Annotated in this window: 106 protein-coding genes and 1 pseudogene (1 of these 107 only partly in view); 71 read left to right on the top strand and 36 right to left on the bottom strand. The window is 69.0% G+C overall.

Features of this window, described 5'->3' with window-relative positions:
• Positions 1–39 precede the first annotated feature (39 nt).
• The 6 genes from Aple_RS20360 to Aple_RS20385 form a co-directional block, all read right to left on the bottom strand.
• The gene (locus tag Aple_RS20360) at positions 40–1,122 is read right to left on the bottom strand and encodes an SPFH domain-containing protein (RefSeq protein WP_170321584.1); all 1,083 of its coding nucleotides are present in this window, start codon (positions 1,120–1,122) and stop codon (positions 40–42) included.
• 2 nt (positions 1,123–1,124) lie between these two features.
• Positions 1,125–1,556 carry an NfeD family protein gene (locus tag Aple_RS20365; RefSeq protein WP_155346234.1) on the bottom strand — a complete coding sequence of 144 codons (432 nt, stop codon included), beginning with the start codon at positions 1,554–1,556 and terminating at the stop codon, positions 1,125–1,127.
• Positions 1,557–1,613: 57 nt separating this feature from the next.
• The gene (locus Aple_RS20370; protein ID WP_155346235.1) at positions 1,614–2,792 is read right to left on the bottom strand and encodes a L,D-transpeptidase; all 1,179 of its coding nucleotides are present in this window, start codon (positions 2,790–2,792) and stop codon (positions 1,614–1,616) included.
• A gap of 51 nt (positions 2,793–2,843) precedes the next feature.
• A complete protein-coding gene (locus Aple_RS20375; RefSeq protein WP_155346236.1) occupies positions 2,844–3,878 on the bottom strand; it encodes a fumarylacetoacetate hydrolase family protein in 1,035 nt (344 codons plus the stop codon).
• A complete protein-coding gene (locus tag Aple_RS20380) occupies positions 3,879–5,039 on the bottom strand; it encodes a homogentisate 1,2-dioxygenase (protein WP_155346237.1) in 1,161 nt (386 codons plus the stop codon). It lies immediately after the preceding gene.
• A gap of 69 nt (positions 5,040–5,108) precedes the next feature.
• Positions 5,109–5,741 (bottom strand): IclR family transcriptional regulator, encoded by a 633-nt coding sequence (locus Aple_RS20385; protein WP_155346238.1) that lies wholly within the window; start codon positions 5,739–5,741, stop codon positions 5,109–5,111.
• 34 nt (positions 5,742–5,775) lie between these two features.
• Between Aple_RS20385 and Aple_RS20390 the strand changes: the two genes are divergently transcribed.
• Together Aple_RS20390 and Aple_RS20395 are read left to right on the top strand one after the other, a co-directional pair.
• Positions 5,776–6,879: an NAD(P)/FAD-dependent oxidoreductase gene (locus Aple_RS20390; protein ID WP_155346239.1), complete on the top strand. Its 1,104-nt coding sequence runs from the start codon at positions 5,776–5,778 to the stop codon at positions 6,877–6,879.
• A 44-nt stretch (positions 6,880–6,923) separates the two neighbouring features.
• Positions 6,924–8,135 (top strand): hypothetical protein, encoded by a 1,212-nt coding sequence (locus Aple_RS20395; RefSeq protein WP_155346240.1) that lies wholly within the window; start codon positions 6,924–6,926, stop codon positions 8,133–8,135.
• Between the two features lie 63 nt (positions 8,136–8,198).
• Here the strand turns inward: Aple_RS20395 and Aple_RS20400 are convergent, their stop codons facing one another.
• Positions 8,199–8,405 (bottom strand): EF-hand domain-containing protein, encoded by a 207-nt coding sequence (locus tag Aple_RS20400; protein WP_155346241.1) that lies wholly within the window; start codon positions 8,403–8,405, stop codon positions 8,199–8,201.
• A gap of 148 nt (positions 8,406–8,553) precedes the next feature.
• Here Aple_RS20400 and Aple_RS20405 point away from each other — a divergent pair, with 148 nt between their 5' ends.
• The 7 genes and pseudogenes from Aple_RS20405 (at position 8,554) to Aple_RS20435 (ending at position 13,601) form a co-directional block, all read left to right on the top strand.
• Positions 8,554–8,775 (top strand): helix-turn-helix domain-containing protein, encoded by a 222-nt coding sequence (locus Aple_RS20405; RefSeq protein WP_155346242.1) that lies wholly within the window; start codon positions 8,554–8,556, stop codon positions 8,773–8,775.
• 287 nt (positions 8,776–9,062) lie between these two features.
• Positions 9,063–9,422 (top strand): annotated as a pseudogene (locus Aple_RS53340) (transposase); the annotation flags it as partial.
• Between the two features lie 460 nt (positions 9,423–9,882).
• Positions 9,883–10,020 carry a hypothetical protein gene (locus tag Aple_RS20415; protein WP_155346243.1) on the top strand — a complete coding sequence of 46 codons (138 nt, stop codon included), beginning with the start codon at positions 9,883–9,885 and terminating at the stop codon, positions 10,018–10,020.
• Between the two features lie 647 nt (positions 10,021–10,667).
• On the top strand, positions 10,668–11,426 hold the full coding sequence (locus Aple_RS20420; RefSeq protein ID WP_155346244.1) for an ATP-binding cassette domain-containing protein: 759 nt from the start codon (positions 10,668–10,670) through the stop codon (positions 11,424–11,426).
• On the top strand, positions 11,423–12,664 hold the full coding sequence (locus tag Aple_RS20425; protein ID WP_155346245.1) for a hypothetical protein: 1,242 nt from the start codon (positions 11,423–11,425) through the stop codon (positions 12,662–12,664). Before Aple_RS20420 ends, Aple_RS20425 begins: the two co-directional genes overlap by 4 nt.
• Positions 12,657–13,337 (top strand): hypothetical protein, encoded by a 681-nt coding sequence (locus tag Aple_RS20430; protein WP_155346246.1) that lies wholly within the window; start codon positions 12,657–12,659, stop codon positions 13,335–13,337. Before Aple_RS20425 ends, Aple_RS20430 begins: the two co-directional genes overlap by 8 nt.
• Positions 13,338–13,397: 60 nt before the next feature.
• Positions 13,398–13,601, top strand: coding sequence for a hypothetical protein (locus Aple_RS20435; protein WP_155346247.1), 204 nt, complete (start codon positions 13,398–13,400; stop codon positions 13,599–13,601).
• A gap of 45 nt (positions 13,602–13,646) precedes the next feature.
• Here Aple_RS20435 and Aple_RS20440 read toward each other — a convergent pair whose 3' ends face one another.
• From Aple_RS20440 to Aple_RS20460, 5 genes are all read right to left on the bottom strand, one after another.
• Positions 13,647–14,555, bottom strand: a complete 909-nt coding sequence (locus Aple_RS20440) for an ISAs1 family transposase (RefSeq protein ID WP_308805510.1) — start codon at positions 14,553–14,555, stop codon at positions 13,647–13,649.
• Positions 14,443–14,871, bottom strand: a complete 429-nt coding sequence (locus Aple_RS20445) for a transposase family protein (protein ID WP_155346249.1) — start codon at positions 14,869–14,871, stop codon at positions 14,443–14,445. Before Aple_RS20445 ends, Aple_RS20440 begins: the two co-directional genes overlap by 113 nt.
• Before the next feature lie 496 nt (positions 14,872–15,367).
• Entirely contained in the window at positions 15,368–15,994 is a 627-nt protein-coding gene (locus Aple_RS20450) for a response regulator transcription factor (RefSeq protein WP_155346250.1), read from the bottom strand.
• 182 nt (positions 15,995–16,176) lie between these two features.
• A complete protein-coding gene (locus Aple_RS20455; RefSeq protein WP_155346251.1) occupies positions 16,177–17,181 on the bottom strand; it encodes an AraC-like ligand-binding domain-containing protein in 1,005 nt (334 codons plus the stop codon).
• Between the two features lie 329 nt (positions 17,182–17,510).
• Entirely contained in the window at positions 17,511–18,554 is a 1,044-nt protein-coding gene (locus Aple_RS20460) for an alpha/beta hydrolase (RefSeq protein ID WP_155346252.1), read from the bottom strand.
• Between the two features lie 339 nt (positions 18,555–18,893).
• Between Aple_RS20460 and Aple_RS20465 the strand changes: the two genes are divergently transcribed.
• Positions 18,894–19,436, top strand: a complete 543-nt coding sequence (locus Aple_RS20465) for a DUF3455 domain-containing protein (protein WP_155346253.1) — start codon at positions 18,894–18,896, stop codon at positions 19,434–19,436.
• A 105-nt stretch (positions 19,437–19,541) separates the two neighbouring features.
• On the opposite strand, the gene Aple_RS20470 is transcribed toward Aple_RS20465, so the two are convergent.
• Positions 19,542–20,564: a ketopantoate reductase family protein gene (locus tag Aple_RS20470; protein ID WP_155346254.1), complete on the bottom strand. Its 1,023-nt coding sequence runs from the start codon at positions 20,562–20,564 to the stop codon at positions 19,542–19,544.
• Positions 20,565–20,617: 53 nt separating this feature from the next.
• Between Aple_RS20470 and Aple_RS20475 the strand changes: the two genes are divergently transcribed.
• Positions 20,618–20,971, top strand: a complete 354-nt coding sequence (locus tag Aple_RS20475) for a hypothetical protein (RefSeq protein WP_155346255.1) — start codon at positions 20,618–20,620, stop codon at positions 20,969–20,971.
• Between the two features lie 166 nt (positions 20,972–21,137).
• On the opposite strand, the gene Aple_RS20480 is transcribed toward Aple_RS20475, so the two are convergent.
• Positions 21,138–23,150: a cellulase family glycosylhydrolase gene (locus tag Aple_RS20480; protein WP_155346256.1), complete on the bottom strand. Its 2,013-nt coding sequence runs from the start codon at positions 23,148–23,150 to the stop codon at positions 21,138–21,140.
• Positions 23,151–23,625: 475 nt separating this feature from the next.
• Between Aple_RS20480 and Aple_RS20485 the strand changes: the two genes are divergently transcribed.
• The 7 genes from Aple_RS20485 to Aple_RS20515 all read left to right on the top strand — a co-directional run bounded on the left by Aple_RS20485 (position 23,626) and on the right by Aple_RS20515 (position 31,371).
• On the top strand, positions 23,626–24,996 hold the full coding sequence (locus tag Aple_RS20485; RefSeq protein ID WP_155346257.1) for a cytochrome P450: 1,371 nt from the start codon (positions 23,626–23,628) through the stop codon (positions 24,994–24,996).
• Entirely contained in the window at positions 24,993–25,892 is a 900-nt protein-coding gene (locus Aple_RS20490; RefSeq protein ID WP_155346258.1) for a terpene synthase family protein, read from the top strand. Before Aple_RS20485 ends, Aple_RS20490 begins: the two co-directional genes overlap by 4 nt.
• Entirely contained in the window at positions 25,889–27,463 is a 1,575-nt protein-coding gene (locus tag Aple_RS20495) for a prenyltransferase/squalene oxidase repeat-containing protein (RefSeq protein ID WP_246264665.1), read from the top strand. The genes Aple_RS20490 and Aple_RS20495 overlap by 4 nt, the downstream gene beginning before the upstream one ends.
• 225 nt (positions 27,464–27,688) lie before the next feature.
• Positions 27,689–30,034, top strand: coding sequence for a sensor histidine kinase (locus Aple_RS20500; protein ID WP_155346260.1), 2,346 nt, complete (start codon positions 27,689–27,691; stop codon positions 30,032–30,034).
• Positions 30,031–30,447 carry a roadblock/LC7 domain-containing protein gene (locus Aple_RS20505; protein ID WP_373869605.1) on the top strand — a complete coding sequence of 139 codons (417 nt, stop codon included), beginning with the start codon at positions 30,031–30,033 and terminating at the stop codon, positions 30,445–30,447. Before Aple_RS20500 ends, Aple_RS20505 begins: the two co-directional genes overlap by 4 nt.
• The gene (locus Aple_RS20510) at positions 30,444–30,803 is read left to right on the top strand and encodes a DUF742 domain-containing protein (RefSeq protein ID WP_246264666.1); all 360 of its coding nucleotides are present in this window, start codon (positions 30,444–30,446) and stop codon (positions 30,801–30,803) included. Before Aple_RS20505 ends, Aple_RS20510 begins: the two co-directional genes overlap by 4 nt.
• Positions 30,784–31,371 carry a GTP-binding protein gene (locus Aple_RS20515; RefSeq protein WP_155346261.1) on the top strand — a complete coding sequence of 196 codons (588 nt, stop codon included), beginning with the start codon at positions 30,784–30,786 and terminating at the stop codon, positions 31,369–31,371. Before Aple_RS20510 ends, Aple_RS20515 begins: the two co-directional genes overlap by 20 nt.
• Here the strand turns inward: Aple_RS20515 and Aple_RS20520 are convergent.
• On the bottom strand, positions 31,368–33,302 hold the full coding sequence (locus Aple_RS20520; protein ID WP_246264667.1) for a family 20 glycosylhydrolase: 1,935 nt from the start codon (positions 33,300–33,302) through the stop codon (positions 31,368–31,370). The two genes, Aple_RS20515 and Aple_RS20520, sit on opposite strands and share 4 nt — an antisense overlap.
• A gap of 142 nt (positions 33,303–33,444) precedes the next feature.
• Here Aple_RS20520 and Aple_RS20525 point away from each other — a divergent pair, with 142 nt between their 5' ends.
• The 7 genes from Aple_RS20525 (at position 33,445) to Aple_RS20555 (ending at position 42,615) form a co-directional block, all read left to right on the top strand.
• Complete coding sequence (locus Aple_RS20525) at positions 33,445–34,572, top strand: amidohydrolase family protein (RefSeq protein ID WP_155346262.1); 1,128 nt, start codon at positions 33,445–33,447, stop codon at positions 34,570–34,572.
• A 97-nt stretch (positions 34,573–34,669) separates the two neighbouring features.
• Positions 34,670–35,479 (top strand): class I SAM-dependent methyltransferase, encoded by an 810-nt coding sequence (locus Aple_RS20530; protein ID WP_246264668.1) that lies wholly within the window; start codon positions 34,670–34,672, stop codon positions 35,477–35,479.
• Entirely contained in the window at positions 35,479–36,669 is a 1,191-nt protein-coding gene (locus Aple_RS20535) for an isochorismate synthase (RefSeq protein ID WP_155346263.1), read from the top strand. The genes Aple_RS20530 and Aple_RS20535 overlap by 1 nt, the downstream gene beginning before the upstream one ends.
• A gap of 31 nt (positions 36,670–36,700) precedes the next feature.
• Positions 36,701–37,579 (top strand): 1,4-dihydroxy-2-naphthoyl-CoA synthase, encoded by an 879-nt coding sequence (locus Aple_RS20540; protein ID WP_155346264.1) that lies wholly within the window; start codon positions 36,701–36,703, stop codon positions 37,577–37,579.
• 145 nt (positions 37,580–37,724) lie between these two features.
• The gene (locus tag Aple_RS20545) at positions 37,725–40,115 is read left to right on the top strand and encodes a galactose-binding domain-containing protein (protein WP_155346265.1); all 2,391 of its coding nucleotides are present in this window, start codon (positions 37,725–37,727) and stop codon (positions 40,113–40,115) included.
• Between the two features lie 52 nt (positions 40,116–40,167).
• Positions 40,168–41,247, top strand: a complete 1,080-nt coding sequence (locus tag Aple_RS20550) for a tetratricopeptide repeat protein (RefSeq protein WP_155346266.1) — start codon at positions 40,168–40,170, stop codon at positions 41,245–41,247.
• 81 nt (positions 41,248–41,328) lie between these two features.
• Positions 41,329–42,615 carry a DUF4331 domain-containing protein gene (locus Aple_RS20555; RefSeq protein ID WP_155346267.1) on the top strand — a complete coding sequence of 429 codons (1,287 nt, stop codon included), beginning with the start codon at positions 41,329–41,331 and terminating at the stop codon, positions 42,613–42,615.
• Positions 42,616–42,662: 47 nt separating this feature from the next.
• On the opposite strand, the gene Aple_RS20560 is transcribed toward Aple_RS20555, so the two are convergent.
• The 3 genes from Aple_RS20560 to Aple_RS20570 form a co-directional block, all read right to left on the bottom strand.
• Positions 42,663–43,280, bottom strand: a complete 618-nt coding sequence (locus Aple_RS20560) for a hypothetical protein (RefSeq protein ID WP_155346268.1) — start codon at positions 43,278–43,280, stop codon at positions 42,663–42,665.
• A gap of 89 nt (positions 43,281–43,369) precedes the next feature.
• Entirely contained in the window at positions 43,370–44,137 is a 768-nt protein-coding gene (locus tag Aple_RS55580; protein ID WP_155346269.1) for a class I SAM-dependent methyltransferase, read from the bottom strand.
• A 53-nt stretch (positions 44,138–44,190) separates the two neighbouring features.
• A complete protein-coding gene (locus Aple_RS20570) occupies positions 44,191–44,490 on the bottom strand; it encodes a hypothetical protein (RefSeq protein WP_308805508.1) in 300 nt (99 codons plus the stop codon).
• A 295-nt stretch (positions 44,491–44,785) separates the two neighbouring features.
• Between Aple_RS20570 and Aple_RS20575 the strand changes: the two genes are divergently transcribed.
• Both Aple_RS20575 and Aple_RS20580 read left to right on the top strand, forming a co-directional pair.
• A complete protein-coding gene (locus Aple_RS20575) occupies positions 44,786–45,619 on the top strand; it encodes an alpha/beta fold hydrolase (RefSeq protein ID WP_155346270.1) in 834 nt (277 codons plus the stop codon).
• An 83-nt stretch (positions 45,620–45,702) separates the two neighbouring features.
• Entirely contained in the window at positions 45,703–46,065 is a 363-nt protein-coding gene (locus tag Aple_RS20580) for a cupin domain-containing protein (protein ID WP_155346271.1), read from the top strand.
• A 62-nt stretch (positions 46,066–46,127) separates the two neighbouring features.
• Here the strand turns inward: Aple_RS20580 and Aple_RS20585 are convergent, their stop codons facing one another.
• Positions 46,128–46,550, bottom strand: a complete 423-nt coding sequence (locus Aple_RS20585) for a cellulose binding domain-containing protein (RefSeq protein ID WP_170321586.1) — start codon at positions 46,548–46,550, stop codon at positions 46,128–46,130.
• 374 nt (positions 46,551–46,924) lie between these two features.
• Here Aple_RS20585 and Aple_RS20590 point away from each other — a divergent pair, with 374 nt between their 5' ends.
• Entirely contained in the window at positions 46,925–48,241 is a 1,317-nt protein-coding gene (locus Aple_RS20590) for a sensor histidine kinase (RefSeq protein WP_246264669.1), read from the top strand.
• On the opposite strand, the gene Aple_RS20595 is transcribed toward Aple_RS20590, so the two are convergent.
• The 3 genes from Aple_RS20595 to Aple_RS20605 all read right to left on the bottom strand — a co-directional run bounded on the left by Aple_RS20595 (position 48,228) and on the right by Aple_RS20605 (position 50,544).
• Complete coding sequence (locus Aple_RS20595) at positions 48,228–49,070, bottom strand: DUF4394 domain-containing protein (RefSeq protein WP_155346274.1); 843 nt, start codon at positions 49,068–49,070, stop codon at positions 48,228–48,230. The two genes, Aple_RS20590 and Aple_RS20595, sit on opposite strands and share 14 nt — an antisense overlap.
• 74 nt (positions 49,071–49,144) lie before the next feature.
• Complete coding sequence (locus Aple_RS20600; protein WP_155346275.1) at positions 49,145–50,113, bottom strand: aldo/keto reductase; 969 nt, start codon at positions 50,111–50,113, stop codon at positions 49,145–49,147.
• A complete protein-coding gene (locus tag Aple_RS20605) occupies positions 50,113–50,544 on the bottom strand; it encodes a PPOX class F420-dependent oxidoreductase (RefSeq protein WP_155346276.1) in 432 nt (143 codons plus the stop codon). Before Aple_RS20605 ends, Aple_RS20600 begins: the two co-directional genes overlap by 1 nt.
• 102 nt (positions 50,545–50,646) lie before the next feature.
• Here Aple_RS20605 and Aple_RS20610 point away from each other — a divergent pair, with 102 nt between their 5' ends.
• Positions 50,647–51,477 carry a helix-turn-helix transcriptional regulator gene (locus tag Aple_RS20610; protein ID WP_155346277.1) on the top strand — a complete coding sequence of 277 codons (831 nt, stop codon included), beginning with the start codon at positions 50,647–50,649 and terminating at the stop codon, positions 51,475–51,477.
• Positions 51,478–51,612: 135 nt separating this feature from the next.
• Complete coding sequence (locus Aple_RS20615; protein WP_155346278.1) at positions 51,613–52,452, top strand: alpha/beta hydrolase; 840 nt, start codon at positions 51,613–51,615, stop codon at positions 52,450–52,452.
• 243 nt (positions 52,453–52,695) lie between these two features.
• Here Aple_RS20615 and Aple_RS20620 read toward each other — a convergent pair whose 3' ends face one another.
• Positions 52,696–53,157 (bottom strand): Rrf2 family transcriptional regulator, encoded by a 462-nt coding sequence (locus tag Aple_RS20620; RefSeq protein WP_155346279.1) that lies wholly within the window; start codon positions 53,155–53,157, stop codon positions 52,696–52,698.
• Between the two features lie 80 nt (positions 53,158–53,237).
• Here Aple_RS20620 and Aple_RS20625 point away from each other — a divergent pair, with 80 nt between their 5' ends.
• Together Aple_RS20625 and Aple_RS20630 are read left to right on the top strand one after the other, a co-directional pair.
• Positions 53,238–54,107 carry an SDR family oxidoreductase gene (locus tag Aple_RS20625; protein WP_218038429.1) on the top strand — a complete coding sequence of 290 codons (870 nt, stop codon included), beginning with the start codon at positions 53,238–53,240 and terminating at the stop codon, positions 54,105–54,107.
• Positions 54,108–54,640: 533 nt separating this feature from the next.
• Positions 54,641–55,519, top strand: a complete 879-nt coding sequence (locus Aple_RS20630) for a VOC family protein (RefSeq protein ID WP_155346281.1) — start codon at positions 54,641–54,643, stop codon at positions 55,517–55,519.
• A gap of 3 nt (positions 55,520–55,522) precedes the next feature.
• On the opposite strand, the gene Aple_RS20635 is transcribed toward Aple_RS20630, so the two are convergent.
• The gene (locus Aple_RS20635) at positions 55,523–56,860 is read right to left on the bottom strand and encodes a PucR family transcriptional regulator (protein ID WP_155346282.1); all 1,338 of its coding nucleotides are present in this window, start codon (positions 56,858–56,860) and stop codon (positions 55,523–55,525) included.
• Between the two features lie 333 nt (positions 56,861–57,193).
• Between Aple_RS20635 and Aple_RS20640 the strand changes: the two genes are divergently transcribed.
• Genes Aple_RS20640 through Aple_RS20685 form a run of 10 tightly spaced genes read left to right on the top strand, consistent with a single transcriptional unit; the run spans position 57,194 to position 69,224 of the window.
• Positions 57,194–58,141, top strand: coding sequence for an ABC transporter permease (locus Aple_RS20640; protein WP_218038430.1), 948 nt, complete (start codon positions 57,194–57,196; stop codon positions 58,139–58,141).
• On the top strand, positions 58,138–59,010 hold the full coding sequence (locus Aple_RS20645) for an ABC transporter permease (RefSeq protein ID WP_155346283.1): 873 nt from the start codon (positions 58,138–58,140) through the stop codon (positions 59,008–59,010). Before Aple_RS20640 ends, Aple_RS20645 begins: the two co-directional genes overlap by 4 nt.
• A complete protein-coding gene (locus Aple_RS20650) occupies positions 59,007–59,996 on the top strand; it encodes an ABC transporter ATP-binding protein (RefSeq protein WP_155346284.1) in 990 nt (329 codons plus the stop codon). The genes Aple_RS20645 and Aple_RS20650 overlap by 4 nt, the downstream gene beginning before the upstream one ends.
• Positions 59,989–61,020 (top strand): ABC transporter ATP-binding protein, encoded by a 1,032-nt coding sequence (locus Aple_RS20655; protein WP_218038431.1) that lies wholly within the window; start codon positions 59,989–59,991, stop codon positions 61,018–61,020. The genes Aple_RS20650 and Aple_RS20655 overlap by 8 nt, the downstream gene beginning before the upstream one ends.
• Complete coding sequence (locus Aple_RS20660; RefSeq protein WP_155346285.1) at positions 61,017–63,290, top strand: CaiB/BaiF CoA transferase family protein; 2,274 nt, start codon at positions 61,017–61,019, stop codon at positions 63,288–63,290. The genes Aple_RS20655 and Aple_RS20660 overlap by 4 nt, the downstream gene beginning before the upstream one ends.
• A gap of 11 nt (positions 63,291–63,301) precedes the next feature.
• Positions 63,302–64,510, top strand: a complete 1,209-nt coding sequence (locus Aple_RS20665) for an amidohydrolase family protein (RefSeq protein ID WP_170321587.1) — start codon at positions 63,302–63,304, stop codon at positions 64,508–64,510.
• Positions 64,507–65,520: a peptidyl-alpha-hydroxyglycine alpha-amidating lyase family protein gene (locus Aple_RS20670; protein WP_155346287.1), complete on the top strand. Its 1,014-nt coding sequence runs from the start codon at positions 64,507–64,509 to the stop codon at positions 65,518–65,520. Before Aple_RS20665 ends, Aple_RS20670 begins: the two co-directional genes overlap by 4 nt.
• Entirely contained in the window at positions 65,517–66,716 is a 1,200-nt protein-coding gene (locus Aple_RS20675) for a cobalamin-independent methionine synthase II family protein (protein WP_155346288.1), read from the top strand. The genes Aple_RS20670 and Aple_RS20675 overlap by 4 nt, the downstream gene beginning before the upstream one ends.
• Before the next feature lie 18 nt (positions 66,717–66,734).
• Positions 66,735–68,282 (top strand): ABC transporter substrate-binding protein, encoded by a 1,548-nt coding sequence (locus tag Aple_RS20680; RefSeq protein WP_170321588.1) that lies wholly within the window; start codon positions 66,735–66,737, stop codon positions 68,280–68,282.
• Positions 68,283–68,336: 54 nt separating this feature from the next.
• A complete protein-coding gene (locus tag Aple_RS20685) occupies positions 68,337–69,224 on the top strand; it encodes an SDR family NAD(P)-dependent oxidoreductase (RefSeq protein WP_155346290.1) in 888 nt (295 codons plus the stop codon).
• Positions 69,225–69,416: 192 nt separating this feature from the next.
• On the opposite strand, the gene Aple_RS20690 is transcribed toward Aple_RS20685, so the two are convergent.
• Genes Aple_RS20690 through Aple_RS20710 form a run of 5 tightly spaced genes read right to left on the bottom strand, consistent with a single transcriptional unit; the run spans position 69,417 to position 73,308 of the window.
• Positions 69,417–70,217, bottom strand: coding sequence for an amidohydrolase family protein (locus Aple_RS20690; protein WP_155346291.1), 801 nt, complete (start codon positions 70,215–70,217; stop codon positions 69,417–69,419).
• Positions 70,214–71,059, bottom strand: a complete 846-nt coding sequence (locus tag Aple_RS20695) for an amidohydrolase family protein (RefSeq protein WP_155346292.1) — start codon at positions 71,057–71,059, stop codon at positions 70,214–70,216. Before Aple_RS20695 ends, Aple_RS20690 begins: the two co-directional genes overlap by 4 nt.
• The gene (locus Aple_RS20700) at positions 71,053–71,490 is read right to left on the bottom strand and encodes a lipocalin-like domain-containing protein (RefSeq protein ID WP_170321589.1); all 438 of its coding nucleotides are present in this window, start codon (positions 71,488–71,490) and stop codon (positions 71,053–71,055) included. Before Aple_RS20700 ends, Aple_RS20695 begins: the two co-directional genes overlap by 7 nt.
• Positions 71,487–72,401 (bottom strand): cupin domain-containing protein, encoded by a 915-nt coding sequence (locus tag Aple_RS20705; protein WP_155346294.1) that lies wholly within the window; start codon positions 72,399–72,401, stop codon positions 71,487–71,489. The genes Aple_RS20700 and Aple_RS20705 overlap by 4 nt, the downstream gene beginning before the upstream one ends.
• 13 nt (positions 72,402–72,414) lie before the next feature.
• Entirely contained in the window at positions 72,415–73,308 is an 894-nt protein-coding gene (locus Aple_RS20710) for a DUF6282 family protein (protein WP_155346295.1), read from the bottom strand.
• Between the two features lie 117 nt (positions 73,309–73,425).
• On the opposite strand from Aple_RS20710, the gene Aple_RS20715 reads away from it, so the two are divergent.
• Genes Aple_RS20715 through Aple_RS20735 form a run of 5 tightly spaced genes read left to right on the top strand, consistent with a single transcriptional unit; the run spans position 73,426 to position 78,238 of the window.
• A complete protein-coding gene (locus Aple_RS20715; protein WP_155346296.1) occupies positions 73,426–74,211 on the top strand; it encodes a CoA-transferase subunit beta in 786 nt (261 codons plus the stop codon).
• Positions 74,208–75,044: an alpha/beta fold hydrolase gene (locus Aple_RS20720; protein ID WP_155346297.1), complete on the top strand. Its 837-nt coding sequence runs from the start codon at positions 74,208–74,210 to the stop codon at positions 75,042–75,044. Before Aple_RS20715 ends, Aple_RS20720 begins: the two co-directional genes overlap by 4 nt.
• Positions 75,041–75,835 (top strand): alpha/beta fold hydrolase, encoded by a 795-nt coding sequence (locus Aple_RS20725; RefSeq protein ID WP_155346298.1) that lies wholly within the window; start codon positions 75,041–75,043, stop codon positions 75,833–75,835. Before Aple_RS20720 ends, Aple_RS20725 begins: the two co-directional genes overlap by 4 nt.
• A 13-nt stretch (positions 75,836–75,848) precedes the next feature.
• The gene (locus Aple_RS20730) at positions 75,849–77,366 is read left to right on the top strand and encodes a class I adenylate-forming enzyme family protein (protein ID WP_155346299.1); all 1,518 of its coding nucleotides are present in this window, start codon (positions 75,849–75,851) and stop codon (positions 77,364–77,366) included.
• Positions 77,363–78,238: a CoA transferase subunit A gene (locus Aple_RS20735; RefSeq protein ID WP_155346300.1), complete on the top strand. Its 876-nt coding sequence runs from the start codon at positions 77,363–77,365 to the stop codon at positions 78,236–78,238. Before Aple_RS20730 ends, Aple_RS20735 begins: the two co-directional genes overlap by 4 nt.
• Here Aple_RS20735 and Aple_RS20740 read toward each other — a convergent pair whose 3' ends face one another.
• On the bottom strand, positions 78,239–79,240 hold the full coding sequence (locus tag Aple_RS20740) for an aldo/keto reductase (protein ID WP_155346301.1): 1,002 nt from the start codon (positions 79,238–79,240) through the stop codon (positions 78,239–78,241).
• Between the two features lie 89 nt (positions 79,241–79,329).
• Between Aple_RS20740 and Aple_RS20745 the strand changes: the two genes are divergently transcribed.
• From Aple_RS20745 to Aple_RS20845, 21 genes are all read left to right on the top strand, one after another.
• Complete coding sequence (locus Aple_RS20745) at positions 79,330–80,808, top strand: aldehyde dehydrogenase family protein (RefSeq protein ID WP_170321590.1); 1,479 nt, start codon at positions 79,330–79,332, stop codon at positions 80,806–80,808.
• A 44-nt stretch (positions 80,809–80,852) separates the two neighbouring features.
• Positions 80,853–81,953, top strand: a complete 1,101-nt coding sequence (locus Aple_RS20750) for a zinc-binding dehydrogenase (protein WP_155346303.1) — start codon at positions 80,853–80,855, stop codon at positions 81,951–81,953.
• A 172-nt stretch (positions 81,954–82,125) separates the two neighbouring features.
• Entirely contained in the window at positions 82,126–82,626 is a 501-nt protein-coding gene (locus tag Aple_RS20755; RefSeq protein ID WP_155346304.1) for a VOC family protein, read from the top strand.
• A 34-nt stretch (positions 82,627–82,660) separates the two neighbouring features.
• Positions 82,661–83,794 (top strand): alpha/beta hydrolase, encoded by a 1,134-nt coding sequence (locus Aple_RS20760; RefSeq protein ID WP_155346305.1) that lies wholly within the window; start codon positions 82,661–82,663, stop codon positions 83,792–83,794.
• Entirely contained in the window at positions 83,794–85,002 is a 1,209-nt protein-coding gene (locus tag Aple_RS20765) for an FAD-dependent oxidoreductase (protein WP_170321591.1), read from the top strand. Before Aple_RS20760 ends, Aple_RS20765 begins: the two co-directional genes overlap by 1 nt.
• Entirely contained in the window at positions 84,999–86,165 is a 1,167-nt protein-coding gene (locus Aple_RS20770; RefSeq protein WP_218038441.1) for an acyl-CoA dehydrogenase family protein, read from the top strand. Before Aple_RS20765 ends, Aple_RS20770 begins: the two co-directional genes overlap by 4 nt.
• A 22-nt stretch (positions 86,166–86,187) precedes the next feature.
• Positions 86,188–87,879 carry an AMP-binding protein gene (locus Aple_RS20775; RefSeq protein WP_170321592.1) on the top strand — a complete coding sequence of 564 codons (1,692 nt, stop codon included), beginning with the start codon at positions 86,188–86,190 and terminating at the stop codon, positions 87,877–87,879.
• Entirely contained in the window at positions 87,876–88,289 is a 414-nt protein-coding gene (locus tag Aple_RS20780) for an FAS1-like dehydratase domain-containing protein (RefSeq protein WP_155346309.1), read from the top strand. Before Aple_RS20775 ends, Aple_RS20780 begins: the two co-directional genes overlap by 4 nt.
• Positions 88,286–88,759 carry a MaoC/PaaZ C-terminal domain-containing protein gene (locus tag Aple_RS20785; protein ID WP_155346310.1) on the top strand — a complete coding sequence of 158 codons (474 nt, stop codon included), beginning with the start codon at positions 88,286–88,288 and terminating at the stop codon, positions 88,757–88,759. Before Aple_RS20780 ends, Aple_RS20785 begins: the two co-directional genes overlap by 4 nt.
• On the top strand, positions 88,756–89,661 hold the full coding sequence (locus Aple_RS20790; RefSeq protein ID WP_281361583.1) for an amidohydrolase family protein: 906 nt from the start codon (positions 88,756–88,758) through the stop codon (positions 89,659–89,661). Before Aple_RS20785 ends, Aple_RS20790 begins: the two co-directional genes overlap by 4 nt.
• Positions 89,662–89,699: 38 nt before the next feature.
• Positions 89,700–91,193 (top strand): FAD-dependent oxidoreductase, encoded by a 1,494-nt coding sequence (locus Aple_RS20795; protein ID WP_155346311.1) that lies wholly within the window; start codon positions 89,700–89,702, stop codon positions 91,191–91,193.
• A gap of 84 nt (positions 91,194–91,277) precedes the next feature.
• On the top strand, positions 91,278–91,985 hold the full coding sequence (locus Aple_RS20800; RefSeq protein WP_155346312.1) for an IclR family transcriptional regulator: 708 nt from the start codon (positions 91,278–91,280) through the stop codon (positions 91,983–91,985).
• 112 nt (positions 91,986–92,097) lie between these two features.
• Positions 92,098–92,442: an ArsR/SmtB family transcription factor gene (locus Aple_RS20805; protein ID WP_155346313.1), complete on the top strand. Its 345-nt coding sequence runs from the start codon at positions 92,098–92,100 to the stop codon at positions 92,440–92,442.
• Positions 92,443–92,490: 48 nt separating this feature from the next.
• A complete protein-coding gene (locus Aple_RS20810) occupies positions 92,491–92,973 on the top strand; it encodes an NADH-quinone oxidoreductase subunit B family protein (protein WP_155346314.1) in 483 nt (160 codons plus the stop codon).
• Positions 92,970–94,979, top strand: a complete 2,010-nt coding sequence (locus tag Aple_RS20815; protein WP_155346315.1) for a proton-conducting transporter transmembrane domain-containing protein — start codon at positions 92,970–92,972, stop codon at positions 94,977–94,979. Before Aple_RS20810 ends, Aple_RS20815 begins: the two co-directional genes overlap by 4 nt.
• Positions 94,980–94,984: 5 nt before the next feature.
• Positions 94,985–95,920: a respiratory chain complex I subunit 1 family protein gene (locus Aple_RS20820; protein ID WP_155346361.1), complete on the top strand. Its 936-nt coding sequence runs from the start codon at positions 94,985–94,987 to the stop codon at positions 95,918–95,920.
• A 5-nt stretch (positions 95,921–95,925) separates the two neighbouring features.
• Positions 95,926–96,606 carry a hypothetical protein gene (locus Aple_RS20825; RefSeq protein WP_246264670.1) on the top strand — a complete coding sequence of 227 codons (681 nt, stop codon included), beginning with the start codon at positions 95,926–95,928 and terminating at the stop codon, positions 96,604–96,606.
• Positions 96,606–98,057 (top strand): proton-conducting transporter transmembrane domain-containing protein, encoded by a 1,452-nt coding sequence (locus tag Aple_RS20830; RefSeq protein ID WP_155346316.1) that lies wholly within the window; start codon positions 96,606–96,608, stop codon positions 98,055–98,057. The genes Aple_RS20825 and Aple_RS20830 overlap by 1 nt, the downstream gene beginning before the upstream one ends.
• Positions 98,054–99,514 (top strand): hydrogenase large subunit, encoded by a 1,461-nt coding sequence (locus Aple_RS20835; RefSeq protein WP_155346317.1) that lies wholly within the window; start codon positions 98,054–98,056, stop codon positions 99,512–99,514. Before Aple_RS20830 ends, Aple_RS20835 begins: the two co-directional genes overlap by 4 nt.
• A gap of 82 nt (positions 99,515–99,596) precedes the next feature.
• Positions 99,597–100,247, top strand: a complete 651-nt coding sequence (locus tag Aple_RS20840; RefSeq protein ID WP_155346318.1) for a PadR family transcriptional regulator — start codon at positions 99,597–99,599, stop codon at positions 100,245–100,247.
• A gap of 157 nt (positions 100,248–100,404) precedes the next feature.
• Positions 100,405–101,610 (top strand): FAD-dependent oxidoreductase, encoded by a 1,206-nt coding sequence (locus tag Aple_RS20845; protein ID WP_155346319.1) that lies wholly within the window; start codon positions 100,405–100,407, stop codon positions 101,608–101,610.
• Between the two features lie 120 nt (positions 101,611–101,730).
• Here the strand turns inward: Aple_RS20845 and Aple_RS20850 are convergent, their stop codons facing one another.
• The 4 genes from Aple_RS20850 to Aple_RS20860 all read right to left on the bottom strand — a co-directional run bounded on the left by Aple_RS20850 (position 101,731) and on the right by Aple_RS20860 (position 104,544).
• Complete coding sequence (locus Aple_RS20850) at positions 101,731–102,168, bottom strand: hypothetical protein (RefSeq protein WP_155346320.1); 438 nt, start codon at positions 102,166–102,168, stop codon at positions 101,731–101,733.
• Positions 102,169–102,302: 134 nt separating this feature from the next.
• Positions 102,303–103,262, bottom strand: a complete 960-nt coding sequence (locus Aple_RS20855; RefSeq protein WP_246264671.1) for an RNA polymerase subunit sigma-70 — start codon at positions 103,260–103,262, stop codon at positions 102,303–102,305.
• Between the two features lie 131 nt (positions 103,263–103,393).
• Positions 103,394–103,804, bottom strand: a complete 411-nt coding sequence (locus Aple_RS52135) for a nitroreductase/quinone reductase family protein (protein WP_170321583.1) — start codon at positions 103,802–103,804, stop codon at positions 103,394–103,396.
• Positions 103,801–104,544, bottom strand: a complete 744-nt coding sequence (locus Aple_RS20860) for an SDR family oxidoreductase (RefSeq protein WP_155346322.1) — start codon at positions 104,542–104,544, stop codon at positions 103,801–103,803. The genes Aple_RS52135 and Aple_RS20860 overlap by 4 nt, the downstream gene beginning before the upstream one ends.
• Before the next feature lie 70 nt (positions 104,545–104,614).
• Between Aple_RS20860 and Aple_RS20865 the strand changes: the two genes are divergently transcribed.
• Positions 104,615–105,499 carry a LysR family transcriptional regulator gene (locus Aple_RS20865; RefSeq protein ID WP_155346323.1) on the top strand — a complete coding sequence of 295 codons (885 nt, stop codon included), beginning with the start codon at positions 104,615–104,617 and terminating at the stop codon, positions 105,497–105,499.
• 16 nt (positions 105,500–105,515) lie between these two features.
• Here Aple_RS20865 and Aple_RS20870 read toward each other — a convergent pair whose 3' ends face one another.
• Positions 105,516–109,661 carry an nSTAND1 domain-containing NTPase gene (locus tag Aple_RS20870; protein WP_155346324.1) on the bottom strand — a complete coding sequence of 1,382 codons (4,146 nt, stop codon included), beginning with the start codon at positions 109,659–109,661 and terminating at the stop codon, positions 105,516–105,518.
• Positions 109,662–109,890: 229 nt separating this feature from the next.
• On the opposite strand from Aple_RS20870, the gene Aple_RS20875 reads away from it, so the two are divergent.
• Positions 109,891–111,486 carry a sulfatase-like hydrolase/transferase gene (locus tag Aple_RS20875; protein WP_155346325.1) on the top strand — a complete coding sequence of 532 codons (1,596 nt, stop codon included), beginning with the start codon at positions 109,891–109,893 and terminating at the stop codon, positions 111,484–111,486.
• Between the two features lie 214 nt (positions 111,487–111,700).
• Entirely contained in the window at positions 111,701–113,887 is a 2,187-nt protein-coding gene (locus tag Aple_RS54565) for a fibronectin type III domain-containing protein (protein WP_155346326.1), read from the top strand.
• 35 nt (positions 113,888–113,922) lie between these two features.
• On the opposite strand, the gene Aple_RS20885 is transcribed toward Aple_RS54565, so the two are convergent.
• A protein-coding gene (locus Aple_RS20885; protein WP_155346327.1) for an HpcH/HpaI aldolase/citrate lyase family protein crosses the window boundary here: on the bottom strand, positions 113,923–114,726 show its 3' portion. It continues 63 nt past the right edge of the window; the window shows 804 of its 867 coding nt (coding positions 64–867); its start codon lies beyond the right edge, outside the window; the stop codon is at positions 113,923–113,925.

Genomic DNA, 114,726 nt, shown 5'->3' on the forward strand with positions numbered 1-114,726 from the left:
TGCCCACCCGCTACGGACATCAACCCCCACCAAGAACCCTCAGCTCTCCCTTGGCCTTTCGGCATGCTCGGGCTGGGTCGTGAACTCCTTCAAAGCCTCGGTCACGGCGTTACCGGATTCGATTGAACGCGGCAATCCCAGAGGCTCATCCGCTTCCGCCTTGGCTTCGGCCGCGGCGCGCTCGGCCTCCGCGACCGCTTCGCTGCCGGCCAGGCTCGTCTGGCGTTCGCGGGTTGCGGCCGACTGCGGCAGGGCTTCGGTGAAGGCCTTTGAGACGCCCTGCAGAGCCGAGGTGACCTCGCTGGGAATGACCCAGAACGTGTTGCCAGGCCCCTGCGCCAGCTGCGGCAGCATCTGCAGGTACTGGTAGGCGAGGAGTTTCGGGTCGGGGTCGTTGCGATGGACCGCCTGGAAGACCTCGTCGATCGCCTGCGACTGGCCTTCGGCCTTCAGGATCTGAGCTGTCCGCTCGCCTTCGGCGCGCAGGATCGCGCTCTGCTTCTCGCCTTCGGCGGTGAGGATCTGCGACTGGCGGAAACCCTCGGCGGTAAGGATCGCAGCGCGCTTGTCCCGTTCGGCGCGCATCTGCTTCTCCATGGCTTCCTTGATGGTCCGCGGCGGGTCGATCGCCTTGATCTCGACCCGGTTCACCCGGATGCCCCACTTCCCGGTCGCCTCGTCCAGCACCCCCCGCAACTGGCTGTTGATGATGTCCCGCGAGGTGAGCGTCATCTCCAGATCCATCCCGCCGACCACGTTACGCAACGTGGTCACGGTCAGCTGCTCAACTCCCTGAATGAAGTTGGCGATCTCGTACGACGCCGCCCGCGGATCCGTGACCTGGAAGTACAGCACGGTATCGATGTCCACCACCAGGTTGTCCTCGGTGATGACCGGCTGCGGTTTGAAGGACACCACCTGTTCCCGCAGATCGATCAGCGGCCGAACCCGATCCACATAAGGGATGACGAAATTCAGCCCCGGTTCCAGCGTCCGGTGGTACCGACCGAGCCGTTCCACGTTGCCCGCGCGTGCCTGCGGCACGATCCGTACGGACCGGAGCACCGTGGTCATGGCGAACAGCACCACGAAGATCAGAACAACGAGCAGGGCGACTTCCATGGTCACTCCCGGGGGTAGACGAGCGCGGTGGCTCCTTCGATCTCGAAGACGTCGACGGTGGCGCCGACGGGGATGACGAGGGTGTCGTCATAGGCCCGAGCGGACCATTCCTCCCCGCCGATGCGGACCCGGCCGTCACGGCCGGTGACCTCCCGGGTCACGTACGCGGACTTGCCGACCAGAGCGGACACCCCGAACCGCTGGGCCGGAGCCTGTTGTATGTGGCGCTGGGCGATGGGCCGGATGACCACTACGCCGGCGATCGAAGTGAGCACGAAGACGAGAAGTTGCAGGGCGGGCGGGAGCCCGACGGCTGCCGTTCCGGCGGTGAGCAGGGCCGCGACCGAGATGAGCCCCAGCGCGGCGGTCAGCGTGAAGATCTCCGCGACGCCGAGTGCCGCCGCGAGTATCAACCAGACGATCCACGAGTCCATTGCCCGCCCTCCATAGCGTTCAACGGATCCCTACTCTGCGGGGTTCCACTTTTCACGCTACATGTCAGAAACCGGGCGTAGGGGCGGGGTGATGAACGAATTCACAGGCGTTGGAGCGTGCAGTGCGCTGCCAGCCAGCCACTCCTGCCACGAAAGCTGCCAGAAACCCCAGCCGTTGTCAGGATCCAGCACCCGCTTGGTGCCGGTGATCAGCACGGGGTCGCCGCGCAGCGAGTGGGTGTAGAACCAGGCGGCCTGGGCGGGTGAGGCGTTCACGCATCCGTGGCTGACGTTTTGCCGTCCCTGTGCCCAGATGTTGTTGAACGCGTGCACGTATTCCCCGCTGTTGGAGATCCGGACCGCGTGCGATATCAGCTTGTTGTAATAGCCAGGTTCGCCGCGGCGACGCCCGGGTGACACCATGCGGACGGGATTGCCCTTATCCATGACCAGGTGCATCCCGCTGGTGGTGGTGTATTCCCAGCTTGTGGCCCTTCCGGCGCTGATCGGCATGCGCTGGACGATCGCGCCGTCGCGTCTGACGATCATCTTGTGGGTGAGCGTGTCGACCGTGCTGGTCAGTTTGCGGCCGATGGTGAAGGTGACGGTTCGGTCGGCGGTGCCGTACACGCCGGGGGAGAGGCGCGCGCCGCCCAGATGGGCGGTGAGGATGATCTGCTGGCGGGGTCGCCAGAACCGGCGTGGGCGGTAGACGACCTCGGTGGGGGCTGTCCAGTGCCAGGCGCCTTCGACCGGTTGGGCGCCCTTGAGCTCCAAGGCGCGTTCGATGGCGGCCCGGTCGGTGACGGGGGTGTTGAAGGTCACCACGATCGGCATGCCCACGCCGACGGTCTCGCCGGGCAGGGGGGAGATGGCCACGTCCCCGGCGGGTCCGGACGGTGGCAGGGTGCGGAACCTGCTGGCCTGGCGGGCAGCGCCCCCGGCGCCGGTGGCGGAGACGTTGACCACGTGGTCGATGCCGGGGGTGAGGGTCCAGGTCGAGCGCCAGGCCGTACGGTCGCCGTTGAAGATGCCCGGCACCGGTCTGCTGCCCGCGAACGCGGTCACGCCGGTCAGCGTGCCGTGCCGCACCCGCACGACCAGGCCCAGGTCCGGGCGGGCCCGCAGGTCGTCAGGCCGGGGAGAGATCGTGATGATCGGCGCGGCGACCTGCGCCGTCACCGACGTGCACCCGGAGCACAGGATCGCCAGGACGAGAACGATCACGCGGCGCATGGTCTCACCTTTGCTACTCGGGGGAATCCCAAGAGTAGCCGACCGATAGCACTAAGTGATTATGCCAGCCACTGCGCCGAGCGACATCCCGGAGTTCGTGGTCGCCGTGATGATCACCGTGTCCCCGTCGTCGAGAAACCCCTGCCCAAGCTCGATGAACGACCCTGGATCAGCCACACCGGACACCGTGCCGCTCGCGAACAGATCCCCGGTCCTCAAGGATGCCCCGTTCACAGTCATATGAGCGAGCATCTGGTCAGGCGTCCAGTACATATCCCGGTACGGCGGTTCGCTCACCGTCTTCCCGTTGAGTTCCACCTTGAGTCGCAGGTCAAGCCCCCAAGGCGCGCTACGCCGGAGATAACCGAGCGGCTCCGGATCCTGCTCCCGCCCCGGAACCCTGGCATGCTCAAGCGCCTCAAGCGGAGTGATCCACGGCGAGATCGACGTCGCGAACGACTTCCCCAGGAAAGGCCCAAGCGGGACGTACTCCCAGGACTGGATGTCCCGCGCGCTCCAGTCATTGACGAGCGTCACCCCAAAGACGTGATCTTCAAACGCGCCCGGTCGTTCGCCCAGCTGCGTACCGACCCCCACCACGAACCCCAGCTCCGCCTCGATGTCGAGCTTCGCCGTCGGCCCGAAATGCGGCCCGCCCACCTGCCCGTACGGCCTGCGGATCGGCGTCCCCGAAACGACCACCGTCCCCGCCCGCCCGTGATACCCGACCGGAAGATGCCGCCAGTTGGGCTTGAGCGGCTCCTCACCGGGCCGGAACAGACGCCCGAGATTGGTGGCATGCTCCAGCGAACAATAGAAATCGACATAATCCGCCACGTCGATGGGCAGCCGAAGTTCGACCTCAGCGAGCGGAATGAGGTGATCGGTCCCAGCCCGAAGCACGGCTTGGATCCGCCGCCGGGTCTCCTGCCAAGCCGGACGCCCGAGCGCCATGAAGGCGTTCAGACTCCGCGAATGGAACACCTCATCCCCAAGCGCGGCGGCCAGATCGAGCACATGCTCCCCATACCTGACCACGACCCGATCCTCGAAGACGCCATAAGGCAGGTTGTCGAGTCCGAACATCTAGCGGGCCCACGTCCACGCGTACCCCGCGTCCTCGCAGGCCAGCGCACCCGGACCCAGATCGAGTGGCCGGAAGGTATCGATCATGACAGCCAGCTCGCTGGTCGTCGTCGCGCCCGACGCGATCACCGCCTCCACCGCCCCCGGCTGCGGCCCATGTGTGAACCCCGCCGGATGCAACGAGATCGACCCGACATCGATGCCCGAACCCGCGCGGGCGCCGTAATCCCCGCCCACATAGAACATGAACTCGTCGGAATCCACATTGTGATGGTTGTACGGAATCGGCACCGCTTCCGGATGGAAGTCCAGCGGACGAGGGCAGAACGAGCAGATCACGAAGCCCGGCCCCTCGAACGTCTGGTGCACCGGCGGCGGGGCGTGGGTGCGCTTCACGATCGGCTCGAAGTCGGCGATGTTGAACGCGTAGGGGTAGAGGCAGCCGTCCCAGCCGACCACGTCGAACGGATGGTTGCGGTAGGTCAGCCTGGTCAGCCCGCCCCGAGTCCTGACCAGCACGGGAACGTCCTCGCCGTCGCTGAGCAGGGGTTCGGAAGGGATGCGCAGGTCGCGCTCGCAGTAGGGCGCGTGCTCCAGGAACTGGCCGTACTGGGAGAGGTAACGCTTCGGCGGCCGGATATGCCCCGCCGCCTCGATGGTGAGCGCGGTGACCGTTCCGTGCGGCACCCACCGATGAATCGTCCCCGTCGGAATCACGACATAGTCGCCTTCGTCCACCTCCAGCGCGCCGTAGGTGGATTCGAAGGTGGCGCGACCGGACTGGATATACACGCATTCGTCGCCCATCGAGTCCCGGTAGAGCTCACTCGGCCGATCCGCCGCCGCGTACGAGATGCGGACGTCCCCGTTCCCCGCCAGCAACCGGCGCCCCGAAACGAGATCCTCCGAAGTCCCCAGATCTTGAGTCCGGAAATGTCGTGGCGAAAGCGGCAGGTTCGGCGTCAGCTCACCCCCCGTCAGGGCGGGTACGGCTTCCGCTTTCACGATGGCCGTCGGCGCGTACCGGTGATAAAGCAGCGACGAATCCGACGAGAACCCTTCCTCGCCCATCAACTCCTCGGCGTACAACCCGCCGTCAGGCCGCCGAAACCGCACATGACGCTTCCGCGGCACCTCTCCGACCCGCTGGTAGTACGGCATGATCCCTCCCGCGTACGCATATCGGACACCTTTGTCCTCTATACGTACGACAGTGCCCGGAACCGGCCCTCATGTCAACGATTCAGCGAGCTCCCGGGCGGCACCCATCACCAGCTCCGCGATCGCCTCGACATCCAGCTGCCCAAACGTGATCACCCCGACCGACGCCTCCAGCCACGGCAACCCCAGAATCGGCGCGGCCACCCCCCGCGCCCCCTCCTGCAACTGCCCTTCGGACGCCTGGAACCCCACCACCCCATCCCGCTGCGCCAGAATCGCCAACCCCGCCGCCCCCCGGGAAAGCGGATGCCGCGAACCCTCCCGATAAGCCACATGCATATCCGTCCACGACGGCTCCACCACCGCGATCGCCAGCCCGTCGCCCCCTTCGGCCACGGTCAGATGCGCGGTCGCCCCCGCCCGCTCCGCCAGCCTGCGCAACGCGGGCAACGCGGCCGCCCGCAACAGCGGCTGCACCGCCTGCGCCAGCACCAGCACCCCGAACCCGAGATGCACCCGCCCATCCGAATCCCGCCGCGCGAACCCCTCCTGCTGCAACGTGTTGATCAGCCGATACACCACCGGCCTGCTCAACCCCAGCTCAGCGGCGAGCTCAGTCGGCGTACGCCCCCGCTGCCCATCCGCGAGCGCGCGCAGCAACCGCAGCCCTCGCTCCAACGTCTGCGCTGCCTCAGCCGCCATTCTCCGATTATGGCTGGTATGGCAGCCTGGGCCGATGAGGACCGTAATCGTGGTAGGCGCAGGTATCTGGGGCACGTCACTGGCCTTGCGCCTGGCCGAGACCGGCTGGCGAGTGACCTTGATTGAGCAGTACGCCCCCGGCCACATCCGCCAAGCCAGCGCGGGCGAAACCCGCCTGCTGCGCTGCGCCCACGGCCACGACGACTGGTATGCCAAACTCGCCTGGAAAGCCCGCGAAGGCTGGCGCCGCCTGGGCGAACGCGCCGGCGAAGAATTGTTCCTCGAAACCGGATTCATGTGGTTCGCCCGCCAGGAACACGGCTGGGAATCCGCCAGCACCCAGGTCCTGAAAAATCTGGACATCCCCGTTGAGCTGCTGGACCCCGCCGACGCCGGCCGCGCCTTCCCCGACTTCCGCGGCGACGACCTCGCCTTCGTCCTGCGCGAACCCCACGCCGGAGTCGTACGCGCCCGCCGCGCCACCCAGGTAACCGCCCGCCTAGCCCGGTCCGCCGGCGTTACCACCATCCACGCCGAGGCCCTCCCACACCCCGACGGCGGTGTCCAGGTGAACGGCGAGACCCTGCGCGCCGACCGCGTCGTCTGGGCCTGCGGCGCCTGGCTCCCCGGCCTCTTCGACCTCCCCGTCACGGTCACCCGCCAGGACACCCTGCACTTCGACGTCCCCGCCGCCTGGGCGAACATCCCCGCCTTCTGCGACTACAGCAGCTCGGTCTACGGCCACGGCGACATCGACGGCGCGGGCCTGAAGTGCACCAGTGACCTGGAAGGCGACCCCTACGACCCGCGCACCGGCAGCCGCCAGATCCTCCCGGAGAGCGAACGCCTCGCCCGCGACTACCTCAGCCGCCGCTTCCCCAGCCTCGCCGTCGCCCCCGTCCTGTTCAGCCAGGTCTGCCAGTACGGCCTGACCCCCGACGCCGAATGGATCATCGCCGAAGTCCGCCCGTCCGAATGGGTGATCGGCGGCGACTCGGGCCACGGCTTCAAACACGCCCCCGCCCTGGCCGACTACCTCGCCGACATCCTCGACGACACCCAGGAGCCCGACCCCCGCTTCGGCCTGCACCCGCGCTCCGCGACTCGCGGCCTGCGCACAAGCGGTCAGACTGGTTGATCTCTATACTGTCCGGGGCGATCACCAAAAACCCTGGAGTGAAGATGCGTTTGAGGCGGATTGCGGCCATCGGTGCCCTGGCGGGAGCGATCTCGATCTGGCTGCCCGGATCCGCGGCGCACGCGTCCGGGGAATCCTGCAACGACGAGCTTCCGGCGGGCACGCCCTCCTACGTCGTCTGCCGCTGGTTAGCCAAACCCGACGAAGCCCTCCAGATCGCCATGAACTGGCTGGCCGACGACGCCCGCAACCTCCAGGAAGCCGAGCCGTATGGCTCGCCGGCCGTCGACATCACCTGCACCGACGGCCCTTGCCCGACCGGCGAGGGCGAGGCGTACGACGAGGACCAGGCCGGCCCCGCCGAGGACGGCGGAGACGTCGTGTGCGACCCGCCCGGCACGACCTGCACGGTCGAACCCGACGAGGTCGAGGCGGCGGCCCAGACCCCCACCGGACAGGCGGCCGAGACCGCGAGCGAGGCCGGGCTGCGGGTCTGGATCAACACCGAGCTCGCCGACGACTGGAAGGCGGGAGAGCAGGCCTTCCAGGCAGCGGTCAAGAACATCGGCGCGCTGGCCGCCCAGCCCGGCGTGACCGGGATCCGCTTCACCAACCAGCTCGGCTACAACGCCACCTTCACCACCGCTGAGGACATCACCAAGTTCGTCACCGCCGCCTCGGCCGCGCTCCGCGAGATCGCCCCCGGCAAGAAACTGGGCCTGCACACCGTGGTCCCCGTGTTCGCCTGCGGCGGCCAGACCGCCTGCGTCAAGACCATGACAGCGCAGTACCCGCTGCTCACCCCCGCGGTGATCGAACCTCTGCTCACCGGCGGCAAGATCGACCAGCTCACCCTGGACAGCGGCATGGCCCCCGGCTACACCCAGTGGAAGATCACCGCCCAGCAGGCCCGCCGCAACCAGTGGATCCAGGTCAAAGCCCGCGCCTGGAACGCCCTCGCCCAAGTCGGCGCCGAGGACGCCGGCCTGATCGGCCCCTCACTGACCACCGCCCAGGCCAAGACCGCCACCGCCCAGCGCGTCGTGCTCCCCCTGCAAGACGGCGCCGCGACGGTCAACGTCTGGTCCCGCTACGTGGACGCCAAGGGCACCGTGCACGGCATCCCCGCCGCCACCTGGGTCCAACTGGAGAAGCTCGAACCCCTCCAGCGCCGCCTCACCACCCACTACACCCCTGGCACCGACGACCTCACCAAACTGGCGAAGGTCTTCAGCCAGGTGTACATCACGGCCTGAGACGCCCTGGCTGACGGAGGTCAGCCGGGCGGGATTCGCCCGGCCGATTCGACGCCGTGAGATCTAGCGGGCGGACTGGAGCCAGCCGCCGAACTCCTCCAGGTTGATCAGGCCGTCGCCGTCGCCGTCCACCTTGCGGATGACGGCTTCCGCGCCGTCCTCGCCGAGCGGCTGGCCGAGCAGGTCCGCGAGCCGAACCAGCTCCTCGGCCGAGATCAGGCCGTCCCCGTCACTGTCGACCAGGCTGAAGGTCGGAGCGTACTCAGACATATATCCTCCTAAGGTTTCGCGATCAGCACCTTAGCCGGATAAATCGCGTTCAGCAGTCGGCTTGCCTGAGCCGTGTGCAGCGGCGAGTCCTTGAAGTGCTACAGCCGCCCTGGCCTCCAAAGGGCCGGGCGGCTCGGTCTGCTGCCTCTTGGCGGAACAGATCCTCCTGCTGGAGGCAGAACTCGACCGAGGGCCGGCCATGTACGGCTGGGAGGACCAGCGGTGGACGCTATCGAGGATCACCGTCTTGATCAAGGAGTTGTTCCGCGTCGGCTACAGCCCACGCGAGGTGTCCTCCTGCTGCACCGGATCGGCTGGCGCCCGTAGGTCCCCGCGCACCGCGCCGCCGAGCGCGACGATGATGCGATGACCACGTGGACCGGGGAGACCTGGCACATAAGGGCAGGCCGCCGACCGGGGTGCCTGGATCGTCTTTGCGGGACGAGTCGAGGCAAAGCCTTCGCCCGCCCCAAGGGCCGCACCTAGGCCCGGCGGGGTTAGACCTGGTCGTGACGGTGTCCGGCAAGGGGTCTCCTCGGTCGCCGGGCTCGTCTGCGTGAAGCCCAGGCAACGCACCCGCCTGATCTACGGGACGATCATCTACCACAGCCGTAGGAACGAGCGGAAGGGTTTCAAGTCCGCGACTTCAAGCTCCGGCTCCAAGCCGCTCACCAGCAGTTACGAGCCCCGATCATGGTCGTCTGGGACCAACTTAACGCACACGTCTGCGCCGAGATGCGCGCCTTCATCGACGATCACGACTGGTTGACGGTCTTCCAGCTTCCCAGCTACACCCCCGAACTCAGCCCCACCGAAGGCATCTGGGCCAACCTCAAGGGCCACCTGGCCAACTTGGCTGTCCAGGGTGGAGTCGACCACCTCGCCGCCATCAAACACCACCTCAAGCGTCTGCGGTACTGGCTCCAACCTGCTCGACGCCATCATTGCCCAGACCGAACTCATCCTCGAACCCGAACCGCCCCAACTAACGAGAAGTCAGCCTTTCACGGTCTGTAGCTGTCCAGCCGCGAAGAGCCCATATGGCGGACGGGAGAACCGTATTCGTCTCCACCCAATGGTGGAGGTGCGCGCAGGAATCCGTCATCCGACCCATTGATGTCTGATGACTCTGCAGGAAACATGGAAGTCGACGAAATCGGTCAGGGAGGAGGAAGTCAGACCGGATAAAGTCAACACATCTATGTCGGACCTTGGCAGAGAACTCCGACAAACCACATCAACGATGCAGCAGAAGGAGTAATAAATGCAGGTCAAGCGTATCGCTGCGGCTCTCGCAGCCTGCGCAACGGCAGTAGTGCTATGCCAAGTCGCACCGGCCTCGGCCGCAGTCAAAACCTCTTCAGGGGTGAATCCGGCGCCCGTCTCGGCAATGGCCACCTGGAGTTGCGACGGCCGTCGGGTCAACCCCACCGTCAAGGCGGCAACTCTCGAATGTGCGAGGTCTGGCGCTGCGGACTTGAATTACTCCCGCGGAGTCTGGGACTGTGATTGGCAGGTCGACATCTGGACCGGCCCTCGTTACTACCCCTGGGTCGTCACCAACAGCTGCAACAGCGAACTCATCGGCTGGGACTTCGTTTTCGGCGAGGGCTAAACAACAAGTAGCCCGCCAGAAAAACGGCCTTTCCTGACCCTGAAGGTCATCCGATCATCTGGGGTCATATTTTCACGCCCGCAATGCAGTCGGACAGATTCGGGCGTCCCCTGAGAATCTCCACGGACGGGGCCTTGGCAAAGAACCCCCGTCCGTGGGCATCAACGATGCGAGGAGATTATACCAAATGCGACTGTACCGTGTCGCTGCCGCCGCAGCACTTTGTGCGATGGCGACCACAACGGTTGGAGCCACCCCGGCATTCGCGAACCCGGGGCCGGTGGTAGTCACAGAATCCAGCCCGGCGGCTCCGAGCGCTGCCCTCGCAGAATGGAACTGCGACGGCAAACGAGTAATCCCGACGACCAGAGCGGCCGCCCTCGGGTGTATCAGGGGCGGACCCGCTGACACCAACTACTCCCGCGGAGTCTGGGACTGTGACTGGCAGGTCGACATCTGGACTGAATACAAGTACGCGACCTGGGCCATGACCCACACCTGCAGCAACACACTCATCGGCTGGGACTTTGTATTCGGCGACTGACCGCCGTCCGCCTGAGGTAGAGTCGGACAATCTGCACAAAATCGCCAATAAGTGAGCCGGGCGGTCGATCTCATGAATCGACCGCCTTTCAAATGGAGCGAACATGCCGACGACCGCAGTGCGCACGATAAATCTCACGCAAGGATACGGCGAGACTCCCATCATCAAGAACCTCACCCTGGACATACCGCACGGGGTCTTCGGTCTCCTGGGGCCGAACGGCGCAGGGAAGACCACGCTTCTACGAACCCTGGCGACGGCCATCGCGCCCCGTTCGGGGGAAATCGTCCTGCTGGACAGGACGGTGGAGAACGACCGTGATGCGCGCGAAGTCCGCCGCCACCTCGGCTATCTTCCCCAAGAGTTCGGCTACCATCCCAACTTCACAGTCCACGAGTTCATCAGCTACTGCGCGTGGCTCAGGCGTATTCCGTCCGCTCTGACTCGTGAAGTGGTCACGGAGGCAATCATGGCCGTCGACCTCGGCGCTCAGGCTAAAACCAAAATGAAGAATCTTTCAGGCGGAATGCTCCGTCGCGCGGGAATCGCTCAGGCCATACTCGGCGGTACCCGCCTGGTCCTGCTGGACGAGCCGACAGTGGGGCTCGATCCTGAGCAGCGTCTGGCGTTCCGCGACCTGATCAGGAGAGTTTCGGGTCAGGCCACTGTGGTGCTCAGCACCCATCTGGTGGAAGACGTCGCAGCCGTCTGCGACAACTTGCTGATTATTGCCGATGGCGAACCGGTCTTCACCGGGAGCCCTCGAGAATTGCGTGATCTGTCGTCAGAGAGGGCCAGGGGCGACACAGAGCTTGAGCGGGGATATACGGCGGCACTGTATCGAAACAAGGCCGGCATATGACGAGAACCCTTCTGATCGAAATTCGCCGCTCTCCGTTTTTGTGGCTCGTCGTCCCTGCAAGCCTACTGAGTCTGGTCATACTTTTTCGTGAAGTCGAGTCATGGCAGAACGTCTGGCCCGAAGCCAGCGTCAGGGTCATCGCCGCCGCGACGCAACTCCCGGCAGTGGCGATCGCCGCAGTCGCCGCATGGTCGGCCCAGCGCATCCACCGGGCCTCGGCATCACAGCTGGTGCAGACATCGACGCGCCCGGGCTGGCAGATCACGATCGTCCATTTGTCGGTAAGCCTTGGCTACGCCTTGATTCCACTGGCGGTCGCGGCTTTGGCGAGCTATCTGATCGTCCACGATAAGGCCGCTCCTGGCGGACTCTGGCTCTCTTACATGCTGCTTGGCATCGCCGCGGTTGTCACCGTCGTCGGATTGGGACACTCGATCGGCAGCGCGATTTCCAATCGCCTAGCCGCGCCATTGGCTGGATTCGCATCGTTTTTCCCTTTGTTTATCGTCTCTATTTTGGTGCCATTTTTCGGCGAGGCGAACAAAGCAGTGAGTCCGGTGGCTCTGGCCGCACGCCTACTGCTCGCGGGGGCCTGTGTCGCGCTCGCGTTGGCCTTCGGGCCAGTGAGTTCACCCCGCCGTTCGTACGGCGGGCGCATAACGGCCTGCGTCGCGGTGGCAGTCTCGGTGTTGTTCCTGCTGGTGGCCGGTCCGATTCAGCAGCCCAGGCAGCCGGTTTTGGCTTCTGCTTGTCAACGGGTAGCGGCGACCGACGTGTGCCTGTGGCCGGAGAACGCCGCCCGGCTCACGGAGGCGACCAACGCCACCAAGAATGTCATCGGCCTTACCCAGCGTGTGATCAGATTCCCGCAGGTTGTCGCCGACGAGGGGTTGGTGGCGGAGAGCGGTGGCTCGGTCCTTCAGATCCCGGTTGTCGCGGGCGCCACTTACGAGTCCTACAGATCGTTGTTAATCTTTCAGCTCACCTGGCAGATATTGGCCGATTGCGGTCCTTCGGAGACCGAAGCACACGGACGCCCTAGAATGCAGGCCAGGGCGAAGCTCGACACGTGGCTGAGCTCGGCCGCGCTCGGCAGAATGCAAGACCAGGAATGGGATTCGGTCTCTCTCACCGAAGCGGGCAGAAACGAGGTGCGCCAGACTCTCGGCCTGCCGCAGGCGGCGCAGGAGGAGTGGGCGAGGAAGCAGATCGCTGTGATGGGGAGGTGCAATGCTTGATCGGCTTCAGCGAGGTGCAGGGCATTGTACTGAAGGTGTCGGCATTGTCGCGCTCGCATGCAGGAGCCGCCATGTCGGATTCCATGTCATGGCGATGCTTCTGGTCAGTGCCACCTGTGTGATCTGGGGGCAGAATACGCTACTTCTGCCGGGAGGTAACGAGACTTTACCTCTCGCGATCTTAATGCCAGTGCCGTACGCCTGCATCGTCGCCTCCATGATTCGCAGTTCGATGCATTCGTTCGAGAACACCGCATCACTCAGTATCGCGCGGCTTGATTTTTATGTGATCACACTCGCTCTGGTTTTGACGTTGCTTCTTGCGGTCGGCAGTCTGGCGCTTGGGGGCACGCTCGGGCTAGCCCCGCTGGTCGTTCGCAATATTGTCTTCTGGTCCGGTGTGGGTTTCACGTCGGCGGCATTGGTCGGCCGATCACTGGGCTGGGTGTTGCCGATCCTTCTGCTGGTTCCGCTGTATGAATCAGGACGCGCGGACTCGGACGGACAGATTCCTCTGTGGGCGATCGCCAGGCATCCGGCCGACTCGCCATGGTCGTGGTTCGTCACCGCTTTGGTAGTCGCCGCCGGAGTGATCATGATTGGTCGATCGAGCGCATGGCGACGGAGTCGTTTCTCTCGATTTCCCCTCTTTATCGCGATGCGCAGAGATTGATATCCATGTTACAGTGTGGTATACATCCTACCCCGATCGGTACTGCATTCTAGGAGGATCGTGTCCAGCTCTCCGCAACACGTGAAGCGTATTGTCGGCAGTGATCGCAGCCAGTTTGTCGAATTGGTCAAAGCTGCAGGGGTCATAGGGCTGGGCGTCGAGCTCAAGAATGCGTTTGTGCCTGCGCCGGAAGGTGGTTACACCCAAGAATGGTGCATCGACCTGTACAGCGAGCCTCCGGGCCGGACACGTACGGAGCAGTGATCTAGGCAGAGTTCTCCGGCCAGCGTAGGCAGGGCCGAAGCATTCTCAGATCGTGAGCCCGAACCACTGAAGAGCGTGAGCGGGATTGGCGTGGTAGTGCTCCACGGCCTCGGCCATGTTCGTCCAGCCGAGAGCGCCGGCGAGGCCGATCGCCAGGTTGCGGAAGGCTGCCATGGCGCGTGGGGCGTTCCCGGTGCGCACGCGTGAGGCGTCCTCTCCGAACGTCACGTCTCTGACATGGTGTAGAGCCTCCACCTGCCAGTGCCCGCGCATGAGTTCGCCGGTACGGGCGGGGGTGGCACGGCCGGGCTTGAGGCTGGTGACGGCGTAGACCGTCTTCATCGTGACCTTCGTCCTGCCGCCGGGAGTACGGCGGACGCGGCGGCGTTTGACCTGGACAGCCTGGACGGCGCCGGGGAAGGGCAGGCCGGGGCGGACACCGCAGATCTTGATCCGGCGGATCTCGCCGCGGCCGTGGCCGGTCCCGGTGGTGCGGTCCCCGAGCGGGATCTGGTTCCAGGGCAGGTCTTTGAGTTGCCGCAGCAGGGTGGGCCGGTTGGCCTTGACGATGAGGATGTAGTCGCCGCCCTGGGCCAGGATCTGCGCGGCGTGGCCGGTCTGGGTGTGCATCGCGTCCGCCGTGATGACGACGCCGGTCAAGTCGAGGCCGGCCAGGAGCGGCCGGAAGGAGGGGATTTCGTTGCTTTTGTCCTGGACTTGGCGCTGGGCGATGACGTGCCGTCCCTCGTGCAGGGCGGCGGACAGCAGATGGACCGTGTCGCCGCCACTGCTGGTGCGTGTGCCGCGCAGGGCCTTGCCGTCGACGGCGAGTCCGTGCAGGTCACGCTTGCTGGGGAGGCTGTCGTCCGGTGCGCCGGTCAGGGTGGGGGCGGTCAGTGCGGCCAGGAAATGGCCGGCCGCGGTGTCCAGGGCGTCGCCGTCGAGGCGGGCCAGGAGCCGTCCGATGGTGCTGGCGGCCGCGGGTGCATCTCAGGCCGAGCGCGGTCAGGACGGCGGGGTCGCTGTCGCGGGCGAACCGACCGATGGAGGCCAGGGACCGGGCTCCGCTCATGACCGCGATCAGGCATAAGGCGAGCAGGGAGCCGATGCGGTGCCGGCGTCCGCGCCGGTCGCGGGGGTCGGGGACGGTGGCGAGGAGTTGGGCGAGTTCGGGTAGTTCGGTGGGGCTGGGCTGTCCGGCGGTGACGGGGGTGGTGGTCTGGGCGTGCTCGATGTGGCGGGTGAGCATGGTGATGGTGTTGGATGGCACGCGGACGCGGCCCTTCTTGATCGACCTGGACTAGACACCCAAGATCATCAAGGGTCGCGTTTGCCGTTCACAAGCCCGGGCGCCCGCTACCCATCGCCTCACGTGCTGCTTCTCGCCACCCGAGAACGCTTTGGCCCTGCCAGCGTAGGTCGGGGCAACCAGCGGAGCTATCGGCCCTACGCCGCTCAGGCCCGCGCCGAGTCGCGCCGGCCGCGCGGACCCAGCCGAGCTGGCAGCGTCGGCAGATCCGGTAGTCGACCGAGAAGGCGAACTCACCGTCCAAATTGGCCGCGCGCATACGCCAGCCTTCCCGTTCCGGCGCGATCGTGTCCTACCACAGAGTGCTCAATCGGGGAACGACCGGCCAGCCGTTTCACCGGCCGTCTCGGCGCGCGGCAAGCGTTATGCCTATGGCGACGCGCGTGTGACCTGGCGAGTCGGGTCAACCCCCGTTTCGTCGCCGCCCAGCTGAGCCGAGGATGGCCGCCTAGCCAGGCTAATCGCTGAGGCCAGCGGCCATCACGGCTTGGGCTCTGTTCCGGGCGCCCAGCTTGCGAAGGACCTTCGTCACGTGGGTCTTGACGGTGGAGATCGCCACTCCCAGTTCGGTGGCGATCTCACCGTTCACCTTCCCGCGAGCGATTAGAGTCAGCACTTCGTACTCTCGTTTTGTCAGGATTTGGCGGATCTCACCGGTCACTGGAGTAAACCTGTCCGTCAGGCCCTGCACCAGGGCTCTGTACACCGGTCGGTAGCCCATGGTGATGACCCTGATGAGCCAGACAAGCTGCATGGGACCGATGTGATCTCGTCGAATTGGATAAGCATCCGCTTTGATCAGCATGATGTCGAGCGGGGACCAGTCGGGGGTGAGCATGATCACAGGGATAGGCCGTTCCGACCCTGTCAGGTGATGGCGCAACTGACTGACCAGTGTCACCGTCTCGTCGGTTACGCGATCCACACCCATGATGCAGACCGAGGTCTCGGATAAGGAAGGCTCTCTGCTGAGATCGTGATAGGCGGAAACCTCCACGATGGATTTGATGCCTTCCTCGTGGCGGAGGATCGCCGTGATGCCGCCGCGTGCCAGGGGGTCCCTCTCGATCACTACGATGCGCATGCCTGTCCCGTTGTGGACGGCATGTGAAGCGGTGGAACGCACGCTGAGACAAGCACATGCATGTCAGGCTCCCCGTTGGTAGATACGTTCCCCGGCTACCGATGCGATGTATCTGACCGAGCGTAAGCGTGTTGGTCAGTCGCACATTGAGGATGCAAGAACACTGTTTCGGAAGTCGTTGGCTATTTGTGCACAGTACTTGTCGATCTCTGCGTGGGCTGGCCGGTGAGGGTGAGCTTCCGGTAGACGCTGGGTGGCATGTCGTACGCGGTGCGGAACGAACGGCTGAAGTGGGCTGCGTCAGTGAAGCCCCACCGGCTTGCGATGGCGTGGACAGGGCGCGAGGCGAGCCGGGGGTCGGCCAGGTCGCGGCGGCAGTTCTCCAGGCGTTGATGGCGTATCCAGGCCGACAGCGTCACATCTTCGTCGTCGAAGATCTGGTAGAGGTGGCGCAGGGAGATCTGGTGGGCGGCGGCGATGGCGGTCGGGGACAGGTTCGGGTCGCTGAGCCGCTGCTTGACGTAGTCGCGGACCCGCACTCGCAGGACGCGCCGATGTGACTCCGGCGATGTGGTGCCGGCATCGTCGAGTTGGTGGGAGAGCACGGCCACCAGTAACTCGACGGTGATCGAGCCCAAGGACGGCTCGTCCGCTGCGGTGAACTCGGTGGCATGTCTGTCGAGGTTCGTCAGCCAGCGGAGGAACACCGCGCCAATACCCTGGCGCTCAGAGAAGGAGGCTCCGACGAGCGGGCTGACCATAGTCGGCGGCAGCGGTAACAGCGCACGGGGAATCTCGACGACGATGCCGCAGGCGGTGTCGGGGGCGCATATCCGCCGACCCTCGTACGGGCGGGACGTGTCGAACAGGACGAACTCCCCGGCACTGATCACTGCTTCACCGCCTGCGTGGGCGGTCCACCCCTGCCCGCTGAGGATGAGGTTGACCTGGTACGCCTCGGGGTCGCTCCGCCGGATGTGCTGCGCGGACCTGCGGATGATCAGAGGAGAGTAGGCCATGGTGGAGATCTGCACATTGTCTAGCTCCACCGTCCGCACCCAGCCGCGGAAGTCGTTCTGCTCACTATGCACCCGGGAGGGTGTCAGCGATCTTTCCACGCTCTCAATCCAGCCGGGGAAGCGGTCCTGGGCTGGCAGGCCATCAGTGCTGAATTCACTCACCCGCATGGCGTAACTCCTCGTCAGGGCATCGCCTCGCCCTTGCGGCGCGTATCTGCCGATGCCTGCCCGGTAGTGAACAGGTGATCATATTGCCGATGTCGTACTCTACAGAAGCCATAGCCCATAATGTGGGAATGGTATCGAATGTGCTGAGCTGTCTGAATTCGCGTGCAGGGCGAGTCAGCGGGTGCTCTCAGTTCGTCGGCTGAATTGGCCGACGGCGGCGTCAGGTGACAGTGGCAATGGAAAGCACGGCAGGCGGGGATGTTTGGCATGGTCAGCATGGCTATGGCATCAAGATCGCGGATCGTTGGCGTTCGGCAGTGGTTTGCCTGCTAGGCGAGTAACCATTCCAGGGCGGTTGGAAAACGCTGGGTCCACCAGTAGTGGTCGTGGCCGCCGATCCACTCCTCGTGGCGTACCCGCCCGCCGATTCCGGCCAGTCGCCTGGCCCATTCGGCGGAGGCCGAGCGGAAGCCCGGTTCCAGCGTGCCCGCGCCGAGGTAATGGCGGCCCAGCGTGTGGACCTCGGCGGGCGGTGGGATGCCGGGACTCAGCGCGGCCACCCCGGTGAACACGTCGGGCCGCCGCTGCGCCGCGGTCAGCGCCCACACCGCGCCGTTGGAGTAACCGCCGCTCATCCAGTGCCCCGACGCCGGAAACCGCTCCTCCGCCCAGGGAATGACCTCGTCGACCACGAACGCCAGATGAGCCGCGAACCGGTCCGGGTCCGCGTCGGGCAGATACTCCCGCGCTCGCGGGTCCGGGTACGCCCCCGCCCCGTGATCGCTGTCGATCCCCACCAGTACGACCGGCGGAAACTTCCCGGCGAGGATCGCCGGTTCGACCGTGCGCGCGAAGAGACCCACCGACCCGCCGTCGGCCACGCAGCACGCCGGAACAAGACCGCCACCGATCGGCGGCCGATAGAGGGTAATGGCCCGAGGCCGTCCCGCGAACTCCACCTCGTGCCGCTCCACCGTGCCGACCAGAGACTGCGCGACCGGCCGAGGCTCGACCGCCTCCGGCCCGTGCCAGCGCATCTCGTCCATGGTGGTACGGCTCCCGCCGACACACGGGACGATGTCGATGACAGCCTCATCCAACCGGCGGATCCGAAGCGAGGCCTCCCACAGATCGTCGGTCCCCTCCACCAGCCAGAGCCGCGGCCGAACCCCGCCGATCAACTCCACCCGCCGCGCGGCCCCCCGCCACACCACATGCAGCACGTCATCCTCGGCCCACACCGCCAGACCATCGTCCCCAAGACGTTTGCGCAGCGAGTCCGGATCGCGGGGAGTCCACACCCGCATGACGTTGACACCCTCAGGGAGCGCGCTGTCGTACCGCTCGGCGGCCTCACGACGCTCCACGTCCACGGACTGAAACTAGAGCGCCACCGAGTCCCCGTAAAGCGTTATTTGGGCGTTTCCCCCAACGGATACGGAAACGGTACGCAAAGGAGCGTGTACAGCGGGTTCCGATCGATGGAATGTCGCTCTACGCCCACAGGGGGATCGTGAAGCGTTCCGTCGGGTCGGTCGTTGCAGGGCCTACTGCGTTCACCATCGAACTGGCCTGCCCCACGAAAGTGATCACTGCTGAGGTCGTCTTGCCCCATTCGTGGAAAATTACACATAGCGAACCCCTTCTCTCCTAGAGCCGTTTAAGCTGTGGCCTGCCAAAATTCGCCAGGTCATATGGGAGAAGGTTGACGCATGAAAAAGAAGTTAACGCTAGCTCTCGCTGTAACTGCGTTGGCGCTCGGGGGAAGTGCCACGGCCGCCGCTTCCACGTCGAACGGCACACCACAGGCCGCAAACCAGAACAACATTCCGGATGAAATCAAGGTACCGGCAGGCAACAAGCGCATCGCCGTACTCAAGGCCGTGGGCGTACAGATCTACACGTGCACGAACGGGGCGTTCACCTTCAAGCAACCAGCAGCGAATCTCACCGACAGGCACGGCAGATCCAAGGTGATCCACAACGGCGGTCCGACGTGGACCGACCTCTCTGACGGATCTTCGGTCGTCGGCGCAGTCGACAAAGCCGTTCCCGACCCCAAGCAGAAGGCGATACCGCAGCTGTTGCTCCACGCTGCCTCGAACAGCGGCGGCCTGGACAGCGATCTGGGTGGCGTGACCTTCATCCAACGGCTCAACACCCGCGGTGGTCTGGCCCCGACCGGCTCGTGCACCGAGGGTGCCCAGCTCGGCGTGCGGTACTCGGCGGACTACACGTTCTGGGTCAAGCAGTAGACCAACCGCTGCTGCCCGGGACCGCCGGTCCCGGGCAGCAGCACCCTCCCACGCTGAAGTTCCGCACCAGTCGGTAAGGCCCCGAGCGGTTCCTCCATGGCGTGATCACGCCTGCTGTTCGGAGGTGGCGCCCGCTCCGGCGGCCTCGATCAAGTCGCGCAGAGTCTCGATCGACATCGAACCCGGTTCCCGCCGTTCCCGGGCGAAGCGGTTGGCCTCCCGCTGCAGGACGACGTTGGCCGGGGTGGGGATGCCGTGCAGGCGGCCGAGGAGGGCGATCTCGCCGTTGATGAAGTCGGCCTCGATCGTGCCGCTGCCCTTGGCGAGGCTCTGCCAGGATGAGCCGCCTGGGCGAGGGACGCCGTCGATGGCCACCAGGTCCACTCGATTGCCGCGTTTGTCTTCTTCCTCCTGAGAGGTCGCGTAGCTGATCCCGGCCGCGTCCAGGGCTGCGCGGCCTTCGACTACCGCTTGCGTCATCACTGTTTCGAGGCCGGGGACGGGACCGCACAGGGCTTCGATGGCGTTGCCGAGGTTGCCGAGGAGTTTGGCGTATTTCCAGCGCATGACGTCGGGGTCGGGCCAGCTGGAGAAGACGCTCTTGCTCAGGGCTTCCGCCACCTGTTCGGAGAATTCGTCCACACTCTGGGGATAACGTCCGAGGGGCAGCATGCCGGAGAGCGGTGCGGCGTACGCGGCCACGGTGCCCGGTTCCAGGTGGAGGGCGGGGAGCCAGACGAGCATGCCGTACACGCGGGCGAAGTGGCGGAGGGCGGCGCGTTCGTTTTCGACGGCGTTCTGGGCGCAGATGATCGGGAGCCGTTCGGCGGCGGTGCCGCCGCCGCGTACCGGCGCGCCTGACCACACGTCCAGCGCGGCCGCCGTGTCCTGAGTTTTCACGGCCAGGAGGAGTACGTCTGAGGGGGTCAGCTCGACGTCTTGCGGGCCTTGGGCGGCGGGGATGGGGAGAGTCACGGAGCGGCCGGGGGTGACGAAACGGAGCCCGCCATCGCGCAACGCGGCATAGTGAGCGCCTCGGGCCACCAGCACGACGTCATGGCCGCTCTCGAACAGCCTCCCGCCGATGGTCCCGCCGATCGCCCCGGCTCCGATGATGATGAAACGCATATATCGATCCTTTCAGGCCGCGTATCCGCGCCCCTCGGGTAGCCTCCGGAATCATGCTCTACGTGACGGCGATCGTGGCTCGCGCGGCTGGCTCCAGTGCTGAGGAGGCGGTGCTTCTGCTGGAGACTCCGGATCCTCGCGGACCCGTGATGATGCCGTCGCTCGCGATGGAGCTCGGCCTGGACCCCGCGCCTGGGGCTGTTACGCAAGAACCCATTGGGTTCCGGGTGCAGATCGGTTACGAAGAGGTGGCAGTGGAGTTGCCGGATGGGCAGACGTTCCATCAACCTGTTGGCGGAGAGTGGATCCACACTGCCGGGGTACGGCGGAGAGTGCTGGTCGCGGTGGGTTACGAGGCGGGCGCGCTCGGCTCCGGGCAGGTCGCGTACGCGCTCGTGCCCCTCTAGAAGTGGGCAATTTCGGTCTACCTAATATGCTGGCGAACGGAAAACTTCGCCCTGCTTACGGAGAGGAACGGTATGTACAAGGAGTTCGCGGTCGAGGTCGTCATGTGGCTGATCCCCGTCGCCATCCTGCTGGGCATCGCGATCCTGGTCACCAAGACGGCCTGACCTACACCAGCTCCAGCCGGTAGTCGCCCGACGGGCAGCCGGAGATCCGCCAGCCGCCGGGAACCCTGCGGGAGGCGACGCTGGAGATGCCGCTGGACGCGACCGCGGGCCGTTCCGCCCCGGGAACCCAGACGTCCAGGTCGCAGCGGCCACTGCCGCCGGTTCCCGCCAGGCGCAGGCCGCGGCGTTCGGTGCCGGACCAGAGCGCGGTCAATCGTCCCGGCGTGGCCCGGGGATAGGCCCGGGAGAGCACGGCGGGCTTGTCGCCGACCCGGAAAGCGCCCCCGACCAGGCCTTCGTCTTCCGCGGACGCGTAGCCGCGCGGCTCGCTCGACCATTCGCCGATCCACAGGGCGGCGTCGTATCGCGAGGCCATGCGCGCGGCCTGGGCGAGTCCCCGCCGGGCCGAGACCAGGGTGGAGCGCGCGGGCGGGTGGGGCGCGAACACCAGGTTTCGATCGGCGCTGAAGCCGGGCGGAGGGGCGGCGTCGAAGCCCAGCTCGGTCCAGAGCGCGCTGGGCTGGAAGAAGATCAGGTGGGCGAAGCCGCGGGCCGTGCGCTCGGCGGCCCTGATCGCCGTGACGGCCTCGGCGTAGTCCCGGCCGAGCAGCAATGACGAGGTGAGCGGGGGTTGTTCCCCGGTGGCCGGTTCGTTCATCAGGTCGAACCCGGCCACGGCCGACGAACCCGCGAACTCGGCGGCCAGTCGTCCCCAGGTCGCGTACAGGCCGGTGGGGGCGCGGTCCTGGCGCAGGTTGAGCACGGTGTAGAGGTCGTGCGCCTCGGCCCAGCCGACCGCCTCCCTGATCCTGGCCAGATAGCCGGGGTCCCAGACGCCAGGGGTGGGTTCCAGCCGCGACCAGGAGATGCCCAGGCGGGCGACGTTGGCGCCCTGCTCGGCGAGGTCCCGGAAGTCGTCCCTGGTCAGCGGGAGTTCCACGTTGGTGCCGCGGAGCAGGACCTGGCGGCCCTGGCTGTCCACGATCGCGGGCGCGGACACCGACAGCCGGGGCAGTTCGTCCGCCGTGGTGGTGGCCGCGACGGGGAGCGGTGGCGGCAGAGGGTCGACCGTGAGCAGGCTGGTCAGGGCCATCGTGGCGATGGCCGGTTTGATCATCCGGGGGGCGCGCAGGGACGCGGGAAGGGCGATCAGGGCGATGGCCGCGACCAGGCCGATCGTCGCGCCGTACGAGACGCCGAGGGAGAGCCTGAGCAGGGCCGCGGGGATCGCCCACAGGTCGGAGCCCAGGTCGTCGACCGGGTCCGAGGCGAACAGGGCGAGCAGGCTCTGGGTGGCGCCCAGGCCGAGGCCGCCGCAGACGCAGGCCAGCCAGCCGCCGACGAACGTCGATAACCTGCCTGGGCCTTGGGCCAGCCGGGGGGCGGTCACGTGGACGACCGCCAGGAACACGCCCAGGCCGACCATCCCACCGACGACTCCGGCCTCGGCGGTGGGGGCGATGAACCACCAGCCGTCGCCGAAGGCGTACCCGAGGGGGGAGTGGGTCCACCAGGCGCGGCTGAGCAGCAGCAGGCCGCCGACCCCGGCGAACGCGGCCATGACCGTCAGTTCCGGCACCGGCTTGGGCGACGGGCCGGGCTTCTCGCGGCGCAGGATCAGCCAGGCGGGGATGGCGGCGGGCCAGCCGAGCAGGCCGGCGTAGACCCCGGTGAACCCCGTCGACCAGGCCACGAACCGGACCGTCGACCAGGCGGGCACCGTGCCGATCACGCTCACCAGCGAAGCCGCGAACCGCGCGACCATCGCCGATAACACCAGAACACCCAATGTCACGAAAAATCCGGACTTGCGGCGTAGGAGGATGGTGCATCCGGCTGCGAATCCGGCCAGCCATAAGGGCAGGTAGATAAGCATGGACCCCAGCCGGTAGCTGCCCGGATAGGAGGACAGGCCCACCACTTTGGAAGGGTCCAGAGCCACCCCGGCCAGCAGCAGCAACGCCAGCACGATCGTTCCCGCGCGGGCGGCGCGAAAGGCGGGGGACGTCCTCATGGTGCTCCCGTAACGCGAGAATTCTTCATATTTACCGGCTGACGCGTTTCATCGGCAAGCCCCGAGAAGATCCAACCAGTCTGCTGGCCTTTCGCCTAGGCCGTTCCCGCAGGTAACCCCAGTCACTTACCGCCCAATATCCTCCAATTCGGACCGATCCATGTATTTCGGTCATGTGCCTACAAAAGTATCACTGTGGTGCAATATTGATCGATTGGAATTGATCATGTGATACTGCGCCAGTGATGTTGCTTGGGGCTAAAACCATCACTTAGGCGACATCGGCTACGTGATCAGGCATGAACTGGAGGTAACCGACGAGCTACTGAGCGTCGATTCCTATTCGAATACCGACCATTTCGGTCGAGGTCCAGGCGCCTGATCCGCCGACCCATGCATTGGACCGTTTCACGCATCCATCCGCCATGAGTGCTTTAGTGCTGCTCAGAATCGCACCAAGTGGGAGACACCCGCGATGTCGATCGCTACTGATGCTGTCCAGTCCCGCCAAGCCAGGACCCTTCCCCTCAGGTACGTCCTCCCGAAGCTGCTCCGCGATCCGCTCAAGGCATTCGAGGCCGTGGGTCGCGAGGCGAACGGAGAGATCGTCCGGGTGAACGTGGGGGTGTTCCGCCCGTACCTGGTCACCCGTCCGGAGCACGCCCAGCACATCCTCCGCGACAAGGCGCCGAACTATCGGCGCGAGGGACTGATGTGGAAGCCCTTCACTCGGCTGGTGGGGCAGGGTCTCGCCAGCGAGGGACCGAGCTGGGCGTTCAGTCGCGGCATCCTGCAGTCGGTCTTCTCCGGGAAGAACATCAACGCGATGACCGATGAGATGTCGTCGACGATCGCAGAGGCGGTCGACGAGCTGGCCGCCCGGACGAAAGAGCAGCCCTCCGTCGACGCCGTGACCGAGCTCACCCGCATCGTGCACCGGACTGTGATCCGGGTCTTCTTCGGCAGCAGGATCTCGATGGCGGACGCGGAGCGGCTGGGGAAGGCGATCCACATCGCCACCACGTCCATCGGCGCCCGGATGCTGCTCCCCTTCGCCCCGCATGCGATTCCGCTTCCGGGAGACCGGGCGTTCGCTCGTGCCGTGCGGACGGTGGACGAGATCATGTTCCCAATCGTGCGGGAGGCTCGCCGCCAGGCAACCGAGGACGGGGATGTGGTGTCCCTACTCATCCGGGCACGCGACGAGGACGGCAGGAGTTTCAACGACCAGCAGGTTCGGGATGACCTGGTCGGCATGTTCGTGGCGAGCTCGGAGACGACGGTCACGGCACTGACCTGGCTCTGGGCGGCGATAGACACGCTCCCCGAAGTGTCCTCGAAGCTGTACGCCGAGGTGGACCGGGTGGTCGGTGAAGAACAACCGGGCCGTGAACATCTGGACGACCTGGTCTACACGAAGATGGTTCTGCAGGAACTGCTCCGGATGTACTCCGTCGGCTGGATAGTGCCCCGCATGGTGGTCGACGATGACGTGATCGACGGTGTTCGCATCAAGGGCGGTTCGATCCTCGTCATCAGCCCATACCTGACCCATCGCCTGGAGAGCGTCTGGGACGACCCCCATGTCTTCGATCCAGAGCGCTTCGCGCCGGAAAGCGGCCGGGACCGTCACCGCCTCGCCTATCTCGCGTTCGGGTACGGTCCGCACGCCTGCCTCGGCAGCAGCCTCTTCACGATCGAGTCACAGCTCATCGTGTCAGCGATGCTCAGGCGGTTCCGCCCGCGTCTTGGTCCGGGCGCGCGGGTCGATCCCCAGGTACGGCTCACGCTCAAGCCGCGTAACCGGATCGAGCTCGTCCTGCACCCCAAGGCGAAGCAGGCATGAGCCGTCTCTCAGTCGAGGACGGCGAACTCCTGTCAGCCTCCGAGCATGGCCGCGTCTCCGCGCTCGCCGCGCAGTGCCTCCGCGACCTCTACAAATGCTCGGAGCGCTATCCCGAACTGTTCCCCGAAGGGCCTTTCGCGCCAACCGTCTTCACCGGAGTGGCTTTGGCGAACGCGTGGGGTTCTCCGTGGGCCACCGCGGACCAGCTGCGGATCGCGGTGCGGACGTCGCTCTGGGTCTTCGCCGCCGACTGGCTCGTGGACTACGTGGCGAAGTCGGCGGACGAGGTCGACGCCATCGTGCGCGGCTGTCTTGAGGTGGCCGACGGGGCTCGGCCAGAGAGCCATGCTCCGCTGATGTGCTTTCTCGCCGACATCCGGGACGAACTGGTGGCCCGGCCCGCGTTCGCCGCTCTGGGTAATGCCTGGCGGGCTCAGCTCGAGCGTTACCTGGCCGCCATGGCGCGCGAGTGGGAGTGGAAAGCCGCGCTGGCGAGCGGCTCGCCGTTACCGACGTTCGAGGACTATCTCGCCAACGCGGACAACTTCGGTTCCGCCCTGGTGAACATCTCGCACTGGATCTATGGAGGAGATCCCGCCACCGTTCGTCATGTGGCTGAGCTCTCCGTCGTGAGCCGGGAGGTCCAGCGGATCCTCCGATTGCTGAACGACCTCGCCACCTACGAGCGTGACCTGGGCTGGGGAGATCTGAACGCCCAGATGCTGGGAGTCGGGAAGGCCGACATCTCCCGACGCCTGGCCACGCTCGTCGCGTACTGCCGGGACCTGCTGCACCCGCTGCGGGACAGCTGTCCTCAGGAGGCGATCTACCTGGAACGGCAGATCGGCTTCAGCACAGGCTTCTACGGGATGACCGACTACTGGGGGGCCCTGTGATCCGGGAGGGTGTGGTCACCGCGCACGATTTACTCGCGAGGGCCCAGGAGCTCATCGATGGGATAGCCGCCGAGCCCTGGGGCCAGGTTTCGCCGTCGGTGTACGAGACCGGGCGGATGATCACCCTCGCTCCCTGGCTGGGTGCCCACCACGAGCGGATCCTGTACCTTCTGGCCAATCAGCGACCTGATGGGGGCTGGGGCGGTCCCGGTGGATACGCGCTGGCGCCGACCCTGAGCGCGACGGAGGCGCTGCTCGGGTCGCTGCTCCGCGAGGATCATGGGCTGGACCGGGCCCGCATGATGGCCGCCGTGGACCGAGGGCTGGAGTGGCTGGTCCGTTCTCGCCACGATGACCTGCCCGACATGCCCGCGCTCGAACTGATCGTGCCGGCCCTCACCGAGTCGATCACCAGGCATCTGGACGGTTTGCCCGGTTCGGCGCTGGAGGGTGCGGGTTGGGGCGAGGTCCGGCTGGAGTTGCCCAGCGGGATGCGCGGGGACGCCCTACCCGTGATCCGTTCCCGGGTGGCCTCCGGTGGACGCATCCCGGAGAAGCTTCTCCATGCGCTGGAAGTGGCCGAGGAGGCGGCGTACGCGGCTCCCGGAGTCGACGTGAAGGGTCCAGGGACCATCGGAGCGTCGCCTGCGGCAACGGCAGCCTGGCTTGGGGAGCGGGGTAGGCTCAACCCCCTCTCGCCTGCGCGCAGGCACCTGGAAGAGGTCGTCCGGCGCCATGCCGGCCCCGTGCCGTGCGGCATTCCCATCACCGTCTTTGAACAGGCGTGGGTGGTGAGCTGGCTGGCGCGCGGCGATCTGCCTGTCTCCGTCCCACCCGCGATCGTGGCCAGCCTGGAACTGTCCCTCGCGCCGGGAGGCGTGGCCGCGGGGCCGGGACTGCCGAAGGACGCCGACACGACCTCCGTCGCCCTGTACGCGCTTTCCCTGCTGGGCAGACCGCATGAGCCGAAGAGCCTGTGGGAGTACGACACCGGGAGCCACTTCTCCACCTGGCCGGGTGAGGAGGGAGTGTCGCTCACCGTGAACGCCCACGTGCTGGACGCGTTCGGGAGCTACCGGAGAAGCGTTGAGGACGCGGATCCCCGTTACGGGCAGGCGATGGACCGGCTGTCTCGCTGGCTTTGCGAACGTCAGCGGCTGGATGGAAGCTGGTTCGATCGCTGGCACGCCTCGCCGTACTACGCGACGACATGCTGCTGCCTGGCACTCCACGAGTTCGGATCCGGGCCCGCCGCCGCAGCGGTCGCTCGTGCCTCCCGCTGGGTCAGGCGGACCCAGAGGGCAGACGGATCATGGGGGCTCTGGACGGGAACCATGGAGGAGACCGCGTACGCGATGCACATCCTCCTCCTCATGGACGACGTGGACGAGGAGGCCCTCACGCGCGGACACGCTTACCTCTCGCGAGAGGTCGATATCGTCGACGACCCGCCCATGTGGCACGACAAGGATCTCTACCTGCCGGAGGCGATCGTACGCGGGGTGGTGCTCAGCGCCACGCGCCTGGTGGAGCGCACGGTGGTTGGCACAGTGCGCCACAGTAAGATATGATCATCTACCCGGAAAAAGGCGGCAAAGTTAGCATTAATGGCTAAATTGGACAGATCTGGCTATATGTAGATCGCCGTCTTGAGTGTATTTCCCGGCATTGCTAGGGTTCCCCGGGGTGTGGTGCAGGGATTCGCACCCGTGCTCCTGCTGTGGTGCCCAGTGGTTAGCGATTGTTAATCGCGGAGAAACCTGCCACGGCTCTCTGACTTTCTCAGGGACGGTGTTATGCGTTTCCGTAACTCGCGTGTCCGCGCCAAGGTGGCAGCTCTTCTGCTGTCGCTTGCCGCGCTCTGGGCCTTCGCCGCATGGGTCACGCTACGGGAAGGACTTAACCTTCTCTGGGTCAGCACCATCGACGAGAAGACCGGACGACCCGGGGTCGTGCTGGTGACAGCCCTCCAGGAGGAGCGTCGACTCACCGTCACGTATCTGGGCGATCCCAACCGCCAGAACCGGGACGCGCTGGGGACTCAGCGGACCCGTACGAACGACGCGGAAGCGAAGTTTCGCCAGCTGTCCAGCGAGAGTGACCTCAAGTTCGCGGCAAGTCCCACCCTGACGCAGCGGCTCACCGCGATGTACGCGGAGTTGGACGGGCTGGCTCCCGCGCGCGCCAAGGTCGACACCGGCCAGGTCGACCGTGCCCGCGCTGTCGGAGCCTTCGACGAAATCATCGACGCCGCCTTCAGAATCTGGGGCGCGAGCTCGGGGTTCGACGACGAGGGAGTGGTCAGGGACAGCCGGACGCTCATCACGCTCACCCGGGCCAAGGAACTGTTTTCCCGTGAGGACGCGCTGATATCCGGCGCCATCGCGGCGAGACGTTTCAGCCCTGCCGAGCGCACCGCCTTCATCGAGCTCGTCGGCTCCCAGCGGTTCCTCCGTGCGGAGGCGGAGGCCGAACTTCCTCCCGCCGACCGTGACAGGTACCAGAAGTTCGTGGAAAGCCCTGGGTTCAAGCGGCTCATCGCTCTGGAGACTCGGGTCGCCCAGAGTGAGACATGGGGGCTCGTCGCCGGATCTGGCGAATGGCGCTCGGCGATGGATCCCGTCCTCTTGGATCTGGAAAAAGTCATCCTGGAGGGTGGTGACGACGTCGTCGAGCGGGCTACCCCCGTTGCCGTCGGCGTCATCCTGCGGCTCGCGCTCGCCGGTGGTCTGGGATTGTTCGCAGTCATCGCGTCGATCATCCTGTCGATCACCACCGCCCGCGCGCTCGTCCAGCAGCTGGAGAAGCTGCGCACGGCCGCGCTCGAACTCGCCAACGAGCGCCTGCCCAGCATCGTCAACCGGCTCGCCCACGGTGAGAAGGTGGACGTCGCCACCGAGGCTCCGCCGCTGGAATTCGGCCCCGACGTCATCGGCCAGGTCGGCCAGGCCTTCAACGCGGTGCAGGAGACCGCCGTCAGAACCGCCGTCGAAGAAGCCGAACTGCGGCAGAGCATCCGCGACATTCTGCTCAGCCTGGCGCGCCGTACCCAGGGTCTGGTGCACCGCCAGCTCACCCTGCTGGACGTGATGGAGCGCAGGGAGAGCGAGCCGGAGGAGCTCAACGACCTGTTCCGGGTCGACCACCTGGCCACCCGCATGCGCCGCAACGCCGAGAACCTGATCGTGCTCTCCGGCGCGAGCCCCGCCCGCGCCTGGCGCAACCCCGTCCCCATGGTGGACGTGGTGCGCGGCGCGCTCGGCGAGGTCGAGGACTTCACCCGGGTCACCATCATGCCGATGGGCCAGGTCGAGCTGACCGGCCGGGCCGTCGGCGACGTCATCCACCTGCTGGCCGAGCTGGTCGAGAACGCGGTCTCGTTCTCGCCGCCGTACACGGTGGTGCAGGTGGCCGGGCAGATGGTGGCCAACGGATACGCGCTGGAGGTGGAGGACCGGGGTCTGGGCATGTCCGCCGAGGACCTGGCCGCGGCCAACCAGCGCATCCTGGAGCCGCCGGAGTTCAACCTGTCCAGCACCGCCCGGCTCGGCCTGTTCGTGGTCAGCCGCCTGGCCGAGCGCCACGGCATCCGGGTCCAGCTCAAGGCCTCCCCGTACGGCGGGACCACCGCGGTGGTGCTGCTCCCGCGCGAGCTGGTCGTCGAGGACGAACTCGTGACGATGAGCGCGGGCCTGGCGGGCGCCGATCCGCTGGACCTGCCCGAGCTGCCGAGGATGGCCGTGGTCGCCCAGCAGGGACGGCCCACCGACCCGCTCGACCGGGTGCCGGAACCCCTCCGGCAGCAGCCGCTCGCGGCCCCGGTGGCGACACCGGTCACCCCGATCGGGGAACACCGCCGCCCCGAGCTTGTGCCGGACACTCCCGACATCCCGCGTGTCCCGGAGGCTCCCGTGCCTGAGTCGTTCACCCCGTCCGGGCTCCCCTTCCGGGTGCCCCAGGCGAGCATCGCCCCGTCCCTGCGGGACCGGCCGGTCGAGGATCTGCCTGAGGATGAGGACGATGATCGTTCTCCCGACGACATCCGTAAGATCATGGGGTCGTACCAGTCTGGTACCCAACGTGGAAGGTCCGAGGCCGCGCGGCTACTCGGACAACAAAAGGACGATGAGGACTACCGATGATGACCGCATCCGCTGACCTGGCCTGGCTATTGGACGATCTTGTCGGGCGGGTCCGCGAGGCTCGGCACTGCATCGTTCTGTCCACCGACGGTCTGCTCATGGCGGCCTCCCGCGGCCTGGCCGTGGACGACGCCGAGCACCTGTCCGCGGTCGCGGCGGGAGTGCAGAGTCTGGCCCGCGGCATCAGTGAAAGGTTCGAAGGCGGCACGGTCCGGCAGACCATCATCGAGATGAAGTCCGCCTACCTGCTCGTCACGGTCGCCGGCCAGGGTGCCTGCCTGGCCGTGTTCTGCGAGGAATCGGCCGACATCGGCCTGGTCGCGTACGAGATGGCCATGCTGGTCACCCGCGTCGGCCAGTACCTCACCTCGCCCGCACGGACCGTAGCCTCTTCTACCAGGAGCGACCCGTGAATCCTGATGACTCCCTCTATGACGAGCAGGTCGTCCGGCCGTACGTGATGACGCGCGGCCGGACCGAGGCGCGGGCCAAGCTGGACCTCATCTCGCTGGCCGTGACCATCCGCCCGGCCACCGGGGTCGAGATGGGCCTCGACCCGGAACATCTGAAGATCGTCCGGCTGTGCAAGCGGCCGCTTTCGGTGGCGGAGATCGCGGCCCACCTGGACCTGCCGGCCGGCACGGTCCGTGTGCTCCTCGGCGACCTGCTGGACCGGGGTTTCATCGCGGTCCAGGAACCGCAGCCCGAGGTGGACGTCCTCGACGAGAGAATGTATAGGGCGGTGCTCGATGGTCTCCGGGCTCTCTGACAGCAAGAAGAAGATGCCCGTCCCGATCAAACTGCTGATCGCGGGCGGCTTCGGGGTGGGCAAGACCACCATGGTGGGCGCGGTCTCCGAGATCAAACCGCTGCGCACCGAGGAGACCCTGACCGACCGCAGCGTGGGCGTCGACGACCTGTCCGGCGTCGAGTCCAAGAGCACCACCACGGTCGCGATGGACTTCGGCCGGATCAGCATCGGCGACGACTTCGTCCTCTACCTGTTCGGCACCCCCGGCCAGGAACGTTTCTGGTTCGTCTGGGACGAGCTCGCCCGCGGCGCCCTGGGCGCGGTCGTCCTGGCCGACACCCGCCGCCTGGCCGACTGCTTCCCCTCGGTCGACTACTTCGAACGCCGCGGCACCCCGTTCATCGTCGCCGTCAACTGCTTCGACGACGCCCCCCGCTACGACCTGGACGAGGTCAAACTCGCCCTCAACCTGGGCCCCAACATCCCGGTCCTGCTCTGCGACGCCCGCCGCCGCGACTCCGGCAAGGAAGTCCTCATCGCCCTGGTCCAGCACGCCTACGGCCGCCGCCCGATGGCGAAGGTCTAGCGCTGCACCTCCAGGTAGTCGACGTTCGGGCCGCCGTTCGCGGTGGTGGCCGCGGCCCGGATGGTGGATGTTCCGGCCGGTAGCGTAACGGTCAGGGTTCTGGTCTGCCAGGTGGTCCAGGCGCCGGTGCCCGTGAAGGCGAACTCGTCGGCGACCAGCGTGCCGTTGACGGTGATGTCCATGGGGCGGTTGACCGTGGTGCCGTTGGCGTAGCGGAAGCGGAGGGCGGCCGTGCCCGCGGTGGGGGCGGTGACCGTCCACTGCACGCGGCTGCCGACGGCGCTGTCGTAGTTGACGAAGCCGGTGCCGGAGTAGCCGGCGTGGTTGGACTCGACGACGCCCTGGGTGATGGCGGCGTTCTCGGCTTCGTACCGGACGGTCGTGCCCGGCGCGGGCCAGGCGATCTGGGGGGAGCGATAGAAGTCGATGCCCATGATCGTCCAGCGGGGGCCCTGGACGGCCAGGCGGGCGCGGAACGCCGTCCAGTTGTGGGTGGACCACGGGGACCAGCCGAGTTCGGCGATGGCGGGCAGGCGGGGGAAGGCCATGAACTCGATGTGGTCCTCGGTGACGATCGTCTCGGTCCACATCGGGGCCTCGACGCCGAGGACGGCGGTGGCGGGCACGCCGCTGAGGTGGGCGCCGGGGTTCCACTCGTAGGCGGTCTGCACCTCGATGAGGCCCGCCCAGCTGAGCCCGATCGGGGTGGCGTTGGTGTATTTCATGTCGAGGTAGGCCTTGTTGGCCGGGGACATGACCACCTTCGCGCCGCGCGAGACGGCGGTGCTCACCAGCGAGTCGGACGTGGTGGTGCCCCAGTACTGCACGATCCGGTTCGCCGAATGTTGCACGGCCGAGGCGCCGATCTGATGCCAGCCCATGACGGCCTTGTTCTTGCCGGTCACCAGCGGCTGCACCCGGTTCATGAACGTGGCGTACTGGGCGTCCGAGGTCGCGTCCGCCTCGTCCCCGCCGACGTGCAGGTACGGCCCGGGCGTCAGCGCCGCGAGTTCGGTCAGCACGTCGTTGACGAAGGTGTAGGTGATCTCCTTGGTCGTGCAGAGCGAGCTGAACCCGACTCCGGTGCCGGTGTAGAGCGCCGGGGCGACGCCGTTGCAGTTGAGGTCGGCGTAGGAGGCGAGCGCGGCGTTGGTGTGCCCCGGCATGTCGATCTCGGGCACGATCGTGATGTGCCGGGCCGCGGCGTACGCGACGATGTCCTGGAACTGCGCCTTCGTGTAGTACCCGCCAGGGCCGCCGCCCACCTGGGTGCTGCCGCCGAAGGTGGCCAGCCGGGGCCAGGAGTCCACCACGATCCGCCAGCCCTGGTCGTCGGACAGGTGCAGATGTAAGTAGTTGATCTTGTAGAGCGCGATCCGGTCGATGTGCTGCTTGATCGTGGCCACCGGGTGGAAGTGCCGGGCCACGTCGAGCATCGTGCCCCGGTAGGGGAACCTCGGGTAGTCCACGATCCTGCCCCCGGGAACCGCCCAGGGCCCCGGGCGCACGGTCGTGCTCTCGATCTCCGGCGGCAGCAGCTGCCGCAGCGTCTGGACCCCGTTGAACAGGCCGGTCGCCGTCTGCGCCCGCAGCACCACGGCGGCGGCGGTCACGTCGAGCTGGTATCCCTGCGCGCCCACGCTCGGGTCGGCGCCGCTGAGCAGCAGGGAGATGCCACTGGTGGGTTCGCCCGATCCGGCGCTCGCGATCGGCAGCGCGTACCCGGTCGAACGCCGCAGAATGCCCGCCAGATAAGTCCCGACATCTGCGGATCCCGACTGGGTGAAGATGCTCGCCCCCGCCGGGAGCGTGTAGGTCGCCGCAGACGGCTGGATGGTCACCGGCACCGGTACGACATCCGCCATCGTCGCCGCCACCGCCGGAGCGGACCCGGGCACGATCACCGCGGTGCTCGCCAGAAGAACTGTCACGACAACACGCGCGAACCGGGTCACCAGCGCCTCCCAGACTATTAATTAGTAAGCTTTATTTACAGTTCAACAGCCGTCAAGACCCGTTTCGAGTACGGGGGTACTCATGCCCCCGCCCCCGACTCGCAGTGCAATCGATCACATGCACATCATTCGCGCGCAGCGCATCTTCGACGGTCACGACCTGATCCACTCGCGGGCGGTGGTCGTGGACGGCGGGCGGATCACCGCACTCCTCGACGACGCCGAGAACGCCCTCGACCTGGGCGACGTGACCCTCCTGCCCGGCCTGATCGACACCCACGTGCACCTCGCCTTCGACGCCGGCCCCGACCCCGTCGCCCGCCTCGACGAGGACGGTCTCTACGAGCGCATGCACGCGGCCGCGCAGCAGCACCTGGCCGCCGGGGTGACCACTGTCCGCGACCTGGGCGACAAGGACTACCTGGCCATCAAGCTGGCCCAGGAGTTCACCGAAGGCCCCGAGATCCTCTCGGCCGGAGCGCCGATCACCTCGCCCCGGGGCCACTGCTGGTTCCTCGGCGGCGAGGCCGAAGGCGAGGAAGGCATCCGCGAAGCCGTACGGGAAAGGGCCGCGCGCGGCGCGAGCGCCATCAAGATGATGGTCACCGGCGGCGAGATGACTCCCGGCAGCCACTCCCACCTGCTGCAGTTCACCCCCGCCGAGATTCGCGCCGCCGCCGAGGAGGCGCACCTGCACGGCCTGCCGATCACCGGCCACGCGCACGCCGGGGCGGGCATCGCCGCCGCGCTGGAGGCGGGCTTCGACTCGATCGAGCACGTCTCGTTCTTCACCGAGGACAGCGTCAGCCACGACCACGACCTGATCGCCCGGCTGGCCGACAGCGGCGTCTTCGCCTCGCTGACGGTCGGCCTCCTGCCGGGTTTCGTCCCGCCGCCCAGCATCGCGCCACGGATCGCATTGCTGGCCGAGGGCATGCGCCTGCTGCACGCGGCCGGAGTTCAGATCATCGGCGGCAGCGACGCGGGCATCGGCCCGGTCAAGCCGCACGGCATCCTCCCCTACGGCGGCGAGATGCTGGTCGACTTCGCCGGGTGCACCCCCACCGAGGTCCTCCGCTCGTTCACCAGCCTGGCCGCCCGCGCCTGCCGCGTCGACGACCGCAAGGGCAGGATCGCCCCCGGCTTCGACGCCGACCTGCTCGCGGTCGAAGGCGACCCGACGAAGGACCACCGCCTGCTCCGGCGTCCGGCGGCCGTCTTCCGGCGGGGAATCCGCACTTCCTGAGGAACCGGCCAAGTCGCGAGTGTCGAGATACTTACTCAGAGTAACGACTGTCTAGCATGCGGAACTGGTCCATCTGCTTCTTTCTGGGGAGATCCAGTTGGCGCATGTCACCATGCCGCACTACGTGTTCGACAACGACGGAGTCCACTCGGCCGACCAGCATCGATGTCTGGCCGACCTGCTCGATCCGCTGACCTTCGAGCGTCTCGCCCGCACCGGTGTGACCGCGGGGTGGCACTGCCTGGAGATCGGCGCGGGCGGCGGCAGCGTCGCCCGCTGGCTGGCCGAACGGGTCGCGCCCGAGGGCAGCGTGCTGGCCACGGACATCAAGCCGGGCCTCATCCCCGCCCATCCGGGCCTCACCGTCACCCGCCACGACATCGTCCATGATCCGCTGCCGGACGCGGGCTTCGACCTGGTGCACGCCCGGTTGGTGCTCAGCCACCTGCCGGATCGGCAGCACGTGCTGGCCCGCCTGCTGCGCGCGCTCCGCCCGGGCGGCTGGCTCCAGCTCGACGAGATCGACATCACCCACTGGCCCGCGCTGCTCACGCCGGACGAGCAGGCGCGGGAACTCTACGAGACCTACCTCACCGCGCTGGCCACCGTGCTGGACGCGGTCGGGGCCGACCCGACCTGGGGCAGGTCGGCCGCCCAGGCGGTCGCCGAGGCGGGCTTCGCCGCCGTGGACCCGGCCTGCAAGACCGAGGTGTGGGGTCCTGATTCGCCCGGCCTCGGCCTGCTGATCAGCAACAGCCACCACCTGGAGGCCCAGCTGCTGGCCGCGGGCATGACCCCCGCCCAGCTCACCGGCGTCCGGAAGCTCATGGCCGAGCCCGGTTTCCGCGCGGTCTCCTTCACCGTGCACAGCGTGCACGCGCGCCGCCCGGCGGGAGGTGAGGCCTGATGGAGCTGGTCCGCACCGTCAAGATCGACGACCCCGGCTCGTTACTGGAGGTCGCGCCGCACGCCGGAGCCACCTTATGGCTGCGCGGCGGCGACGGGATGGTGGCCTGGGGGGAGGCCGCCCGGTTCGAGATCTCCGGTCCTGACCGTTTCGACCTGGCCCGCCGCTGGTGGCGGCGTTTCACGGCCGCCAGCCGGATCAGCGACGAGGTCGAGCGTCCGGGCTCGGGCCCGATCATGTTCGGCAGCTTCACCTTTGACGACGGCCCGGGAACTTCCGTACTGATCGTGCCCCGGGTGGTGATCGGCCGCCGGGACGGGATCGCCTGGAAGACCACGGTCGGCGATCCGGAGGAACCGCCGCGCGTCCCCTGGGCTCGGCTGCCGCACGTCGACTGGCGATCGGAACCGGGGGCCAGAGCCCGCTGGCACAGCGCGGTCTCCCAGGCCGTCCAGGACATCAAGGCCGACCGGCTGGAGAAGGTGGTGCTGGCCAGGGACGTCCGCGGCCGCCTGGCCGGTTCCTTCGACCCTCGCTCTGCCGTCGCCCGGCTGACCGAACGTTTCCCCTCCTGCTGGGCCTTCGCGGTGGACGGCCTGATCGGCGCGTCCCCCGAACTGCTGGCCCACCGCGTCGGCCGCGACGTCACCTCCCTGGTGCTGGCGGGTACGGCCTGGCCGGGCGGCGCCCACACCCTGGTCACGCCCAAGAACTCGGTGGAGCACTCGCTGGCCGCCGACTCGGCCATCGCCGTCCTGGAGCAGTACTGCGACACCCTGGACGTGCCCACCCCGCACGTGCTCCGGCTGGCCAACGTCACCCACCTGGCCACCATGATCACCGGCACCCTGCGCGGCAACACCGACGCGCTCGCCCTCGCCGGGCGGCTGCATCCGACCGCCGCCGTGTGCGGCACGCCCACCCACCCGGCGCGGGAACTGCTGCGCTCCCTGGAGGGCCTGGACCGGGACCGGTACGCCGCACCGGTCGGCTGGCAGGACTCCCGGGGCGACGGGGAGTGGTGCATCGCGCTGCGCTGCGCCCGGGTGAGCGGCCAGGAGCTGCGGCTGTTCGCCGGGTGCGGCATCGTCGCCGGTTCCAGCCCGGCGGCCGAATGGCAGGAGACCGAGGCCAAGCTGGGCGCGGTCCGCGACATCTTCGGCGTCCGTGAGGCCGTTGGAAGCTTCTAGAGTGCTGGCAGGACGATATTGGGGAGTGGGAATGATTTCTGAGCTGTTCGACGACAAGGCGTGGGAGCCGGTGGGCGCCTTCGAGTTCACCGACATCACCTACCATCGCGCGGTCGATCAGGGCACGGTCAGGATCGCCTTCAACCGGCCGGAGGTCCGCAACGCGTTCCGCCCGCAGACCGTGGACGAGCTCTACCAGGCCTTCGACCACGCCCGGATGACCACCGACGTCGGCTGCGTGCTGCTCACCGGCAACGGTCCCTCCCCCAAGGACGGCGGCTGGGCCTTCTGCTCCGGCGGCGACCAGCGCATCCGCGGCAAGGACGGCTACCAGTACGCGGACGGCACCCCCGCCACCGGCCGCCTGCACATCCTGGAGGTGCAGCGGCTGATCCGGTTCATGCCCAAGATCGTGATCTGCGTGGTCCCCGGCTGGGCGGCCGGAGGCGGCCACAGCCTGCACGTGGTGTCCGACCTGACCATCGCCAGCCGGGAGCACGCCCGCTTCAAGCAGACCGACGCGGACGTGGCCAGCTTCGACGGCGGCTTCGGCTCCGCCTACCTGGCCCGCCAGGTGGGCCAGAAGTTCGCCCGGGAGATCTTCTTCCTGGGCGACACGTACGACGCCGAGGCCGCCCACCGGATGGGCATGGTCAACACGGTCGTGCCACACGAGGACCTGGAACGAACCGCCCTGGAGTGGGCCCGCAAGATCAACGGCAAGAGCCCCACCGCGCAGCGCATGCTCAAGTACTCCTTCAACCTGATCGACGACGGCCTGGTCGGCCAACAGGTATTCGCGGGCGAGGCGACCCGCCTGGCATACATGACCGAGGAAGCAGCCGAAGGCCGCGACTCCTTCCTGGAGAAGCGCACCCCCGACTGGAGCCCATTCCCCTGGCACTTCTGAGTTTCTTGCGCGTTGATCTCGTAAGATTGCGTTGAGATTTCCAACTATTGCACTCGTGTATCGGGTCCTGTCACGATGGGGGTTCGAGCCTTTCTGGCGCGCGGTTCACGCGTCCTGATCCGCGCCCCCTCACAGAGGAGTGCGCGTGGAGATCTCACGTCGGGGGTTCTTGGCCTCCGCGGTGACCGGGTCCGCTCTGGCGGCGGCGTCGACGACGGGGGTGCTGGCGACGCTGGCCGGTGCGGCGAGTGCGGCGAGTCCGCCGGGGGACGTGGTCGGGAAGATCACGGTGGGTTATCAGGGGTGGTTCGCCTGTAAGGGGGATGGGGCGCCGATCAACGCGTGGTGGCACTGGAGCGGGGCCAACAACCAGGTGCCGCCGTCGCCTGGTAACAACACGATCGTGGCGTGGCCGGACATGCGCGAATACACCAACGCGTATGTCACCGGCTACGCCAATCTCGGCAACGGGCAGCCTGCCACGTTGTTCTCCAGCTGGGACCAGCAGGTGGTGGATACGCATTTCCGGTGGATGCGGGAGAACAACATCGACACCGCCGCTTTGCAGCGGTTCAACCCCAATGGCGCCGAGGGTCCCACGCGGGACGCCATGGCGCAGAAGGTCCGGCAGGCGGCTGAGGCCAACGGGCGTAAGTGGTACATCATGTACGACCTCACCGACTGGCTGAACATGCAGTCGGAGGTGAAGACCGACTGGCTGAACAAGATGTCGGCCCACATCGCCTCTCCCATGTACGCCAGGCAGAACGGCAAACCCGTCGTCGGCCTCTGGGGCTTCGGCTTCAGCGAGCCCAGCCGCCCGTTCGCCCCCGGCCCCTGCCTGGACGTCGTCAACTGGTTCAAGGCCCAGGGCTGTTACGTGATGGGCGGGGTCCCGACGCATTGGCGGCAGGGCATCAACGACTCCCGCCCCGGCTTCATCGACGTCTACAACGCCTACGACATGATCTCGCCGTGGATGGTCGGCCGGATCAAGAACGTCGGCGAGGCGGACAACCACTACACCAACGTGACCGTGCCGGACCAGGCGCACTGCAACGCGCGCGGCATCGACTACCAGCCGTGCGTGCTGCCCGGCGAGGTCACCGCCCGGCACCGCGCGCACGGCGACTTCATGTGGCGGCAGTTCTACAACGTCATCCGGGCGGGCTGCCAGGGCATCTACATCTCGATGTTCGACGAGTTCAACGAGGGCAACCAGATCGCCAAGACCGCGGAAACGCTGGCGACCGTGCCGACGAACTCGGGCTTGCTGGCCCTGGACGAGGACGGGACGCCCTGTTCGTCGGACTATTACCTGCGGCTGACCGGCGATGGCGGGCGCATGCTGAAAGGCCAGATCGCCCTCACGCCCGTACGGCCCACCGTGCCGATGGTCGTCGTCGACCCCAACCCCAACATCGCGCGCGGCAAGCCGACGACCGCGAGCAGCACGAACCCGGGCTACCCCGCGTCCAATGCCGTCGACGGCAACCCCGGTTCGTACTGGGAGAGCCTGAACGGATTCCCGCAGTGGATCCAGGTGGACCTCGGGTCGACGGCGACCATCGGCCGGGTGGTGCTCAAGTTGCCGCCGCAGCCCGCCTGGGGGACACGTAATCAGACCATCCAGGTCCAGGGCAGCACCAACGGCACGACGTACACGAACTTCGCGGGCCCGACAGCGTTCACGTTCAACCCGGCCACCGGAAATATGGTGACCATTAATATCCCGTCCGGGACCGCGCGGTATGTCCGGCTCAACTTCTCCGGCAACACCGGCTGGCCCGCCGCGCAGCTCGCCGAATTCGAGGTGTACGGCACGACGGTCATCGGCGAGAACGAGCCGCCCACCGTGCCGGGCAACCTCACCCTGACCGGCAAGACCGCCACCAGTGTCTCCCTCTCCTGGAGCGCGTCCACCGACAACGTGGGCGTGGTCGGCTACGAGGTCAGGCAGAACGGCACCGCCGTGGCCGGCCCGACCGGCACCTCCACCACCATCACCGGCCTCACTCCGGCCACCGCCTACAGCTTCACCGTCGTCGCCCGTGACGCGGCCGGGAACACCTCGCTGCCGTCCGCCCCGCTGAACGTCACCACCGACGCCGCGCCCAACGTCAACCTGGCCCGCGGCAAGCCCACCGCCGAGAGCAGCCACACCCAGAACCTGGGCTCAGGCAACGCGGTCGACGGCGACGCCGGGTCCTACTGGGAGAGCGCCAACAACGTGTTCCCGCAGTGGATCCAGGTCGATCTGGGGGCGGCCGTCACGGTCGGCAGGATCGTGCTCAAGTTGCCGCCGCCGTCCGCGTGGCAGACGCGTACCCAGACGTTGTCCGTTCAGGGCAGCACGAACGGCTCCTCGTTCAGCACCATCGTGGGTTCGGCGGGATATGTCTTCAACCCCGCCACCGGCAACACCGTGACGATCACGTTCGCGGGCACGTCCACCCGTTACGTGCGGCTGAACATCACCGGCAACACCGGCTGGCCGGCCGGGCAGCTCTCGGAATTCGAGGTCTACCAGTCCTGATTATTACCCGCCGCTGACCGGCGGCGCGATCGGCGCCGGTCGGCGGCATACCATGATCGCCTTCATGGTGCAGGCCAGGACGCTGGGTGCCGGCGTGATCGTCGCCGTCGCGCTGACCATGCTCGGGCCGGGCGGTTCGGGCGGGTCGTCGCAGCCCCCTCAGGTTGATCTGCTGGCGCGGACGCAGGAGTATCTGCGCGCGCATCCCGGCGACGCCAGAACGTGGGCGCTGCTCGGCAATCTCTACGCGGAGCGGGCCCGGCGGACCGGGCAGAGCGCGTACGTGCCCAAGGCCGAAGGTGCGCTCCAGGAAGCCACCCGGCTAGATCCCGGCAACCTGGACGCCGTCGTCGGCCTGGGTGCCGTGGCCAACATCAAGCACGACTTCGCGAAGGGCTACGCCTGGGGGATCAAAGCCCGGCGCGCCGACCCGCGCCGGGCCTCCACCTACGCGGTGCTCTTCGACGCCGCCATCGAGCGCGGCCAGCCCGCCCGCGCGGCCCGGGCGCTCGACCGCCTGATGGCCCTGCGCGCCGACGTGGCCACCTTCACTCGCGCCGCCCGCATGTACGAGCTGCGCGGCCAGCCCGCCCGAGCCGCCGAAGCCCTACGCCGGGCCGCCGACACGGCCGTCGACCCGGTGGACGTCGCCTTCTGCCACCACCGCCTGGGCGAACTGCAGACCGACCCCGCCGCTGCCCTCCGCTCCTATGAGCGCGCCCTCCAGGCCGACTCCGGCTACGCGTACGCGCTCGCCGGCCGCGCCAGAGCCCAGGCCGCGCTCGGCGCGACCGCCGAAGCTGCGGTGAGCTACCAGACCGCCGTCAACCGCCTGCCCGCCCCGGCCTTCCTCCTGGAGTACGGCGAGCTCCTCCTCAAGCTCGGCCGAGACAGGGAAGCGCGGGCCCAGTTCGCGATGGTGCGCGCCACCGGCGACCGGCTCGCGCTCGGCCGCTACGAGACCGGCCACGGCGACCCCGAGGCCGCGGTCCGGCTGCTGCGCGCCGAGTGGCGGCAGCGGAAGACGCCCGAGGTCGCCGACGCCCTCGACCGGGCGCTGCGGCGTGCGGGGCGCACCCAAGCCCGTCATCTGGCGGAGATCGAAAGCATTTATCAGAAACCCGTTCCATGACAGCCGCGTAGCCGCCGACCAGGCGATTCACCGCTGCGGCTGACCCAGATCACGACTTTCTAATAAATACGGGGGAAACACGTGAAACGAAGCAAGCTAGCGTTGCCGGCCGTGGTCGCCACGGCGACCGTAGGGGCGATGACCTGGGGTGTTCTGGCCGGGCCCAGCACGGGGACGAGCACGGCCGCCAGCCATGTGGACGCGCCGCGGCTGGTCCTGGATCCGCAGATGGACGGCTCGGACCTGTACGCCTTTGTCTGCCCGGACAGTCCGGACATGGTGTGCTTTGTCACCAACTATGCGCCGATTCAGCAGTTCTCCGGACGGGGGTTCGCTACCGACGCGCGGTACGAGATCCATATTGACCAGCGGGGGACCGGCACTCCGGATCTCACCTATCGGTGGACGTTCGGGACGCAGGTGGGGGAGAGTCAGCCGTACAAGCTGGACGAGATCCGGCCGGGAGAGCCGGTCAAGACGCTGGTGAGCAACGGGGTGGTGCCGCTGGCGGCCACCGGCGAGGGGCGGCCGGCAGCGATCGTGGATCTGCCCGGCGGCGGCCGGACGCTCGCCGCGAAGGCGGCGGACTCCTTCTTCAGCAACGCCAAGATGGTGGGGCTGGCGATGACGGGGTCGCCGGTCATCCCGCCGATCGACCTGATCAAGGTGCTGAACGGCAACGTCAACGCGATGGTGCTCCAGGTGCCGAAAGCCACGCTTGCGTTGAAGGGGGACGTCACGCGCAATCCGGTGATCGGGATCTGGGCGACGGCCGCACGTCGCGGGCTGGACGGCAGGTATCCGCAGATGTCGCGGATGGGCAATCCCGCCCTGGACGTGGTGACCATGTTCACGATGGGGGAGACGTACAACTCGATGGCCCCCATCGAGGATCGATACAACACCCGGTTGACCAACTTCGTGCTGAATCCGATCGGGCCGAGGCTGATCAAGGCCAGTAACTGGAGCGTCAAGGTGCCCCCGGCGCCGCGCCGCGACCTGTGGCAGATCTTCTTCACCGGAGTGGCCAAGTCCACCGGGCCGATCCGGGACGATCTCAACGCGCACGTCCTCAACAAGGACGTCGACCCGGCCGCTGTCATCCCGAGCGACCAGCTCCGGCTGAACATGAGCATCCCGCCCAGCAGCCACCCGAACCGGTTCGGGCTGGTCGAGGACGATCCCCAGGGTTACCCGAACGGCCGTCGCCTCGGTGACGACGCGCACGCCACGCTGGTGCGGATGCTGATGGGGGAGCCCGCCGGGCCCGGCTCGCCGTCGCTGATCATCGCGAACGAGAAGGTCACCGCGCCGACGGCGGCGGTCAGCCCGGCGTTCCCGTACCTGGCGCCGCCGCACCGCTTCTAGCTTCAGGAGATCCCGGCCGCCGGACCTCCGGCGGCCGGGACTTCGGGTTACGGCAGGTACTTGACGACCGCGTCCAGGTTGCCCAGCACCTGGCCGATCGGCGGCGTGAAGCCGCTCAGCCGCTTGACGGCCTTCGACCAGCCGGAATCCACGTAGAACGGCCACACCCGAGGCCCGACGCCGCCCTCAAGCGGGCGCGGCATGGCGATGGTCGGCATGAACTCCAGCAGCTTGTACGTGCCGACCCGCAGCTCCGCCGACGGACCTCCATTGACCGACATATTGAAATAGACGCCGTCCACCCGCAGGTAGAACCGCTCGAACGAGATGTTCTCCTTGGTCTTGTCATTCACCATCCGGAACCCGCCCGGATAGAACACGCCACGGCACGGGTCGATATGGTCCTGCTGCCAGCCGATCGGCATGTAGATGCCGGTGTTGCCACGCTTGACCTTGACCGGCGTGATGCCCTCCAGCCGGATGCCGTTGCGGTTCAACTGCTCGACGGTCGCGGGACCGAAATCGAAGTCGGCCTTCCCCCACGGCCCGAAGTACGGCAACTGGAAGCAGCGCGACGCGGCGGAAGTCGTGGCCGCTTGGGCTGGCGCCATTGCGGGCGTGAGAAGAAGTAGCGCAGCCCCGGCCAGAACGGTCGATATACGCATGGGATATTTCCTTCGCTTGGAGAATCAACCTTGATCTTGATTCCCGGGCGAAGGCGAGCCGGTGGCTGATCTTGGTAAAGATCCCGTGATCAGCGGTCGGCCAGTCGGAGTTCGGTGAGGTAGCGCTTGACGATCCGGCCGCCGTATTTGTTGTCGATGAGGTCGGCGATGCAGTTCAGGAGTCCGGCTCTGGCCGAAGGGGGTAGGGCGATATGGCCGGAGTAGGTGGTCAGGACGTCGAGGTAGGCCTGGGTGGTGTAGGGCTGGTCCCATTCGTACCGGTGGAAGCGGGCGGGGCCGAAGTCGGGGGAGGCGTCGATCTCGGCGCTGTCCGTGGGGATTTCGGCGGCGGGTCGCAGGCGCAGGCCCGGCGGGGTGTCGGGGTCGAAGCGCAGGTAGCACTCCTGGGCGTCGGCGAAGAACGCGGTGGTTCCGCCGAATACGTGGTGGGTGGCGATGGTGGCCAGCGTTCCGCCGGGGCGCAGCGCCTGCGCGGCTTTGGCCACGCGGATGTCCGGGTCGATCCAGTGGAACGATGTCGCGGCCAGGACGAGGTCGAAAGGCTCGGGTGGCAGTGGCCAGGTCTCGAAATCGGCGGTGATGATTTCTACCTGAGGGAATCGGGAGAGTTTCCGCTTGGCGACGTCGGCCAATTGTTCGCCCAATTCGATCGCGACGATGGGGCGGCCTTGTCTGGCCAGTGGTTCGGTGGCCTGGCCGGTGCCGCAGCCGATTTCGAGCACGCGCCCGGTGGGCAGCCGGTCGAACAATTCGGCTGGATAGCCTGGCCTGACGCGGTCGTATAGTTCGGCGTCGGTGTTGAACGTGTGCCGCAATGTCGTTCGGTCTTGGGCCATCGCAGCAGATTAACGCGGGCGGGCTGATGCGGAAGCCCGCCCGCGTTCGGCCGTTAGGCCGGGGAGGACATTCGAGCGTTTCGGGCCATCCGGGAGTCCATGTCCGTCTTGGACTTGCCCATCATGTCGTGCTTGCCGTCCATGCTCTCTTCGATCCGGAGGGCGATCCCGAGCGTGAAGAAGGTCGGCGCCCACTGTCCGATGAAGATCCCCCAGTGGTCGGCGCGCCCCATGCCGACATCCCCAGCGGCCCTGGAGAGCAGCCAGGACGCCATCGAAAGCCCCATGGACGCGAAGCCGGCGATGTACATGTGCTGGGAGGTGAGACCGTTCTCACGAATCTTATTGATCATCTGGCATCCCCCTCTTCTCGTCCGGACTCTGCCCGGGACAGCGACCGAGAATCCCGACATAAGTAGACAAATATGGCGATTTTGCACCGCCTTGGTGTCGGGTGCGGCGGGCACCCCCAACTCTGCGGCATATCTTCGCCAAGCCGGTCGGGTGCTCGGGGCTGGGCCGATCATGCGTCAACGCCGATGAAACGGGCGATGGCTGTGCCTTGCCGTACCGCAAAATCCCAAGAAATCGGCAATTGTGGCGTTGCTAGCTTGGGCCGTAGGAACTGCGTCCCTCGGGGGAGGACTCATGGGGAAAGTCACGGTCGGGCGGGAGAACAGCGACGTCATCAATATCCACTTCGAGGACCACGGGGCCGGGCGGCCGGTGGTGATGATTCACGGGTACCCGCTGGACGGCCGGTCCTGGGAGAAGCAGGAACGCGTGCTGCTGCGGGCCGGATACCGTGTGATCACCTATGACCGGCGCGGGTTCGGCAAGTCCAGCCAGCCCACCACCGGCTACGACTACAGGACCTTCACCGACGATCTCAAGGCGGTGCTCGACCACCTCGAACTCGACGAGGTCGACCTGGTCGGCTTCTCCATGGGGACGGGCGAGGTGACGCGGTATATCAGCACGTACGGCTCGGAACGGGTGCGCCGCGCGGTGCTCATGGGAGCGCTTCCGCCGTTCCTCCTGCAGACCGGTGACAACCCCGAAGGCGTGGACGGCAAGGTCTTCGATGCCATCAAGGAAGCGATCGTCCACGACCGGCCCGCCGCCATGAAGGAATTCCTCGACAACTTCTACAACGTAGACGTCTACCGGGGCACCCGGATCAGCGACCAGGCCTGGCAGAACAGCTTCAACGTGGCGGTCCTCGCGTCTCCCTACGCGGCGTACGCCTGCGTGGACGCCTGGCTGACCGACTTCCGGCCGGACCTGCTCAAATTCGACGTGCCAACCCTGCTCATCCACGGCGAAGACGACCGCATCCTCCCTTACGCCAACACCGCCGCCCGGCTTCCGGGCCTGATCAGAGACCTCACCTTCGTCACCATCGAGAACGGCCCGCACAACATCGCCTGGACCCACCCCGAGGAAGTCAACCGCGCACTACTGGACTTCCTCGCCCACTGACGCTGAGGGTGTTTGCCCAGGTAGAGACCCTTGTGGGGAGGAATATGCGGTGTCAGACTGGGACTGACGTGAGGGGGAACGTCATGATCGAGGTCAAGAGCATCGACAAGCCGGATGAGCGCCGCGACTTTCCGCTGGGGCACCTGGAGGTCTGCAATCTGACCGGCCTGAGTTTCGGTGTCGCCACCTTCGAGCCCGGATGGTGCTGGTCCGAATCGGTCAAGTCGATCGCGGGCACGGAACTCTGCGAGACCCGCCACAACGGCTTCGTCGTCACCGGGCGCATGCGCTTCCGCATGAACGACGGCACCGAAGCGGAAGTCGGCCCCGGCGACGTCTTCGTCTGCCCGCCAGGCCACAACGCCTGGGTGGTCGGCGACGAGCCCGCCATCGTGTACGACTTCGCGGGCGGCGCCGCCGAATACGCAAAGGCGAGGGAGGCGTAGCTTTAGTCTGGTCGAACGCGGTGACCGGCGAGATCACGTCTCGCCGGTCGCGTCGAGGTTTGTCAGAGGAATGTCACCACGCACGGGACGCCATTAAGCGTGACCCCCGTCGGGTTGGCGTTCACCCCGGTGTAGGTGGCCGTGAAGCCCATCCCATGGGAAGCGCCGGGAGCGATGGACGGGTACCAGGTGGGATTGGTGGCCTGCACGCTCGGTGGTGTCTGTGACCAGACGCCGCTCCACGACGATATGACGTGCTGGTCACCGGAGAAGACGAACTGCAGAATCCACGGACTGAAGGTAATGGTCCCGGTATTGCTGACGGTCAGCGCCACCACGAATCCGGTGCCCCAGTCGGTGGCGTCGTAGGTCACCGCACAGCCGTAGGCCGCCGAATTCGCCGTGGCCGCCGGCGTGCCGGCTCCGACGAACAGCGGTAACGCGAGGGCGACCGCGGCTACCCGCGCGATCGTGGATTTCAGCATGGCACGCCTTCCTTTTGATGAGCGATCCGCTGTGAGCGTCCGATCACCTTTGGACCGCGTCAACGGACATCCCTTGCTCGCCATTCACGGCGCAGTTCACAGGAGCCTCCGGCCTGAAGGTTTCATCATCGCCGGGGAGATTTCAGGCGCGCCCGTGATCGGGGAGTTGATCCCCCGTGGGGGCGCGCGATTGTCGTCAGATGACACATCTCAGCAGGTCACCCGGGGTCGGCCGCCCGAAACTTTGCCTTGGATCGGGACGTTGTGGCCAGACATCGCCGTTCTTTGACTAGAAGGGGGTGAGCACCTCACATTCGGGGGGTCAGATGTTGAGCTGGTATCGATCATCATCGTTTCGGGCGCGCAGGACGCTCGTGACCGGCGCTGTCGTGGCGCTGGTCTGCGTCGGTGTCAGCATTCTGTTCCTCCTGTTCGCGGGCAACAAGGAGGCGGACAGGGCCCGGGATCGGGCCACCGGGGCCTGGAGCCGTGTGGTGCCCCTCATAAGGGAGGGCCACCTCTCGCCCGTGCTGCTGGAGGGCAGGGTTGAGGCGATACAGGTTCTGAACGCGCACGGCCAGGCGGTCGCGTCGACCCGGCAACTCGTCGGCAAACCGCCGATGGCCACTTTCCTCCCGTCCAGCAGCAGCGTGCGCGCCGCGCAGGTGATGTGCCCTCCGGCGGGGTTGAAGGGCTGCATGACGGTCGTGGCGTACAAGGTCTACCAGCCGGATGGGATCTGGCCGCTCTACGTGGCGGTCCCGACCGTCCCCTGGTACGGCGACGGCACCGCGCTGCTCCTGGCGGTCGGCGTGTCCCTGGTGGTGACCACGATGATGACCGCCTGGGTGTTCCGCGATCTCACCAAGGTGGTGACTCCGATGAACGCCATCCGTACCGAACTGGCGGAGATCACCGCCACCCAACTCGACCGGCGAGTCCCGGTGCCCCCGTACGGAAGGTATTCGGACCTCAAGCGCCTGGCCGAAACGGTGAACGACACCCTGGACCGGCTCGAAGGCGCGTACAAGCAGCTAAGGCAGTTCACCTCGGACGCCTCCCACGACCTGCGCAGCCCGATCACCGCCATGCGGGTCCACCTGGATGACGCGCTCATGTACCCGCGGGAGACCGACTGGCCGAAGATGACCAAGGAGGTGCTCGCCGGGCTTGACCGGCTTCAGGCGATCGTGACCGACCTGCTGACCCTGGCCCGGTTGGACGCGCACGCCCCGCTCAGCCGTGAGGTGACCGATCTGAGCGCACTCGCCGCCGCCGAGGTGGAGCGCCGGGCCTACCGGGTGGAGATCGTCAAGAATCTCCAGCCGAACGTGCTCATCGACTGTGACCGGCTGCGGATCACCCGGGTGCTGGTCAACCTGCTCGACAACGCCGAACGCCACGCGACCTCGCAGGTCGTGGTCAGCGTGCGAGCCGAGGGACCGATGGCGATCCTGGAGGTGGTCGACGACGGCGCCGGAGTCGCCCCCGAGCACTGGGAGCGGGTCTTCGAACGATTCACCCGGCTGGACGCCTCGCGCGATCGGGACTCGGGGGGAACCGGGTTGGGGCTCGCGATCGCGCGGGAAATCGCCGAGGCGCACGGGGGCACGTTGGCCATTCAGGACAGCGAACGAGGGGCGCGTTTTGTCCTGCGTGTCCCCGCACACAGGGCTGTCAGCCCTGCTTGAGCGGCACCGCGATGTCGACGACCTGCTGCTTCGCCGGGAAGGCTCCCAGCGATGAGGCGCGGCCGGTGAGCAGGTCCACGGTGTAGAAGCGGTACTTGCCGGAGACCTTCAGCGTGGCGAAACCACGGTTGCTCCCGCGGCTGCTGAAGATGTCGAAACCGGTGCCGCCGGAAGCCGTCACGCCCAGTTTGCCGGTCGGGGCCAGCGAGCCCGCGTTGGCCGGAGACTGGATGACGACCTGGTCGGCGCCGAGGTCGAACAGGGTGGTCGCGGTGGCGGGGTTCAGGTCGTTGTTGGTGTACGCCGCGCCGGTGACGCCGGTCGCCGTCGCGCCGGTGGTCGCCGGGGGCACGGGCGGGTTGGTGAGCGTGCCGTCGGTGGCGGTGGTGCCGGCGGCGGGCGCGCCCATGGGATCGTCGATGTTGTGCCGGAGGTTCTGCCCGGTGTCACTGATCACCCGCAGCCGGTTGGCGGCCGGGTTGAAGTCGACGCCGAAGTTCTTCCCGGTCAGGGCGACCGTGAGCTGGGAGACCTTGGTCGCCTTGGCGGTGCTGGGGCTGACGACGTAGACGCCCCCCTTGTCGCCGACGCCGTAGAGTTTGCCGTTCTGCACGCGGTAGTCGATGCCGACCAGCTTCCCGTCCCCCTTGAGCGCCGTGACCTTGCCGATCACGAAGGTGGAATCGGGGCTGCCGGCCTCGAAGATGACCAGCCGCTGCGTGCTGGTGAGTCCGATGACCTTGATACTGTCGCGGCTCGCGCTCGCGGGTACTGCGGCGACGGTGACCGCCGCCAGCGCGAGCAGGCCGGTGGCCAGAGTCCTGCGCATGTCCGTGCTCCTTTGCTGAGAGATATCGAGGGCGACACCACTCATTCGGCGCTGTACGGCATGCGGATTGGCCGCTATCTTCCCCGTTCGCCGAACAGCCACGGCCGGGGTCCGGAGAAGTCCGTCGTGGGGTAACCCAGGTCGAATTCGACCGCCGAATCCAGACGATCCATGGCCTCCGCCGGGAGGGTGACGTCGATGGCGGCCAGGTTGTCCTGGAGTTGCTCGGCGGTGCGCGAGCCGATGATCGGATGCACGGCACGGGACCGGCCGCGGGTCCAGGCGATCGCGACCTGCGACGCGGTCACCCCCAACTCCCCGGCGACATCCTGCACGGCACGCGCCGCTCGATGATCACGCGCGGTGAGGGACGCCGGATCGATCCTGGTCGAAACCCCGCCCGGACTGAGGAACTTGCCCGAGAGCACCCCACCGGCGAGCGCCCCGTAGATGGCCACACTCAGTCCAAGAGCCTCCGCCATCGGCAGCAGTTCCCGCTCGATGTCCCGCTTCAGCAGGCTGTACGGCACCTGGATCCCCGCGAACGGCGTCCAGTCGCGCCATTCGGCCAGCGTGTTGGCCCGGGAGACCAGCCACGCGGGCAGGTTGGAGGCGCCCACGTAGAGGACCTTCCCCGCGCGGACGGCGTCGTCCAGCGCCCGCATGGTCTCCTCGATCGGCGTGCACTCGTCCCACATGTGCACCCAGAACAGGTCGACGTAGTCGGTGCGCAGCCGCCGCAGGCTGGCCTCAAGGGAGAGCGTGAGGTTCTTGCGGTGACTGCCGCCCGCGTTGGGGTCCCTGGCGTCCCGGGTGAGCGTGTATTTGGTGGCCAGCACGAACTGGTCGCGGCGCTCCCGCAGGAGATCGCCGAGGATTTCCTCGCTGTCACCGTAGGCGGAGGCGGTGTCGATGACGTTGCCGCCGGCGTCGGCGTACAGGTCGATCATCTTGCGGGCCTCGGCGGGGCTGGCGAAGCTCATCGCGCCGAGAAACAGGTCGGAGACCCGCAGCCCGGTCGGGCCGAGCAGCTGGTAACGCATCAGGCCACATCCCGGGCGGACAGGTCGAAGGAATCGGTGTCGATCCCGCGCGTCAGGATGCGCCGGGGGTGGATGCGGATCCAGGCCGAGTCGAACGGCATGTTCGCGTCGATGCGCTCGCCGAGCTCCTCGCCGCCGGTGGTGTGCGTTTCCGCGCGTCCCCGGATCTCCATGCCGCGCGGGGTCCAGGGATCGGTAGAGGCGAGATCGTCCACGGCGAACGCGACCTCCGGGTGACGCTCGGCGTCGCGGAACTTCTTGCTCGCGATCATGTTGGTGCCGGCGTGTCCGGCGATCACGATGGTCTGGGTCTCCGGGTCGTAGAAGACGCCCACCGGGACGATATGCGGGCTGCCGTCGGGGCCGACGGTGGCCAGGCGGCCGAGCAGCTGGCTGTTCAGATATTCGATCTCGTTGGCGGTAAATCTCATGATCTTCATTGTGGAGGGCCTGGCCAGCGGGAGGAAGGCCGAGGGAAGGCTAGCCCTGGCAGGGCCACGATCCGAGGGCGGCGCCGACCGTACACTCGGGCTATGGATTTGGGGGCGTTTCTTCGTAGTCGACGGGAGGCTGTTACTCCGGCTGAGGTGGGGTTGCCCGATAGTGGGCGGCGGCGCACGCCCGGACTGCGGCGGGCCGAGCTGGCCACGATTTCCGGGGTGAGCGTCGACTATCTGACGCGGTTGGAGCAGGGGCGTGATCGGCATCCGTCGCCGCAGGTGCTGGGCGCGCTCGCGGACGCGCTGCGGTTGCCGGGGGGCGAGCGGATCCTGCTCCGCAACCTGGCCAAGGCGGCGTCCGGCGCCGACATCCTCTGTCCGGGCGCGCTGCCGCCGGAACGGGAGGTGCGCGCCACCATGCGGTCGCTGCTGGACCGGCTGGAGACCACTCCGGCCGTGCTGCTCAACCGGCTCGGCGAGACGCTCGCCCATACCTCCGCCTACGAACGCCTCGCCAGGCCCATCGGGCTGCTGGACGGACGGCCGCCGCATCGGGCCATGTTCGTGTTCACCGACGACCGGGCGCGATCGGCTTTCCCCGACTGGGAGCGGATCGCCGACGAGGAGGTCGCTGTGCTCAGAGCCGAGTCCTCGCCCGATGACCCGCACTTCGCGCACCTTATCGAGGAGCTGACCATCGTGGGCGGTGCGCCTTTCGCCAAGCGGCTGCGGGCCGGGCTGGTGCCGCCGCGCCGTACCGGTGTGGAACGGCTCGTCCATCCCGAGGTGGGCGAACTGCGCCTGTCGTACGAGACCCTGGACACCGAAGGCCAGCGGATCCTCGTCTACCTCCCGGCTGACGAGGCCACGTCCGCCGCGCTGGACCGCCTCAACCGGCGCGCATTGCGGGCGGTACGCGGCTAGACAGGGTCACTACGGGACAACATCCTGGAATCTGTCCTATCGGGTCGAGGACGGGGGCTCTTCCGTGACGGTCGCCCGCTCCCTCCCGTGCAATCGTGACCAGGCCATCGCCCGTGAAAACAGGAGCCTTCACGCATGTCCGCAGAACATGACCTCCAGCAGATCGAGCAGGCCAACGCCGCCGGCTGCACTCCCGTCGTCTTCGTCCACGGCCTGTGGCTGCTGCCGAGCAGCTGGGAGCGGTGGGCGGCGGTCTTCGCCGAGGCCGGCTTCGCGCCGGTGACGCCCGGATGGCCGGACGACCCCGAGACCGTGGCCGAGGCCAAGGAGCACCCCGAGGTGTTCGCCCACAAGACCGTCGGCCAGGTCGCCGACCACTTCGCCGACCTGATCGGCAAGCTGGAGCGCAGGCCCGCCATCATCGGGCACTCCTTCGGCGGCCTGCTCGCCCAGATCCTCGCGGGCCGGGGCCTGTCGTGCGCCTCCGTCGCGATCGACCCGGCTCCCTTCCAGGGCGTGCTGCCGCTGCCGATCTCCACCCTGCGCGCCGCCGCGCCCGTGCTGACCAACCCGGCCAACATCCACCGCGCGGTCCCGCTCACCTACGACCAGTTCCGGTACGCCTTCGCCAACGCCGTGACCGAGGAGGAGGCCAAACACCTGTACGAGACCTTCTCCGTCCCGGCCCCCGGCGCACCCCTGTTCCAGGCCGCCGTCGCCAACTTCAATCCCTGGAGCGAGGTCAAGGTCGACAGCGAGAACCCGGCCCGGGGCCCGCTACTGATCATCTCCGGCGAGAAGGACCACACCGTCCCCTGGGCGATCGCCAACGCGTCCTTCAAGAAGCAGCACCGCAACGAGCACGCCGTCACCGAGATCGTCGAGATCCCCAACCGCGGCCACTCCCTCACCATCGACAACGGCTGGCGCGAGGTCGCCGACACGGCCCTGACCTTCATCAAGCGATTCGTCTAGAACGCGAGTCGGCCCGGCTCCCCGATGGAGCCGGGCCTTTGCCTAGGAATCTGCTGAATAACGCGGATTTCAGTGATCAAATAGCGACATGACCGCTGATCGCAGCGCCAGAGGTAGTCACGATCTGTAGTTATTCAGCACAGACCTAGCGGTGCCGAAGGAGCAGGACGATGCCTGCCGCGACCGTGCGCATGAGACACCCCTCTTGTAGCGATTGGTGTCCCGAACACGTGTAACGCCTGGTTAAGCGCTGTTCGTGCCCGGAACCGTGAGGATGTCGACGGTGAACGGGGCGCCGTCGGGAAGGGCGTCCGCGACGGTCAGCTCGTCGAGTGCCGCCTCGATCGCGCGCGCCACGCGCTGCTCGACCTCCGCCAGCCGCGCGCTCACCGAGCCCCCGACCGGGCAGCCCGGAGGCGGGCCGTGAATGCCCAGCACCGGCCCATCCCCCTGTACGGCCCGCCACACGTCACCGAGGCTGATCTCGTGCGAGGGGCGGGCAAGCTGCCAGCCGCCGAACACACCGGCTTTGGACTGGACGAAGCCGGCGCGCCGGAGCAGGCCGAGCACGCGACGGAGGTAGACGGAGCTGGAGCCCACGCTGGGGGCCAACTGCTCGGAGCTCAGCGGCTCCCCGGGAATCGACGCGAGCAGCCCCAGCACGTGATAGGCGACGGCGAAGCGGGTGTTCGTGGGACTGCTCACCCTCACAGTCTATAACTGCAACCGATCTGGCTATTATTAACCGTCACCGTTCTGATTACGGAAGCATGTGGAGGGCCCAAGTGCCGACCATCGCCATCACCGGAGCATCCGGTCACCTCGGCCGCCTAGTCGCCGAGCTGCTGCTCGACAAGGGGGAACAGCCTGTCCTGCTCAGCCGCGATCCGGCCGCCCTCGGCGAGTTCGCGCAGCGCGGCGCCGACGTCCGGCACGGGGATTTCAGCGACCCGACCGGCCTGCGGTCCGCGCTGGCCGGCGTCGATCGCCTGCTGCTGATCTCGACCGACGTCATCGGGCCGCAGCGCATCGGGCTGCAGACCCAAGCCGTCGAAGCGGCCCGAGCCGCGGGCGTCGGGCATGTCATCTACACCTCGCTGCCGAGCCCGGACCCGGACAACCCGGCCGCCGTCGCCGTCGACCACCGGGCCACCGAGACCGCGCTACGCGACAGCGGGCTGACGTGGACGTTCCTGCGCAACAACATCTACGCCGAATACCAGATTCCGACGGCCGCGCAAGCGGTGGCCGCCGGCCAACTGGTGTCCAACAGTGGCGCGGGCGCCACCGCCTACGTCTCCCGCGAGGACTGCGCGGCCGCCGCCGCAGCGGTGCTGTCATCCGGAGGGCACGAGAACGCCGTCTACGACATCACCGGCCCGGAGGCGATCGACGCCGCAGCGCTCGCCGCGCTGGCAGCCGAGATCAGCGGCCGCCCGGTCGAGGTGGTCCATGTCGATGACGAGGGTTTTGTTCAGGGCCTGGCCGCAGCCGGGCTGCCGGTCGAGGTCGCGCAGATGATCGCCTCGTTCGGCGCCTCGGCCCGCGGCGGCTGGGCGGAACGCGTGTCGACCGCGGTCCGCGACCTCACCGGCCGCGAGCCCAAGTCGCTGCGCGACGTGCTGGCGGACAATCGGGCCGCGCTGGTCGGTTGACCAGCTCTGACGCACCATCCTGAGGCCCGCGACCCCCCAGGCTGACGTGACAACTGAGCTGATTGTGAGCAATCGGCTGACCGGCTTTGACATGCCATCCTGGGGCCCGCGCCCCGCCCCCCAGGCCGACGTGACAACTGAGCTGACTGTGGGCAATCGGCTGACCGGCTTTGACATGCCATCCTGGGGCCCGCGCCCCGCCCCCCAGGCCGACGTGACAACTGAGCTGACTGTGGGCAATCGGCTGACCGGTTCTGACGCACCATCCTGGGGCCCGCGAACCGGGCCCCAGGCCAGTGGGCGTTAGTCGGGCCAGGTCAGGGTGAAGTCGATGACGTCGCCGACGATGGGGCCGCTGAGTGGAGGCCCGTGCAGGGGACGACATGACAGCTGAGCGATTGTGGGCCATCACCCTGATTGGCCCCGGCCTACCCCGCCGGTAGGCCGGGGCGAGAGCGGAGCTGACACAACCCAGGTGCCGCGTACTCTTGTGGTGGCGCACAAGTGCGCCTGAGGCGCGAGGGGGTTGCGGGATGCGGACTCTCGGATATGTCGGCGCGCAGTCCGCGGCGGCGGCGGACTGGCTGGATTTCGGGCCGAGAGTCTTCGGCTTCGAGGCGCACCGGCATGCGGACGGCACGGTCCGGGTGCGCTGGTGCGATCGGGCTTACCGGCTGGCGGTGCATCCCCAGGGGCCGGACCGGCTGCTCTACCTCGGCTGGGATCTGGGCGACGAGGCCGCGCTCGAGGCGGCGGCGAAGCGGGTGGCGGGCGCGGGGTTCGTGGTGGAGCCGGGCGGTGCGCGGCTGGCGGCCGAGCGTTCGGTGCGCCGGATCGTCTCCTTCACCGACCCCTTCGGCCTGCGGCACGAGCTGTTCGTCGGTCAGGAGGAGAAGCCGGGCTCCTACCGGGGCCAGCGTCCCAGCTCGCGGGCGGTCACCGGCGATCTCGGGCTGGGCTTCGTGGCGCTGCGGGTGCCCGACCTGCAGCGCGGGCTGGATTTCTACCGCGACGTGATGGGCATGCGGGTCTCCGACGCGATCAACCTGGGCGGGCCGTACGGGGAGATGTGGTTTCTGCGCTGCAACCTCCGCCACCACAGCATCGCGCTTCTTGAGGGCGGCGACGAGCTCCGGCTGGAGCACCTGATGGTCGAGGCGGCCACGCTGGAGGAGGTGGAGATCGCCTGGGACCTGGCGGAGCGGGAGATGGACGCCTTCGTCAGTCCGGGGCGCCGGCTGTCGGACAACATGTTCCTGTTCCGGGTGCGTACCTCGACCGGCTTCGACGTCTGTTATGGCTGGGGCGCGAGCCAGGTCGACGACGAGAACTGGATTCCCCGCTACATCGACTCCTCCCGGGTGGGCGGGATCGTCTACTCCGCGGCGGCCGTGGTCACCGCGCCTCGCTGACGGTCACAGCCCGGCCTCGCCGAGCGCCTCCAGGATCTCCAGGGCGACCTGGGCGGCCAGCCGGTCCCGGTAGTTGTCCAGGTCCAGGCCGGTGATCTCCTCCACCCGGCGGACCCGGTAGGTGACCGTGTTGGGATGCACGTGCAGCCGCTCCCCGGCCCGCCGCGGGCTGCTGTTCTCCTGGAAGTACGACTTGAGCGTCGTGACGTACTTGACGTGATGTTCCTGCTCGTGCCGGAGCACCGCGCCAAGAATGTCGGTGGCGAACTCGCGCAGTGCCTCCGGGTCGGGCACCTGGAGCAGCAGGCGGCTGATGCCGAGGCTGTCGAACGCGACCACCGCGCCGCGCCGGCCCAGCCGCCGGACCGCCTCGTTGGTGCGCCGCGCCTCCTCGTAGGAGCGGGCGATGTGCGCGGGCTCCCGGAACGCGCCGCCGATGCCGATGGAGACGCCGACGTCGGGGAAGAGCGCGCCGAGCCGCTGCACGCACAGCGCGCCGAGCTGGTCGGCGCGGATGCCGGTGGCGGGCGTGGCCGGCTCGCTCAGCACGATGATCACCTCCCGGGCCCGGACGGCGGTGATCGCGTCCGGCGACTGGGCGACGAACAGGCGCGCGGTGGCCCCGGCCGCGCGCTCGGCGACCAGCCTGCTGCGCTCGCTGTCGCCCGGCGGCGCCTCGATGACGACCGACAGCACGCGGTGGTCCCGCTCGCCGTCGAAGCCGAGGTGATGAGCCCAGCGCACCACCTCGTCGTGGTCCCGTCCCGAGCCGGACAGCAGGCCCTCGATGAGGTCGTCGCGCACCTGGCTGCCCGCCGAGGAGATGACCCGCTCGCGGGCCAGGATGACGCCGCAGATGGTCGCGGCGTGCTCGGCGATCAGCAGGTGGATGTCCTCGCCCTGCTCGGGCGCGTCCGCGACCAGCGATACGAGGTAGGCCGGGACGGTGTCGGCGACCAGGATGGGCGCGACGATCCTGGCCCTGCCCCGGGTGGGGTCGGGCAGGCGCATGGCGCGCCGGGTCTTGCCGGCCATCGCCAGCAGGTGCGCGAGCCGGGGGTGGATCAGGTGGTCGTGCACGTACTGCACGGAGTTCTCGTAGCTCTCGCCGGGTGAGGCCGCGGCGAGGATGCCCATCTTCTGGCTGATGACCGCGACGGTCACCTCGGTCCTGCGGGCGATGAGCTGGGCCACGGTGCCGATGTCGGCGTCCTGCAGCGCCAGTCCTGACAGGTGCCGGTAGATCTCCACCAGGTCGCGGAGCGTGCGGTTCTCCTGGTTGATCTCGGTGAATCCGCTGGTGACGGGGGACAGGCCGGCGGAGGTCGACGGTTCGGCCATGTGCGCATCCTAGGGCGAAAGGGGCAAGTTACCATGTGCTCGGAACCAGAGAAAAGCCGATCATCCTGTGCTGGAGCCCAACGTACTGGCTCCCGTGGTCGGCTATACGTGGGTCACCCGCCTCCCGTCGCCGACGACCGGCTCCCGTGATGTCGCCCCGGGCTATCTGTAACAGTCCCGACTCCGAGGATTTACGCGGCGGTATCCCCTTGACGCGAACTTACCCGCAGGGCAGCATGGCGTAACAAATATCAAACGTTTTGTCCAATTATCGGACAAAATGCGGGCTGGCGGAGTGGGCTGCCGCCGGCCCGACGCTCAACGGAGGTGACGATGAGCACTCGCATGATCATCCGTCGGCTCGGTGGCGGTCTGCTGGTCCTGTGGCTGGTGTCCATCCTCACCTTCCTGCTGGTCCACCTCATTCCGGGCGACCCGGCCGAGGTGATCGCGGGCGAGAACGCCACCGCCGCCGACGTGGAGCGCATCCGCACCCAGCTGGGGCTGGACCGGCCCGTGCTCGCGCAGTACGTCACCTGGCTGTCCGGCGTGCTCCGCGGTGACCTCGGCAAATCGCTGTTCACCGACAAGTCGGTGGTCACCTCGATCGCGGAGGTGGCTCCGCCGACCCTGGTCATCACCGTCATGGCGATCGTCCTCGCGGTGCTGGTCGGGGTGTCGGCCGGCATCGTCGCGGGCCTGACCCAGGGCGGCCGGCTGGACCGGCTCGTCTCCACCCTGGCCACCCTGGGCATCGCGATGCCGAGCTTCTGGCTGGGGCTGGTGCTGGTCTCGATCTTCTCGCTCACCAACACCTGGCTCCCGGCCACCGGCTACGCGGACCTGGGGGAGGGCTTTGGCACCTGGCTGTCGCACGTGATCCTCCCCTCCACCGCGCTAGGTCTGGCGACGGCCGCGGAGCTGGCCAGACACACCCGCGGCTGCGTGGCCGACGTGCTCACCCGGCCGTACGTGCGAACCGCGCGGGCCAGGGGCGCGTCCGGCGGCTGGCTGGTCCGGCGGCACATCCTGCGCAACGCCGCCATCCCGGTGGTGACCGTGCTGGGCCTGCAGGCGGGGCGGCTGCTCGGCGGCGCGATCGTGATCGAGGCCGTGTTCGGCATCTCCGGCCTCGGCACCCTGGCCGTCAACGCGGTGCTGCAGCGCAACTACCCGGTGATCCAGGGATACGTGCTGCTCTGCGCCGTCGTCGTCGTCCTGATGAACCTCATCGTGGATCTGGCCTACGGCTGGATCAATCCGAAGGTGCGCACCGCATGACAACCGCCACCATAAGCCCAGCAACGAGAACCTCACCGCGCAGCCGGGTCGTCAAGAACGTCCTGCGCCGCCCGTCCGCCGCGACCGCCGCCGGTTTCCTGGTCGTCCTGGTCCTGTTCGCCGTCGCCGGTCCGCTCATCTCCCCGCACGACCCGGACGCGCAGGACCTGGGCAACCGGTTCGCCGAACTGAGCGGGACCCACCTGCTGGGCACCGACGAGTTCGGCCGGGACGTGGCCAGCAGGATCATCCAGGCGAGCCGGATCGCCCTGGTCGCCCCGCTCATCTCGGTGGGGGTGGCGCTGCTCATCGGCCTGCCGTTCGGCCTGTGGGCCGGGCTGCGCCGGGGCGTCGTGGACGCCGTCGCCGGGCGGCTGGCCGACACCGTCCTCAGCCTGCCCGCCATGGTCGGCGCGCTGGCCATCCTGGCCGTGCTCGGGCCCGGCCTGGTCAACGCCATGGTGGCGATCGGCATCATCTTCGCGCCCGGCCTGTTCCGGGTGGTGCGCGGCGCCACCCTGGCGGTGGCCGAGGAGACCTTCGTGCACTCGGCGGTGGCGATCGGCTCGCCCACCCGGCGAACCCTGTGGGTGCACATCCTGCCCAACATCGCCGCCCCGCTGCTGGTCCAGGTGACCATCCTGATGGGCGTGGCGCTGCTGGCCGAAGCCAGCCTGAGCTTCATCGGGCTCGGCGTGCAGCCGCCCGACGCCAGCTGGGGATCGATGCTGAAGGCCGCCTACACCAATCAGTTCGACGCGCCCTACTCGGTCGTGCCGCCCGGGATCGCGATGGTCCTGACCGTGCTGGCCTTCAACACCATCGGTGACGCGATCCGCGACGCGGTCGGACTGAGGAGAGGCATATGACGCTGCTGTCGGTGGAAGGGCTCACCATCGACCTGCCCGGCCGCCAGCCCGGCCTGGTGGAGGATGTCAGCTTCCAGGTGAGCAAGGGCCGCTGCACCGCGCTGATCGGCGAGTCCGGCTGCGGCAAGACGCTGACCTCGATGTCCATCCTCGGCCTGCTGCCCGCCGCCGTCCGGGTCACGGCCGGTGCTGTCTGGTTCGACGGGGTCGACCTGCTCTCGTGCACGCCCCGGCAGCTGCGCCGGATCCGCGGCGGGCCGGTCGGCATGGTCTTCCAGGAGCCGATGAGCAGCCTCAACCCGACCATGACGGTCGGCGACCAGATCGCCGAGGCGCGGCGGCTGCACCTGGGCGAGCGGCGCGGGGTGGCCCTGGCGCGGGCGCGCGATCTCCTGGAGCGGGTCGGCATCCCGAACGCCGCCAGGAGGATCGGTGCCTACCCGCACGAGATGAGCGGCGGCATGCAGCAGCGGGTCATGATCGCGGCGGCCATCGCCTGCGAGCCGCGGCTGGTCATCGCCGACGAGCCGACCACCGCGCTGGACGTCACCATCCAGGCCGAGATCCTGGCCCTCCTGCGCGACCTGCAACGCGATCTGGACCTGGCCGTCCTGCTGGTCACCCACGACCTCGGCGTGGTCGCCGACTTCTGCGACGAGGTGGTCGTCATGTACGCCGGTCACATCGCCGAGCGCACCACCGTGGACCGGCTGTTCTACGACCCGGGGCACCCGTACTCCAGCGCCCTGCTGGCCGCCGTGCCGCAGTCGGGCCAGGCCAGGTCGCGGCTGACGGTGATCCCGGGGCGGGTGCCGTCCGCCGGCGGGTTCCCGGCCGGATGCCGGTTCGAGCCGCGCTGCGCGCACGCGGTGGAGCCCCACTGCCGGGAGCCCCAGCCCGACGCCCCGCTGGGCGAAGGACACCGCACCCGATGTGGCCGCGTCGCCTCCGGCGACCTGACGCTCAAGGGAGCCGTCCGTGGCTGAGGATCGGGTGGTCCTGCGGGTTCAGGGCCTGAGCAAGTCGTTCCCGATGCGCCGGGGCGCGTTCGGCCGGGCGGTGGAGAGCGTCCGCGCGGTGGACGGGGTGGATCTGGAGGTGCGGGCCGGAACCACCGTCGGCATCGTCGGCGAGTCGGGTTCCGGCAAGACCACCGTGGGCCGGTTGATGGCCCGGCTGCTCACCCCCGACCAGGGCACCGTCGAGGTGGAGGGCAAGGACGTCAGCCGGGCCAAGGGCCGCGAGCTGAAGCAGATGCGCGCCCGCCTCCAGGTCATCTTCCAGGACCCGTACGGCGCGCTCGACCCCACCAAGACCGTCGCCCACGCCGTCGCGGAACCGCTGCTGGTGCACGGCCGGATCCGCCGGGGGGAGATGCGCGAGCGGGCGGCCGCCCTGCTGGCCCGGGTGGCGCTCGACCCGGCGTTCGTGGACCGCTACCCGGACGAGCTGTCCGGCGGGCAGCGGCAGCGGGTCTGCATCGCCCGCGCGCTGGCCCTGTCGCCCAGCGTGCTGGTGGCCGACGAGCCGACCTCCGCGCTCGACCTGTCCACCCGGTCGGAGATCCTCAACCTGCTGCTGTCCATCCAGGAGGACACCGGCCAGGCGATGGTGCTGGTCTCGCATGACTTCGCCACCGTACGGCACCTGGCGCACCGGATCGCGGTGATGTATCTGGGCCGGATCGTCGAGGAGGGTCCAGCCGAGCAGATCGCGGACAGTCCACGGCACCCCTACACCAAGGCGTTGTTGTCGGCGGTGCCGCTGCCCGATCCGCGCGCGCAGCGGGCCCGCCGCAGGACGGTGCTCACGGGCGACCTGCCCGACCCGGCCAACCCGCCCTCGGGCTGCCGGTTCCACACCCGCTGCCCGGTGGCGCTGCCCGAGTGCGCCCGCCAGGACCCGCCGCTGCTCCAGATCGCCGCCGAGCACCGGGTGGCCTGCGTGCGCCACCGGCCAGGCGAGAAGCCGATGGATGAAGTGACGATCCCCCAGGAGACCATGCGATGAACGACAGGGGAGGTGCGCTGGCGGGTGTCAGGGTCGTCGACTTCGGTCACTACGTGGCCGGGCCGCTGGCCGCGCTGATGCTCGCCGACCAGGGCGCCGACGTGGTCCATGTTGACCGCCCGGGGGCCGTGCTGGACAGCGCCGACGCATTCCTCAACCGGAACAAACGCCGCATCACTCTGGACCTGAAGGCGTCGTCCGACCTGGACACCGCCCGGGAGCTGGTCCGGCGGGCCGACGTGCTGATCGAGAACTTCCGGCCGGGGGTGATGGATCGGCTCGGGCTCGGCTGGGCGGAGTTGCGCGAGGTCAATCCCCGGCTGCTGTACTGCTCGCTGCCCGGCTTCGCCGCCGCCGACCCGCGGGCCGGGGTGCCCGGCTGGGAGGGGGTCATCGCGGCGGCCACCGGCAACTGCCGGATCAGGGTCGGATATGTGCCCAAGGGCTGGGATCCCACCCGCCCGACCTACAGCGCGATTCCGGTGGCGTCCAACTTCGCGGCCTTCTGCGGGGCCTTCGCGGTGGTGGCGGGGCTCACCTCGCGGCATCGGACCGGCCGGGGGGATCGCATCGAGGTGCCGCTGTATCACGCGATGTTCGAGGCGGTCGGGGGCAGCGGGGCGTACCCGACGGCGCGGGGTCTTGGACCGGAACGTGCCATCCGTTCCAACGGCAGCGGCACCTATCGCTGCGCGGACGGCCGCTATGTGCAGTTCAACCCGATCGGTGCCACCACTCGTTTCCTCTCGTGGTTTCTGGACGCGGCCGGGGCGACCGAGTGGGCGGGGGAAGGGCTGACCGACCGGCCCAGGATGGATCGCGAGCCGCACCTGCGTGACCTGCTGGAGGAGCGGCTGACCGGGCTCTTCCTGACCCGGCCCGCGCTGGAGTGGGAGGAGCTCGGCGATGTGGCCGGGGTGCCGCTCACCATGGTGCGGACCACCGGGGAGTGGCTGGATTCCGCGCATGCGCGGGTGTCCGGCGAGGTGGTCGTGCTGGATGACCCGGCGCTCGGGCCGACCGCCATGCCCGGCTCTCCGGTCTGGCTGTCTGGGACCCCGGCCGTGCCTGACCGGCCGCGCAGCCTGCCTGACGGGGATCGTGCGGAGATCTTAGAAGAGTTGGCTGCGCCGTCCGGTTCAGCGGGGCTGCCTGCGGGTGAGGGCGGATTGCCGTACCAGGGGCGGAAGGTTGTGGATCTGACCCAGATTCTGGCCGGGCCGAGTGCGGGGCGCATTCTGGCCGAGTTCGGGGCCGACGTGGTCAAGATCAATGTGCCGCAGCGGTGGGTGGGCGCGCATGGGTTTGTGAATCGGGGCAAACGCACCGTGCTGCTGGACGTCAAGTCGAGCCAGGGGCAGCAGGTCCTGTGGCGGTTGATCGATGAGGCGGATGTGCTCACGCACAACTTTCCCGGGCGGACCGCGGACAGCTACGGGCTGGGTTACCAGCACGTGCGGGCCCGTCGTCCGGACATCGTCTACGTGTCGGTCAACTGTTTTGGGCGTGGCGGGCCGTGGTCGGATCGGCGCGGTTACGAGACGCAGGGTCAGGCGGCGACCGGGGTCATGGTCCGGGCTGGTGGGGAGGGGCCGCCGGTGGTGTTCGGGCCGTACAACGTGCTGGATTACGGGACCGGCACGATGGCTGCGTTCGCCGCCGCGCTTGGCCTCTATCACCGGGAGACCATGGGGCAAGGGCAGCACGTGCATGCCTCGCTCACTCAGACCGGCCTCTACCAGCAGGCCTGGCAGGTGCTGCGCCCGGCGGAGAGCCAAGGGCCCGCCGCTCTCGGGCCGAGCCCGTGGCAGCGCTTCTACCAGGCCGCCGACGGCTGGTTCTTCCTCGGCGCGATGGAAGAGCAACTGCCCGCGCTGCGCCAGGTGGTCGGCCTGGAAGAGCTGGACCCCGAACGCATCGCCGCCGCTTTCCGCACGTCCGGCGCGGCCGAGTGGACCCGGCGGCTGGTCGCGGCAGGAGTGGGCGCGCATCCGGTCTCCTCGCTCGGGGAGCTGATGACCGACCCGCGCGCCAGAACCCTCGGGCTGAGCGTCAACCAGGTCTCCGAGGAGGTCGGGGAGGTGGTGATGCCCGGTCTCGCCATCTCGGTCGAGGGCAATCCGCCCCGGCTGGGCGCGGCGGTCCGCCGCCCCGGCGCGGACGGGCGCGCGGTGCTGGACGAGATCGGCCTGGGCGAGGAGGCCGACACGCTGGCGCGGGGCTGGGCCGTCCAGCTGGACGCGCTGCCTCCGGGCTGGAACCCCTTCTGATGGGAGATCCGATGGAATACGACCTGCTGATCAGAGGCGGCCACGTCCTGGACCCGGGACAGGCCATCGACGGCGTCCTGGACGTGGCGATCACCGGCGGGCGCGTCAGCGCGCTCGGCCAGGACATCCTCGCCGACCAGGCCCGCCGCGTGATCGACGTGCGGGGCCGATATGTGGTGCCCGGCTTGATCGATCTGCACACCCACGTCGCGTACGGCGCCATCACCCCAGGCGTCGGCATGGAGGGTTGCGACCCCGACGTGATCGGCGTGGGCTCAGGAGTGACCACGCTCGTGGACGCGGGCTCGGTCGGCGTGGCCGCCATCGGCGTCTTCTCGGCCTTCATCCAGCCCAAGGCCAGCACCAGGATCGTGCCCTACCTGAACATCGGCAGCCACGCCCACACCATGCCCACCCTGGTGGACGTGAACAGCATGGACGAGATCGACCAGGACGCCATCGAGCGGTGCATGGCCGCCAATCCCGGCCTGGTTCAGGGCGTCAAGCTGCGGTTGGTCGGGCCGCTGGTCGCCGAGCGCGGCAAGGAGGTCTTCGCCGCCGCCAAGGACGTGGCCCGCGAGTACGGCGTCCCGCTCATGGTCCACATCGGCGACCTGTCCGCGCACCGGAGACCGAACCCCGAGCGGCTAGCTCCCATAACCCGGTTCGCCCTCGACCAGCTGGACCCCGGCGACATCCTCACCCACCTGTGCACGCCCAACCCCGGCGGCGCGCAGGGGATGACGCAAGCCCTGGTCGCGGCCAGGGAACGCGGGGTGATCCTGGACTCCGCGCTCGGCCGCGGCAACTTCGGCTACCGGGTGGCCAGCGAGCAGCGTGAACTGGGCCTCGCGCCGGACACCATCAGCAGCGACCTGACGGCGATGGGCCAGAACTTCCACTCGCTGCTCGAATGCATGGCGAAGTTCCTGGCTGTTGGCTACAGCCTGGCCGATGTGGTGCGGATGACCACGGTGAATGCGGCCAAGGCGATCGGCCTGGAGCACGAGCTGGGAGCCATCGCCGTCGGGCGCGAAGCCGATCTCACCGTCCTGGACCTGGTCGAGGGCGATTTCGAGTTCGTCGACACCGCGCAGGAGACCTTCCACGGCGGATACGGCCTGGTGCCCGTGCACACTGTACGAGCGGGAGAGCTGGTGCCACCGGTGTGGGGCACCCACCCGTGGGGCTGGCTCCCGGCCACCCGGGGGGCGTTATGACCACACGCGGCGACCGCCACCGCTTCCTCCTCGACGACGACTGGGAGCGCCTGCCCGACGGCCTGCGGCACGCGGATGTGACCGCCGTCGACGTGGACGCCGACGACCGCGTCTACCTGTTCACCCGCTTCGACCACCAGGTCCTGGTCTATGAGCGCGACGGCACGTTCGTCCGCTCGTGGGGACTCGGCCTCTTCACCATGCCGCACGGCCTGACCGTCGGACCCGACGGCGCGATCTACTGCGTGGACGCCGGCGACCACACCGTGCGCAAGTTCACCCCCAAGGGAGAACTGCTCCTCACCATCGGAACCGAGGGCGTTCCCTCCGACACGGGCTACACCTCCAGCGGCCCCGCGCGGGTGCACAGCGTGGAGCGGGTGCGCCACCCCGGCGGCCCGTTCAACCGCTGCACCGCCCTCGCCGTCGCCCCCGACGGCGACCTGTACGTAACCGACGGATACGGCAACTGCCGCGTCCACCACTTCTCCCCCGACGGCGAACTGATCCACTCCTGGGGCGAGATCGGCACCGGCCCCGGCCAGTTCCACCTCCCGCACTGCCTGGACATCACCCCCGACGGCCGGATCCTGGTCGGCGACCGCGAGAACGACCGCATCCAGGTCTTCGACGCCGGCGGCCGGTTCATCGAGGCGTGGACGGACGTGCGCCGCCCCTGCGCGCTGACCGTCGCGCCGGACGGCACGGTCTTCGTGGCCGAGCTGTGGCGGCCGAAAGGCGCCAAGTCCTTCGTCCACGGCGAGATGACCGAGGACCACCCGGCCCGGCTCTCCGTTCTCGGCCGGGACGGCGGCGTGATCGAACGGTGGGGCGACTCCACCCAGGACCGCGCCGCCCCCGGCAACTTCATCGCCCCGCACGGCATCGCGCTGGACTCCCGCGGCGACCTGTACGTCGCCGAGGTGACCTACAGCTTCGCCGTCCGGCCTGGCCTGGTCGACCAGTCGTGCGCCAGTCACCAACTCCAGAAATTCAAAGGAATCGTATGAGGCGCGACAACCACCGAATTCTCACCACCCACGGCGGCAACCTGCCCAGACCCAAGGACCTGGACGACCTGATCGCCCAAGGCGCGCGAGCGGCCGTGGACGAGCGGCTCCCGGGCGCGGTAGGCGAGGTCGTGGACCTCCAGATCGCCTGCGGCCTGGACACCGTCAACGACGGCGAGTACGTCAAAGCCGCGAACATGTCCGGATATGCCGGTTATATCCATGCCCGGGTGACCGGCTGGGAGACCCTGCCCATCGAGCCGGGCACGCCGCCGAAGCGCGAATACGTGGCCGCCCGCGACAAGGCCGAGTTCCCGGGCATGTACGTCTCCGGCTTGTGGCTGGCGGGCTCGGGCGGCCCGATCCGGCCCGGCTTCTCGACACCCGGCGCCGCCCCGAAGATGCCCACCACCGAACGCGTGTGCACGTCCCCGATCACCTACACCGGCCAGGACGCCATCGCCGCCGACATCGACGCCCTGAAGACCGCCCTGACAGGCCGGGAAGCGGACGGCTTCATCGCCGCCCTCGGCCCGCTCAGCCTGGGCGCCGGCGCGCGGAACGCGTACTACCCGAGCGAAGAGGACTACATGTTCGCGGTGGCCGAGGCGCTCCGCGAGGAGTACCGGGCGATCACCGACGCCGGTCTGATCCTGCAGATCGACGAGCCGGAGTTCGCCACCACCTGGCAGTTCCATCCCAGCTGGACGGTGGAGGACCTGCGCCGCTACCTGGAGTCCGCGGTCGAGGTGATCAACCACAGCATCGCCGGGCTGCCCGCCGAGCAGATCCGGCTGCACACCTGCTGGGGCAGCGGCCACCGCCCGCACACCCAGGACATCGGCCTGCGCCACATCGCCGACCTGCTGATCAAGGTCAACGCGGGTGCGTACGCGATCGAGTCAGGAAATGTCCGGCACGCGCACGAGTGGCGGGTGTGGGAGGACGTGAAGCTGCCCGAGGGCAAGATCCTCATCCCTGGGGTGGTCAGCCACGCGACCGACCTGGTCGAGCATCCCGAGCTGGTCGCCGAGCGGCTGGTGAACTTCGCCGGCGTGGTCGGCAGGGAGAACCTGCACGCCGGCACAGACTGCGGGATCGGATCCCGGGTGGGACACGAGGAGATCGTCTGGGCGAAGCTGCGCGCTCTCGCCGAAGGCGCCGTTATCGCCGCTGAGCGATTGCGGGACAAGTGAAATATGGAGGCAAGGGCCGTGAAACGAACGTCAGTGAAATCGGCCGGTGTGATCCTCACCTTAGGTCTCGTCCTCGCCGGGTGCGGGAGCGAGACCGGGGGGAGTCCGGCCGGGAGCGCCCAACCGGCCGCGGCGGGATATGACAACAACGCCATCCTGAGGTGGGCGGTGCCGGGCATGCCGACCTCCTTCGACCCGCGCAAGTCGGCGCCGCTGGACCCCGTCTTCCTGGACGTCGTCTACGAGAGCCTGATCAACCGGACCCCGGCCGGGGAGATCATTCCTGGCCTGGCCACCGAGTGGGAGCTCGCGGACGAGAACAAGACGATCACCTTCAAGCTGCGGCAGGGCGTGAAGTTCCACAACGGGGAGGAGCTGAACGCCGAAGCCGTCAAGGCGTCCCTGGAGGCGTACAAGAAGGAAGGGGCGCAGGCGGGAGCCCTCGCGGGGCTTGAGCAGGTCGAGGTGGTCGCCCCCGACCAGGTCAAGCTGACCTTCAAGGAGCCGTCCGGCTACATGATCAACGTGCTGGCCGGGGAGCCGGGCATCGTGGTCGCGCCGAGCGCGCTCACCGACCCCGGCCTGACCGCCAAGCCGGTCGGCACCGGGCCGTTCCAGCTGGACACCCTCAGTGAGGGCAAGGTGACCTTCAAGAGGTTCGACGGCTACTGGGACGCCAAGCGCATCACCATCGGCGGCATCGAGATGGCGGTCTACTCCGACGAGTCCACCCGGCTGCGCGCGGTCAAGTCGGGCCAGGCGGACGGCACGTCCATCACGCCCAGCCAGATCAAGGAGTCCGAGGCGGCCGGCCTGACCGTGATCAGAGGGCCGAACACCACCTTCAACGGCATCCTCATCAACACCGGCTCCGACAAGCTGGCCGACCCGAAGATCCGCCAGGCCATGCTGTACGCGATCGACCGCGAGTCGATCAGCAAGAACCTGTACGCCAGCTCCTGCGCGCCGGCCGTGCAGCCGCTCCAGCAGGGCTTCTGGGCGAACGTGCCCGAGCTCAACGACGTCAAGCCGTACTACGACACGGCCAAGGCCAAGCAGTTGCTGACCGAGGCGGGTTTCCCGGACGGCTTCGAGATGCAGCTGGAGGTCGGCCCCAACACCTCCTACCAGACCCTGGCGCAGGCGCTCCAGGCCCAGCTGCAGCAGGTCGGCATCAAGGTCACCATCAAGGTGCTGGAGTTCCAGCAGATGGTGAACGCGCGCAGGACCGGCAAGTTCACCGCCACCGTCTCGCTGCTCCAGGCCGGGCGGCCCGACCCGAGTCAGTTCGTCGCCGACTTCTACCTCAAGGGCGGCCTCTACAACCCCGGCGGCTTCGAGCTGCCCGGCGGCGCGGAGCTGCTCGCCGAGGCGCGGGTCAGCGACGACGTGACCCAGCGCGCGGCGCCGCTCCAGGAGATCTTCAAGAAGGTGCTGGAGGTCGGTCCGCCGGTGGTGCCGGTCTGCGGCGTCACCTACGTGGCCGCCTTCCGCAAGGGTGTCACCGGCATGGAGGTGCCGGTGACGGGCGACTACGACTTCGCCCCCATCAAGATCAGCTCATAAGTCGCAGGGGGGCGTCCCTGGGGCGCCCCCCGGAACACCCATGGAGGAAGAACTGTGCGGCTCGACGACAAGGTCGCGATCGTCACCGGATCAGGACGGGGCCTCGGCCGCGCGTACGCCGAGGCGCTGGCCGCCGCGGGCGCGGGCGTGGTCGTCAACGACATCGACGGCGACGCGGCCTCCGAAACCGTGGACGCGATCGTCGGCGCGGGCGGCCGGGCCGTCGCCGAGGTGTGCGCGGTCGGTACGGCGGAGTCGGCGGACGCCCTCGTCCGGCGTGCCGTGGCCGAATTCGGCCGCCTTGATGTGATGTGCACCAACGCGGGAGCACTCCGCGACCGCACCCTGGGCAAGGTCACCGACGAGGAGTTCGACCTGGTCGTGAACAGCCACGTGCGGGGCACCTTCACCTGCGGCCGGGCCGCCGCCGCCCGCTTCCGCGAGCAGGGCGGCGGGGGCCGCCTGATCCTCGTCGGTTCGCCCGCGGGGCAGTACGGCAGTTTCGGGCAGACCGCGTACTCGGCGTCCAAGGCGGCGATCATCGCCATGGTCCGGGTCTGGTCGATCGAACTGGCCAAGGCCGAGGTGACCGTCAACGCGATCGTCCCGATCGCGCTGACCCGGATGGCGGCGACCATCCCGAACCTCACCGAGGTGGTGGCCCAGGTGGAGGCCGGCGCCCCGGTCCCGCCCGAACTCCGCCGCAGGGGCATCGGCACGGTTCAGGACGTGGCCCCCCTGGTGGTCTTCCTGGCTTCGGCGGACTCGGCCGGGATCACCGGTCAGTATTTCGGCTTCGGCGGCGACAAGTTCGCCATCTGGGGCCACCCCAAGGAGGAGTTCGTGACCTACCGGGAGGGCGGCTGGACGGCGGACCAGCTGGCGACCGACTTCGCCGGCTTCAGCGAGCACCTGCAGAGCCACCTGCCACCGGGCCGCTGAACCGGCTCTGTCCTGCTGCGGTTGGTACCGCGGTGACGGGATCGCACGCACCCGCCCGGCGGGGAACGGCTCTCAGGTCTGTTATCGGCATCGCAAGCCCAGCAGGGTTTTGCCCTGCTGGGCCCGCTGCCGCACGCGGCCTAAGCTGTCGAATCCATTGATGGTGAGGAGCTGCAAGCTCAACCCTTCAGATCAGGGCCGAGAAGCTGACCTGAAGTAGAACGCCAGGGAGGTCCGGGTGATCTGCTCGCGTAACGCGGGATCCGGCACCGTGGTCGCGAAGGAGTTCACCGCGTCCTGGTAAGTGAGCGGCCGTCGCGCGCCGACGAATGGGGCGTCGCTGCCCCAGAACAGTCGTTCCGGCCCGGTGGCGGAGAGCAGCGTCGCCGCGTATCCGGCCAGCCTGGCGGGAGAGACGCCAAACCGGTATCCGGCCGACAGTTTTACCCAGACCTGGCCGGTGGCCAGGCCGCGCAGCAGCGCGGCGCCTCCGGGGTTGGCGTAGCCGGTTTCGGGGTGCGGGTCGCCGAAATGGTCCACGACCACCTTTATCCCGGCAGCCAGCAGCGAGTCCAGCACCGGCGGCAGCCGCGCCGACTCGATGTTGAGCTCGACGTGCCAGTCCAACTCGGCGATCTGCCGCAGCAGCGTGCGATAGCCGGGTTCGCGCAGGTCCGGCAGGTCGGTACGGCGACGCCATTGAAACCGCACTCCGACCACGCCGATCAGCCCGGCCAAATCGGCCAGCTCAGTGCCCGGTTCCACATGCACCGTGCCGCGCAGCCGAGGGTGGGCGCGCAGCGCGGCCAGGGTGTATTCGTTCTGGTCGCCGAGCAGGCTCATCGCCGAGATCACCGCGTGGCTCACGCCGTGCGCGTCCATCATCGGCAGGAACGCCTCGGCGGTCAGGTCGCCCTCCGGCCGCGTCCAGGCTCCGGCCGCCAGCGGCAGCGTCCGGCTGAACAGGTGCACATGGGCGTCGACCAGCGTCACAGCGTCTCCGGGACGGTGAGCCCGTACAGCCGGGCGGCGGTGCCTCCGAACACCAGCGCGGCGTCTTCGGGCCGGAGACCGGCCGCCGACTCCCGGCCGATTCGCACCATGTCCGGATAACTGACCGGGGTTTGCGTCACGTCCGAACCCCACAGCACCCGCTCGGCGCCGAACCGGGACACCAGCCAGGCGACCACCTCCGCCGGAGCGACCCCGGCGGCCAGGAGTTGGGCGTAGTTGAGGGTGGTGACCTTGATGTGCACCTGTTCCAGTTCGGTCAGCGCGAGGAGGCCGGACGCGCCCGGGTAAGGGTGCGGCCGATTCGCTTCGACGCTGGCGATGTGGTCGAGCACGACCGGCGTGTCCGGGAACGCGCGCACCACGCGGGGGAGTGCGGCCAGGCACTCGTCGCGGTTCCATCGGTACAGGTGCAGGCACATCGACAGCCCGAGATCGGCGGCCTGCCGCCACACTCGCAGCGCTGAAGGGCCCGCGAACCAGTCCGCGCCGCCGGGGCCGCCATGCTGGTTGCCGCCAGGGGCGGTCAGACGCATCGCCACCGCGCTGCGGGAAGCCCAGTGCCGGACCACTGACTCGGCGTCGGGGGCCAGGGCGTCGATCACGCACATGGCCGCCAGCCGGTCCGGATGCCGCGCGGCCGAGTCCACCACGTAGCTGTTGTCGAAGCCGTACACGTGCGCTCGCTGCACCGCGACAGCCCCTGCGAGCCCGTGCTCGTCCAGCGCGGCGAGCAGCCGCTCCGCGGTCATCGGGTCGCGCACCTCGGTACCCGGGTAGGCGGGGTCGTTGACGGTCAGATGCGCGTGCGCGTCGATCAGCATGGCGTCAGGCGCTCCCAGACGAGGACGGGCGTCGGTGGCTGGCCGGGGGTGCGCTCGGCACGCAGGACCAGCTGGGTCCCGGTCACGACGGCCAGCCGGACCTGGGTGGCGCCGATCCAGTTGGGGTAGAGGGCGGCCTCGATGTGGTGGGTGACCCGGTCACCGAGCCATTCGTACCGGCCGCTGTAGGCGCCGAAGCCGCGGACCGCGTCCAGGCGTTCCGCGTCGCTGGTCCAGCGCCAGTTGGGGGTGGCCAGGGGCGGCCGATCCCCAGGCATGTACTGCACGGCCATGTAACCGTCGGGGCCGTACAGGAGCCGCCCGAGTGGGGCGTCGCCGAGCGGGCGAGCACCGGCCGCGCCGTCGGGGCCGTCGGCTTCGCCTTCCAGGTAGTAGTCGTGGAGACGCCAGGTGCCGACTATGTCGGTCATCGGGTGACGACGTGGTCGGGGGCGGGGTACTCGTCGGCGTTGCGCACCCATCCGGCTTTGGCCGAGAAGTCGGCGCGTGGCGGGCTGAACACGTCGATGAGCAGGTGCCGCCCGGGACCCATGGCCTGGCTGGTGTGCACGGTGGGCGGCGGAATGATGGCGGCTGAAGGGCTGCCCACCTGGGCGTGCTCGTCGTCGCGCCACTGGCCGAGGCGGGTGGTCCACGGCGTGCGCACGTGGTGGACGTAGTCGCCGGCCACGGTCAGCGAGCACTGTTCGAAGTCGTCGTGGTGGTGCGGGGACATCCGGTCGGGGTCGCGCGGCCCGTCGCTGGGGTCACCGAAGTTGACCATAATTGAGCTGCTCCGGAAGATGCGGCCGAACCGGTCTTTCGTCCGGGGATGATCGGCATTGAGATAAACGCGCAGCCGGTGCCCGGCGGGCGGGTCCGGCCACGGCTCCAGCAGGGCCACCCGGGGGTGCGGCTCGGCGTAGGAGGCGGCGTTGACGCAGCGGGCCAGCACGTCGGAGGTTCGCGCGTCGAACAGGCGGAACAGTTCCGCCTCGCCGCGCGCGGTGATCGTGCTCTCGCCCGGCGGCACGATGACCACGCCGGGGCCGGACACCGTCCTGCTCTCGGCGCCCGCCGTGACCTCGATGGTCTCGTCACCCGGCAGGATCACGACATACTCCTCGCGTTGTTCCCGGCGGAGGATGTCGCCGCCGGCCAGACGGCTGTAGGAGATCGCCAGATTCTGCCCGCGGATGTACCAGGTTCTGCCGCCGCGTTCGGTGCTCTCCTGGGGCGGCATCGTCAGGAACTCGAAGGTGGCCAGTTCGGCGATAGGCGCGTTCGGGTCGGTCGGCCCTCCCGCGTTGAGCGCGGAGCGCGGGTCGGTTGCGCTGTACATGCGATCGGTCCTTTCAGTCGTCCAGGCCGAGCAGGTAGGAGGGGTTGACGCGGACGATCCGCCGCAGGTCCTTCTCCGGCAGGCCCAGGTCCAGCAGCGCGGAGCCGACCCGGATGAAGGAGTCCACGGGCATCGGCCGCCCCGCCTGGCCAAGGTCGGAGGCGAGCACGGTGTGCTCGGGCCCGACCTGTTCGATCCAGTCGAGCAGTTGCCGGGCCGACCATCGGGCCTGGGCCACCTCGGGGTCGTACATGCTGGTCTCGTGCTCGATGTACGCACCGAGCCGGATGAACTCACGACACTGCGCGGGGTCGGAGCCGATCACGAAGTTGGGATGGCTGACCACCATCCGCTTGACCCCCCGATCCCGGGCGGCGGCGAAGACCTCCAGGATGTCCTCCGGCGCCATGTGCCCGGCGGAGAGCAGCGCGCCGGACTCCGCGATCACGTCCAGCACCCGGCCGACCTCGGGAAGCAGCGCCCCGTCCGGCCCGCGCACGTCGACCTGGGCGAGCGACAGCGGGATGGTCGGCTTCGGGAAACCACCGCCGGAGTTGTGGTGGTCGATGTGCGCGCGGGAGGAGATGGTGGGGAACCACACGCACCGCCCGCCCATCCGCAGGCACATCTCCACCGCGTACGGGTTGATGCCGCCGACCTGGTTGTTGAGGGCGATCCCGCCGTACACGGCGGTGCTGAGCGGGGCCAGCCGATCCCGCATGGCCAGCAGGTCCATCACCGTGTTGTGGTGGTGGGACTTGGCCAGCAGGGCCCGCATGCCCAGCCGCGCGCCGTCGGCGGCGGCGCCCACATGGTCGAACCGGCGCGGCAGGGGATTGGGCCCGGAGTGGCAGTGCAGATCGACGAGCCCGTGCAGGGCGCGCTCGATCGCGGAGGGTCGGATCATCGTCGTTCCTCTTGACAGCGGTGCCGCCACCCTAGAGTCTGTAACACATTGCGGACTTGATGTACGATAAATGCGAATCGCCATCATGGCAAGCTTCTTGGGGGTCACGTGCCGGACATGAGCTACACCTGGGCCGAGATGATGGCGATCTCCATCTCGCACGAGATGGCCGACGGCGACTTCGGCTCCGTGGGCGCCGCCTCGCACATCCCCGTGGCCGGGCTGCGGCTGGCGCAGCTCACCCACGCGCCGGGCCTGTCCTTCTTCTGCGGCGGCAGCGGCGCGATGAACCCGAAGATCCAGCGGCTCACCGAGTCGTCGGCCGACTACCGCAACCTGGTGACCAGCGAGTACCAGTTCAGTCTCGACGACGTGGTGGACTTCGAGACCGCGATCCGGTTCGACTTCGCGTTCCTGGGCGGGATGCAGATCGACAAGCACGGCAATCTCAACATGGCCGTGATCGGCCCGTGGGACAAGCCCAAGGTCCGCGGCCCCGGCACGATCGGGCTGATCTTCCTCGGCGGCTTCAAGACCAGCTACATCTACACCGAGCACCACACGCCGAGGATCTTCGTCGACAAGGTGGACTTCGTCAGCGGGGCGGGCTGGCTGGACGGCGGCGACTCCCGCGGCAAGGTCTTCCGCCCCGAGTCAGACGGCCCCCGCCGGGTGTTCACCCCGCTGGGGGTGTTCGACTTCGAGCCGGAGACCCGCCGGATGCGGCTGATCAAGGTGCACCCGTGGAGCAGCGTCGAGCGGGTCCAGGCGGCCACCGGGTTCGAGCTGCTGGTCGCCGACGACGTGCGGACCGTCGACCCGCCGACCGAACAGGAGCTGCGCCTGCTACGCACCCAGGTGGACACCGAAGGCGTGCTGCGCCGCTACCCCGCCACGGCATGAACTGGGCAGAACGCCACCTCGTGGTGGACGGCTGCGCCACCCACTACCTGGAGGCCGGTGACGGACCCCCGCTGGTCCTGCTCCACGGCGGTGAGTACGGCGCCGCCGCCGAGATCACCTGGGAACACTGCATCCCGGCCCTGGCGGCCCACCACCGGGTGATGGCGCTCGACTTCGTCGGCTACGGGCACAGCGACAAGCTCAGGGACTTCGGCGGCCAGCGACGGCTGATGCTCCGCCAGGTCTCCGGCGTGCTGCGCGCACTCCGGATCGAGTCGGCGTACTTCATCGGCACCTCGCTCAGCGGGCGCATGCTGCTGGACGTGGCGAACAAACCCGCGCCGGTCTGGCCGATAAGGGCGATGGCGGTGGCCGGGATCGGCCTGGCCGCCCCGGCGGAGGCGGCCAGGAAGGTGCTGGAGGATTTCGACGGCACCCTGGCAGGGCTGCGCCCGTCCATGGACGTGCTCTTCCACGATCCGCGCTGGCGGGACAGCGAGGAGTACCTGCGCCGCAGGTACGACTTCTGCGCCATCCCCGGCGCGTGGGAGACGGCGGCGGCGGGAAGCCTGCGCTCCCCGATGCGCCGTGGCGAGAACCGCCCGCACGTGCGCCCGCCCGCCCGCGACTACGGCGGCATCGCCGTACCCACCTGCCTGATCAGGGGCGAGCACGACCGGCTGGTGCCGGACGGCACCTGGCGGGAGCTGGCCGCGCAGATCCCCGGCGCGGTCGCGGTCACCGTCGCCGGGAGCGGCCACTACCCGCAGATCGAGCGGGCCGCCGCGTTCACCGAGACGGTGCTGGACTTCTTCAAGCAGGAGGGATCATGACTTCTCCGCGGCCGACGCAGGCCGGACCGGGCGTGCACCTGGAGTCCGGCGGCGGCGCGGGCCCGACGGTGGTGTTCCTGCACGGCTCGGCCGCCTCGGGGGCGGTCTGGAAGCCGGTCACCCGGGAGCTGGCCGCCCGCCGCCCCGACGCCGGCTGGCTGCTCGCCGACCTGCCAGGTCACGGCCGCTCCCGCTGGCAGCTGGACTACTCCCCGGACGGCTACGCCGACGCGGTGGCCGCCGCCGTCCGCGGGCACGTGGGCGAGCGCCCGGTGCATCTGGTCGGGCATTCCCTCGGCGGGATGATCGCGCTGGCCCTCGCGGACGGCGCTCGCGGGGTGAGCGTCGCGTCCGTCCTGGTCATCGCGATGAAGGTGAGCTGGACCGAGGAGGAGCTGACCCGCCGCGCCGCCGCCGCGACCCGGCCGATCCGGATCCTCCCCGGCCGGGAGCAGGCCCGCGAGCTGTTCGGGCGGATCTCCGGGATGGCCGGGTTCGCCGCGGCGGACCTGGACAGCGGGGTCGCCGTCGCCGAGAGCGGCTACCGGTTATCGGGCGATCCCCGGATCACCGCCGCGCCTCCCGCGCCTCCCGCCGCGCTGACCGCCCTGACCGCCCGTGTCGCCTGCCCGGTCCGGCTGGCCTGCGGCGACCGCGACCCCGGCATCCGCTACGAGGAGCTGGTCTCGGTGCTCGGCCGCCCGGTCACCGTGCTGGCGAACACCGGCCACAACGCGCACATCGAGCAACCCGGCCTGGTCGCCAATCTGGTGGACCAGGCACTCCGCTGAGAACGGAAGATCCATGCGAATCGAGAACCTGCTGCGGCAGAACGCGGTACGGCGCGGCGACCGGCTCGCCGTCATCTCCGACGAGCGGCAGCTGACCTGGGCCGAACTCGACCACGAGAGCGACCGCCTGGCCAACGCGCTGGCCGCCCTCGGCTTCCGCGCCCAGGAGCGGGTCGCGCTGGTGCTCGCCAACAGCCACCCCATGGTGATCTCCTTCTACGGCCTGTGGAAGATCAACCTGGTCGCGGTCGGGATCAACCCCCGGATGACCGCGCCCGAGATCACCCGCATCCTGGCCCACTCCGGCGCGGCCGCGGTCATCTGCGACACCCCCGCCGCGGTCGAGGCGGCCGCCGCGCTCCCCAGCGTGCGCGCTGTGTTCACCGTCGGCATCGACGGCCACCCCACGCTCGCCGAGCTGATCGCTTCCGGCGACCCGGCCGGAACACCGGAGACCGGCGACGGCGGCGACCTGCGCTCGCTCCGCTACACCAGCGGCACCACCGGCTCGCCCAAGGGCTGCATGGCCACCCACGACCAGCAGCTGGCCCACACCGCCAACTACCTGTCCGAGATCGACGTGCCGCGCGGCGGCCCGACCTGGCTCTCGGTGCCGCTCAGCCTGGGCGTCGGCGCGTCCTACGTGACCACCACCGCCTACCTGGGAGTGCCCCTGCTGCTCCGGCGGCGCTTCGACCCCGCCGCGTTCCTCAAGGACATCGCCGAGTACGGCGTCGAGCACGCCTTCCTGGTGCCCACCATGCTCGTGGACCTGGTCCGGGCCCTACCCGACCTGGACCTGTCCCAGGCCCAGCGCCTCAAGATGATCGGCTACGGCGGCGCCTCGGTCTCCTGGAGCCTGATCAGATCCGTGGCCGAGGCCCTGGACGTGGAGCTCTACCACGCCTTCGGCGCCACCGAGGCGGGCGGCTTCACGGCGCTCCTCACCCCCGACGACCACCGCAACTTCCTCGCCGCCGGGGCCACCTCCCTCGTCTCGGTGGGCCGCCCAGCCGCGTACGCCGAGGTGAAGATCTTCGACGGGCAGGACCACGAAGTGCCCGTGCGCGAAACCGGCGAGATGCGCATCAAGGCACCCAGCGTCTTCTCCGGATACTGGAGCCAGCCCGAACTCACCCGGCAGGTCCTCCAGGACGGCTGGCTGCGCCTGGGCGACATCGCCTGGCGGGACGAGCGCGGCTACATCTACCTGGCCGACCGCGCCCAGGGCGTGATCAGATCCGGCGCGCAGAACGTGTACGCGGGCGAGGTCGAGGCGGTCCTCCAGGCGTGTCCCGGCGTGGCCAGAGCCGCCGTGATCGGCGTGCCGGACGAACGGTTCGGCGAGTCGGTCAAAGCGCTGGTGCAGCGGGCGCCCGGCGCGGACCTGACCGAGGAGCAGGTGCTCGGCTACTGCGCCGAGCGGCTGGCCGGATACAAGCGCCCCCGCGAGGTGGAGTTCGTCGCCGACCTGCCGGTGGACGAGGGCGGAAAGATCAGAAGAGCCGAGCTGAAGGAGTCCATGCGATGAGCAAGGTGACGACCCCCGAGGAGGCGGTCGCCGGCATTCCCGACGGAGCCACGATCGCGCTCGGCGGAGTGCACTCGCACAACAGCCCGATGGCCCTGGTCAACGCGCTGATCCGGCGCGGCGCGCGGGACCTGGAGCTGATCCCGACGCCCAGCGCGGGCGCACCGGTGGACATGCTGATCGCGGCCGGATGTGTACGGCGGTTGCACGTCTCCTACGTCGGCTTGGAGTTCCTCGGCATGGCCCCGAACTATCGCAGGGCCGCCGAGAGCCAGAGCATTGAAATCGTCGAGGGGGACGAGGCTTATATCGTCTACGGTTTCCGCGCGGGCGCCAGCAGGCTGCCGTTCCTGCCGCTACCCCCGCTTTATGAGGGCACCGACCTCCCCAAGGTGAACCCGGACATCCGCACCACCACCGACCCCTACACCGGCCGCACGGTCACCACCATCCCCGCCCTGCGCGCCGACTACGGCCTGTTCCACGCCCAGGTCACTGACCAGAAGGGCAATGCGCAGATCTTCGGCCAGCGCCGCTTCGAGGACGTCATGGCCAAGGCATGCGACCACGTCATCATCAGCTCGGACGAGATCCTGGACGAGCACGCCCCGCGGCCGGACCCGCGCCTGGTGTCCATTCCCAGCGCCATCGTGGAACGGGTCGCACACGCTCCATACGGCGCATACCCGCTGTCCTCCCCGGGCCACTACGGCTACGACCGGGAGCGGCTGGTGGAATACCGCGACCTGGCAGCCCAGGACCGCACCAAGGAGTACCTGGAGACATACGTGCACTCCGTCGCCGACCACCAGGAATATCTGGAAAAGGTGGGCGTGCGGCGGCTGCTGGCCCTCCAGCAGACCTTCCGCTGATCACCAGGAGTAGGCCTCAGGCGCGGGGCCGGGACCAGGGAAGATCTCGTCCAGCCTGGCCAGCGTCGCCTCGTCCAGGTTCACCTCGAAGGCCCGCACGGCGGCGTCCAGCTGCTCCACCGTGCGGGGCCCGATGATGGGCGCGGTCACCCCGGGCTGCCGCAGCAGCCAGGCCACGGCCACGTCGGCCGGGTCCTCGCCGAGCTTCGCGCACAGGTCCTCATACGCCTGGACGGCGACGCGGTGCCGGTCCAGCTTGACCAGCCTGCGGCTCCGGTGCGGGGCCATCCCGGCGCCGGGAAGCGGTTTGCCCAGCAGGTGCTCGCGTTCCTTGCGGAGAATGCCGCCGAGCAGCCCGGCGTCCAGCGGGGACCACGGCATCATGCCCACGCCGTAGTGCCGGCAGGCGGGCAGTACCTCCAGCTCGGCCCTGCGTTCCAGCAGGTTGTAGATGGTCTGCTCGCTGACCATGCCGAGGTGGCCGCGCCGGGCCGCGATCTCCTGGCCACCGGCGAGGTGCCAGGCGGGATGGTTGGAGGAGCCCACGTAGACGATCTTGCCCTGGGTCTTCAGGATCTCCATCGCCTCCCAGATCTCCTCCCACGGGGTGCTCCGGTCGATGTGGTGCGGCTGGTAGAGGTCGATGTGGTCGGTCCCCAGGCGGCGCAGGGAGTCCTCGCAGGCGCGCCGGATGTGCAGCGCGGACAGGCCGGAGTTGTTGGGCCACTCGGCCATCCGGCCGTACAGCTTGGTGGCGAGCACGGTCCGGTCCCTGCGGCCGCCGCCCTGGGCCAGCCAGCGGCCGATGATCTGCTCGGTCAGGCCCTCGCCGAACCGCCAGCCGTACACGTTGGAGGTGTCGATCAGGTTGATCCCCAGCTCGTGGGCCCGATCCATGATCGCGAAGGCGTCCTCCTCGGTGGTCTGGGTGCCGAAATTGTCGGTGCCGAGGACCAGGCGGCTGATGATCAGACCGCTGCGGCCGAGGTTCGCGAACTCCACACTACTCTCCATGTTCCATTTATCGGACTATAAGTCCTATAAATAAGAGTATCGTTGCCCGCTAGCTGAGCGAAAGAGGAGACCAGCCGTTGAGCACACTCGCTGGGCACATCGCCACCGCCAGGCTTCCGGCGGCCCACAGTTTCGTCTCCGGCGCGCTCCGCCACGGCGGCGGCCGGGAGTTCGCCACCAGCCATCCCGGCGACGGAACCTGGCTGGCCACCGTCCAGGAGGCCACCCCGGAGTTCGCCGACGCGGCGGCGCGCGAGGCCGCTGCCGCGCAACCGGCCTGGGCCGCCACCTCGCCGCACCAGCGGGCCCGGGTGCTCCGCGCCGCCGCCGACCTGATCGAAGCCCAGTCCGTACGGCTGGCGCACCTGGTCACCCTGGACAACGGCAAGACGCTGGCCGAGGCGTACGGCGAGGTGGCCGTGGCGGCGGCGCACCTGCGCGCGGCGGCCGGGTGGGCGGCCACCCTGGAGGGATCCACCCTGCCCGCCGACGGCGGCACGCTGCGGATGACCTTCCGCGAGCCGGTCGGCGTGGTCGCCGCGATCATCCCGTTCAACACCACGCTCGTGTTCGCCGCGCAGAAGGCCGGGCCCGCGCTGGCGGCCGGCAACGCGGTGCTGCTCAAGGCCCCCGAGGTCAGCCCCCTGGCGGCGCCCGTGTTCGCCGGACTGCTCACCGACGCGGGCCTGCCCCCCGGGCTGCTCCAGGTGCTTCAGGGCGCGGGCGAGGTCGGGCGGCGGCTGGCCGAGCACCCGGCGGTGACCATGGTGTCCTTCACCGGCAGCACCGCCGTCGGCCGCCAGGTGATGCGCTCGGCCGCCGACGGCATGAAGCGGGTGCTGCTCGAACTCGGCGGCAAATCCGCCAACATCGTCTACGCCGACGCCGACCTGGACGCGGCCCTGCACGCCACCGTCGGCGGCATCTTCCGCAACGCCGGACAGCGCTGCTTCTCCGGCTCCCGGCTGCTGGTGGAGGAGCCGGTCGCGGACGCGTTCACGGCCCGGGTGGTGGAGCTGGCCCGCTCGATCAGGGTCGGCCCGCCGTTCGACCCGGATAGCCAGCTGGGCACGCTGATCTCGGCCGCCGAGGCGGCCCGGGTGCACGTGATGGTCGAGGAGGCCGTCGAGCAGGGGGCCAAGGTGCTGGCCGGAGGCGAGCCCCCGGACGGCGCCTTCTACGCGCCCACCGTCCTGGAGGTCGCCCCGGCGAACCCGCCCGACATCGTCTACCAGGAGGTGTTCGGCCCGGTCCTCACCGTGCAGCGGTTCAGCGGCGCGGAGCAGGCGGTCGCGCTGGCCAACGACTCGCCGTTCGGCCTGGTGGGCGGCTGCTGGACCCGGGACCTGGACCGGGCACTGACCACCGCCAGGCAGGTCAGGTCCGGATATTTCTGGATCAATTCCTACGGCGCGCTCGCGCTGGACGCGCCCATCGGCGGCGTCGGCCTGTCCGGCATCGGCCGGGAGCTGGGGCGGCTCGGCCACGAGGCGTACACCGAGACCAAGACCGTGATCATCGACACCGCCTCGGCCGACGCGCCGCGCTGGTACTAACCGGAACCCGTCCATCCAGATCACGACTTATCGAAGGAGGCGCCATGCCCACCCACTATCGAGGCGCGGTCGCCCGCGCCGCGCACGGGCCGCTGAGCATCGAGGACATCCCGCTGCGCGAGCCGGTGGGCGACGAGGTGGTCATCGAGGTGACCGCCTGCGGTTTATGCCACAGCGACGTGCACTTCATGCACGGCACCTCGGGCACCGACTTCCCCTACCTGGTGGGGCACGAGGTGGCCGGGCGGGTGGCCGAGCTGGGTCCCGAGGCGAGCGGGCTGAACGTCGGCGACAGCGTGGTGGTCGCCCCGATGGTGGCCTGCGGGCAGTGCCGCCAGTGCGCGGCCGGCCGCCCGCGCGCGTGCCCTGACCGGCTTCCCCGGCGGCCCAAGGTACTCCTGGGCGACGGTGCCGAGGCGACCCCGGTGCTCGGCGTGGGCGGGCTCGCCGAGCGGGTCATCGTGCCCGCGCGGCAGGCCGTGGCGATCGACCCCCGGGTGCCGCCGCAGGTAGCTGCGCTGCTCGGATGCGGCGTGCCGAGCGGATTCGGAGCTGCCGTCAACACCGCGGCGATCGGCCCGGCCGACGACGTGGTGGTGCTCGGCTGCGGTGGGGTGGGGGTCGCGGCCGTCGCCGGAGCGGCCTACGCGGGCGCGCGGCGCATCATCGCGGTGGACGTCAACGCGGCCAAGCTCGACGCGGCCCGGCGCTTCGGCGCCACCGACGTGGTGGACGCCTCCCGGGAGGAGACGGCGGCCCGGGTGCGAGAACTCACCGACGGCCGGGGCGCGGACGTGGTGCTCGACGCGGTCGGCGGCCCCGCCGCCTTCACCACGGCCAACCAGCTGCGCGGCCCCGGCTCCCGTCTCGTCGTGGTGGGCGCGCCCCGGCAGGGCGACATGGTCGAACTGCCGCTGCGGCACCTGTTCCTGACCGGCGGCTCGATCCAGGTCTCGATCTGGGGCGACTGCGAGGCCGCCAGGGATCTCCCCCTGCTCGCCGGGCTCTACCTGGCCGGGCGCCTCCCGCTGGAGGAGTACGTGACCGACGCCTACCCGCTGGACGACGCCCAGGCAGGTTACGACCGGCTGCTTTCGGGCGAAGCCCTGCGTGGCGTCGTGAGGATGCGCCGGTGTCTGGACTGAGGAGCGAAGCGACGAGGGAAGACACCGGGGTTGAGCATCCGAACCGCGATGCGAAGCATCGCAATGACGCTGTGGTCCTGTGACGGCGGTTGACAGATCGGTACGAATCGCCAGACAATCAAACACATATTTCGGACTAGTTGTCCGATAATTGAAACAAGATCGAGGAGTGATGATGGCGACCGCCGCTCTCCGCGCACCGCGCTCGCTCAACCACATCGCCTACCCGACCTGGAACTCGCAGGCCACGCACGACTTCTACACCGAGGTGTTGAAGTGCGAATTCCTGACCGCGATCCAGCTGGACGTGGTCCCCTCCAGCGGTGCGCGGACCCCGTACCTGCACACCTTCTTCGGACTGCACGACGGCAGCGCCATCGCCTTCTTCGAGGTGGAGGGCCTGCCTGACCCGGGGCCCGACTCGGTGCCCTCCTGGGTGCGGCACATCGCGCTCAACGTGGACTCGATGGAGGAACTCCACGCCTGGCAGGCGCACTTCAAAGCCAAGGGGGTGGAGAGCGTCGGCATCGTCGACCACGACGGGGTCTGGGAGTCGCTGTACATCTTCGACCCCAACGGCGTCCGGATCGAGCTGACGCTGCAGACCCGCCCGCTCACCGAGGACGACGCCCGCCAGGGCGCCGAAACCCTGCGGACGTGGAACGCACGCTGATCGTGTCCCAACCGCTGCCCCTCAGGAGCTTCCCGTGCTGACCCGCGAACTACTCCCCGTACCGTTGACGCCGGGCGGGCGCCTCGACATCAACTCGGGCGTCGCCCGGCTGAGCGGGAAGATCTGGGCCACCCTCTGGAAGGACGACCGGCGCCCGGCCGGCACCGCGGTGCTGATCGTGCACCCGTCCTCCAACTTCCTCGGCCACTACGCGCTGGAGGAACTGGCGTCCCGGGGGGTCGCCGCCGTCGGCCTGGCCACCCGCTACGCCGGCAACGACTCCGCGCTGATCATGGAGAACTGCGTCCTGGACGTCGGCGCCGCCATCCGCCACCTGCGCGAGCTCGGCTACGACCGGATCGTCCTGGTGGGCAACTCCGGTGGCGGCGGCCTGGCCGCGCTCTACCAGGCGCAGGCCGAGAACCCTGCCATCACCCACACCCCGGCCGGGGACCCGGCGGACCTGGCCGCCGCCGGCCTGATCCCGGCCGACCGCCTGGTCATGGCCATGGCCCACCCCGGCCGCGCGGTGGTCTACACCGAGGGGCTCGACCCGGCGATCACCGACGAGCACCTGCCGTTCGACCGGGACCCGGAGCTCGACATGTTCGAGCCCGCCAACGGTCCCGTGTACAGCCCGGAGTTCGTGACCCGCTACCGCCAGGCACAGATCGACCGCAACCGCCGCATCACCGGCTGGGCACTCCAGCAGATCGAGGCGCTGCGCGCCCATACGCGCGGGTCGGAGGCCCCCGACGACCTGCCCTTCGTCGTCCACGGCACCGCCGCCGACCTGCGCTTCCTGGACCTGACTCTGGATCCCTCCGACCGGATCGCCCGCACCATATGGGGCAGCCCGTGGGTGGCCAACTTCCTGCCCGCTTCGCTCGGGCACCTGACCAGCCTGCGCTCCTGGCTCAGCCAGTGGAGCTACGACCGGAGCCGGGCCAACGCCTACCGGGAACTGCCCGGCGTCCAGGCCCCCGTCATGGTCGTCTACGGGTCGGCCGACTGCGCGGCCTTCCCCAGCCACGCCCGCGGCATGTACGACGCCGTCGGCCACCAGCGCCGCGAGCTCGTCGAGATCAAGGGCGCCGACCACTACTTCCAGGGCCGCCCCGACCTGGCCGCCACCATGTGCGACCACATCGTCGAATGGGCCGGGTGATGAGCGTGCTCGACGTGGCAGTGGTGGGCGCAGGGCCGGTCGGGCTCACCGCCGCGCTCGCGCTGGCCAGGCGCGGGGTCGCGGTCACCGTCTTCGAGGAGGCCGGGCGGCTCAGCACCGAGTGGCGGGCCTCCACCTTCCACCCGCCGACCCTGGAGATCGCCTGCGACCTCGGCATCGCCGACGCGATGCTGGCCGAGGGCATCATCGCCCGCACGTACCAGATCAGGGACCGGCGGGACGGCCTGATCGCCGAGTTCGACTTCGGCCTGCTCGCCGACGAGACCGACTACCCGTTCCGGCTCCAGCTGGAGCAGTACAAGTACTCCCAGATCATCAGCGACGCCCTGGACGGCAGGCACCCGGAAGTCGGGCTGCGGCTGGGCGAGGGCATCACCGGGGTGACCCAGCACGCCGACGCCGCGGTGCTCACCACCGTCGCGGGGGAGCAGGTCGAGGCCCGCTGGGTGCTGGCCGCCGACGGCGCGCGCAGCACCCTGCGCAAGGCTCTCGGCACCACCTTCGAGGGCCTCACCTACGATCACCGCTACCTGGTGCTGAGCATCGACTACCCGGTGGAGACCCTGCTGCCGGGCATCTGCGACGTCAACTACATCGCCGACCCCAGCGAGCACCTGCTCATCCTGCGGGTCCCGGACGTGTGGCGGATCGTGGTCGCGGTACGGCCCGAGCTCGGCGCCGAGGAGGCCCTCGCCGACCGGTACGTGGCCGAGCGGCTGCGCGGCCTGTTCGGCGACCACCCGGAGCTGCCGCTGCGGGAACGGAAGATCTACTCGGTGCACCAGCGGGTGGCGGGCAACTTCCGCACCGACCGGGTGCTGCTGCTCGGCGACGCCGCGCACGTCAACAGCCCGATGGGCGGGATGGGCCTCAACGGCGGCATCCACGACGCCTTCGACCTGTCGGTCCAGCTCGGCAAGGTGCTCCTGGACGGGGCCGGGGACGAGGTGCTGGACGCCTGGGCGCAGCGCCGCCGTAAGGCCGCCATCGAGGCGGTGCAGGAGATCACCCACCGCACCACCACCGAGATGGCCGAGCAGGACGAGGCCGAGCGGCGCGGCTTCCGGCGGCGCATGTCGCAGATCGCGGCCGACCCGGCGCTGGCCAAGGAGTGGATGCTGGACGCGGCGATGATCTCCAACGTGCGCGCCCACGGCCTGCCCCGGCGCGACTCGGAGGTGGGCTGATGGACTTCGACCTCAGCGACGAGCAGCGCGACATCCGCGACACCGCCCGCGCTTTCGTCACCAAGGAGCTGCTGCCCCTGGAGGAGGAGTTCCTCCGGAGTGGGCTGGTACGGCTGCCGCGCGAGCGGGAACGAGAGCTCCAGGCCAAGGCCAGGGAGTTCGGCTTCTGGGGGATGAGCACCCCGGAGGCGTACGGAGGAATGGCCCTGCCCGCCCTCACCCAGGCCCTCATCCACATCGAAGTGGCCAGAACCTGCGTGCCGTTCCGTTTCGGCGGCGAGGCCGACAACATCCTGTACGCCGCGGACACCGCCCAGCAGGAGGAATACCTCAAACCCACCATCGAGGGCCGGCGGCTGGGTTGCTTCGCGCTGACCGAACCCGGCGCCGGATCGGATGCCGCGGCCATCCGCACCACGGCCCGGCAGGACGGCGGCGACTGGGTGATCAACGGCCAGAAGACCTTCATCAGCAACGGCGACGACGCCGACTACGCGATCGTCATCGCGGTCACCGACCCGGAGCGGGGCGCACGGCACGGCTCGACCGCGTTCCTGGTGGATCGGGACGCCGGGTGGAGCTCCAGCCCGATCCCGACCATGGGCAGCTGGCACCAGCCGGCCACGCTCTTCTTCGACCAGGTCAGGGTGCCGCCCGGAAAGGTGCTCGGCGAGGTGGGCGCCGGGTTCGACCTGGCCAAACGCTGGATCGGCCGGGGCCGCCACGTGATCTCCGCCCACTGCGTGGGGATCGCCGAGCGGTGCCTGCGGATGGCGGTGGACTACGCCAACCTGCGCGAGACCTTCGGCCGGGCGATCGGGGAGAACCAGGCCGTGCAGTGGATGATCGCCGACTCCGAGACCGAGCTGGAAGCGGCCCGCTGGCTCGCCCTGCGGGCCGCGTGGGACGTGGATCGAGGGGCCGACGCGCGCCACTCCGTGGCGATGGCCAAACTCTTCTGCTGCCAGATGGTAGGCCGGGTTGTGGATCGAGCACTGCAGATCCACGGTGGGATGGGCTACACGAAGGAACTCCCGCTGGAGGGGTGGTATCGCGCGGTCCGCGCGATGCGGATCTTCGAGGGGACGGATGAGATCCAGCGACTCATCCTGTCGCGGGACCTGCTACGAGGTTTCACCCGGATAGGAGGCCATCTTGCCTGAACCATCCGCATCGACAATGACAGTGACCGAGCCGAAAATGAGCGTGGCCGTCGCGTTAGGGGCGGCGGCGCAGGCTGCGGGCGATCGCCCCGCCATGATCCAGGGCGACCGGCGGCGCGGCTACCCCGAGCTGGAGGCCCGCGCCGAGCGAGTGGCCCGAGCGCTGGCCGAGCGAGGCGTGGGCGTCGGTTCCACGGTGGCCATCGCCCTCTTCAACTCCTTCGAATACGTAGAGTCGGTGCTCGCCGCGTTCAAGATCGGCGCCCAGCCGGTCAACGTCAACTACCGCTACCGCGAGAAAGAACTGCGCTACGTGCTCGAATACACGGGCGCGGCGGCGCTCGTCTACGACACGAGCCTGGCCGACCGGGTGCGCGGGATCCTCGCCGAACTACCCGCTCCGATCGCCCTCCTCGAAGTCGGTGGAGGCGAAGCGTCGGCGGCGGTGCCGGGGGCGCTGCCGTTCGAGCGGGCGGCCGAGCCCGATTCTGAGTCCGAACCGGGATCCCCAGTCACGGTTTCCGATCTCGGATCCTTGGCCACGGGTTCCGATCTCGCCGAGGATTCTCCGCACGGCATCATCCTGCTCACCGGCGGTACCACCGGCACGCCCAAGGGTGTGATCTGGGATCGTGACGGGCTGCTCGGTATCCTCAGCGGGGTCTTCCGCCAGCAAGGACTCGCCACCCCCACGACGCCCGCCGAGGTCGCCGAGCGGGTCGGCGAGCTCCAGGTGAGAGACCAGGTCCCGGTGGTGCTGCCGATGTCGCCGCTGATGCACGGCACCGGGTTCTTCCACGCGATGCGTACCCTGCTCGCCGGTGGTGTGCTCTGCTTCTGCGACTCCCGGTCGCTGGACGCCGATGAGGTGTGGCGGACGGTGCAGGAGCACGCGGTGACCGAGATGGTCATCGTCGGCGATGCTTTCGGTCGCCCGCTGGTGGACGCCCTGGCCGCGGCCGAGCGCGCGGGCAGCCCGTACGAGCTGGGCAGCCTGCGGAGGATGACCAGTTCGGGTGTGCTGTGGAGCGCCGAGGTGAAACGGGAGCTGCTGCGCCGGGGCCGGAATCTCACCGTGGTCGACAACATCTCCGCTTCGGAGGGCGGGCCGTTCGGGCTGGCCGAGGCGAGTTCCGAGGCCGACCTGGCCGATGGGCGGTTCAATCTGTCGCCGGTGGCCCGGGTGCTGGATGAGCATGATCGCGATATCGAGCCGGGCAGCGGGCAGGTGGGCGTGCTGGCCAGCGCCGGTCCCCAGCCGGTCGGCTATCTCCGCGACCCGGACAGGACGGCTCGGATCTGGCGGACGATCGACGGCGTGCGTTATGCCGTACCGGGCGATCTGGCCTCGCTGGACGCGGACGGTCGGTTGATCCTGCTGGGGCGGGGCGACGGCGTGGTCAACACCGGCGGCGAGAAGGTCTTCCCCGAGGAGGTCGAGCAGGCGCTGATCACGCACCCCGCCGTGGACGACGCGATCGTGGTCGGGATCCCCGACCCGCGCTGGGGCCAGATCGTGGCCGCCGTGGTCGCCCCGGCGAGCGGGCTGGGCGGCGTGCCGGACGAGGAACTGATCCAGCACGTCCGGGATCGGCTGGCCGCGTACAAGAGCCCGCGCCGGATCATCAGGGTCGGCGTCGTCCCCCGGACACCCGCCGGAAAGGCCAACCGTTCGCTGGCCAGACAACTGGTGACAGAGGAGACAGCCTCGTGACAGGCACCCCGTTCCCGATCGAGCGAGGCCACGTGCTGGCCTTCGCCCGCGCCCTGGGAGAAGAGGAGGCGGCGGCCGTCCCGCCCACCTTCCCGATCGCCTTCGCCCAGTTCGACCCGGACTGGCCGCTGCGAATGGAGCCGGGAAAGCCCTGGAACGGCTCCGGCGCCGAGCCGGGCGTGGCCAAGGGCGGCCCCGGCGGGCTCCACGCGGAGCAGGAATTCGAATACATCCGGCCGCTCCGGATCGGCGAGACCCTGTCCGCGCGGCGGCGCGACGGCCGGACCTGGCAGAAGCCTGGCGGCCGTGGCGTGCTGAACTTCACCGAACGCCACATCGACTTCTACGACGCCGACGAGCAACTCGTCGCCCGCTCCACCACGGTCACGGTCATCGTGGCGGCGTCATGACGCGGGAGCGGACCGAGGTGGTGGTCACCGACCTGAAACGCACCCAGATCGTCATGTACGCCGGAGCCTCAGGCGACTACAACCCCCTCCACACCGACGAGCCCTTCGCGACCCAGGTGGCCGGAAACCCCACCGTGATGTCCCACGGCATGCTCACCATGGGCCTGGCCGGCCGGGTGCTGACCGGCTGGTTCGGCCACGAGAACATCCTCCGCTACCGGGCCAGGTTCAAGGCCCCGGTCTGGCCGGGCGACACCCTCACCGTCACCGCCAAGGTGACCGACGTGGCCGAGGGACGCGCCGAGATCACCCTCTCCGCGGTCAACGCCACCGGCACCGAGGTCCTCACCGGCACCGCGACCGCGCTGGTCACCGAGGCCGCGCGGGACCCGGCACCCGCCGTGCCCGACGCCGCGCACGACCCGGCACCCAGCGTGCGGGACGCCGTGCGGGACGGAGCGGCCCGGTGAGCGGGCAAGCGAGCCCGGCCATGGACGTGGCCGCGCTGGAGGCGATCGACGTGCACACCCACGTGCAGGCGTCGGTCCTGGACAGCCCGGCCACCGCCGAGGGCGACGAGTCCTTCGCCGCCATGGCCGACTACTTCAAAGCGGGCGCGGTCACCAGGTTCACCGCGCCGATGATCGCCGAGTACTACCGGCGGCGGCGGATGGCCGCGGTGATCTTCACCGTGGACACCATGCACCTGAGCGGGCGCGAGCAGATCCCCTCCAACGAGGAGGTCGCCGAGCAGGCGGCCCGCCACGCCGACGTGCTGATCCCGTTCGCCAGCATCGACCCGCACCGGGGCGCGGCCGGGGTCGCCGCCGCCCGGCGGCTGATCGAGGAGCACGGCGTCCGGGGCTTCAAGTTCCACCCCACCTCGCAGGGCTTCTTCCCGAACGACCGGCTCGCCTACCCGCTGTACGAGGTCATCGCCGAGCACGGCCTGACCGCGCTGTTCCACACCGGCCAGACCGGCGCGGGCGCGGGACTCCCGGGCGGCGGCGGGCTGCGGCTGAAGTACTCCAACCCGATGCACGTCGACGACGTGGCGGCCGACTTCCCCGACCTGCAGATCATCCTGGCCCACCCGTCCTTCCCCTGGCAGGACGAGGCGCTCTCGGTCGCCATGCACAAGCCGAAGGTCTACATCGACCTGTCCGGGTGGTCGCCCAAGTACTTCCCGCCGCTGCTGGTGCGGTATGCCAACACGCTGCTGAAGGAGAAGGTGCTGTTCGGCTCGGACTTCCCGATGATCACTCCGGATCGCTGGCTGGCCGACTTCGGCAAGCTGGAGATCAAGGACGAGGTCCGCCCGAAGATCCTCAAAGAGAACGCGGCCAGGCTGTTCGGGCTGGCACCGCACTGAGCCGCCTGCCCCGGCGGCCACCGAACTAGGAGATCGTGATGTACCACACCGGGCCGTATGACCGGACCGTAGACGTTGTCGTGCTCGGGTTCGGCGACGCCGGCGCGGTCGCCGCGATCACCGCCCACGACGCCGGCGCCGAGGTGCTCGTCATCGAGAAGCAGCAGGCCCGCGATCACCGGCCGAACAGCAGGTACGCCGCCGGCTTCTTCCTGGTGCCCACCGACGTCGAGCGCGCGATCAAGTACCTCACCGCCCTGTATGCCGTCAACGACGAAACCGTCGACCCCGAACTGATCCGCACCTGGGCCACCGAGACCGCCGCCAACCCCGCCTGGCTGGACAGCCACGGCTGCGGCTACGCCGAGACGGGCATCCTCGGCGAACACCACACCGTGCCCGGCCACGACGCGATCACCGTGTACAAGGCGAAACCGGGCCCCCGCCCGCTGGGCTACACCGGCTGCCCGATGCACGGCTTCCTGCGCCACCTCGTCGCCGAACGCGGCATCGAGGTTCAGTACGGCACCGCCGCCCGCTGGCTCCTCACCGACGAGCGCGGCGCGGTCACCGGAGTCCAGACGGAACACGAGCGCATCGGCGTACGCCGGGGCGTGGTCCTCGCGGTGGGCGGCTACGAGGCCAGCAAACAGCTGAAAACGCAGTATCTGCCGGTCGGCCCGGTGCACTTCTACGGCACCGAGCACAACACCGGCGACGGCATCACGATGGCGGTCGAGGTGGGCGCCGAGCTGTGGCACATGAACGTCTGGCCCGGCCACTTCGTGGCCAGGTTCCCAGGTAGCGGCTATAGCGGGGGCACCGCGATCGACCTGTGGGGTTCGGGCAGGTTCGGCCCCGCCGAGGACAGCCACCCGCCAGGCTCCATCTTCGTGGACGGCTCCGCGCGCCGGTTCCTGCCGGAGCCCGGCCCGCAGCATGCCGCCCACCTGGAACTGCTGGGCATGAACGCGACCCGGCTCAGCCACCCGCGCGTACCCACCTGGTGGATCTTCGACCAGGCCAGGTTCGACGCGGCCACGCTGGTCCCGACCTACTCAGGACCCGCCGGACCGATCGGCGACTTCACCTGGAGCCCGGACAACACCGCCGAACTCCGCCGCGGCTGGATCCTGTCGGCGGACTCCGCGGCCGAGCTGGCCCTGCGCTGCGAGCTGGACCCGCTGGCCCTGGAGGCGACGATCGACCGCTACAACGACCACTGCGCGGACGGGGTGGACGCCGACTTCGGCCGCGACCCCGCCACCCTGACCCCGCTGCACGGCCCCCGGTATTTCGCGGTGCCGCTGTGGCCGGGCGGCTCGCACACCCTGGGTGGCCCGCGCCGCGACGCGGCGAGCCGCGTGGCCTCGGTTCGCGGCGGTTTCGTGGAAAACCTGTACGCCGCCGGTGAGCTAGGATCGCTCCACGGATTGCTCTATCCGGCGGGTGGGGGCAGCATCGCGGAATGCCTCGCGTTCGGCCGGATCGCGGGGCGCAACGCCGCGGCCAACATGATCGTCGGAGGATGACTCAGATGCGGCGAATGGCGCCGGGCGACCCCGCCGCGAGCGGGGCGCGCGGGTGGACACCGACAGCGGTAGGGGTGACTTCGTTTGGGCGCTAGTGATCACGCCGCCGAGGGCGCGAGTCCGGTCAGCGGCTCGCAGACCCTGGACCGCGGCCTGAAACTGCTCGAACTGCTCGCCACCGAGGACCGGGACATGACGGTGGCCGAGCTGGCCGCCTCGCTCGGCATGCACCGGCAGGCCGTCTACCGGCTGCTGACCACCCTGCGCACCCACCGGCTGGCCGCCGAGGGCAGCTCGGGGCGCTACCGGCTGGGTCTCGGCGTGATCCAGCTGGCCCGGCAGGCCAACCCGCACCTGCGCCGCGCCGTGCTGCCGCACCTGCGCACTCTGGCCGAGGAGCTTGGCGTCACCGCGCAGTGCGTGGTGGCCGAGGGCGACGACGCGGTGGTGCTCGCCGTGGTCGAACCGTCCGACGCGGTCTTCCACCTGTCCCAGCGCAGCGGCGCGCGGCACGCGCTGGCCCAGGGCGCCAGCGGTATCGCGATCATGATGTCCCGCGATCCCCAGGTCAGGGACTCCGAGGCCGTGATCGAGGCCAGGTCGCGCGGATACGCGGTCACCCGCGGCCACCTCACCCCCGGCGCGGTCGGCATCGCGGTGCCGCTCTACACGGCCGAAGGGCACGCGCTGGACGCCAGCCTTGGCATCGTGTCCATGATCGATCTCGACGTGGAGCGGACCGCGAGCCGCCTGATCGCCGCCGCCGACGAGATCACCGCCTCCGAACTCTGACGCCTGGCATTACCCACGATCTACCTCAATTTGGACGTTTGCGACTTGAAGAATTCTGCAATTATCGACATCATGTGTTGCCTAGATCGTGTTCTGGAGGGGGAGGGCTGACATGCCGGTTCCCCTGTATCAGGCCAAAGCGGAATTTTTCCGGACGCTGGGGCATCCGGTCCGCATCCAGGTGCTGGAACTCCTGCAGGCCGGGCCACGTCCGGTGCGCGATCTGCTCGCCGAGATCGAAGTGGAGCCGTCCAACCTGTCCCAGCAGCTGGCGGTGCTGCGACGAGCCGGAATCGTGACGTCCACCCGCGACGGATCCACCGTCGTCTACGCGCTGAGCAGCCCCGACGTGGCCGAGCTGATGCGCGCCGCGCGCCGGATCCTCACCGACATGATCGTCGGACAGGGCGAGCTGCTGGCCGAACTGCGCGACGCCGAGGAACCCCGCCCAGGCTGACGCTCCGCTCGGGATCAGGGATCGGGTACGACAGGGAGAGTCGCGGCAGTGAGTTTGTGGCAAAAGATCAGAAAGACCGGCCGGGTGGCGGAACCCGCCCCGGAGCGCGCCCCAGGCAATGTCCTGCCCGCGGCGGCGGAGCTGGGCGGCTCCGTGCAACTGCGGCACGTGGACGCGGGCTCGTGTAACGGCTGCGAGGTGGAGATCGCCTCCGTCTTCGGCCCGGTCTACGACGCCGAACGCTACGGCGCGCGGCTGGTGGCCTCTCCCCGCCACGCCGACGCCCTGGTGGTGACAGGACCGGTCACGCGCAACATGGAAGTGGCCCTGCGCCGCACCTACGAGGCGGTGCCGGAGCCCCGTCTGGTGATCGCGCTGGGGGACTGCGCCAGGAACTGCGGCGTGTTCGCCGGGGCATACGGCGTGACCGGCTCGGTCAGCGACGTCGTGCCGGTGGACGCGGAGATCCCGGGCTGCCCGCCGCGACCGGAGGCGATCGTCGCGGCGCTGCGTGAGCTGACCGGCCGATGAACCTGGTCGGCACGCTGTTCATCGCCGCCCTGGCCGTCTGCGCGGCATCGGTGCTGGCCGGACTCACCGCGCCGACACGGCTGCGGCTCCCGCTGGCCGGTCTCGGCACGGCGGGCGCGGGCGCGCTGGGCACGGCGGCGGGCCTGGCGGCCCTGCTCGGCGGCTCGTGGTCGGCCTGGCTGCCCGAGCTGCTCCCGCTGGCCGGGGTCAGGCTGGCGATCGACCCGCTGGCCGGGCTGTTCATCGCGGTCACCGGTGTCGTGGCGCTCTGCGCGGCGATCTACGGCATCGGCTACTCGCGCGAGGGCCTCGACGGGCGGGTGGTGCAGGCCACCGCGCCCCTGTTCGTGGCCGCGATGCTGCTGGTCCCCGCCGCCGCGAGCGTGAGCACGTTCCTGGTGGCGTGGGAGCTGATGGCGATCACCTCCCTGCTGCTGGTGGTCGCCGATCACCGGCACCGGCCCGCGGTGGGCGAGGCCGGTCTCTGGTACGGCGTGATGACCCACCTCGGCTTCGTCACGATCCTGGCCGGCCTACTCGCCTTCGCGGCCGGAGCGGGCGGCGAATCCTTCGACCAACTCCGGCAGGCGGACCTGTCCCCAGCCCTGCGGGGCACGGTGTTCCTGGCGACCGTGGTGGGTTTCGCCTCCAAAGCGGGCATCGTCCCGCTGCACGTGTGGCTGCCCCGAGCCCACCCCGAGGCCCCGAGCCAGATCTCGGCCCTGATGAGCGCCGCGATGGTCAACATGGGCGTGTACGGCATCGTCCGCGTTGGCCTGGACCTGCTCCACGGCGGACCGGTCTGGTGGTGGATGGTCGTGCTGATCGCGGGCGCGATCTCGGCGCTGTACGGCATCCTGCAAGCCGCCGTGGCCGCCGACCTCAAACGGCTGCTCGGCCACTCCACCACGGAGAACATGGGCCTGGTCCTCATCGGGGTAGGCGCGGCGGGCCTGTTCGCCGCCTGGGGCAACGCCGTCCTGGCCGCCCTGGCTCTGACCGCCGCGCTGCTGCACGTGGTCAACCACGCCGGATTCAAGACGGTGCTGTTCCTGGCCGCGGGTTCGGTGCAGCGGGCCACCGGGACGCGTGATCTCGATCAGCTGGGCGGGCTTCGCGCGCGCATGCCGTACACGACCGGGCTGTTCGCGGTCGGGGCGTTGTGCGCGTCCGCGCTGCCGCCGGGGAACGCGTTCGTCAGCGAGTGGCTGCTCCTGCAGAGCCTGATCCACGCGCTGCCGACCTCCGGCGTGGTGGGGGCGGTGAGCATGCCGCTGGCCGTGGGCGTGATCGCGTTGTCGGCCGGGCTGGCGGTCGCCACCTTCGTCAAGGCCTTCGGCATCGGATTCCTCGCCAAACCGCGCGGCCCGGGGGCCGGACGCGCGGCCGAAAGTCCCCCGGCCATGCTCGGCGGGATGGCCCTGGCCGCCGGCTGCTGCCTGGTCCTGGCGCTCGCGCCCACCGCGATCCTCCCCGTTCTGGGCCACGCGGTGGCCGTGGCGCTCCCCGGTCCCGGCGCGGTGACCGGGGAGGTGTCCCTGCACCTGGCCGGGATCTCCAGCGTGATCTCGCCGCTGCTCATCGCCGTCGCGCTGGGGGTGGCGGTCGCGGGCGCGCTGGCCCTGACCCGGGTGGTCGCCACCCGCCGGGCACGGCGAGCCGCCCGCCTGTGGGACTGCGGCGGAGGCCCGATGTCGGCCCGGATGGAATACACGGCGACCTCGTTCGCCGAGCCGCTGCAGCGGGTCTTCGACAACGTGCTGGCCCCGGAGAGCGACGTGGACGTGACCCCGGTCAAGGAATCCGCCTACCTGGTGGAATCCGTACGGTTCCGGGCCAAGGTGCCGGACCGGATCGAGCGCCGCCTGTACGAGCCGGTGCTGTCCGCGCTGACTTTCGTCGGCCGGAGCGCGCGGCACCTGGCCACCGGAAGCGTGCACCGCTACCTGGCCTACGGATTCTGGGCGCTCACCGGCGCGCTGATCATGCTGGCGGTGTTCCAGTGACGCACGTGGCCGGAGCGGTGCTGCAGGTGGTTCTCGTCGCGGTAGGGTCCCCCCTGCTGGTCGGGATGATGCGCCAGGTCAGGGCCCGGCTGGAAGGCCGGGCGGGCGCGGGGATCGGCCAGCCGTGGCGGGACCTGCGCAAGCTCGTGCGCAAGGAGCCGATCGCCCCCGACGGCACCGGCTGGGTGTTCCGAGCCGCGCCACTGCTGCTGGCCGGCACGGTGCTCGTGGTGGCGGCCGTGGTGCCGCTGGTGTCCACCACCTCGCCGCTGGACGAGGTCGCCGACCTGTTCGCGGTGGTGGCGCTGCTGGCGCTGGGCTCGGTCGCGCTCGCGCTGGGCGCCCTGGACACCTCCACCGCGTTCGGCGGGATGGGTGCCAGCCGGGAGATGATCGTGCTCGCGCTGGTGGAGCCCACCATCCTGCTGTCGGTGTTCGCGCTGTCGGTCCGGGTCGGCACCACCAACCTGGGCACGATCGTCACCTCGGCGGTGGCCGACCCGCTGGCCGTGATCTCCCCGGCCAGCCTGCTCGCGGCGGCCGCGCTGGCGATCGTCACGTTCGCCGAGACCGGCCGGATCCCGGTGGACAACCCGTCCACCCACCTGGAACTGACCATGATCCACGAGGCCATGGTCCTGGAGTACGCCGGTCCCGACCTGGCGCTCATCGAGTGGGCGTCCGCGATGCGCCTCTCGGTCCTGCTCGGCCTGCTGACCAGCCTGTTCGCCCCGTGGGGCATCGCGACCGGGAGCGCAGGGCCGGGAGCGCTCCTGCTGGCGGCGGTGGTCGTCACCGTCAAGGTGGCCCTGCTGGGGGCGCTCCTGGCGGCCGGTGAGGTGTTCATGGCCAAGCTGCGGCTGTTCCGCATCCCCGAACTGCTCGCCGGGTCCTTCCTGATGGCCCTGCTGGCCGTCGCGGCGTCCTTCTTCCTGGCGTGAGGTCCATGACTGAAACGATGTTCACCCTGCCGCCCTCGCTGTACGTCCCGCTGCTGGACCTGGCCTGCGGCGCGTTCCTGCTGACCGGGATGATGGTGCTCTGGCGGCGCGACCTGGCGGCGATCGTCCGGCTGTTCGCCCTGCAGGGCATCGCGTTGGCGGCGCTGATCGTCGTGCTCGGCGTGTACGAGCAGGATGTGGAGCTGGTCGCCGTCGGTCTTGGTGTCGGTGCGCTTCGCGCCGGGCTGTTGCCGTACCTGATGCGCCGCGCCCTGATCGCCGGCGGCGCGGGCCGGGAGGTGCGGCCCGTGGTGAACGTGGCGACCTCGCTGCTGGTGGCGGCGGTGCTGGCCATGCTCGCCTACGCCGTCGCCCAGCCGCTGATACGGCTGTCGCCCACGCCCGCCACCCAGGCCGTGCCGATCGCGCTGACCGTGCTGCTGGTCGGGTTCTTCGTCCTGGTCACCCGGCGGCGCGCGCTGTCGCAGGTGGTGGGCTTCCTGCTGATGGACAACGCCATCACCATGACCGCGTTCCTCACCACCAGCGGGGTGCCGCTCGTGGTCGAGCTGGGGATCTCGATGGACGTGCTGCTGGCCGTCCTGGTGTTCCAGGTTCTGACCACCCGGATGCGCGCCGCTTTCGGCGGCACCGACCTGGACGAGCTCCGGGAGCTGCACGACTGATGAGCACCCTGCTGATCCTCGCCCCTGTTGGGTTTCCCCTGCTCGCCGCCGCCGGCTGCGCGGTGTTCGGCTGGAACCGGGTGACCGCGTGGCTGGGCGCGGCGGCCGCGGCCGGGCTGCTCGCCGCCGCGATCGGGCTCGCCGTGACCGGGCCGGGGTCCGCGCTGTGGGGGCTGCTGCGGGCGGACGCGCTCAGCGCGTACATGCTGATCGTGATCGGGGTGGTGGCCCTGCTCGCGATGGCCGCCAGCCCCGCCTACCTGGCGGCCGAGCTGGCCGCCGGGCACACCTGGCCGCGCGCCATGCGCCGCTACGGCATGCTCACCCAGGCGTTCGTCGCCGCGATGGCCCTGGCCGTGCTCTCCTCCAGCCTGGGCATGCTCTGGGTGGCGGTGGAGGCGACCACCATCGTCACCGCCTTCCTCGTCGGCCACCGGCACACCCGGGAGGCGACCGAGGCGGCCTGGAAATACGTGGTCATCTGCTCGGTGGGCATCGCGCTGGCGCTGCTGGGCATCGTGCTGGTGCACTACGCGGCCTCCCACGTGGGCGTGGCCTCCCTGGACTGGACGACCCTGTCCTTGCACGCCGACCGGCTCGACCCCGGGGTGATGCGGGTCGCCGTGGTCCTGCTCGTGCTCGGGTTCGGCACCAAGGCCGGGCTCGCGCCGCTGCACGCCTGGCTGCCCGACGCCCACAGCCAGGCCCCCGCGCCGGTCTCGGCGCTGATGTCCGGGGTGCTGCTGTCGGTGGCGTTCTACGCCATCCTGCGGGTCAAGGTCATCGCCGACGCCGCCCTCGGCACCGGTTTCACCCGCCTGCTGCTCGTCGTCGTGGCCCTGGCCTCCCTGCTGGTCACGGCCCTGCTGCTGCTGGCCCAGCGGGACTACAAGCGCCTGCTGGCCTACTCCAGCATCGAGCACATGGGGCTGATCGCCCTGGGCACGGCCATCGGCGGCACGCTCGCGCTGACCGCCGTCCTGCTGCACATCCTCGGCCACGGGCTCGGCAAATCGGTGCTGTTCCTCAGCGCCGGGCACCTCCACCAGGCCGTCGGCAGCAGCCGCGTCCACGCCGTGCGCGGCCTGGCGGCGCGCGCGCCGCTGCTGGCCGGAGCGTTCGCGCTCGGCCTGCTGGCCCTGCTCGGGCTGCCACCGTTCAGCCTGTTCGCCAGCGAGCTGGGCATCGCCAGGGCCGGTTTCGCCGCCGGTCTCGGCTGGGTGATCGCGCCGGCCTTCGTGCTGGTGCTGGTCATCGCCGCCGCCCTCGGCCGGCACGCCAGGGACATGCTCCTGGGCCCCGCCTCCCCGGCCGACGCCATCCCGATGCCCCGCAGTGTGGCCGCCACGCTGATCGCCGGGCTGGCCGCGTGCGCCGTCCTGGGCGTCGCCGCCGGACCCCTGAACACCCTGCTGAGGACCGCCGCTTCCATCGCCGGAGCCCTGCCATGACCACACGCACCGTCAGCCCCGGCGACCTGACCGGCGCGGCCACCGAGCTGATCGCCCGAGGCCACCGGCTCGCCCTGATGTCGGCCCACCAGGAGGCCCGGGGATTCGGCGTGGTCTACCTGTTCACCGCCCCCGGCCTCGACCACACCGAACTCCACCTCCACCTGCCGCCGGACGACCCCACGCTGCCCAGCCTCGCCCGGGTGTCGTTCCCCGCCGGCCGCTTCGAGCGGGAGATCCGCGACCTGTACGGCATCACGCCGCTCGACCACCCGCAGCCGCGCCGCCTGGTCCGCCACCACCACTGGCCACGCGGCTGGTACCCGATGCGCGCCGACGCGGGCCCGCCCCCCGCCTTCGGCGACCCCGAAGGGCCGTTTCCCTTCCTTACCGTGGAAGGGCCGGGCGTGTACGAGATTCCCGTCGGTCCCGTCCACGCCGGCCTCATCGAACCCGGGCATTTCCGCTTCTCCGTCGTCGGCGAGACCGTCCTGAAGCTCAAAGCCCGGCTCTGGTTCGTCCACAGGGGCATCGAGAAGCTCTTCCAGGGCCGAGCCCCGGCCGACGCGTTGCCGCTGGCCGAACGGGTGAGCGGCGACACCTCCGTCGGCCACGCCCTGGCCTACTGCCTGGCCGTGGAGGAGGCCACCGGCACGGCGGTGCCGGACGAGGCGCGCGGCGCGCGGGCGATCCTGCTGGAGCTGGAACGCCTCTACAACCACGTCACCGATCTCGGCGCCCTGTGCAACGACGTCGCCCACGGCATCCTGCACGCGCACGCGGGACGGGTGCGCGAGCAGCTCCTGCGGATCAACGACGAGGTCACCGGGCACCGGCTGCTCCGCGGCGGCGTGATCCTGGGCGGCGCGGCGCTCCGCGCGCTGCCCGATCCGGCCCGCCTGGCGGCCATCGGGGCGGACGTCGCCGAGATCGTCGAGCTCGCCCTGTCCCACACGGTGGTCGCCGACCGGTTCACCGGCACCGCGCTCCTGCCTTTCGCGGCCGCCCGCGACCTGGGCACCCTCGGCTACGTCGCCCGTGCCAGCGGTCTCGACACGGACGCCCGCCGAGACCACCCCAGTGCCGACCTCGGCTCGTTCACCCCGGCCCTGCGCACCGGCGGGGACGTCCTGGCCCGCTTCCAGATCCGCGCGGACGAGATCGCCAGTTCCATCGAGCTGATCTCGTGGCTGGTCAGCAGATCGGCCTCCGGCCAGAGCGTCCCTCCTGCGATGGACCGGCAGGCGTCCGGTGTCGGGATCGCCGAAGGCTGGCGCGGCACCATCGTCCACCGGGTGGAACTCGCCCCCGACGGCACGCTCGCCCGCGTGAAGATCGTCGACCCGTCGTTCGTCAACTGGCCCGCGCTGCCCGTCGCCCTCAACGGCGCGATCGTGCCCGACTTCCCCCTGGTCAACAAGAGCTTCAACCTCTCCTACGCAGGCAACGACCTGTAGCCGTGGTCTTTTAGGACCTCTTGCTCATCGCTTATTCGTGCGCATATACTCGTCTACAAGTAATCGTGAACGAGGAGGGGAAATGCCGAAGCGGCGCAAGGTCAGCAACCTGCTGGCGCTCGCCGTGCTGTCCGCCCTCGTCCAGCGCCCCATGCACCCCTACGAGATCGCCACCGCACTGCGCGGCTGGGGCAAAGATCAGGACATGGAGATCAAGTGGGGATCTCTCTACACAGTCGTCCGCAACATGGACAAACACGGCCTGATCGAGGCCGTGGAAAGCGTCCGCGAAGGCCGTAGGCCCGAGCGCACCGTCTATCGCATCACCGACGAAGGACGCGCGGAGCTGGTCGACTGGGCGCGCGAGCTGGTCTCCACGCCCGTGCGGGAACATCCGCGCTTCCGCGCCGGGCTGTCGGTGCTGGCCGCGCTCCACCCGGACGAGGCCACAAGCCTCCTGCGGCGGCGGCTGGACCTGCTGGAAGACCACATCACGGCACTGCGTGAGGAACTCGCGCAGTATCTGCGGGAGAACATTCCGCGGCTGTTCCTGGTCGAGTCGGAATACGACCTGGCCATCCAGGAGGCGGAAGCGACCTGGATCCGCTCGCTACTCGCCGAGCTCACCTCGGGCGCCTACCCGGGGCTGGACGCGTGGCGGGCCTACCACGAAACCGGCGAGATACCGGCAGAGCTGACAGAACTAGCCGAAAGGACCAGCTCCACGGAGTAATTCAGGGCCCTGGCGCGGTGCGCCAACACCACGCCAGGACCCTTTCCTCGAACCACACCTGGGAAGGCGCTCGGCCCGAGGCGGCAACCACGAGGATAGCCTGCTCCCTCCCAGGGCGGTTCGGACGTACGCAACCGATCACCCAAGGGAGAAGACCATGACTCAGGTCAAGACAGCGATCGTCATCGGCGGCGGCATCGCCGGCCCCGTGGCCGCCCTCGCGCTGCACAAGGCGGGCATCACGGCAACCGTCTACGAGGCGTACCCCAGCACCGCCGACGGCATCGGCGGCACCTTCGCACTCGCCCCGAACGGCGTCGCGGCCCTGCGCACCATCGGCGCGGCCGAAACCGTGACCGCGATCTCCACGCCGCTCCCGCGCATGGTCATGTCCGTCGGCGGCAAGCACCTGGACCTGCCCGGCCTGGCCGACATGCCGCCCCTGCAGCAGGTGCACCGCAGCGACCTCTACCGCTCCCTGCACGACCGCGCCGCCGCCGACGGCATCCCCATCGAGTACGGCAAGCGCCTGGTCGACGCGCAGGAAACCGCGACGGGCGTCACCGCCAGATTCGCCGACGGCAGCACCGCCACCGCGGACATCCTCATCGGGGCAGACGGCGTCCGATCCACCGTGCGCCGCCTCATCGACCCGAACGCGGCCGGCCCCCTGTACACCGGACTGCTCGGCTTCGAGGCGGTCGCGCGGCACGAGGTGGACGCCGAACCCGGCACGCTGACCTTCGCCTTCGGCAAGGGCGGCTACTACCTCTACTGGCCGGAGCCAGGCGGCGGCACCCGATGGGGTGTCAACCTGCCCCAAGACCGGCCGTTGAGCCTCACCGAGGCCCGCGCCGTGCCCTCGTCCGACTGGATGCGAACGCTGCGCACCACCTTCGCCGACGATGATCCCGGCCGTGACCTGATGCTGACCAGCAACGCCGACGAACTGCAGGTCGTGGGATCACTGCACATCATGCCCCCGGTCAAGCACTGGCATCGAGGCCGCATGGTCCTGGTCGGCGACTCGGCGCACGCCCCCTCCAACAGCTCCGGCCAGGGCGCCTCACTGTCGATCGAAAGCGCCGTGCAACTGGCCCGCTGCCTGCGCGACCTCCCTGACATCCCCTCTGCGTACGCCACCTTCGAGCGCCTGCGGCGCGAACGCGTGGAGAAGGTCGCCCGCCGCGCGGCACGGATCAACCAGGCCAAGGCTCCGGGCGCGGTGGCCAGAGCGCTGATGCCCCTGCTGATGCCACTCCTGATGAAGACCGCCATGAACCCGGAGAAGACGATCGGTCCCGAACAGCGCTACGTGATCGACTGGGACGCCCCGGTGACGTCGGATCGCGTGCCTGCCTGACATCTCCGCCTGGTGGCACATTCGCGGAATGCGCCACCAGGCGTTCGATCATGCGAATTTCGGCGACATGCTCCTGGCGGCAATGCTCGCCGACGTGGGGTTGGTCCAGCCGGAGGCGGGTTAGTGGCTCGTCGTGATTCTGGTCATGGCGGAGTCGTAGCCTCCGCCGCCTGGGTAGACCCACGCACCGGTCACCGTGTTCCCGTCCTGGCTGAAGGTGCCCTGGTAGTAGGCGGGCGATCCCTTCTCCCCGCCCCAGATGGTGAGAGTGTCGCCGTCCAGTTCGTACACGTAGTCGAAGGTCTCGCCATTGCTGCCGTAGTAGCGGGACTTGATGTCCTTACCCGGCTCCTCCGACCCGAACGTACGCTCGCGGCCGATCATCTCCACCCCCTTGATCGGCTTACCCTCCGACTCCATCTCGATGTCCTGAACAAGGAAGAAGCCACCCGCCAACCACCGGTAGGTGACCGTCCCCTGCGTCCCGCCCGTGACCCGCCACGCACCGACCAGCCGGTCCAGTGCCTTGATCGCCGGGTCCGGGATATTCTCGGTCATGATCATTCCTCTCTTCGCGTCTCACCCGTATGACGGGCGGGCGAACCCAAAGGAATCGGCGCGCTGTGGCCAGCCCGCGCAAGGAGGAATCGGTGCGCGCTCACAACCTCCTGGCCGGCCGGCTCGGCGGGTGCTCACAGCCTCGTGGCCAGCCCGAACGCGGCGAACAGCTCGACGCCGAACGTGGTGATCTCCACGACCCGGTCGCCTTCGATCCGCAGGACGTCGAGATTGACGGCGGAGAAGTCGTGTTCGCCGTGCCGCCGGACATAGTTGGCCACCGTGGGTTGCCGGTTCGCGGCGGTGAGCACCCCGCGCCACTCGCCCCAAGCCTGCGGCCCGACCAGGACCGGCCGCCACATCGCCAGGATCGCCTCCCGCCCGTCATACACGGCCGCCAGCGGCGGCATCATCTGCCGTGCGTCCGCACGCAACAACTCGGCCAGCGCCGCGAGATCGGCTCTGTCGGAGGCCTCCAGGTAGCGTTGGAGCACGGCACGCTCCTCCTCGCTCGGCGAGGCACGCCGACCCCACTCCGAACGCCTTTCAGGCAACTGCTCGCGCATCGTCACCCGGGCCCGCTGCAGCGCACTTTTAACCGAAGCGACGCTCAACTCAAGCGTCGCCGCGGTCTCGGCCGCAGGCCAGCCCAGCACGTCACGCAGGATCAACACCGCCCGCTGCTTCGGCGGCAGATGCTGGATAGCCGCCAGAAACGCCAGCTCGATCGTCTCTCTAGCGATCACGACAGCGTCAGGCTCCCCCTCACCGGGCGCGGCCAGATCCAGCAAAGCATCCGGATACGGCTGCAACCACCCAACCTCAGCCATCGGCACCCGCATCCCATCGGCACCCGCCGCCACGCCAACCTCCCGGCCGCGCGCGGGGCTGGAGAGCACATCCAGGCAGGCATTCGTCGCGATCCGATACAGCCAGGCCCGAAACGTCGATCGCCCCTGGAAACTCTCCCGCTTACGCCACGCTCGAAGCAGCGCCTCCTGAACAAGGTCCTCCGCCTCGGTGAACGAGCCAAGCATCCGATAACAGTGCACCCGAAGCTCATGCCGATAACGCTGCGCAAGCTCAGCGAACACCCCCTGATCGCCCAACCGCACAGCCTCAACTGCCTCGCTACCGCCCAACTCACCCTCTGCCACAGCGCACCTCCCGAGTCCGTCCACACTAGGACGGTCAACCCGCACGGCGGCCAGGCCGGCGTCTGCGCTCAATGACTCTTGTGGCTGCCGCCGTTTTCGACCGGGTCTAGGCGGAAGGCCGGATGGTCGGTTGAGCTGGGCATTTGGTCGAAGAAGCGTTGTACCTGCCATCGGTCCCGATAGACGGCGACAATGTGTGACCGCTGCTCCTCGGACAGCTCTACCGCCAGGTACGCCTGCCGCCTACCCCGTCTTCGGATGGTGCAACGCTCGGCGGTACGGAGATTGCGCACCCAATGGGTCTGACCCCGCATGGAGACCACATACCGATTTCCGGCGAATTCGAGCACGTTGACCGGGACGCGTTGGAGGGTGCCGGTCTGGCGTCGTGCGACATCGAGGGTGCTGGCCATTCCCAGCCATCGAATCAGGGGGTTGACCACATGTACGGTGAACCACCCCGGACGCTGGTAACTCACCAGGGCACCTGGCCGTCGTCGTTGAAGAAGCCGCCGGTGGGGCCGTCGGGGCCGAGGGTGGCAAGGCGTACGGCGATGGCGGCGCCCTGGGCGGCGGTGCGGTGGACGGGGACGCCGGTCGGTCTGGTGAGGTCGGTGTCGCAGCCGCCGGGGTCGGCGGCGTTGACGAGGATGCCGGCCTCGCGGAGGTCTTTGGCGTATTGCACGGTCAGGGCGTTGAGTGCGGTTTTGGAGGGGGCGTACCCGGCTAATCCTGGGAGCCAGGCCATCGGACCGCCGGGGGCGTGGGCGGTCAGCGAGCCGACGCTGCTGGAGATGTTGACGATCCTGGGGGCGGGGGAGCGGGTCAGGAGGGGGAGCATGGCGTTGGTCACCGTGATGACGCCGAAGACGTTGGTGTCGAATACCTCGCGTATCGCGTCGAGGCTGGCGGTGCTGGGTGACTGCTGGGTGAGGCTCCCGGAGATCCCGGCGTTGTTGATCAATACGTCGAGGTGGCCGAAGCGTTGTTCGATCTGTGCGGCGGCGGTCGTGGCCGTGTCCGGGCGGGTGACGTCGAGTGTGATCGGGTGGGCGTCGGCGCCGGTGGATCGCAGTGCCTCGGCCGCCTTGCCGCCGCGGTCCGGATCTCTGGCCGCGAGCAGGACTGTCATGCCCAGCGCGGCGAGTTGAGTGGCGATCTCGTACCCAATGCCCTTGTTCGCGCCGGTCACGAGGGCGACCTTGGTGTCGGTTGTCATGATCACACGACACCATGGAGTAGGCGCGGAGGGCCAAGACCAGCTCGATCACAAGCGATACCCTGGGGGTATGGATGCTCGCGAGCTTGCCTATTTCGTGGCGGTTGCCGAGGAGTTGAACTTCAGCCGGGCGGCGGAGCGCCTCGGTATCGCGCAGCCGCCTCTCTCCAGGGCCGTCAAGCAGCTCGAACGTCGTCTGGGCGTGGTGTTGCTGGAGCGGACCAGCCGGAGGGTCACGCTCACGGCGGCGGGGCAGGTGTTGCTCGAGGAGGGGAGGCGGGCCCTGGACGGGCTGGCGGCGGCTGCTCGTCGGGCACAGCGGGCGGGACGGCAGGATCCCAGGCTGGTCCTGGTGGCGAAAGCCGTCGGCGACGGTGGCATGATGCCGGACATCCTGGCCGCCTACGAGCGCGAACCGGACGCGATCCCCGTCGAGGTGCTGTTCTGCGGGTTCGGCGAGCACGCGGCCTTGCTGCGCGGCGGTTTCGCCGACGTTGGGCTGCTGCATGGCCGGCCTGACCTGACGGGGCTCGACTCGGAGGACTTGCTGGTCGAGAGCCAGATCGCCGTCCTGCCGGCTCGTCATCGGTTGGCCGGAAAGGAGGCGGTGACCTTGGCGGACCTGGAAGGTGAGGTCTTGCCGCGCTGGGCGGGCCTGCCCCAGGGCGGCGGCCCCGAAGTGCGTGACGCCGGGCAGTTGATGCAGCTCATCGTGATGGGGCGGACCATCGCCGTCCTGCCGGAGTCCGCTCGTGCCTACCTGGGCGGCGACGTGGTGTGCGTGCCCGTTCTCGACGCGCCGCCGATCACCATGATGATCGCCTGGCCGGAGCAGAGCCGGTCACCGGCCCTCGCCGCTTTCGTCCGCGCGGCGACCGACGTGGCCGCCCGCCGTGGTGAGAGGTGGGAGCCCGGACGGCTCCCCGCCGACCTCGAAACGGTGCGAAACCCCTGACCTGGTGTATGTCCCGTCAACAGGTGGGCCGGTAGTCCTCGGTCGGGAGGTAGGTGGCCCACTCGTTTTGGGTGAGGTCGCGGCCGATCTCCCGGCAGAGCTTCCCGATTATCGAATCGGGTCGCAGCGACCAGTGGATGATCTTGCCGTCGTCTCCTCCGGAGATCAGGTCGTGGTCGCCGCTGAAGGCCAGGCCCTTGATCGGGGCTGTGTGGCCGGTGAGGGTGGCCGTCAGCGTGCTGGACGGGACGTCCCAGATGGTGATCGTGTGATCGTCGCCCGCGGCCGCGAGGGTGTGGCCGCCGGGGCTGAAGGCGAGGGCCTGGATCGGGGCGGTGTGTCCGGTGAGCGTGGAGTACGGGCCTCCGGTCCGCGTGTCCCACAACTTGACCGTCCGGTCTGCTCCCGCTGTGGCGATCAGCTTGCCGTCCGGGCTGAAGGCGACATCGAGCACCGACCCCTGCCTGGTCCTGAAGTCGTGGATCGCCCGATTCTGGGCCAGGTCCCAGACGATGAGATCTCCGGCGGGGCTGGTGCTGGCGAGCAGTGGTTCGCGCGGGCTGAACGCCAGCGCGGAGGCGATGTACGCGGGACCGGGAAACGGCACCTGGCGTGGATTCTCCACATCCTGAACATCCCACCGGACCCGCCCGAGCGCGGCCGCCGCGAGAAAACGCCCATGCGGATCGAAGTCGATGTCGGTGGAGGCGCCGAGCCCCTGGTATGACATCGTGGCGAGCTTCCGCTTGCTGTCGACGTCCCAGACGATGACCGTGTGGCTGCGGGTGATGGCCGCGAGCCGGTGACCGTCCGGGCTGAAGGCGACGGCCCGGACATGATCGGGATGGTCGCCGAGCGTGGCGATCGGATTCCCGTACAGGTCCCACAGCCCGACGGTCCCGTCGCTGCTCGCCGACGCGACGATCCGGCCGTCCGGGCTGACCCTGACGTCGTTCACGGCCCCGCTGTGCCCGCTGAACGGGGGCCGTGCCCGCTCGCGGACCACGATGGTCCGCCCGAATCCGGCCGAGGCGAGCATGGAGCCGTCGGCGCTGAAGGCGAGGGACATCGTTTCGGTGATGCTTCTGTCCTGGTAGCTCTCGACGGCCTGGCGTCGCGCGACGTCCCAGACGGTGATCAGGCCGTTCTCGTCGGCGACGGCGATCCGGCCGGCGACGGGCGCGGAGATGTCCCAGGCGTACGGCGACCGTTTGGGCAGCTCGGACAGCAGAGTCGCACCGTCGTGACCGATCCTCCAGAACCCAATCCCGTGATAGGGCGAGGCCGTGGCGAGGGTGCCGGTGGTGGAATCGAAGGCCACCCGGTGGACATGCTCGGGGCCAAAAGCGGCGATCTTTGCCCTGGAGGTGACGTCCCACACGACGGGTTTCTCGATTCCGCCGGTGGCCGACACGAGAAATGCCTGGTCGGGACTGAATGCCAGCGCCGCGATCTCTTCCCGGTGCCCTTTCAGCGTGTACCGGTTCCCGCTGGGCAGGTCCCGCACCTCGAACGCGCCCTCGCCCACGCCGAAGGCGATCTTCTTGCCGTCGGGGCTCAGCGCCAGCGCGTCGGTGAGCTTGTCCGCTGTCTGCCGGAACACCGGCCGGCCGGTGTTCAGATCCCACACGAACACCGAGCCCTTGGTCGCCACGACGCCCGGCTCCCTGGCGATGGAGGCCAGCAGCCTGCCGTCGCTGCTGAAGGCCACCTTCCGCGCGTACACGCCGGCTGTCCCGGCGAGTGCCGCGTGCTCGACGAAGCTCGCGACGCGCGTGCCGCGGCGTGGATCCCAGAGGGTGACCACCCCGTCGGTGCCCGCCGAGGCCAGCCGCGAGCCGTCCGGACTGAACCCGACCCCGAAGATCACCGGCCCGTCGGCGTTGAGCTCGATCCGGCGGGGCGCCGCGGCAGCGAGGCTGAGCAGGCCGCCTCGCGTCTCGGTCTCCGGATCGAGCCGGAACGCGGTGATCGCCAGCAGCCCGGCCAGATCGGGATCGGTGCTGAGGAGCGATCTGGCCTTCAACGACAGCTGCCGGGCCAGGGCGACTCCCTGCTGGCGGCCGGCCTCCTGCCCTTGCCGTACGGCTACCACCCCGCCGAGCAGGGCGAGCAGGAACAGCGCCGCCATCCCGGCCAGCAGGCGTTGCAGGAGCCGGGTACGGCGCCTGGTCGTGGTGCGCTCGCTCTCCTCCAGCGCGCCGCTGTCCCGCAGGAAGGCGCTTTCGACGTTGTTCAGCTCCTGCGGGTGATCCTCCGCCCAGGTCCTGGCGGCCAGCAGCTGGACGCCTCGATACAGCGCGCCGGAATCGCGCCCCAGTTCCTGCCACGTCTGCGCGGCGTCGGTGAGCCGCCGGTGCACGAACAGGTTCTCGCGGTCGTCGGTCAGCCAGCGGTGCAACCGGGGCCAGGCCCGGATCAGCGCTTCGTGCGCCACGTCCACCGTGTCCTCGCTGAGGACGACCAGCCGCGCGGCCGCGATCCGGTCCAGCACGTCCGAGGTGAGCTCCGGGTGGGCCAGGCCGACGAGCTCGGTCCGGGAGATGGGCCGCCTGGTGTCCTCGGTGCCGTCCCCCAGCGCGGTCAGCCGCACGAAGATCCTGCGCGCGGCCTGCTGCTCCGCCGGGGCGAGCTCGTCGTAGACCCGTTCCGCGCTCTGCGCGATGGCTCCGCGCACTCCCCCTGCCGCCTGGTAGGCCGACAGCGTGAGACTCGGTCCGGTGCGGTTCCGCCAGGTCTCCAGGAGCGCGTGGGAGACCAGCGGCAGGCAGCCCGGTTCCTCGGCGGCGTCGGCCAGGACCGTGGCCAGCAGGCTGGGTTCCACGGTGAGGCCGGCCTGGGCGGCGGGCCGTACCACGATCTCCTGCAGGTCGGCGGGCGACATCGGTCCGACGAGCAGCTGGGCTTCGCCGCCCAGCGCCTCGACCAGGGCCGGATGCTGGGTCAGGTGGGCGAGGAAGTCTGCTCGTACGCCGAGGACGAGAACGGTGCCCGACAGCCCCAGCAGGGCCTCGACGAAACGGCGCCGTTCCCCGTCGTCGGCGCACAGCGTGAAGATCTCCTCGAACTGGTCCACCACCAGCAGCGGGTGGCCGTTCAGGGCGGCGCTCAAAGCGCCGGGGTCGTCGTCAGGATCGTCGCCGGACACCTTCGTCACCAGGTCGGCCAGCGTGTCCATCGGGTGCTCGCCCGGCGTCATGATCAGCCCTTGGGCGTACCGTCCCAGCAGCCCGGCGCGCAGCAGGGAGGACTTGCCGCTGCCCGACGCCCCGAACACGCCGACCACCGGCAGGCGGCCGACCAGATCGTGGAGCCGGTCGACCAGGTGGGAGCGGCCGAAGAACCACGCTTCGTCCTCCGGCTGGAACGCCATCAGCCCCCGGTACGGGCAGTCGTCCGCCTCCTGCGGCGGCTGACCTAAATCGGGAAGGAGTTCCGCGTCACCGCGGAGCATCGCCTCGTGCAGCCGCTGGAGCACGGGGCCGGGTTCGATGCCGAGCTGAGCGTTCAGCAGCTCGCGGGTCTCCCGGAAGACCTCCAGCGCCTCGACCTGACGGCCGGACCGGTACAGCGCGAGCATGAGGTGCCCGCGCAGGCTCTCCCGGTAGGGATGCTCCCGGGTGAGATCGGCCAGCTCGGCGGCCACCTCGACGTGCCCGCCGAGACCGAGCTCGGCCTCCGCCAGCCGCTCGTGCACGGTGAGCCGCGCCTCCTCCAGCCGCCGCGCCTCCTCCGTGACGAGCGCGGAGTCGCCGAACTCCGTGAACGCGGGCCCCCGCCACAGGTTCAGCGCCGCGCGCAGCCGGTCCCGGGCCGAGTCGAGATCGCCGCGATCCAGCGCCGCGTTCCCCTGCGCCGCGAGGCTGCGGAAACGCGTCGCGTCGAGCGCGTCGGTGATGATCGCATACCCGCCCGGCCGACCGGCCAGGACGTCGGCGCCGAACGTCCGCCGCAGCTGGTGTGCGTAAAGGTGGATGTTGCGGCGCGCGGACGCCGGCGGCTGGTCACCCCAGACGGCGGTGATCAGCCAGTCGATCGACACCGGCTGGCCGGCCTTGGACAGCAGCGCGGCCAGGGTGAGCTGCAGTTTTGGTGCTCCACCGACCGGAATCAGCGGACCGTCGCGGGAGACGCTCAGCGGTCCGAGAACGTGAAATTCCACTCAACTCCGCCCCCATCGGATACCGCATGAAGAATCCTGGACGTCGCGTGGTCTGTCAATCGGTTCGATCATGGTAGGAGGCCACTGGCGGAAGAAAGATCTGATCCGGTACGGTCCAGCACGGTGGGCCTCTTCCGGTCGCCACGATGTTCCCGAGATTGCCGAACTCCTGGCGCGAGATGTGCCACCGTAACGCCGTACCGACGCTTTCATCAGAGGTCAAGGATCAATGCTGCCCACCACCAGACGTGGCTTTCTCGCGGGCACCGGAGGCCTGGTCGCGGCCGGGCTCACCTCCGCGAGCGCGGCCGAGACAGCGGCGGCGAAAGCCCGCACCCCGCGCAACTTCGTCATCATCCTCGCTGACGACATGGGCTGGGGTGAGATCGGACCCTACGGGCAGCAGAAGATCGTGACTCCCCACCTCGACCGGCTGGCGGCCGAGGGCGTCCGGTTCACCAGCGCGTATGCCGGGTCTTCACTGTGCGCGCCGTCCCGCTGCGCGCTGCTGACCGGCCTGCACGCCGGCCACGGAACCGTACGCGAGAATCCGGAGGGCGGACCGCAGCGCTCCCTCGTCGCCGCCGACTTCACGTTCGCGGACCTGGCCAGGATGGCCGGATACCGGACGGCCCTCATGGGCAAGTGGGGGTTCGGCCCCGAAGCGCCGGGCCAGGTCTCCCATCCCAATGTCAGGGGATTCGACGAGTTCTTCGGCTATATCACCCACGCCCACGCCCACCAGTACTTTCCTTCCTACCTCTGGCACAACGGGGACAAGGTCGCGCTCGACGGCAAGACGTACGCGCCGGATCTGTTACGCGACAAGGCCGTCGCCTTCATCAAGGAGGCCGACGACCGCCCTTTTCTGCTGCACTTCGCCACCATCCTTCCGCACTCCCCGAGCCAGGTCCCCGGCGACAGCGGCCGGTACGCGAATGAGCCGTGGACCCGTCCCAACCGCCGCCACGCCGCCCAGGTGACCTGGCTGGACTCGCACGTCGGCGACATCCTGCGCGCGCTCCAGGAGGCCGGAGTGGCCGACTCGACGCTGGTGCTGTTCACCGCCGACAACGGGCCGCACCACGAGAAGGGCGTCGACCCGGGGATTTTCAACTCCAACGGGCCGTTCCGCGGGGTCAAGCGCCAGCTCTACGACGGCGGCATCCGGGTGCCCATGATCGCCTGGTCGCCGTCCCTCACCCCGAAGGTCGTCCACGAGCCCGTGGCGTTGTGGGACATCCTGCCGACGCTGGCCGATTTCGCGGGGGTCCCCGCCCCGGCCAACCTGGACGGGAAGTCGTTCCGGGGCCTGCTGACCGGCGGGCGATATGCCGGACATCCGTTCCTGCTGTGGAACCGGCCGCGGAAGATGCAGGCCATCAGGCGCGGTCACTGGAAGCTGATCCGCTTCGCGCCGAACATCGCCGGGGCCGGGCCGGATGGCCGCATCGAGCTCTACGACCTGCGCGGTGACCGCGGCGAGCGGCACGACATTTCCGCGCGCAATCCGCAGCTGGTCGCCGAGCTCGTCGATCTCCTGGACCGGTCGATCGGGCCCGACCCGCGGGTGCCGTACGGGCTGCAGGTGCGGGAGGAGGGGAGCGAGGTGATGGTGACCCTGCACAACGGCTCGGCGTCGCCGTGGCGGAACGTGCGGCTGAGCCTGGACGCCTTCGAGAGCGAGCGTACGGATGCGCTGGAACCCGGGGAGGCGCTCACGGTGACGTTCGCCTTCACCGGGGATGCCGCGAGAGGCCCCCTCCTCGCCCGCGCGAGATTCACTGCGAACGGCAAGAAGGTGACGTTCCAGGCGAAAGTATGACCCTTCCCAGGGAAAGCGAAAGTTTCGGGATAGCGAACCGTGCAGCAGGAACATGCCTAGCTTTCAGCTAGTTTCCGAAATGTTTCGGCGTCGTCATGGGCATATTTCCAGCTCAGGGGTGCGACGTAGAGAAACATTTCGGCGACTGCGTTGACGTGTTTCGAACGGATTCCCAGACTGATCGCGAACCCCCCCACCCGGAAGGGAGAGCCTAGTGATCACCACCTTAGGTCGCTCTAGGATCCGCTCGAAGGTCGTCGCGCTGACGGTGGCGGCGGCGCTTTCCATCGCTGGAGCGGTAGCCCTGGTCTCCACCGAGGCCGCCGCGGCTGTTGGAGTGGAAAACGAGGGCGCCGACTGCACCGTGCCCGCCCTGCCCAGCGAAGGATCTTTGCCCACCAACTCCAGGCTCCCCGATCCCTTCAGGAAGCTGGACAATACCCGCATCTCCACTAAGTCCGACTGGCGCTGCCGACGCGAAGAAATCAAGAGGCTGGCAGAGCGCTTCGTTTACGGCGAGAAGCCCGGAAAGCCGACAACCGTCACGGGAACGGTCTCGAACACCAGCATCATCGTGAACGTGAACCACAACGGCAGGAGTTCCAGCTTCTCGGCGAGCGTCTCACTGCCGAGCGGCACCGGACCTTTCCCCGCCGTCGTTGTCTATGGAGGATTTGGCGCGGACACAGCCGTCATCCGAGCGGCCGGCGCCGCCGTCATCAGCTACGACCCCTACGTGGTCGGACGCGAGGGCACCCCACGGAACAACAAGCAAGGCGCGTTCTACAGCATCTACGGCAACACCAGCAGCACCGGGCTGCTCGTCGCCTGGGGCTGGGGGGTGAGCCGGATCATCGACGTCATCGAGCAGTCAGGCGGCAACATTCTCAAAGCGGACGCGACCGGCGTCACGGGATGCTCGCGGTTCGGCAAGGGCGCCTTCGTGGCCGGTGCGTTCGACCAGCGCATCGCGTTGACCATGCCGATCGAGTCGGGCAGCGCCGGTGTCCCCATCTTCCGCGGGATCCCCGGCGAAGGCGCCCAGAGCCTGAGCAGCGCCTACGGCGAGCAGCCGTGGTTCGGCGACGCGTTCGGCTCCTTCACGGGCAGCCCGAACAGGCTTCCGGTGGACACGCACGAAACGGTGGCCATGATCGCGCCGCGAGGGCTGTTCATCATGGACAACCCGCACATCGCCAACCTGGGCCCCCGGTCCGCGAGCGTGGCGGCCCTGGGCGGCGCCGAGGTCTACCGGGCGCTCGGCGCAGGCGAGAACATCACCTACTGGTCCGACGTCCAGGACGGCACCCACTGCGCCAACAGGCCTGAATGGCGGACCCCGCTGCAGCAGAACATCCAGAAGTTCCTGCTGAAGACGGGCAACGCCGCCGGCGCGATCAGGATCTCGTCCAGGGCGCAGGGCAACCTGGCCGACTGGCGCGACTGGACGACGCCGACCCTCACCGACTCCACCCCGAACCCGACCGACACCACCCCGCCGAGCACCCCGGGCACCCCGACCGCGTCCGGCGTGACCGCCACCAGCGCCACCCTGACCTGGGCCGCCTCCACCGACCAGGGCGGTTCCGGCCTGGCGGGCTACAACATCTACCGCGAGCAGGGCACGACCGACCCGCAACTCGGCCAGTCCACCACCAACTCGACCACCCTGACCGGGCTGACCGCGAACACCCAGTACCAGGTGTACGTCCGGGCCCGGGACGGCGCGGGCAACCTGTCGGGCAACTCCGCCTTGGTCACCTTCACCACGGCCACCACCGGAGGCGACACCTCGCCGCCGACCGCCCCGGCCGGGCTCGCCGCCGCGGGAACCGCGTCCACGAGCACGAACCTCACCTGGACGGCCTCGACCGACGACACCGGCGTGAGCGGCTACGACATCCTGCGCGCCCCCGGCGCCACCGGCGGCACGTTCACCCAGGTCGGCACCTCGACCACCACCTCGTTCGGCGACACGGGCCTGACCGCCAACACCACCTACCGCTACCAGGTCAGGGCACGCGACGCCGCGGGCAACCTCTCACCGGTCTCCAACACCGCCCAGATCACCACCCAGCCCGGCACATCCACCGGAACCTGCTCGGCCGTCGCGACCGTACAGACCCAGTGGAGCAACGGGTACGTGATCCAGCCGCTGACCATCACCAACACCAGCACCTCCACGATCACCGGCTGGACGGCCACCTTCACCCTTCCGGCCGGCCACACCCTGACCGGCTCCTGGAACGGCACCGTCACCATCAGCGGCCAGACCGTGACCATCAGGAACGTCGGTCACAACGGCACCCTGGCCCCCGGAGCCAGCACGACCAGCGTCGGCTTCCAGGCCAGCCGCCCGAACGGCAACACCGCGCTGCCGTCCGGCTACACCTGCGCCTGACCCTCCTGACCCACCCACACGCAGGTGTGGGTGGGTCAGCTCATCGACAGGGTACGGCGAGCCTGACGGATGACGGCCTCGTCGACCATGCGGCCATCGTCGTCCACCAGGACGCCGTCAGAGGTGCTCTCGAACCGGGTGATCAGCGCCTGGGCGCGCGCGAGCTCGCCGGGAGTCGGCGTGAAAACCTCGTGCACGATGGGGATCTGCGCAGGATGGATGCAGGCGCGACCGTGGAAGCCCAGACGGCGCAGGGCGTGCGTGGAGCGACGGAGCGCGTCCTGGTCTGAGATGGCGGTGCTCACCGGGCCCAGCGGTGGGGCGAGACCTGCGGCGGCCGAGGCGAGGACGACGTGCGAGCGCGCCCAGAGAAGCTCGCGTTCGTCGTCGCCGGGGTCGACGCCCAGGTCGGCGCGGAGGTCGGCCTCGCCCAGCTGGAGGCGGGCGACCCGGGGGGCCTCGGCCAGCAGGGGCGCGCGCAGGACGGCCGCGGCGCTCTCCAGGATCGGGCAGAGCACGAGGTGCGGGTGGTCGGCCAGCCGGCGATCCAGCTCGGCCAGCCACTTGACGCTCTCGGTCTTGGCGACGCAGATCCCGGTCACGGCGGGATGGGCGACTGCGGCGAGGTCGGCCAGGCCCGCCTCGCCGGGGTTGATCCTGATCCAGACCTGCGTCTGGCCGGCCACGGCCGGTCCGTCGGAGGCGAGCCAGCGGGCGACCGTCGCGCGGGCCTGCGGTTTGGCGGCGGCGGGGACCGCGTCCTCCAGGTCCACGATCAGGGAGTCGGCGCCGCGAGTGGCGGCACGGGCCAGCTTGTCCGGCTGGTCCCCGGGGACATA

The sequence above is a fragment of the Acrocarpospora pleiomorpha genome (assembly GCF_009687885.1).
GTDB classification, from domain to species: domain Bacteria; phylum Actinomycetota; class Actinomycetes; order Streptosporangiales; family Streptosporangiaceae; genus Acrocarpospora; species Acrocarpospora pleiomorpha.

What these genes read in the sequence shown, in the direction of transcription:
- Aple_RS20670 (WP_155346287.1), top strand. Translation starts at nt 64,507, where the DNA reads ATGACCACACGCGGCGACCGCCACCGCTTCCTCCTCGACGACGACTGG.
- Aple_RS20430 (WP_155346246.1), top strand. Translation starts at nt 12,657, where the DNA reads ATGCTTGATCGGCTTCAGCGAGGTGCAGGGCATTGTACTGAAGGTGTC.
- Aple_RS20580 (WP_155346271.1), top strand. Translation starts at nt 45,703, where the DNA reads ATGATCGAGGTCAAGAGCATCGACAAGCCGGATGAGCGCCGCGACTTT.
- Aple_RS20560 (WP_155346268.1), bottom strand. Translation starts at nt 43,280, where the DNA reads ATGCGTATATCGACCGTTCTGGCCGGGGCTGCGCTACTTCTTCTCACG.
- Aple_RS20450 (WP_155346250.1), bottom strand. Translation starts at nt 15,994, where the DNA reads ATGCGCATCGTAGTGATCGAGAGGGACCCCCTGGCACGCGGCGGCATC.
- Aple_RS20650 (WP_155346284.1), top strand. Translation starts at nt 59,007, where the DNA reads ATGACGCTGCTGTCGGTGGAAGGGCTCACCATCGACCTGCCCGGCCGC.
- Aple_RS20640 (WP_218038430.1), top strand. Translation starts at nt 57,194, where the DNA reads ATGAGCACTCGCATGATCATCCGTCGGCTCGGTGGCGGTCTGCTGGTC.
- Aple_RS20465 (WP_155346253.1), top strand. Translation starts at nt 18,894, where the DNA reads ATGAAAAAGAAGTTAACGCTAGCTCTCGCTGTAACTGCGTTGGCGCTC.
- Aple_RS20615 (WP_155346278.1), top strand. Translation starts at nt 51,613, where the DNA reads ATGTCCGCAGAACATGACCTCCAGCAGATCGAGCAGGCCAACGCCGCC.
- Aple_RS20480 (WP_155346256.1), bottom strand. Translation starts at nt 23,150, where the DNA reads ATGAGGACGTCCCCCGCCTTTCGCGCCGCCCGCGCGGGAACGATCGTG.
- Aple_RS20535 (WP_155346263.1), top strand. Translation starts at nt 35,479, where the DNA reads ATGGAGCTGGTCCGCACCGTCAAGATCGACGACCCCGGCTCGTTACTG.
- Aple_RS20850 (WP_155346320.1), bottom strand. Translation starts at nt 102,168, where the DNA reads ATGACCGAGAATATCCCGGACCCGGCGATCAAGGCACTGGACCGGCTG.
- Aple_RS20485 (WP_155346257.1), top strand. Translation starts at nt 23,626, where the DNA reads ATGTCGATCGCTACTGATGCTGTCCAGTCCCGCCAAGCCAGGACCCTT.
- Aple_RS20665 (WP_170321587.1), top strand. Translation starts at nt 63,302, where the DNA reads ATGGAATACGACCTGCTGATCAGAGGCGGCCACGTCCTGGACCCGGGA.
- Aple_RS20675 (WP_155346288.1), top strand. Translation starts at nt 65,517, where the DNA reads ATGAGGCGCGACAACCACCGAATTCTCACCACCCACGGCGGCAACCTG.
- Aple_RS20470 (WP_155346254.1), bottom strand. Translation starts at nt 20,564, where the DNA reads ATGCGTTTCATCATCATCGGAGCCGGGGCGATCGGCGGGACCATCGGC.
- Aple_RS20360 (WP_170321584.1), bottom strand. Translation starts at nt 1,122, where the DNA reads ATGGAAGTCGCCCTGCTCGTTGTTCTGATCTTCGTGGTGCTGTTCGCC.
- Aple_RS20500 (WP_155346260.1), top strand. Translation starts at nt 27,689, where the DNA reads ATGCGTTTCCGTAACTCGCGTGTCCGCGCCAAGGTGGCAGCTCTTCTG.
- Aple_RS20835 (WP_155346317.1), top strand. Translation starts at nt 98,054, where the DNA reads ATGACCACACGCACCGTCAGCCCCGGCGACCTGACCGGCGCGGCCACC.
- Aple_RS20805 (WP_155346313.1), top strand. Translation starts at nt 92,098, where the DNA reads ATGCCGGTTCCCCTGTATCAGGCCAAAGCGGAATTTTTCCGGACGCTG.
- Aple_RS20490 (WP_155346258.1), top strand. Translation starts at nt 24,993, where the DNA reads ATGAGCCGTCTCTCAGTCGAGGACGGCGAACTCCTGTCAGCCTCCGAG.
- Aple_RS20660 (WP_155346285.1), top strand. Translation starts at nt 61,017, where the DNA reads ATGAACGACAGGGGAGGTGCGCTGGCGGGTGTCAGGGTCGTCGACTTC.
- Aple_RS20730 (WP_155346299.1), top strand. Translation starts at nt 75,849, where the DNA reads ATGCGAATCGAGAACCTGCTGCGGCAGAACGCGGTACGGCGCGGCGAC.
- Aple_RS20825 (WP_246264670.1), top strand. Translation starts at nt 95,926, where the DNA reads ATGACTGAAACGATGTTCACCCTGCCGCCCTCGCTGTACGTCCCGCTG.
- Aple_RS20400 (WP_155346241.1), bottom strand. Translation starts at nt 8,405, where the DNA reads ATGTCTGAGTACGCTCCGACCTTCAGCCTGGTCGACAGTGACGGGGAC.
- Aple_RS20875 (WP_155346325.1), top strand. Translation starts at nt 109,891, where the DNA reads ATGCTGCCCACCACCAGACGTGGCTTTCTCGCGGGCACCGGAGGCCTG.
- Aple_RS20755 (WP_155346304.1), top strand. Translation starts at nt 82,126, where the DNA reads ATGATGGCGACCGCCGCTCTCCGCGCACCGCGCTCGCTCAACCACATC.
- Aple_RS20600 (WP_155346275.1), bottom strand. Translation starts at nt 50,113, where the DNA reads ATGCGTTACCAGCTGCTCGGCCCGACCGGGCTGCGGGTCTCCGACCTG.
- Aple_RS20365 (WP_155346234.1), bottom strand. Translation starts at nt 1,556, where the DNA reads ATGGACTCGTGGATCGTCTGGTTGATACTCGCGGCGGCACTCGGCGTC.
- Aple_RS20785 (WP_155346310.1), top strand. Translation starts at nt 88,286, where the DNA reads ATGACGCGGGAGCGGACCGAGGTGGTGGTCACCGACCTGAAACGCACC.
- Aple_RS20705 (WP_155346294.1), bottom strand. Translation starts at nt 72,401, where the DNA reads ATGTACAGCGCAACCGACCCGCGCTCCGCGCTCAACGCGGGAGGGCCG.
- Aple_RS20380 (WP_155346237.1), bottom strand. Translation starts at nt 5,039, where the DNA reads ATGCCGTACTACCAGCGGGTCGGAGAGGTGCCGCGGAAGCGTCATGTG.
- Aple_RS20865 (WP_155346323.1), top strand. Translation starts at nt 104,615, where the DNA reads ATGGATGCTCGCGAGCTTGCCTATTTCGTGGCGGTTGCCGAGGAGTTG.
- Aple_RS20795 (WP_155346311.1), top strand. Translation starts at nt 89,700, where the DNA reads ATGTACCACACCGGGCCGTATGACCGGACCGTAGACGTTGTCGTGCTC.
- Aple_RS20370 (WP_155346235.1), bottom strand. Translation starts at nt 2,792, where the DNA reads ATGCGCCGCGTGATCGTTCTCGTCCTGGCGATCCTGTGCTCCGGGTGC.
- Aple_RS20390 (WP_155346239.1), top strand. Translation starts at nt 5,776, where the DNA reads ATGAGGACCGTAATCGTGGTAGGCGCAGGTATCTGGGGCACGTCACTG.
- Aple_RS20375 (WP_155346236.1), bottom strand. Translation starts at nt 3,878, where the DNA reads ATGTTCGGACTCGACAACCTGCCTTATGGCGTCTTCGAGGATCGGGTC.
- Aple_RS20420 (WP_155346244.1), top strand. Translation starts at nt 10,668, where the DNA reads ATGCCGACGACCGCAGTGCGCACGATAAATCTCACGCAAGGATACGGC.
- Aple_RS20735 (WP_155346300.1), top strand. Translation starts at nt 77,363, where the DNA reads ATGAGCAAGGTGACGACCCCCGAGGAGGCGGTCGCCGGCATTCCCGAC.
- Aple_RS20695 (WP_155346292.1), bottom strand. Translation starts at nt 71,059, where the DNA reads ATGCTGATCGACGCGCACGCGCATCTGACCGTCAACGACCCCGCCTAC.
- Aple_RS20385 (WP_155346238.1), bottom strand. Translation starts at nt 5,741, where the DNA reads ATGGCGGCTGAGGCAGCGCAGACGTTGGAGCGAGGGCTGCGGTTGCTG.
- Aple_RS20610 (WP_155346277.1), top strand. Translation starts at nt 50,647, where the DNA reads ATGGATTTGGGGGCGTTTCTTCGTAGTCGACGGGAGGCTGTTACTCCG.
- Aple_RS55580 (WP_155346269.1), bottom strand. Translation starts at nt 44,137, where the DNA reads ATGGCCCAAGACCGAACGACATTGCGGCACACGTTCAACACCGACGCC.
- Aple_RS20765 (WP_170321591.1), top strand. Translation starts at nt 83,794, where the DNA reads ATGAGCGTGCTCGACGTGGCAGTGGTGGGCGCAGGGCCGGTCGGGCTC.
- Aple_RS20550 (WP_155346266.1), top strand. Translation starts at nt 40,168, where the DNA reads ATGATCGCCTTCATGGTGCAGGCCAGGACGCTGGGTGCCGGCGTGATC.
- Aple_RS20515 (WP_155346261.1), top strand. Translation starts at nt 30,784, where the DNA reads ATGGTCTCCGGGCTCTCTGACAGCAAGAAGAAGATGCCCGTCCCGATC.
- Aple_RS20715 (WP_155346296.1), top strand. Translation starts at nt 73,426, where the DNA reads ATGAGCTACACCTGGGCCGAGATGATGGCGATCTCCATCTCGCACGAG.
- Aple_RS20595 (WP_155346274.1), bottom strand. Translation starts at nt 49,070, where the DNA reads ATGCGCAGGACTCTGGCCACCGGCCTGCTCGCGCTGGCGGCGGTCACC.
- Aple_RS20540 (WP_155346264.1), top strand. Translation starts at nt 36,701, where the DNA reads ATGATTTCTGAGCTGTTCGACGACAAGGCGTGGGAGCCGGTGGGCGCC.
- Aple_RS20815 (WP_155346315.1), top strand. Translation starts at nt 92,970, where the DNA reads ATGAACCTGGTCGGCACGCTGTTCATCGCCGCCCTGGCCGTCTGCGCG.
- Aple_RS20645 (WP_155346283.1), top strand. Translation starts at nt 58,138, where the DNA reads ATGACAACCGCCACCATAAGCCCAGCAACGAGAACCTCACCGCGCAGC.
- Aple_RS20425 (WP_155346245.1), top strand. Translation starts at nt 11,423, where the DNA reads ATGACGAGAACCCTTCTGATCGAAATTCGCCGCTCTCCGTTTTTGTGG.
- Aple_RS20720 (WP_155346297.1), top strand. Translation starts at nt 74,208, where the DNA reads ATGAACTGGGCAGAACGCCACCTCGTGGTGGACGGCTGCGCCACCCAC.
- Aple_RS20395 (WP_155346240.1), top strand. Translation starts at nt 6,924, where the DNA reads ATGCGTTTGAGGCGGATTGCGGCCATCGGTGCCCTGGCGGGAGCGATC.
- Aple_RS20630 (WP_155346281.1), top strand. Translation starts at nt 54,641, where the DNA reads ATGCGGACTCTCGGATATGTCGGCGCGCAGTCCGCGGCGGCGGCGGAC.
- Aple_RS20860 (WP_155346322.1), bottom strand. Translation starts at nt 104,544, where the DNA reads ATGACAACCGACACCAAGGTCGCCCTCGTGACCGGCGCGAACAAGGGC.
- Aple_RS20700 (WP_170321589.1), bottom strand. Translation starts at nt 71,490, where the DNA reads ATGACCGACATAGTCGGCACCTGGCGTCTCCACGACTACTACCTGGAA.
- Aple_RS20585 (WP_170321586.1), bottom strand. Translation starts at nt 46,550, where the DNA reads ATGCTGAAATCCACGATCGCGCGGGTAGCCGCGGTCGCCCTCGCGTTA.
- Aple_RS20845 (WP_155346319.1), top strand. Translation starts at nt 100,405, where the DNA reads ATGACTCAGGTCAAGACAGCGATCGTCATCGGCGGCGGCATCGCCGGC.
- Aple_RS20830 (WP_155346316.1), top strand. Translation starts at nt 96,606, where the DNA reads ATGAGCACCCTGCTGATCCTCGCCCCTGTTGGGTTTCCCCTGCTCGCC.
- Aple_RS20455 (WP_155346251.1), bottom strand. Translation starts at nt 17,181, where the DNA reads ATGCGGGTGAGTGAATTCAGCACTGATGGCCTGCCAGCCCAGGACCGC.
- Aple_RS20570 (WP_308805508.1), bottom strand. Translation starts at nt 44,490, where the DNA reads ATGATCAATAAGATTCGTGAGAACGGTCTCACCTCCCAGCACATGTAC.
- Aple_RS20725 (WP_155346298.1), top strand. Translation starts at nt 75,041, where the DNA reads ATGACTTCTCCGCGGCCGACGCAGGCCGGACCGGGCGTGCACCTGGAG.
- Aple_RS20575 (WP_155346270.1), top strand. Translation starts at nt 44,786, where the DNA reads ATGGGGAAAGTCACGGTCGGGCGGGAGAACAGCGACGTCATCAATATC.
- Aple_RS20635 (WP_155346282.1), bottom strand. Translation starts at nt 56,860, where the DNA reads ATGGCCGAACCGTCGACCTCCGCCGGCCTGTCCCCCGTCACCAGCGGA.
- Aple_RS20475 (WP_155346255.1), top strand. Translation starts at nt 20,618, where the DNA reads ATGCTCTACGTGACGGCGATCGTGGCTCGCGCGGCTGGCTCCAGTGCT.
- Aple_RS20710 (WP_155346295.1), bottom strand. Translation starts at nt 73,308, where the DNA reads ATGATCCGACCCTCCGCGATCGAGCGCGCCCTGCACGGGCTCGTCGAT.
- Aple_RS20840 (WP_155346318.1), top strand. Translation starts at nt 99,597, where the DNA reads ATGCCGAAGCGGCGCAAGGTCAGCAACCTGCTGGCGCTCGCCGTGCTG.
- Aple_RS20525 (WP_155346262.1), top strand. Translation starts at nt 33,445, where the DNA reads ATGCACATCATTCGCGCGCAGCGCATCTTCGACGGTCACGACCTGATC.
- Aple_RS20605 (WP_155346276.1), bottom strand. Translation starts at nt 50,544, where the DNA reads ATGAGATTTACCGCCAACGAGATCGAATATCTGAACAGCCAGCTGCTC.
- Aple_RS20750 (WP_155346303.1), top strand. Translation starts at nt 80,853, where the DNA reads ATGCCCACCCACTATCGAGGCGCGGTCGCCCGCGCCGCGCACGGGCCG.
- Aple_RS20505 (WP_373869605.1), top strand. Translation starts at nt 30,031, where the DNA reads ATGATGACCGCATCCGCTGACCTGGCCTGGCTATTGGACGATCTTGTC.